General features: G+C 66.0%; 106 protein-coding genes, 1 tRNA gene, 4 pseudogenes and 1 riboswitch (1 of these 112 only partly in view). Of the genes and pseudogenes, 50 read left to right on the top strand and 61 right to left on the bottom strand.

Annotated features, from left to right (window positions below; all coding sequences use genetic code 11):
• The 3 genes in view from IEY58_RS24415 to IEY58_RS24405 are tightly spaced (each overlapping or abutting the next) and all read left to right on the top strand, a layout consistent with a single transcriptional unit that may run on beyond the window.
• Positions 1–866, top strand: partial view of a PilN domain-containing protein gene (locus tag IEY58_RS24415; RefSeq protein WP_189050663.1) — the 3' portion only. 208 nt of this gene lie to the left of the window's left edge; 866 of the gene's 1,074 nt are visible here — the last part of the coding sequence; its start codon lies beyond the left edge, outside the window; the stop codon is at positions 864–866.
• Positions 863–1,441 (top strand): type II secretion system protein GspM, encoded by a 579-nt coding sequence (gspM, locus tag IEY58_RS24410; protein ID WP_189050661.1) that lies wholly within the window; start codon positions 863–865, stop codon positions 1,439–1,441. Before IEY58_RS24415 ends, gspM begins: the two co-directional genes overlap by 4 nt.
• On the top strand, positions 1,438–1,917 hold the full coding sequence (locus IEY58_RS24405; RefSeq protein ID WP_189050659.1) for a hypothetical protein: 480 nt from the start codon (positions 1,438–1,440) through the stop codon (positions 1,915–1,917). Before gspM ends, IEY58_RS24405 begins: the two co-directional genes overlap by 4 nt.
• Here the strand turns inward: IEY58_RS24405 and IEY58_RS24400 are convergent.
• From IEY58_RS24400 to IEY58_RS24390, 3 genes are all read right to left on the bottom strand, one after another.
• Complete coding sequence (locus tag IEY58_RS24400) at positions 1,914–2,810, bottom strand: type II secretion system minor pseudopilin (protein ID WP_189050657.1); 897 nt, start codon at positions 2,808–2,810, stop codon at positions 1,914–1,916. The two genes, IEY58_RS24405 and IEY58_RS24400, sit on opposite strands and share 4 nt — an antisense overlap.
• A gap of 1 nt (position 2,811) precedes the next feature.
• Positions 2,812–4,977 carry a type II secretion system secretin GspD gene (gspD, locus tag IEY58_RS24395; protein WP_189050655.1) on the bottom strand — a complete coding sequence of 722 codons (2,166 nt, stop codon included), beginning with the start codon at positions 4,975–4,977 and terminating at the stop codon, positions 2,812–2,814.
• 265 nt (positions 4,978–5,242) lie between these two features.
• The gene (locus tag IEY58_RS24390) at positions 5,243–5,881 is read right to left on the bottom strand and encodes an arylsulfatase (protein ID WP_189050653.1); all 639 of its coding nucleotides are present in this window, start codon (positions 5,879–5,881) and stop codon (positions 5,243–5,245) included.
• 344 nt (positions 5,882–6,225) lie between these two features.
• On the opposite strand from IEY58_RS24390, the gene IEY58_RS24385 reads away from it, so the two are divergent.
• The 4 genes from IEY58_RS24385 to IEY58_RS24370 all read left to right on the top strand — a co-directional run bounded on the left by IEY58_RS24385 (position 6,226) and on the right by IEY58_RS24370 (position 11,337).
• Entirely contained in the window at positions 6,226–8,931 is a 2,706-nt protein-coding gene (locus IEY58_RS24385) for a response regulator (protein WP_189050651.1), read from the top strand.
• Positions 8,924–9,838 carry a diguanylate cyclase gene (locus tag IEY58_RS24380; RefSeq protein WP_189050649.1) on the top strand — a complete coding sequence of 305 codons (915 nt, stop codon included), beginning with the start codon at positions 8,924–8,926 and terminating at the stop codon, positions 9,836–9,838. The genes IEY58_RS24385 and IEY58_RS24380 overlap by 8 nt, the downstream gene beginning before the upstream one ends.
• A gap of 18 nt (positions 9,839–9,856) precedes the next feature.
• Positions 9,857–10,828: a 2-hydroxyacid dehydrogenase gene (locus IEY58_RS24375; RefSeq protein ID WP_189050647.1), complete on the top strand. Its 972-nt coding sequence runs from the start codon at positions 9,857–9,859 to the stop codon at positions 10,826–10,828.
• Between the two features lie 209 nt (positions 10,829–11,037).
• Positions 11,038–11,337 carry a cell envelope biogenesis protein OmpA gene (locus tag IEY58_RS24370; RefSeq protein WP_189050645.1) on the top strand — a complete coding sequence of 100 codons (300 nt, stop codon included), beginning with the start codon at positions 11,038–11,040 and terminating at the stop codon, positions 11,335–11,337.
• 92 nt (positions 11,338–11,429) lie between these two features.
• Here IEY58_RS24370 and IEY58_RS24365 read toward each other — a convergent pair whose 3' ends face one another.
• Complete coding sequence (locus IEY58_RS24365; RefSeq protein ID WP_229743924.1) at positions 11,430–12,746, bottom strand: DUF3422 family protein; 1,317 nt, start codon at positions 12,744–12,746, stop codon at positions 11,430–11,432.
• A gap of 234 nt (positions 12,747–12,980) precedes the next feature.
• On the opposite strand from IEY58_RS24365, the gene IEY58_RS24360 reads away from it, so the two are divergent.
• The 6 genes from IEY58_RS24360 to IEY58_RS24335 all read left to right on the top strand — a co-directional run bounded on the left by IEY58_RS24360 (position 12,981) and on the right by IEY58_RS24335 (position 18,167).
• Entirely contained in the window at positions 12,981–14,171 is a 1,191-nt protein-coding gene (locus IEY58_RS24360; protein WP_189050643.1) for an ABC transporter substrate-binding protein, read from the top strand.
• 36 nt (positions 14,172–14,207) lie between these two features.
• The gene (locus IEY58_RS24355) at positions 14,208–15,119 is read left to right on the top strand and encodes a branched-chain amino acid ABC transporter permease (RefSeq protein ID WP_189050641.1); all 912 of its coding nucleotides are present in this window, start codon (positions 14,208–14,210) and stop codon (positions 15,117–15,119) included.
• Positions 15,112–16,089, top strand: a complete 978-nt coding sequence (locus IEY58_RS24350; RefSeq protein ID WP_189050639.1) for a branched-chain amino acid ABC transporter permease — start codon at positions 15,112–15,114, stop codon at positions 16,087–16,089. The genes IEY58_RS24355 and IEY58_RS24350 overlap by 8 nt, the downstream gene beginning before the upstream one ends.
• Positions 16,086–16,853 carry an ABC transporter ATP-binding protein gene (locus IEY58_RS24345; protein ID WP_189050637.1) on the top strand — a complete coding sequence of 256 codons (768 nt, stop codon included), beginning with the start codon at positions 16,086–16,088 and terminating at the stop codon, positions 16,851–16,853. The genes IEY58_RS24350 and IEY58_RS24345 overlap by 4 nt, the downstream gene beginning before the upstream one ends.
• Complete coding sequence (locus tag IEY58_RS24340) at positions 16,853–17,554, top strand: ABC transporter ATP-binding protein (protein WP_189050635.1); 702 nt, start codon at positions 16,853–16,855, stop codon at positions 17,552–17,554. The genes IEY58_RS24345 and IEY58_RS24340 overlap by 1 nt, the downstream gene beginning before the upstream one ends.
• A 205-nt stretch (positions 17,555–17,759) precedes the next feature.
• The gene (locus IEY58_RS24335) at positions 17,760–18,167 is read left to right on the top strand and encodes a hypothetical protein (protein ID WP_189050633.1); all 408 of its coding nucleotides are present in this window, start codon (positions 17,760–17,762) and stop codon (positions 18,165–18,167) included.
• A gap of 94 nt (positions 18,168–18,261) precedes the next feature.
• Here the strand turns inward: IEY58_RS24335 and rocD are convergent, their stop codons facing one another.
• Together rocD and IEY58_RS24325 are read right to left on the bottom strand one after the other, a co-directional pair.
• On the bottom strand, positions 18,262–20,391 hold the full coding sequence (rocD, locus tag IEY58_RS34740; RefSeq protein WP_189050631.1) for an ornithine--oxo-acid transaminase: 2,130 nt from the start codon (positions 20,389–20,391) through the stop codon (positions 18,262–18,264).
• Positions 20,392–20,518: 127 nt separating this feature from the next.
• Entirely contained in the window at positions 20,519–21,019 is a 501-nt protein-coding gene (locus IEY58_RS24325) for an Lrp/AsnC family transcriptional regulator (protein WP_189050629.1), read from the bottom strand.
• Positions 21,020–21,207: 188 nt separating this feature from the next.
• Here IEY58_RS24325 and IEY58_RS24320 point away from each other — a divergent pair, with 188 nt between their 5' ends.
• Positions 21,208–23,307 (top strand): mechanosensitive ion channel family protein, encoded by a 2,100-nt coding sequence (locus tag IEY58_RS24320; RefSeq protein ID WP_189050627.1) that lies wholly within the window; start codon positions 21,208–21,210, stop codon positions 23,305–23,307.
• 55 nt (positions 23,308–23,362) lie between these two features.
• Here the strand turns inward: IEY58_RS24320 and IEY58_RS24315 are convergent, their stop codons facing one another.
• Positions 23,363–24,484 carry a ferritin-like domain-containing protein gene (locus IEY58_RS24315; RefSeq protein ID WP_189050626.1) on the bottom strand — a complete coding sequence of 374 codons (1,122 nt, stop codon included), beginning with the start codon at positions 24,482–24,484 and terminating at the stop codon, positions 23,363–23,365.
• Positions 24,485–24,717: 233 nt separating this feature from the next.
• Here IEY58_RS24315 and IEY58_RS24310 point away from each other — a divergent pair, with 233 nt between their 5' ends.
• The 6 genes from IEY58_RS24310 to IEY58_RS24285 are packed head-to-tail and all read left to right on the top strand — an operon-like array spanning position 24,718 to position 30,681.
• Positions 24,718–25,215, top strand: a complete 498-nt coding sequence (locus IEY58_RS24310) for a MarR family transcriptional regulator (protein WP_189050624.1) — start codon at positions 24,718–24,720, stop codon at positions 25,213–25,215.
• Positions 25,216–25,255: 40 nt separating this feature from the next.
• Complete coding sequence (locus tag IEY58_RS24305) at positions 25,256–27,532, top strand: bifunctional salicylyl-CoA 5-hydroxylase/oxidoreductase (protein WP_189050622.1); 2,277 nt, start codon at positions 25,256–25,258, stop codon at positions 27,530–27,532.
• Complete coding sequence (locus IEY58_RS24300) at positions 27,529–28,284, top strand: SDR family NAD(P)-dependent oxidoreductase (protein ID WP_189050621.1); 756 nt, start codon at positions 27,529–27,531, stop codon at positions 28,282–28,284. Before IEY58_RS24305 ends, IEY58_RS24300 begins: the two co-directional genes overlap by 4 nt.
• Positions 28,284–29,093, top strand: a complete 810-nt coding sequence (locus tag IEY58_RS24295) for an enoyl-CoA hydratase family protein (RefSeq protein ID WP_189050619.1) — start codon at positions 28,284–28,286, stop codon at positions 29,091–29,093. The genes IEY58_RS24300 and IEY58_RS24295 overlap by 1 nt, the downstream gene beginning before the upstream one ends.
• Positions 29,093–30,280: an acyl-CoA dehydrogenase family protein gene (locus tag IEY58_RS24290; RefSeq protein WP_189050618.1), complete on the top strand. Its 1,188-nt coding sequence runs from the start codon at positions 29,093–29,095 to the stop codon at positions 30,278–30,280. The genes IEY58_RS24295 and IEY58_RS24290 overlap by 1 nt, the downstream gene beginning before the upstream one ends.
• On the top strand, positions 30,277–30,681 hold the full coding sequence (locus tag IEY58_RS24285) for a RidA family protein (RefSeq protein WP_189050617.1): 405 nt from the start codon (positions 30,277–30,279) through the stop codon (positions 30,679–30,681). Before IEY58_RS24290 ends, IEY58_RS24285 begins: the two co-directional genes overlap by 4 nt.
• A gap of 9 nt (positions 30,682–30,690) precedes the next feature.
• Here IEY58_RS24285 and IEY58_RS24280 read toward each other — a convergent pair whose 3' ends face one another.
• The 4 genes and pseudogenes from IEY58_RS24280 to IEY58_RS24265 form a co-directional block, all read right to left on the bottom strand.
• A complete protein-coding gene (locus IEY58_RS24280) occupies positions 30,691–32,022 on the bottom strand; it encodes an MFS transporter (RefSeq protein ID WP_189050616.1) in 1,332 nt (443 codons plus the stop codon).
• Positions 32,023–32,154: 132 nt separating this feature from the next.
• On the bottom strand, positions 32,155–32,607 hold the full coding sequence (locus tag IEY58_RS24275) for a GNAT family N-acetyltransferase (RefSeq protein WP_229743922.1): 453 nt from the start codon (positions 32,605–32,607) through the stop codon (positions 32,155–32,157).
• A 41-nt stretch (positions 32,608–32,648) separates the two neighbouring features.
• Positions 32,649–33,403, bottom strand: a pseudogene (locus IEY58_RS24270) (IS5 family transposase).
• Positions 33,404–33,755: 352 nt separating this feature from the next.
• Positions 33,756–35,321, bottom strand: coding sequence for an FAD-dependent monooxygenase (locus IEY58_RS24265; protein ID WP_189050615.1), 1,566 nt, complete (start codon positions 35,319–35,321; stop codon positions 33,756–33,758).
• Between the two features lie 282 nt (positions 35,322–35,603).
• Here IEY58_RS24265 and IEY58_RS34820 point away from each other — a divergent pair.
• A pseudogene (locus IEY58_RS34820) lies at positions 35,604–35,972 on the top strand (transposase); the annotation flags it as partial.
• Between the two features lie 184 nt (positions 35,973–36,156).
• Here IEY58_RS34820 and IEY58_RS24250 read toward each other — a convergent pair.
• From IEY58_RS24250 to IEY58_RS24235, 4 genes are all read right to left on the bottom strand, one after another.
• Positions 36,157–36,336 (bottom strand): recombinase family protein, encoded by a 180-nt coding sequence (locus tag IEY58_RS24250; protein ID WP_189050614.1) that lies wholly within the window; start codon positions 36,334–36,336, stop codon positions 36,157–36,159.
• Positions 36,337–36,612: 276 nt separating this feature from the next.
• Positions 36,613–38,244 carry a diguanylate cyclase gene (locus IEY58_RS24245; RefSeq protein ID WP_189050613.1) on the bottom strand — a complete coding sequence of 544 codons (1,632 nt, stop codon included), beginning with the start codon at positions 38,242–38,244 and terminating at the stop codon, positions 36,613–36,615.
• The gene (locus IEY58_RS24240; protein ID WP_189050611.1) at positions 38,228–38,635 is read right to left on the bottom strand and encodes a response regulator; all 408 of its coding nucleotides are present in this window, start codon (positions 38,633–38,635) and stop codon (positions 38,228–38,230) included. The genes IEY58_RS24245 and IEY58_RS24240 overlap by 17 nt, the downstream gene beginning before the upstream one ends.
• Positions 38,636–38,714: 79 nt before the next feature.
• The gene (locus tag IEY58_RS24235; RefSeq protein ID WP_189050609.1) at positions 38,715–41,876 is read right to left on the bottom strand and encodes a response regulator; all 3,162 of its coding nucleotides are present in this window, start codon (positions 41,874–41,876) and stop codon (positions 38,715–38,717) included.
• A gap of 220 nt (positions 41,877–42,096) precedes the next feature.
• On the opposite strand from IEY58_RS24235, the gene IEY58_RS24230 reads away from it, so the two are divergent.
• Together IEY58_RS24230 and IEY58_RS24225 are read left to right on the top strand one after the other, a co-directional pair.
• Entirely contained in the window at positions 42,097–43,500 is a 1,404-nt protein-coding gene (locus tag IEY58_RS24230) for a sigma-54-dependent transcriptional regulator (RefSeq protein WP_189050607.1), read from the top strand.
• A 113-nt stretch (positions 43,501–43,613) separates the two neighbouring features.
• Positions 43,614–44,573 (top strand): GDP-L-fucose synthase family protein, encoded by a 960-nt coding sequence (locus IEY58_RS24225; RefSeq protein WP_189050605.1) that lies wholly within the window; start codon positions 43,614–43,616, stop codon positions 44,571–44,573.
• A gap of 27 nt (positions 44,574–44,600) precedes the next feature.
• On the opposite strand, the gene IEY58_RS24220 is transcribed toward IEY58_RS24225, so the two are convergent.
• Together IEY58_RS24220 and IEY58_RS24215 are read right to left on the bottom strand one after the other, a co-directional pair.
• Complete coding sequence (locus IEY58_RS24220) at positions 44,601–45,185, bottom strand: PAS domain-containing protein (RefSeq protein WP_189050603.1); 585 nt, start codon at positions 45,183–45,185, stop codon at positions 44,601–44,603.
• Entirely contained in the window at positions 45,182–46,573 is a 1,392-nt protein-coding gene (locus IEY58_RS24215) for a cation diffusion facilitator family transporter (RefSeq protein ID WP_189050601.1), read from the bottom strand. The genes IEY58_RS24220 and IEY58_RS24215 overlap by 4 nt, the downstream gene beginning before the upstream one ends.
• An 81-nt stretch (positions 46,574–46,654) precedes the next feature.
• Positions 46,655–46,793: riboswitch (yybP-ykoY riboswitch) on the bottom strand.
• A 10-nt stretch (positions 46,794–46,803) separates the two neighbouring features.
• On the opposite strand from IEY58_RS24215, the gene IEY58_RS24210 reads away from it, so the two are divergent.
• Both IEY58_RS24210 and IEY58_RS24205 read left to right on the top strand, forming a co-directional pair.
• The gene (locus IEY58_RS24210; protein ID WP_189050599.1) at positions 46,804–46,956 is read left to right on the top strand and encodes a hypothetical protein; all 153 of its coding nucleotides are present in this window, start codon (positions 46,804–46,806) and stop codon (positions 46,954–46,956) included.
• A 57-nt stretch (positions 46,957–47,013) separates the two neighbouring features.
• Positions 47,014–48,222 carry a fumarylacetoacetate hydrolase family protein gene (locus IEY58_RS24205; protein ID WP_229743921.1) on the top strand — a complete coding sequence of 403 codons (1,209 nt, stop codon included), beginning with the start codon at positions 47,014–47,016 and terminating at the stop codon, positions 48,220–48,222.
• Positions 48,223–48,232: 10 nt separating this feature from the next.
• Here IEY58_RS24205 and IEY58_RS24200 read toward each other — a convergent pair whose 3' ends face one another.
• Positions 48,233–50,638, bottom strand: a complete 2,406-nt coding sequence (locus IEY58_RS24200) for a bifunctional diguanylate cyclase/phosphodiesterase (protein WP_189050596.1) — start codon at positions 50,636–50,638, stop codon at positions 48,233–48,235.
• Between the two features lie 80 nt (positions 50,639–50,718).
• Here IEY58_RS24200 and IEY58_RS24195 point away from each other — a divergent pair, with 80 nt between their 5' ends.
• Together IEY58_RS24195 and IEY58_RS24190 are read left to right on the top strand one after the other, a co-directional pair.
• Positions 50,719–50,979, top strand: a complete 261-nt coding sequence (locus tag IEY58_RS24195) for a hypothetical protein (protein WP_189050595.1) — start codon at positions 50,719–50,721, stop codon at positions 50,977–50,979.
• Positions 50,976–51,722, top strand: coding sequence for an Imm52 family immunity protein (locus tag IEY58_RS24190; RefSeq protein ID WP_189050594.1), 747 nt, complete (start codon positions 50,976–50,978; stop codon positions 51,720–51,722). Before IEY58_RS24195 ends, IEY58_RS24190 begins: the two co-directional genes overlap by 4 nt.
• A gap of 12 nt (positions 51,723–51,734) precedes the next feature.
• Here the strand turns inward: IEY58_RS24190 and IEY58_RS24185 are convergent, their stop codons facing one another.
• Genes IEY58_RS24185 through IEY58_RS24165 form a run of 5 tightly spaced genes read right to left on the bottom strand, consistent with a single transcriptional unit; the run spans position 51,735 to position 57,125 of the window.
• Entirely contained in the window at positions 51,735–52,622 is an 888-nt protein-coding gene (locus IEY58_RS24185; protein ID WP_189050593.1) for an ABC transporter permease, read from the bottom strand.
• Positions 52,619–53,560, bottom strand: a complete 942-nt coding sequence (locus tag IEY58_RS24180; RefSeq protein WP_189050592.1) for an ABC transporter permease — start codon at positions 53,558–53,560, stop codon at positions 52,619–52,621. Before IEY58_RS24180 ends, IEY58_RS24185 begins: the two co-directional genes overlap by 4 nt.
• Positions 53,561–53,572: 12 nt before the next feature.
• A complete protein-coding gene (locus tag IEY58_RS24175; protein WP_189050591.1) occupies positions 53,573–55,084 on the bottom strand; it encodes an ABC transporter substrate-binding protein in 1,512 nt (503 codons plus the stop codon).
• A gap of 14 nt (positions 55,085–55,098) precedes the next feature.
• The gene (locus tag IEY58_RS24170; protein ID WP_189050590.1) at positions 55,099–56,157 is read right to left on the bottom strand and encodes an ABC transporter ATP-binding protein; all 1,059 of its coding nucleotides are present in this window, start codon (positions 56,155–56,157) and stop codon (positions 55,099–55,101) included.
• Positions 56,154–57,125, bottom strand: a complete 972-nt coding sequence (locus IEY58_RS24165) for an ABC transporter ATP-binding protein (RefSeq protein ID WP_456057530.1) — start codon at positions 57,123–57,125, stop codon at positions 56,154–56,156. Before IEY58_RS24165 ends, IEY58_RS24170 begins: the two co-directional genes overlap by 4 nt.
• 270 nt (positions 57,126–57,395) lie before the next feature.
• Between IEY58_RS24165 and IEY58_RS24160 the strand changes: the two genes are divergently transcribed.
• Both IEY58_RS24160 and mbfA read left to right on the top strand, forming a co-directional pair.
• Positions 57,396–59,228: a gamma-glutamyltransferase family protein gene (locus tag IEY58_RS24160; RefSeq protein ID WP_189050587.1), complete on the top strand. Its 1,833-nt coding sequence runs from the start codon at positions 57,396–57,398 to the stop codon at positions 59,226–59,228.
• Between the two features lie 111 nt (positions 59,229–59,339).
• Positions 59,340–60,299, top strand: coding sequence for an iron exporter MbfA (gene mbfA / locus IEY58_RS24155; RefSeq protein WP_189050586.1), 960 nt, complete (start codon positions 59,340–59,342; stop codon positions 60,297–60,299).
• Between the two features lie 53 nt (positions 60,300–60,352).
• On the opposite strand, the gene IEY58_RS24150 is transcribed toward mbfA, so the two are convergent.
• Entirely contained in the window at positions 60,353–60,571 is a 219-nt protein-coding gene (locus IEY58_RS24150; protein ID WP_189050585.1) for a hypothetical protein, read from the bottom strand.
• A gap of 169 nt (positions 60,572–60,740) precedes the next feature.
• On the opposite strand from IEY58_RS24150, the gene IEY58_RS24145 reads away from it, so the two are divergent.
• The 4 genes from IEY58_RS24145 (at position 60,741) to IEY58_RS24130 (ending at position 63,242) form a co-directional block, all read left to right on the top strand.
• Positions 60,741–61,067 (top strand): DUF6665 family protein, encoded by a 327-nt coding sequence (locus IEY58_RS24145; protein ID WP_189050584.1) that lies wholly within the window; start codon positions 60,741–60,743, stop codon positions 61,065–61,067.
• Between the two features lie 130 nt (positions 61,068–61,197).
• Entirely contained in the window at positions 61,198–61,629 is a 432-nt protein-coding gene (locus tag IEY58_RS24140) for a hypothetical protein (RefSeq protein ID WP_189050583.1), read from the top strand.
• A gap of 114 nt (positions 61,630–61,743) precedes the next feature.
• Positions 61,744–62,334, top strand: a complete 591-nt coding sequence (locus IEY58_RS24135) for a hypothetical protein (protein WP_189050582.1) — start codon at positions 61,744–61,746, stop codon at positions 62,332–62,334.
• A gap of 239 nt (positions 62,335–62,573) precedes the next feature.
• Positions 62,574–63,242 carry a hypothetical protein gene (locus IEY58_RS24130; protein WP_189050581.1) on the top strand — a complete coding sequence of 223 codons (669 nt, stop codon included), beginning with the start codon at positions 62,574–62,576 and terminating at the stop codon, positions 63,240–63,242.
• A gap of 492 nt (positions 63,243–63,734) precedes the next feature.
• Here IEY58_RS24130 and IEY58_RS24125 read toward each other — a convergent pair whose 3' ends face one another.
• From IEY58_RS24125 to IEY58_RS34815, 3 genes are all read right to left on the bottom strand, one after another.
• A complete protein-coding gene (locus IEY58_RS24125) occupies positions 63,735–64,973 on the bottom strand; it encodes an SHOCT domain-containing protein (protein ID WP_189050579.1) in 1,239 nt (412 codons plus the stop codon).
• Between the two features lie 538 nt (positions 64,974–65,511).
• A complete protein-coding gene (locus tag IEY58_RS24120) occupies positions 65,512–66,294 on the bottom strand; it encodes a hypothetical protein (protein WP_189050578.1) in 783 nt (260 codons plus the stop codon).
• A 137-nt stretch (positions 66,295–66,431) separates the two neighbouring features.
• Positions 66,432–66,677 carry a DUF1127 domain-containing protein gene (locus IEY58_RS34815; RefSeq protein WP_189050576.1) on the bottom strand — a complete coding sequence of 82 codons (246 nt, stop codon included), beginning with the start codon at positions 66,675–66,677 and terminating at the stop codon, positions 66,432–66,434.
• A 130-nt stretch (positions 66,678–66,807) separates the two neighbouring features.
• Here IEY58_RS34815 and IEY58_RS24110 point away from each other — a divergent pair, with 130 nt between their 5' ends.
• Positions 66,808–67,719: a transcriptional regulator GcvA gene (locus IEY58_RS24110; protein ID WP_189050574.1), complete on the top strand. Its 912-nt coding sequence runs from the start codon at positions 66,808–66,810 to the stop codon at positions 67,717–67,719.
• A 166-nt stretch (positions 67,720–67,885) separates the two neighbouring features.
• On the opposite strand, the gene IEY58_RS24105 is transcribed toward IEY58_RS24110, so the two are convergent.
• Positions 67,886–67,959, bottom strand: a tRNA-Gln gene (locus IEY58_RS24105).
• Between the two features lie 175 nt (positions 67,960–68,134).
• Here IEY58_RS24105 and IEY58_RS24100 point away from each other — a divergent pair.
• The 8 genes from IEY58_RS24100 (at position 68,135) to IEY58_RS24065 (ending at position 77,478) form a co-directional block, all read left to right on the top strand.
• Complete coding sequence (locus IEY58_RS24100) at positions 68,135–69,175, top strand: Ppx/GppA phosphatase family protein (protein ID WP_189050572.1); 1,041 nt, start codon at positions 68,135–68,137, stop codon at positions 69,173–69,175.
• A gap of 30 nt (positions 69,176–69,205) precedes the next feature.
• The gene (locus IEY58_RS24095; protein WP_189050570.1) at positions 69,206–69,922 is read left to right on the top strand and encodes an RlmE family RNA methyltransferase; all 717 of its coding nucleotides are present in this window, start codon (positions 69,206–69,208) and stop codon (positions 69,920–69,922) included.
• A gap of 9 nt (positions 69,923–69,931) precedes the next feature.
• Positions 69,932–70,756: a hypothetical protein gene (locus IEY58_RS24090; protein WP_189050568.1), complete on the top strand. Its 825-nt coding sequence runs from the start codon at positions 69,932–69,934 to the stop codon at positions 70,754–70,756.
• A gap of 130 nt (positions 70,757–70,886) precedes the next feature.
• Positions 70,887–72,350, top strand: coding sequence for an IMP dehydrogenase (gene guaB, locus IEY58_RS24085; protein WP_189050566.1), 1,464 nt, complete (start codon positions 70,887–70,889; stop codon positions 72,348–72,350).
• Positions 72,351–72,398: 48 nt separating this feature from the next.
• The gene (locus IEY58_RS24080; RefSeq protein ID WP_189050564.1) at positions 72,399–73,805 is read left to right on the top strand and encodes an RsmB/NOP family class I SAM-dependent RNA methyltransferase; all 1,407 of its coding nucleotides are present in this window, start codon (positions 72,399–72,401) and stop codon (positions 73,803–73,805) included.
• On the top strand, positions 73,802–74,344 hold the full coding sequence (locus IEY58_RS24075; RefSeq protein WP_189050562.1) for a GNAT family N-acetyltransferase: 543 nt from the start codon (positions 73,802–73,804) through the stop codon (positions 74,342–74,344). Before IEY58_RS24080 ends, IEY58_RS24075 begins: the two co-directional genes overlap by 4 nt.
• The gene (guaA, locus tag IEY58_RS24070; RefSeq protein ID WP_189050560.1) at positions 74,341–75,927 is read left to right on the top strand and encodes a glutamine-hydrolyzing GMP synthase; all 1,587 of its coding nucleotides are present in this window, start codon (positions 74,341–74,343) and stop codon (positions 75,925–75,927) included. Before IEY58_RS24075 ends, guaA begins: the two co-directional genes overlap by 4 nt.
• A gap of 294 nt (positions 75,928–76,221) precedes the next feature.
• Positions 76,222–77,478, top strand: a complete 1,257-nt coding sequence (locus IEY58_RS24065; RefSeq protein ID WP_189050558.1) for a tyrosine-type recombinase/integrase — start codon at positions 76,222–76,224, stop codon at positions 77,476–77,478.
• On the opposite strand, the gene IEY58_RS24060 is transcribed toward IEY58_RS24065, so the two are convergent.
• The 6 genes from IEY58_RS24060 to IEY58_RS24035 all read right to left on the bottom strand — a co-directional run bounded on the left by IEY58_RS24060 (position 77,444) and on the right by IEY58_RS24035 (position 81,339).
• Positions 77,444–77,728: a helix-turn-helix transcriptional regulator gene (locus tag IEY58_RS24060; RefSeq protein ID WP_189050556.1), complete on the bottom strand. Its 285-nt coding sequence runs from the start codon at positions 77,726–77,728 to the stop codon at positions 77,444–77,446. The two genes, IEY58_RS24065 and IEY58_RS24060, sit on opposite strands and share 35 nt — an antisense overlap.
• Positions 77,729–77,899: 171 nt before the next feature.
• Positions 77,900–78,202 carry a putative quinol monooxygenase gene (locus IEY58_RS24055; RefSeq protein WP_189050555.1) on the bottom strand — a complete coding sequence of 101 codons (303 nt, stop codon included), beginning with the start codon at positions 78,200–78,202 and terminating at the stop codon, positions 77,900–77,902.
• 50 nt (positions 78,203–78,252) lie between these two features.
• On the bottom strand, positions 78,253–79,059 hold the full coding sequence (locus IEY58_RS24050) for an SDR family NAD(P)-dependent oxidoreductase (RefSeq protein WP_189050553.1): 807 nt from the start codon (positions 79,057–79,059) through the stop codon (positions 78,253–78,255).
• Positions 79,056–79,931 (bottom strand): glutathione-dependent disulfide-bond oxidoreductase, encoded by an 876-nt coding sequence (yghU, locus tag IEY58_RS24045; RefSeq protein WP_189050551.1) that lies wholly within the window; start codon positions 79,929–79,931, stop codon positions 79,056–79,058. The genes IEY58_RS24050 and yghU overlap by 4 nt, the downstream gene beginning before the upstream one ends.
• Positions 79,932–79,954: 23 nt before the next feature.
• Positions 79,955–80,659 (bottom strand): glutathione S-transferase family protein, encoded by a 705-nt coding sequence (locus tag IEY58_RS24040; protein ID WP_189050550.1) that lies wholly within the window; start codon positions 80,657–80,659, stop codon positions 79,955–79,957.
• Positions 80,660–80,685: 26 nt separating this feature from the next.
• Positions 80,686–81,339, bottom strand: coding sequence for a peroxiredoxin-like family protein (locus tag IEY58_RS24035; RefSeq protein ID WP_189050549.1), 654 nt, complete (start codon positions 81,337–81,339; stop codon positions 80,686–80,688).
• A 122-nt stretch (positions 81,340–81,461) separates the two neighbouring features.
• Between IEY58_RS24035 and IEY58_RS24030 the strand changes: the two genes are divergently transcribed.
• Entirely contained in the window at positions 81,462–82,061 is a 600-nt protein-coding gene (locus IEY58_RS24030) for a TetR/AcrR family transcriptional regulator (RefSeq protein ID WP_189050548.1), read from the top strand.
• Positions 82,062–82,379: 318 nt separating this feature from the next.
• Here IEY58_RS24030 and IEY58_RS24025 read toward each other — a convergent pair whose 3' ends face one another.
• Both IEY58_RS24025 and IEY58_RS24020 read right to left on the bottom strand, forming a co-directional pair.
• The gene (locus IEY58_RS24025) at positions 82,380–83,375 is read right to left on the bottom strand and encodes an alpha/beta fold hydrolase (protein ID WP_189050547.1); all 996 of its coding nucleotides are present in this window, start codon (positions 83,373–83,375) and stop codon (positions 82,380–82,382) included.
• Between the two features lie 17 nt (positions 83,376–83,392).
• Positions 83,393–84,679: an alkene reductase gene (locus tag IEY58_RS24020; protein ID WP_456057529.1), complete on the bottom strand. Its 1,287-nt coding sequence runs from the start codon at positions 84,677–84,679 to the stop codon at positions 83,393–83,395.
• 56 nt (positions 84,680–84,735) lie between these two features.
• On the opposite strand from IEY58_RS24020, the gene IEY58_RS24015 reads away from it, so the two are divergent.
• The 3 genes from IEY58_RS24015 to IEY58_RS24005 all read left to right on the top strand — a co-directional run bounded on the left by IEY58_RS24015 (position 84,736) and on the right by IEY58_RS24005 (position 87,318).
• Complete coding sequence (locus tag IEY58_RS24015) at positions 84,736–85,299, top strand: TetR/AcrR family transcriptional regulator (protein WP_189050546.1); 564 nt, start codon at positions 84,736–84,738, stop codon at positions 85,297–85,299.
• Between the two features lie 248 nt (positions 85,300–85,547).
• Positions 85,548–86,420: an NmrA family NAD(P)-binding protein gene (locus IEY58_RS24010; RefSeq protein ID WP_189050545.1), complete on the top strand. Its 873-nt coding sequence runs from the start codon at positions 85,548–85,550 to the stop codon at positions 86,418–86,420.
• A gap of 115 nt (positions 86,421–86,535) precedes the next feature.
• Positions 86,536–87,318 carry an enoyl-CoA hydratase-related protein gene (locus tag IEY58_RS24005; RefSeq protein WP_189050544.1) on the top strand — a complete coding sequence of 261 codons (783 nt, stop codon included), beginning with the start codon at positions 86,536–86,538 and terminating at the stop codon, positions 87,316–87,318.
• A gap of 69 nt (positions 87,319–87,387) precedes the next feature.
• Here IEY58_RS24005 and IEY58_RS24000 read toward each other — a convergent pair whose 3' ends face one another.
• The 4 genes from IEY58_RS24000 to IEY58_RS23985 form a co-directional block, all read right to left on the bottom strand.
• Positions 87,388–87,927, bottom strand: a complete 540-nt coding sequence (locus IEY58_RS24000) for an EF-hand domain-containing protein (RefSeq protein ID WP_189050542.1) — start codon at positions 87,925–87,927, stop codon at positions 87,388–87,390.
• A gap of 85 nt (positions 87,928–88,012) precedes the next feature.
• Entirely contained in the window at positions 88,013–88,735 is a 723-nt protein-coding gene (locus tag IEY58_RS23995) for a hypothetical protein (RefSeq protein ID WP_189050540.1), read from the bottom strand.
• An 84-nt stretch (positions 88,736–88,819) separates the two neighbouring features.
• On the bottom strand, positions 88,820–89,914 hold the full coding sequence (locus tag IEY58_RS23990) for an NmrA family NAD(P)-binding protein (RefSeq protein WP_189050538.1): 1,095 nt from the start codon (positions 89,912–89,914) through the stop codon (positions 88,820–88,822).
• A 22-nt stretch (positions 89,915–89,936) separates the two neighbouring features.
• Positions 89,937–90,911, bottom strand: a complete 975-nt coding sequence (locus IEY58_RS23985; RefSeq protein ID WP_189050536.1) for an enoyl-CoA hydratase-related protein — start codon at positions 90,909–90,911, stop codon at positions 89,937–89,939.
• Between the two features lie 332 nt (positions 90,912–91,243).
• Here IEY58_RS23985 and IEY58_RS23980 point away from each other — a divergent pair, with 332 nt between their 5' ends.
• Positions 91,244–91,702, top strand: a complete 459-nt coding sequence (locus tag IEY58_RS23980; protein ID WP_229743920.1) for a winged helix-turn-helix transcriptional regulator — start codon at positions 91,244–91,246, stop codon at positions 91,700–91,702.
• Positions 91,703–91,784: 82 nt separating this feature from the next.
• Here IEY58_RS23980 and IEY58_RS23975 read toward each other — a convergent pair whose 3' ends face one another.
• From IEY58_RS23975 to IEY58_RS23965, 3 genes are all read right to left on the bottom strand, one after another.
• Positions 91,785–92,330: a hypothetical protein gene (locus IEY58_RS23975; RefSeq protein ID WP_189050533.1), complete on the bottom strand. Its 546-nt coding sequence runs from the start codon at positions 92,328–92,330 to the stop codon at positions 91,785–91,787.
• Positions 92,331–92,450: 120 nt separating this feature from the next.
• Positions 92,451–93,338 (bottom strand): NmrA family NAD(P)-binding protein, encoded by an 888-nt coding sequence (locus IEY58_RS23970; RefSeq protein WP_189050531.1) that lies wholly within the window; start codon positions 93,336–93,338, stop codon positions 92,451–92,453.
• Positions 93,339–93,556: 218 nt separating this feature from the next.
• Positions 93,557–94,360, bottom strand: coding sequence for a haloacid dehalogenase type II (locus tag IEY58_RS23965; RefSeq protein ID WP_189050529.1), 804 nt, complete (start codon positions 94,358–94,360; stop codon positions 93,557–93,559).
• Between the two features lie 43 nt (positions 94,361–94,403).
• Between IEY58_RS23965 and IEY58_RS23960 the strand changes: the two genes are divergently transcribed.
• Complete coding sequence (locus IEY58_RS23960) at positions 94,404–95,036, top strand: TetR/AcrR family transcriptional regulator (protein WP_189050527.1); 633 nt, start codon at positions 94,404–94,406, stop codon at positions 95,034–95,036.
• A 298-nt stretch (positions 95,037–95,334) separates the two neighbouring features.
• Here IEY58_RS23960 and IEY58_RS23955 read toward each other — a convergent pair whose 3' ends face one another.
• The 6 genes and pseudogenes from IEY58_RS23955 to IEY58_RS23925 all read right to left on the bottom strand — a co-directional run bounded on the left by IEY58_RS23955 (position 95,335) and on the right by IEY58_RS23925 (position 99,122).
• On the bottom strand, positions 95,335–96,009 hold the full coding sequence (locus IEY58_RS23955) for a DNA-3-methyladenine glycosylase I (protein ID WP_189050525.1): 675 nt from the start codon (positions 96,007–96,009) through the stop codon (positions 95,335–95,337).
• A gap of 73 nt (positions 96,010–96,082) precedes the next feature.
• A complete protein-coding gene (locus IEY58_RS23950) occupies positions 96,083–96,421 on the bottom strand; it encodes a DoxX family protein (RefSeq protein WP_189050523.1) in 339 nt (112 codons plus the stop codon).
• Positions 96,422–96,437: 16 nt separating this feature from the next.
• Positions 96,438–96,662 carry a hypothetical protein gene (locus IEY58_RS23945; protein ID WP_189050521.1) on the bottom strand — a complete coding sequence of 75 codons (225 nt, stop codon included), beginning with the start codon at positions 96,660–96,662 and terminating at the stop codon, positions 96,438–96,440.
• Between the two features lie 10 nt (positions 96,663–96,672).
• The gene (locus IEY58_RS23940; RefSeq protein WP_189050519.1) at positions 96,673–97,026 is read right to left on the bottom strand and encodes a hypothetical protein; all 354 of its coding nucleotides are present in this window, start codon (positions 97,024–97,026) and stop codon (positions 96,673–96,675) included.
• Positions 97,023–98,063, bottom strand: a pseudogene (locus tag IEY58_RS23930) (SDR family oxidoreductase). Before IEY58_RS23930 ends, IEY58_RS23940 begins: the two are co-directional and overlap by 4 nt.
• An 84-nt stretch (positions 98,064–98,147) precedes the next feature.
• Positions 98,148–99,122 carry an SDR family NAD(P)-dependent oxidoreductase gene (locus IEY58_RS23925; protein WP_189050515.1) on the bottom strand — a complete coding sequence of 325 codons (975 nt, stop codon included), beginning with the start codon at positions 99,120–99,122 and terminating at the stop codon, positions 98,148–98,150.
• A 117-nt stretch (positions 99,123–99,239) separates the two neighbouring features.
• On the opposite strand from IEY58_RS23925, the gene IEY58_RS23920 reads away from it, so the two are divergent.
• Positions 99,240–99,872: a TetR/AcrR family transcriptional regulator gene (locus IEY58_RS23920; RefSeq protein WP_189050513.1), complete on the top strand. Its 633-nt coding sequence runs from the start codon at positions 99,240–99,242 to the stop codon at positions 99,870–99,872.
• Positions 99,873–99,949: 77 nt separating this feature from the next.
• Here the strand turns inward: IEY58_RS23920 and IEY58_RS23915 are convergent, their stop codons facing one another.
• The 7 genes from IEY58_RS23915 to IEY58_RS23885 form a co-directional block, all read right to left on the bottom strand.
• On the bottom strand, positions 99,950–100,429 hold the full coding sequence (locus tag IEY58_RS23915; protein WP_189050511.1) for a YybH family protein: 480 nt from the start codon (positions 100,427–100,429) through the stop codon (positions 99,950–99,952).
• 209 nt (positions 100,430–100,638) lie between these two features.
• Positions 100,639–101,235 (bottom strand): TetR/AcrR family transcriptional regulator, encoded by a 597-nt coding sequence (locus tag IEY58_RS23910; RefSeq protein ID WP_189050509.1) that lies wholly within the window; start codon positions 101,233–101,235, stop codon positions 100,639–100,641.
• 66 nt (positions 101,236–101,301) lie between these two features.
• Positions 101,302–102,720, bottom strand: coding sequence for an MFS transporter (locus IEY58_RS23905; protein ID WP_189050507.1), 1,419 nt, complete (start codon positions 102,718–102,720; stop codon positions 101,302–101,304).
• 1 nt (position 102,721) lies between these two features.
• Positions 102,722–103,678, bottom strand: a complete 957-nt coding sequence (locus IEY58_RS23900) for an MBL fold metallo-hydrolase (RefSeq protein WP_189050505.1) — start codon at positions 103,676–103,678, stop codon at positions 102,722–102,724.
• A gap of 34 nt (positions 103,679–103,712) precedes the next feature.
• On the bottom strand, positions 103,713–104,708 hold the full coding sequence (locus IEY58_RS23895) for an aldo/keto reductase (RefSeq protein ID WP_189050503.1): 996 nt from the start codon (positions 104,706–104,708) through the stop codon (positions 103,713–103,715).
• Between the two features lie 21 nt (positions 104,709–104,729).
• Positions 104,730–105,476: an SDR family NAD(P)-dependent oxidoreductase gene (locus IEY58_RS23890; protein ID WP_189050501.1), complete on the bottom strand. Its 747-nt coding sequence runs from the start codon at positions 105,474–105,476 to the stop codon at positions 104,730–104,732.
• A gap of 143 nt (positions 105,477–105,619) precedes the next feature.
• The gene (locus tag IEY58_RS23885) at positions 105,620–106,150 is read right to left on the bottom strand and encodes a cupin domain-containing protein (protein ID WP_189050500.1); all 531 of its coding nucleotides are present in this window, start codon (positions 106,148–106,150) and stop codon (positions 105,620–105,622) included.
• A 497-nt stretch (positions 106,151–106,647) separates the two neighbouring features.
• Here IEY58_RS23885 and IEY58_RS23880 point away from each other — a divergent pair, with 497 nt between their 5' ends.
• The gene (locus tag IEY58_RS23880) at positions 106,648–107,637 is read left to right on the top strand and encodes a LysR family transcriptional regulator (protein WP_229743918.1); all 990 of its coding nucleotides are present in this window, start codon (positions 106,648–106,650) and stop codon (positions 107,635–107,637) included.
• Here IEY58_RS23880 and IEY58_RS23875 read toward each other — a convergent pair.
• The 5 genes and pseudogenes from IEY58_RS23875 to IEY58_RS23855 form a co-directional block, all read right to left on the bottom strand.
• Positions 107,620–107,859 (bottom strand): DUF2274 domain-containing protein, encoded by a 240-nt coding sequence (locus tag IEY58_RS23875; protein WP_189050498.1) that lies wholly within the window; start codon positions 107,857–107,859, stop codon positions 107,620–107,622. The two genes, IEY58_RS23880 and IEY58_RS23875, sit on opposite strands and share 18 nt — an antisense overlap.
• Positions 107,860–107,863: 4 nt before the next feature.
• Positions 107,864–109,048: a TrbI/VirB10 family protein gene (locus IEY58_RS23870; RefSeq protein ID WP_407648440.1), complete on the bottom strand. Its 1,185-nt coding sequence runs from the start codon at positions 109,046–109,048 to the stop codon at positions 107,864–107,866.
• Positions 109,045–110,034, bottom strand: coding sequence for a P-type conjugative transfer protein TrbG (trbG, locus tag IEY58_RS23865; protein ID WP_189050496.1), 990 nt, complete (start codon positions 110,032–110,034; stop codon positions 109,045–109,047). Before trbG ends, IEY58_RS23870 begins: the two co-directional genes overlap by 4 nt.
• The gene (gene trbF, locus IEY58_RS23860) at positions 110,034–110,714 is read right to left on the bottom strand and encodes a conjugal transfer protein TrbF (protein WP_189050493.1); all 681 of its coding nucleotides are present in this window, start codon (positions 110,712–110,714) and stop codon (positions 110,034–110,036) included. The genes trbG and trbF overlap by 1 nt, the downstream gene beginning before the upstream one ends.
• A gap of 3 nt (positions 110,715–110,717) precedes the next feature.
• A pseudogene (locus tag IEY58_RS23855) lies at positions 110,718–111,090 on the bottom strand (P-type conjugative transfer protein TrbL); the annotation flags it as partial.

The raw sequence follows: 111,090 nt of genomic DNA, 5'->3' as shown, positions 1-111,090 counted from the left end.
GCGCCGCCGAAGTCGAGCGGCTGGTGGCGGCGCGCCGCCTCTCGGCCGCGACGATCCAGCTGCCGGCAGAGATTGCGCTCCGCTCGATCCTGCCGCTGCCGCTCGCCGCAGAGCGCAATCTCGCGGATGCCGTCGAGTTCGAATTGCCGCGCCGCTCACCCTATCCGCCCGAGACGGTCTATCACGCCTTCCGCGTGGTCGAGCGCGATCGGGCGCGGGCCCAGCTGCGGGTCGAACTCACGATCGCCGCGCGGGCCGCGGTCGATGCCCTGGTTGCGCGCGCGACGGCGCTGGGCGTGGCACCCTCTCGGGTCGAAGTCGCGGGTGACGAGCATTATCCACTGGCCTCGCCCGACCTCCGGGGGCGCGAAGCATCGATCGGCAGCCGGTCATGGCGCCGCGGCGTGCCCGGGCTGCTTGCCGGCCTGGCCGTCGTGCTGGCCGCCGCGACGATCGTGGTGCCGCTCGTCCGCATGCAGCAGCACATCGATACGCTCACGGACGTGGTCGCAGCGGAAAAGCGCGAGGCGGATGAAGCGCTCCGGCTGGAGGCCGAGATCCAGGCCCGCAGCCGGGACGCGGGGTTTCTCGGCGAACGCAAGCGCGCGGCGCCGTCGCCGACCCGGACGCTCGACGCGCTGACCAAGCTGCTGCCCGACGACACCTGGCTGACCGCATTCGAGATGTCGGGCGATGCGGTCGCGATCACCGGATCGACGGCGTCGGCCTCGTCGGTCATCGCCCTGCTCGATCGCTCGGGCTTCTTTGCGAAGCCGTCGTTCCGTTCGCCGGTGACGCAAGCGCCGCACAGCGTGCAGGAGCAGTTCAACATCGCGGCTGAGGTCGCGGGGAGGGCCGCGCCATGACGCCTCATCGGCCGACCTGGGTCGGTAGGGCCGCAGCGCTCGTCCTCCTCGGCCTGGCACTCCTCGCGCTGAAGGCACTCGTCGTCGATCCCGTGCTCGACGCGTATGCGGCGCGCATGGCCGAGATCGCGCGGCTCGACGCGCTGTCGGCGCGCTATCGGGCGTTCGCCGAGCGGTTGCCGGAACTTCGGGCCGAGCGGGAGCGGCTCGTCCGCGAGACGCGTGCGAGCCAGGGCTTCCTCGCCGCGCCGAACGAGACCCTGGCCGCCGCCGACCTGCAGGCGCGGCTCAAGACCCTGGTCGACTCGGTTCATGGCGAACTCAAGAGCACGCAGGTGCTGCCGGTCTGGCAGATCGGCGGCTTCCGCCGCGTCGGTGTGCGCGGCGAGATGTCCATGACATTGCCGGCGATCCAGCGGGTGCTCTATGCGGCGGAGGCCGGGTCGCCGACCCTGGTGCTCGACGGTCTCAGCATCCGCACCAAGGCGGCCGACCGGCAGGTCGAGCGCAATCCGGACCGGGTGCTGCTGGACTTCTCGGTCGATCTCTACGGTTTCTTGCGAGGCGCGCCATGAGGCTCGGCCGATCGAACACCCTCGCTTGGGCCGCGGCCTGCGTGCTGCTCGCCGCCGTGATCGGTGCCGAATGGCAGACGTTCGGGCGGGAGCCAGCCTCGCCCGAGCCGAGCCGGACGACGTCGCCCTCGGCCGCGCCGGCACCGCCGTCTGCGGCGACATCACTCGGGCCGCTCGAAGCCTATGCGGCCGTGACCCAGCGACCGCTGTTCAGCCAGAGCCGCCGGCCGCCCGCCTCAGGCGATGCCGCGCTGTCCGCGGTCGAGCAGCATTTTAAGCTCACTGGCATCCTGACCTCTGGACCTGAGCGGATTGCGCTCGTGCGTCCGGAAAACGACCGGAAGCTGCTGCGCGTGCACGAGGGCGAGACGCTCGGCGGCTGGACAGTCCGTTCGATCGCGTCGGACCGGCTCGTGCTCACCGGCAGCGAGGGCGAGGCGGTGCTGCTGCTGCGCGACAAGCCGGCACGCCGTTAGCTGCCGAAATCCTGCCGCCATTCAAGGATCTGGTACGGCTGGTTCGCCCGGCCGGTCAGCGACACCACGGCGCGGCGGGTCAGGTGATCGACGGTCGCGGTGATCGTTACCGCGCGCGGATCGCCGCCGCCGATGAAGGCCCGCGCCGCCGCCGGCAGGTCCGGTCGCGGCTGGCCGCCCGTCGCTGGGCGCGCCGCCAGGATGGCGTCCGCCGAGACCGGCGTCATGTCGGGCAATGCCAGCAGCACCAATCGCGGCGCGCTCGCCGGGTCGATGTGCCGGCTCTCGGAATAGACCGTGACGGCCGGTCGCAGCCGGTCGTAGAGGTCCTGGCTGACACCCGGCACGGACTTCAGTTCCTCGACCAGCCGGAATGGTGCCCCTGCCAGGTCGCGGAGCCGCGGCCCGCCGAGGAGGGCCGCGCCGGCGCGGTCGCCCGGCGGCGCCTCGGGCAGGGTCCCGGCCTTGCGACGCGCGTCGATCGCGTCGAGGATCGACTGCGCGGCGTCGGTCGGGACGCCCACTTCGGCGAGCAGTCCGGCGATGAGCTCGAGCGGCGCCCAGTTGAGGTCGATCTTGCCGGCCTCGTCTTGGATGGTGACGGTGATGGTGGCGCCGTCGAAGCGCACGGCATGCGCGCGGCCGTCGGCGTTCCAGCGTTGCGTCGCATCGGGATCGAGCAGATGGGCGAGCGCTAGCGAGATGCCGGCCTCGGCCCGGGCGCGGGCGGTCGCGGCGGCGACCGCGTTGCGGCTTAGCTCCAGCGAGCGCCGGCTCGCGAGCGCGAAGCCGCCGACCAGCACGGCCAGGATCGCGAGCACGGCGAGGACGCTGATGAGCGCGAAGCCCCTTTCGCCAGAGGCACGTCCTGCCGCCGCCCGTCGGCGCACCACGTCAGGAGCGCTTGTCGGCGAGGGCAGGCTTGATCGCCTCGAGGCGGTTGCGCAGCTCCTCGGTCACCTCGCGCGCCTCGTCGCTGTCGCGGATGATGCGCGGCGTCAGCAGGATCAAGAGCTCGGTCCGGTCGTCGTTGCGCGTCTGGGTGCCGAACAGCGCGCCCAAGACGGGGATATCGGAAAGGAGGGGGATGCCCGAGCTGCCGACGTTCTTGTTGCTCAAGATGAGGCCGCCGAGCGCGATCGTGGCGCCGTCCTTGACCACGGCGGAGGTCACGATCCGGCGCTGGGTTATGGTTGGAGAGTCGATGCCGGATGAGGTGGTCTTGGCGACGTCGCTCACCGACTGGTCGATGTCGAGCGTCACGATGCCGGTCTTGTTGACGCGCGGCGTCACCTGCAGCACGACGCCGGTGTTGACGTATTCGATGTTCTGGATGACCGCGGCATTGCTCGTGAGCGTGCTCTGCGAGGTCTGGTTGATGACCGGCACCTGGTCGCCGACCTGCAGCGCCGCGGTGCGATGGTCGAGCACCAAGAGCTCGGGCGAAGAGACCACGTTCACGTGCGTGATGTCGGACAGCGCGCTCAGCACCACCTTGGTGTTGGTGCCGCCCAGCACGTAGTTGAACCCCGGTATCGAGCCAGTGACGTCGGCCGACGTATTGCTGAAGGTGGTGCCCTGCGACAGGCTGAAGCGGCCGGCGCCCTTGGTGAAGAACCATTGCAGGCCGTACTTCAGGTCGTTGTTGAGCGTCACTTCGGCGATGGTTGCCTCGATCAGCACCTGCAGCGGCACGACGTCGAGGCGCTGCAGCGTTTCCTCCAGCATGCGGTAGTCGCGCGGCCGGGCGTAGACCAGCAGGATGTTGTTCTTGTCATCGGCGACGACCTTGAGCCGCGGCAGGCTCGGGCCGCTCGCTTCCGCTTCGGCGCCAAGCGCCTGCTTGAGGCCGGTCGCGAGCGCATCATCCGGCTCGGACGACGACGTCGTCGGCGTGAGCGTCTGTGTGCCGGGCGTGGTCGCGTTGCCGAGCGTGATCTGTCCGCTGCTGGTCTGGCTGCCGAGCTGCCCGTTGCCGAGCTGTCCGCCATTGCCGGTCTGTGTCGTGCCGACCGATCCCAGCGCGCCGGTGCCGCCGGCGAGCGGCACGGCATTGGCGCCGGGCGCGATCTGCGCCGTCGTCTGAGACGCCGCCGTGCCGGTACCGAATACCTGGGAGATCACCCGGGCGAGATCGGCCGCGCGGGTGTTCTGCACATGATATTGGAACAGCCGCGGCGTGCTCTCGTCGTCACCCCGGTCGAAGCGCTCGACCCAGCGCCGGGCTTCCTCGAGATACTTCGCCTGGGGCGCCACCACCAGGACGGCGTTCAGCCGGTCGAGCGGCTCGAAGCGCAGCGCACCGGCGAGCGGCCCGGTGCCGCGCGTGCCGAACACGGTGTCGAGATCGGCGACCACGGCGCGCGGCGAGCTGGTCTCGACCGGATAGATCGCGAAGGACATGGCGGCGAGCCAGTCGACGTCGAAGCTGCGCACCAGATCCAGGATGGGTGCCACATCGGCGCCGGTGCCGGTCAGGATCAGAAGGTTGCGCGCGCTGTCGGTCTGGACCGAGACACCCTTGGGCAGGATCGCGTCGATCGTCTGGCGCAGGCTCGCCGCGGAGATGTATTTCAGCGGCACGACCTGCGTGGCGACGGCGCCCGGTGCGACCGGCTGCCCGGCGACGCTGGTCGAGGCCGGATGACGGGCAAGGTCGTCGATCGGCACGACCCGGTAGACCCCGGCCGTCTCGACCAGGCCGAAGCCGTCGGCGCGCAGGATGCCCTGCAGCGCCGGCAGCACCTGGTCGCGATGCAGCGGCCGCGTCGTCTGGACCGTGATGTTGGCCTGCAGCTTGGGGTCGACCACGTAGCTCAGGCCCAGGAGGTCACCCAGGACCGAGCGCATGACGTCATGTAGGTCGGTGTCGACGAAATTGAGCGAAACGTCGTCGCCCGCGGTCACGACCGCCCCGGACCTGGCGCCGGCGACCGGCCGCACCGGGGCGTCGGTGCCGGGATGGACGAGCGCGGCGCTTTTCTGTGCGGTTGGCAGGCCCAAGGGTTCGGGCGGCTCGAGCGGTTGGGGCTTGGCCGATGCGTCGGCAACCGACGGCACAGAAAGGGATTCCGTCGGTGCGGCCCCGTCGGGCCGCTGGCACGAGCAGAGGATCAGGACGGAGAGAAGGACCGCAAGCCGGCCGGCGCGGCGATCGTCAATGTGCAAACGTGCCCCGCGACCGTGCCTGATCAATTCGCTCCACCACAGCGCCCTGGATATCCGTGCGGGAAGCACCGCTTCTTCCGGTCACAAAAGCGGTCTTATAGACAGATTTTATTTTGATTTTGTGACGATATCAGGTTGTGGCGGGAGCCGGGTCGGCTCAGGTCCGCCCTTCCAGGCGGCGGCGCAGTTCCAGGACCGCACAGTCAGGCGTGGTGAGCACCCGCTTGCCGGTGGCGGCGGCGACCGCGTCGGCGGCGCGGGCGAGGCTGAACTGGGCGAGTGCGATGACGTCGCAATCCATGAGATCGCGCGCGGCTTGCGCCGCCAGGCGATCGTGCTCGGCGCCGTCGCCGGCATCGAGTGCCGCGAGCGCGCCGTCGATCAGTTTCGGCACCACGGTGACACCGGCCGGGAATTCCGGCGGCATCGAGACGAGCGTCGGTGGGAAGGTGGCGAGCAGCCCGATGCGCCGGCCGGCGGCGACGGCATCCGCGATCATCGCCTCGTTCGGCTTCAGCACGGGCAAGGGGGCAAGTGCCGCGGCCGAGGCCTCGATGCAGGGGCCGAACGCCGAGCAGGTGAACAGCAGCCCGTCCGCGCCGGCGCCGGCCGCGTAGCGCGAGAGCGTGAGGAACCGCTCGGTCATGGCCGGCGTGAGGCGGCCGTCGCGCGCCAGATCGGCCGACAGGCGGTCGTCGAGCAGGTTCTGCAACTGGGCCTCGGGCCAGAGCCGCGCGAACGCGGCCTCGATCGGCGCGATCGAATGGCGAAGGGCATGGATCAAGGCGATGCGCATTTCGACGATTCCATTTCCACCGAGTCGGGTGGCGCCCTTCATGTCACGTCGGCGGCGATTGCGAAAGAGCCGATGCCGACCAAAGCCCTGAGGACCCAGCTTTGCGCTTTACTCGGCATTGTTGGTGCTTACCGAGCGGGCATGGAATCGGATATTGGGTAATCCTTGGTCGTCGAGACCGAAGAGCCGACCGAGTTCCGTGCGCGGATTTTGCAACGGCGCCCTTTGGCCCGATGAGGATGGAGGACGGGGAGCATGATCGGTAGGCGTCGCAACCCCGGCCCGAGGCGTTTCATGGGCGGCAGCGTCTGCGTGGCGCGCTGCTGCGAAGGGCCGGCGCTCTCATGACGCCGGCTGCCGCCGGCCGGATGCGGCCGGGACGCCGTGTCGGTTCCCGGCTCGTCGCTGCCGTGCTCGCGGTCTTCGGCGCCTATCTGCTGGCCGTCATTACCATCTTCTGCGTCGGCGCGATGCGTCCGCCCGCTGCGAGCGCCGATGGGATCTTTCAGGTGACGCTCGTCTGCCTCGCCATCGCGCTCGGGCTCGCCATTCTGGTTGCGCTGCAAATGGCGCGTGTTCTGGTGCGGCGGCTCGACGGGTTGCGCGTGGCGATGAACGCCTCGGCCGAGGACGACGAAGTCGCGGCCCTGGGGCAGGCGTTCCAGACGCTCGCGACGGCGCGCGACGCGGCGGAACGGGCGCTTGCGGCGGCGCGCGCGGAGGCGGCGCAAGCCACCCGGGCGAAGGACGAATTCCTCGCCAACATGAGCCACGAGATCCGCACGCCGCTCAACGGCATCATGGGTTTCGCGACCTTGCTCAGGCCGACCCGGCTAGACCGCGGGCAGGCGGACCATGTCGAGAAGATCCTCCGCTCGGCCGAGCATCTGGCGCAGGTCATTGACGACATCCTGGATTTCTCCCAGAGCGAGGCCGGGCGCCTCGAGCTCGACCCGGTGCCGTTCGACCTCTGCGATGTGCTGGCGACGGTCTCTGACATCCTGGGCTCGAGCGCCGATGGCAAGGGCATTGTGTTCGAAACGACGGCACCGGAGTCGCTCGCGAGCGGACTGATCGGCGATCGCCTGCGCCTGGTGCAGGTGCTGGTCAATCTTGCCGGCAACGCGATCAAGTTCACCGATGGGGGCAGTGTCGTCCTTGCCGTGTCCGTCGCGGCAGAGGATAGCGACACTGTCAACCTGCGCTTCGTCGTGCGCGACACCGGCATCGGCATGACGGCCGAGCAGCTCGAGAGCCTGTTCGACAAGTTCTGTCAGGGCGATGCCTCGACCACGCGCCGCTTCGGCGGCACCGGCCTCGGGCTCGCGCTCAGCAAGCATCTCATCGAACTGATGGGCGGCGAGATTGCCGTCGCGAGCGAGCCCGGGGTCGGCAGTACCTTCAGCTTCACGCTGCGCTTCAGCCGCGCGGCCGAACCCTTGCCGCGCGATCTCGTGCTGCCGGACGGCATCGGCCGCCCGCGGATTCTGTTGGCGGGCGGGGATGCCCGCTCGCGTGCCCGGATCGGAGGCGAATTGACCCAGCTCGCGTTTCTGTGCACGACCGTCGCGACCGGCCGGGCGGCGGTCGAAGAATGCGCGCACGCCGAGCTGCCGTTCGATCTGATGATCCTGGACGAGGCGCCGGACGGGCCGAATGGCGCGGCCGCAGCACGGGAGATTGCCGCGCTCGCCGGGGATCGCCGGCCGCCGCTCATCCTGTTGACCGATCGCGCCGGCCCGCCCCTGGGCATAGCGTCGGCCGGCACGGACCGGCTGTTCGCCCGCACGCTCGCCAAGCCCGTGCGTCCGGCCGACCTGTTCGATGCCATCGTCGAGGTGCTGGACCAGGCACGCACGGCCCCGCCCGAGCCGCCACTCGCCCCTGCGCCGCCGGAGCGTGCCACGGCCGAACCCCCTCGGTCTGACGAATGGCGCGACCTCCTGGGGCGCCGGGTCCTGCTGGTCGACGATCAGCCGCTCAATCGCGAGGTCGCGACCGTGTTCCTGCGGCAGCAGGGCATGCTGGTCGAGGTGGTCGTCGGCGGCCGCGAGGCGGTCGAACGAGTGCTGGAGGCGGTCCCCGGTCACTTCGACGCCGTGCTGATGGACGTGCAGATGCCTGAGATGGACGGATTCCAGGCGACGCGGCTCATTCGCAAGACCTATGCGGCCGAGGAGCTGCCCATCATCGCGATGACGGCCCATAGCCTGGATGAGCAGCGGACCGCGTGCCTCGAAGCCGGCATGAACGACCATATCGCGAAGCCGATCGAGGTGAAGCGGCTGTGGGGCACGCTGCGGCAATGGATGAAGCCGCGAACCGCGCCGTCTGCGGAGCGGGCGGTTTTGGCCGCCGACGGGCCAAGGCCGGCCGTCTCGGCGCCGACGGGCTTGCCCGACCGGCTGGACGGCTTCGATCTCACCGCCGGCGTCGCCCATGCCGGCGGTGACGATGCGCTGTTCCGCAAGCTGCTCGGCGATTTCCCGAAATGGGCGCGCGCCGCGGAGGAGCAGGTCCGCCAGGCGCTCGCGCGCACGCCGCTGGCGCGGCAGGATCTGCGCGATGCCGAGATCGCGGCCCATGGGCTCGTCGGCATGGCCGCGTCGGTGGCCGCCATGCGGGTCGCGGCAGCCGCGCGCGTGCTCGAACGGACGCTCGGTCAGGGCGAAATCCGAGGGCTCGACGAACAGTTCCGCGAGCTTCAAGGAGCGCTCGACGAGGCGTGCGCCGGTATTGCGGCACTCGCGGCGCCGGTCGAACCCGCAGCCCCGGCGCCCGTTCCCTCGACCTCGGCGGCCGATCCGGACGGCGGGAACTTTCCCTGGCCCGACCGGCGGGCAGCGCTGACCCAGATCCTGCGTCTGCTCGACAGCCAGGATTTCGAAGCCGAGACGCGCTTCCACGAGTTCTTGCGCCATGTGCGCGACGAGATCCCGGCGCGGGCGCTGCAGGCGATCGGCCACGCGATCGACGAGCTCGATTTCCGGCGCGCCGCTTTCGTGGTGCGCGGGCTGCTCGACGCCATGGACGGGGTCGAGCATGGCTGAGGCACAGACGATCCTGATCGTCGACGACGAGCCCTTCAGCCTGAAGCGGCTCCATCGCGCGTTCCATGGCCATTACCGGGTGCTGTTCGCGATGAACGGGGAGGATGCGCTGCGCATCGCGTCCCGCGAGGTGCCGGACCTCATCATCCTCGACGTGATGATGCCGGGCATGAGCGGCTATGACGTGCTGGATCGCTTGAAGGAGGATGAGCGGCTGAGCCAGACGCCGGTCGTGTTCCTGACGGGCAAGGACCAGCAGGCCGACGAGAAGATCGGGCTCGAAATGGGCGCCGCCGATTACTGGGCGAAGCCGGTCAATTTCGACATCGCCCGCATCCGCGCGCGCAACCATCTGGAGCTGAAGCGCCATCGCGACACGCTGGCCCAGCTGGCGCTGACCGACGGCCTCTGCGGCATTCCGAACCGGCGGGGCTTCGACGGGACGCTGGAGCGCGAGTGGCAGCGCGGCTGGCGGACCGGCCGCATGCTGTCGCTGCTGCTGATCGACGTCGACCATTTCAAGAGCTTCAACGACAATTACGGCCATCCGGCGGGCGATGTCTGCCTGCGCCGGGTCGCGACACTCATCAGCCGTGCGCTCAACCGGCCGGGCGACTATGTCGCGCGCTATGGCGGCGAGGAATTCGCCTGCATCCTGCCTGAGACCGATCGCGCCGGCGCCCACATGCTGGCCGAAAGCCTGCGCCTGGCGCTTGCCGAGGAACGGATCGAGCATCGGTTCGCGCCGGCCGCCGGCTGCCTCACCATCAGCGTCGGCCTCGCTGGCATGATCCCCGACCGCGGGCGCGCGGCCGCCGATCTGGTCGAACTGGCCGACAAGGCGCTCTATGCTGCCAAGCGCAACGGCCGCGACGTCGTGGTCGCGGCCCCGGAAATCTTTTCCTGACGGCGCGAGGAGGGGCCCATGACGGCGTTTTCAAGCACACGCGTCTTCGTCGCGTGCCTATTGCCGGACGAGGCCAAGGCGCAGTTTTCCGAGCGGTTCGACGCGCGCTTCAACGCCCATGGCCGGACGCTGACGGCCGACGAACTGGTCGCGGATTCGGCCGGCGCCGAGGCGCTGGTCGTGACCGCGACGGACCGGCTCGACGCGGCGACGATCGCGCGCCTGCCGGCGAGCGTGCGCCTGCTGGCCACATATTCGGTCGGCCACGAACACATCGACACGCCGGCGGCGCGCGAGCGCGGCTTGACCGTGCTCTATACGCCCGACGTGCTGAGCGATGCCTGCGCCGATACCGCGCTGCTCCTGATGCTGGGCGCCGCCCGGCGCGTCGTCGAGAGCCAGGCGCTCGTGCGCAGCGGTGCCTGGACCGGCTGGACGGCGCTGCAGCTCCTGGGCCGCGACGTGCACGGCGCGCGGCTCGGCATCCTCGGCATGGGGCGCATCGGCCGGGCCGTTGCCAAGCGCGCCCGCGGCTTCGACATGGTGGTGCACTACCATAACCGCAGCCGGCTCTCCCCCGAGCACGAAGCTGGCGCACTCTACCACCCGACGCTCGACACGCTCTTGGTCGAGAGCGACTTCCTGTGCGTCGCCTGCCCGTCGAGCCCGGAGACGCGACATCTGATCGACGCGGCACGGATCGCGCGGCTGCCGCCGGGCGCGATCATCGTCAACATTGCGCGCGGCGAGGTGATCGACGACCAGGCGCTGATCCCGGCGCTCGAATCCGGCCGCATCTTCGCGGCTGGCCTCGACGTGTTCGAGGGCGAGCCGAACATCGCGCCCGCCTATCGCACGCTGCCGAATGTATTTTCATTGCCGCACATCGGCAGTTCGACGCTCGAGACGCGCGTCGCCATGGCGCGCCTCTTGGCCCATGGCATTACGGCGGCGTTCGCGGGCGAGCCCGTGCCGAACCGGCTCGCCTAGAGCGCGGTCGCATTGGCTGGAACCAGCCAATGCGTGAATCGCGCTCTAACTATTTGATTAGAGACGGATTCACGGAATGAGTGGATCGCCAAGCGATCCCACTCATTCCGATCCGGCTCTAGCTGCACCCGGATACCCTGGCGGAACGGCCGGGGCCGAGGGCGTGTTCGTTCTGACGAGGGATATTTTCCCCGTTGGAGACGAGAAAGATGAAGAAACGGCTGTTGATACCCGGTGCTGCTGCGCTGGCCCTGATGATGGGGCTCGCAGGATGCACGGACCCCTACGACCCAGGCCAGCGCGCCGTCGGCGGCGGCTTGCTCGGCGCCGGTGCCGGTGCCGCGCTCGGTGCCGCGGCCGGTGGTGGCCGTGGCGCTGCGACCGGCGCGCTCATCGGCGGCGCGGTCGGTGCGGTCGGTGGTGCTGCGACGACGCCGCAACGGCCCACTTACTACGCGCCACCCCCGCCGCCGCCGCAGGGTTACTACGCGCCTAACCCCTACCAGTAAGGCATCTGACGGGCTGCCGCCAAAGCTGACGCTCGATGTCAGTTTTGGCGGCCTACTTCGGCCTGGGGCCGCTGCTCGACCGCCGATAAAGGTCAGTCGCGGGCAAGCCGGCGGCGGACCCGGTGCGCCGCGAGGGCGACGAGGAACAGCACGACGGGGACCAGCGCGCCGTCCAAGATCTCGGCCGGCAAGGCAATACCGGCGGCGGCCACGCCGCTCAGCACATGGCCGATGAGCGCGATCAGGTAATAGCTGATCGCGATGACCGACAGGCCCTCGACCGTTTCCTGCAAGCGCAGCTGCAAATGCGCCCGCCGATCCATCGACTGCAGCACGGCCCGGTTCTGGTCCTCGAGCTGGATGTCGACGCGCGTGCGCAGCAGCTCGGCCGAACGAGCGAGCCGCTGCGACAGCGCCTCCTGGCGCTGGACCGCGTGGCGGCAGGTCGCCATGGCCGGCGCAAGGCGGCGGTCGAGGAATTCGCTCAAGGTCGGCAGGCCCTCGATCCGACTCTCGCGCAGTTCGGCGAGCCGGGCTTCGACAAGCGCGTGATAGGCCGCGGCCGCACTCAGGCGATAGCCGTTCGCCGCCGCCAACTGCTCGACCTGGGCGGCCACCCCCATGACCCGGGCCAGGAGCGCGCGATCCGCATCCGCACCGTCTTCGCGCGCCATCGCCTCCGTGATCCGGGCAATCTCGTCGCCCAGGCTCTGGATCGTGCCCATCGCGGCACGGGCGTGGGGCAGGCCCAGGAGCGCCATCATGCGATAGGTCTCGATTTCGAGCAGGCGCTGGACCAGCCGCCCGCTCTGGCGCTCGCGCAAGTCGAGGTCGATCAGCAGGATGCGGGCGAGGCCGTCTTCATGAATGCGGAAGTCGGTCCAGACCTCGGCGCCGTTGCCGAGCACGCGGTTGCCGGCGAGCGGCATGGTGCCGAGGCGGTCGACGACGTCGTGCGGGAGCGACGGCGCGTCGCGCCGCTCGACCGCGATGCGGCAAGCGACGAGCAGATCGCTACCGAGCGCCTCCAGCCAGTCCGCCGGCAACTGGGCCAGCAGCGGATCGGGCTCGGTGAGCGCGCGGCTGCCGGCCGCGAACAGCGTATAGGTCGCGAACTCGGTATGGCGTTCCCACTTCAGGCGGAAATGGCCGAAATCATGCGCGAAATGATTGCCGGCCTCGGGCGGCGTCACGCCGAAGCCGGCGCATACCCGGGCAAGCCGCCGATGGTCCTCGGCACCACCGCCGGGGCGGGACAGGATCGCCAGGTGCAGCACATGCTCCGGCGCCTCGACGATGGTGAAGGGGCGCGCATGCAGCTCGTCATTGAGCGATCGGCGGAGCGGATGGCCGATCGGCACTGGGCCGATCGGTACCGGGGCCACGGTCGGCATGATGTCATGTCGCACGGTTTCGTCACCTCTGCAGGCGGTCGCTCGCGGATTGCGGCCGGATCGTGCCGCAAGTCCGGCCGCGGCGCATCTGTTGCGCGCGAGACCATTCGGTCGGCGGGCAGGAGCGGTAACCCGGCACGCGCGTTTTCGCTGGCGGCGGACGGCCGAGTTTGATCTGCTGGACGGTAACGAAACCGGGTGCCAACCCGGGACACAAGCACAGGGGCCATGGGGATGACGGCGAGGGGGATGACGGGGACGGGCAAGCGGGCGCTCGGCGCGATCGCGCTGGCGATGGGAGTCTCGTGTCAGATATGGGCGTTTCAGGCGTGGGCGGCCGATCCGGTCAAGATCGGCATGATTACGACCCTGTCCGGCCCGGGCGGCTATCTGGGTGAGGAGGTGCGCGACGGTTTCCAGCTCGCGATCGACCAGGAAGGCGGCAAGCTCGGCGGCGTGCCGGTCACGGTCGAGGTCGCGGACGACGGCTTGAAGCCGGGCAACGCCAAGGACATCGCCCAGCGCATGCTTGGCAGCGAGCATATCAAGCTCATGACCGGCATCATCTTCTCGAACGTCGCCGGCGCCACGGTGCCCGACATCCTCGATGCCGGGGCTTTCTATATTTCGCCGAATGCTGCACCGTCCAACTTCGCCGGCAAGGACTGCCACAAGAACTATTTCGTCGTGCCGTGGCAGAACGATTCGCTGCACGAGTCGGCCGGCGAGGATGCGAACAATCTCGGCTACAAGAAGATGTTCATCCTGGCGCCCAACTATCAGGCGGGCAAGGATGCGCTGGCCGGGTTCAAGCGCGCCTACAAGGGGCAGGTGGTGGGCGAGGTTTATACCAAGCTCGACCAGACCGATTTCGCGCCGGAGCTGGCGCAGATCCGCGACGCCAAGCCGGACGCCGTGTTCCAGTTCGAACCGGGCGGCCTCGGCATCACGTTCCTCAAGCAATATGTCCAGGCCGGGCTCATGGAGAAGATCCCGATGGTGGTGTCCTCGCCGTCGATGGATGCGCGCACGCTCGACGCGGTCGGCGACGCGGCGCTGGGCGTCCAGGTCTCGTCCTTCTGGAACTCGGACTTCGACAATCCGGCGAGCAAGGCGTTCGTCGCCGCCTACGAGGCGAAGTTCCATCGCACGCCGACCTATTACGCGGCCCAGGGCTACGACACCGCCCGGCTGGTCGCGAGCGCCTTGCGCGCGGTCGGCGGCGATCTCGCCAAGGCCGACGCGTTCCGTGCAGCGCTGAGGCAGGCCGATTTCCAATCCGTGCGCGGCGCCTTCAAGTTCGGGCAGAACCAGCATCCGATCGAAGACTGGTACGCGCTCAAGGTGGTGAAGGGCGCCGACGGCAAGCCCGTGCTCAAGACCATGGGCAAGATCTTCGAGGCGCACGGCGACGCCTACGCGGCCGAGTGCAAGATGTAGGAGAGGGCGGGATGTAGGCGAGGGGCGGCGGCGTCCATGCTGCTGGCTGAGCAGATCCTGAATGGGGCGCAATTCGGCATCATGCTGTTCCTGCTCGCGGCGGGGCTGACGCTCGTGTTCGGCATCATGGGCCTGATCAATCTCGCCCATGGCTCGCTCTACATGATCGGCGCCTTCACCGCGGCCTGGGCCGGCAATGCCACCGGTTCCTTCGCGGCCGCGCTCGCGATTGGCATGGTCGTGACCGCCGTCGTCGGCATGGCGATCGAGGCGGCCGTGCTGCGCCGGCTCTACGCACGCGACCATCTGGACCAGGTCGTGGCGACCTTCGGCCTCATCCTGTTCTTCAACGAGGCGGCGACGTGGCTCTTCGGCCGCCAGCCGCTGTTCGCCGCGGTGCCGCCGTGGCTCGCGGGTTCGGTCGAACTGCTGCCGGGCGTGCCCTATCCGGCCTATCGGCTGGCGATCATCGCGGTCGGGCTCCTGGTGGCGCTCCTGCTCTATCTGCTGGTCGCGCGCACCCGGCTCGGCATGCTGATCCGCGCCGGCAGTTCGGACCGCGAGATGGTCCGTGCGCTCGGCGTCGACATCCGGCTCATCTATACGGTCGTCTTCGGGCTGGGCGCGCTACTGGCCGGCCTCGCCGGCGTCATGGCCGGGCCGGTGTTCTCGGTCCAGGTCGGCATGGGCGAGCAGGTGCTGATCCTGACCTTCGTCGTCATCATCATCGGCGGCATCGGCTCGGTGCGCGGCGCCTTCGTCGGCGCGCTGCTGGTCGGCATGGTCGACACGCTGACGCGCGCCTTCCTGCCGGGCCTGCTCAAGACCTTGATGAGCACGTCCGAGGCCGACGCAATCGGCGGCGGCGCCTCGTCCATGGCGGTCTATGTACTGATGGCGGCGATCCTGCTGTGGCGGCCGCGGGGGCTGTTCCCGGCTCATGGCTAGGCTCACGCGCGAACGCTGCCTGCTGCTCGCGGGACTGGTGCTGATCCTGGCCTACCCCTGGGGGGCCGCGGCCGTGGGGCAGCCGTTCCTGGTCGGGCTCGGCACGCGCGTCCTCATCATGGGCCTCGCGGCGGCGAGCCTCGACTTGGCTGTCGGCTTCGGCGGCATGGTGAGCTTCGGCCATGCCGCCTTCTTCGGCATCGGCGGCTATGCAGTCGGCATCCTGGCGTTCCATGCCCATGAGGAGACGGCGTTCCTGGGCCTCGTGCCCGGCTCCAACCTGGCGCTCGTCGTCTGGCCGGCCGCGGTCGGGCTGGCGGGGGTGGCGGCGCTTGCAATCGGCGCGCTGTCGCTCAGGACCGCCGGTGTGCATTTCATCATGATCACGCTCGCCTTCGCGCAGATGCTCTTCTTCCTCTTCGTCTCGCTCAAGGTCTATGGCGGTGACGATGGCCTGAGCTTCCGGCCGCGCAATATCCTGCCCGGCCTCGATACTCGCGACGACATGAGCTTTTACTACGTCGTGGCCGTGCTTTTGATCCTGTTCCTGATCCTGGCCCGCCGCCTGCTCGACGCGCGCTTCGGCGTGGCGCTCCGCGGCGTGCGCGAGAACGAGCGGCGCCTGGCGGCGCTCGGCATCCGGCCTTACGGCATCAAGCTCGCGGCCTTCACGCTCTCAGGCGCGGTGGCCGGCCTCGCCGGTGCGCTGATGGCGAACCAGGCGCGCTTCGTCAGCCCGGAGCTCTTGCATTGGACCAAGTCCGGCGACCTTTTGATCATGGTCATCCTGGGCGGGCTCGGCACGCTCTACGGTGCCGTGCTGGGGGCGGCCGTGCTGATCCTGCTCGAGACCGGGCTCGCCGCCTGGACCGAGCATTGGATGATCGTACTGGGGCCGATCCTGGTGGCGCTCATCCTGTTTGCGCGCGGCGGGCTCTGGGGCGTCCTCACCGGGCGGCACCGGCCGTGAGCGCGCTGCTCGAGGCCCGGGGGCTGGTCAAGCGCTTCGGCGGCCTGGTCGCGACCGATGATCTGTCGCTCGACGTGACGCCGGGCGAATGTCATGCGGTGATCGGGCCGAACGGCGCCGGCAAGTCGACGCTCATCGCCCAGCTGGCGGGCGAGCTCGCGTCCGACGCGGGCACGGTCCGCTTCGATGGGCGCGAGGTGAGCCGGCTCGGCATGGCGGCGCGCGCCCGGCTCGGGCTCGTCCGCTCGTTCCAGATCACCGCCGTGCTGCCCGAGTTCACTGTGGTCGAGAATGTGGCGCTCGCAGTGCAGGCGCGGCTCGGCCGCCATTGGGGCTTCTGGCGGCGGGCCGCGGACCAGCCGGCGCTGCAAGACCCGGCCCGCCGGCTGATCGAGGAGATCGGGCTCGGCCCGCGCGCCGACATGAAGGCGCGCACGCTCGCTCATGGCGAGCAGCGCCAGCTGGAGCTGGCCATGGCGCTCGCAACCAAGCCCAAGCTCCTGCTGCTCGACGAGCCGATGGCCGGCATGGGGCCTGAGGAGACGCGGCGCATGACCGGGCTCCTGCAGCAGCTCAAGGGCCGGGTCGCGATGCTGCTGGTCGAGCACGACATGGACGCCGTGTTCGCGCTCGCCGACCGGGTGACGGTGCTGGTCTATGGCCGTGCCATCGCGACCGGGGCGCCGGCGGCGATCCGCGCCGATCCGGCGGTCGTCGAAGCCTATCTTGGCACCGACGAAGCCGACGCGGCGGGGACCGTCTGATGCTGGTCGTCGAAGGCCTCGAGGCAGCCTACGGCCGGAGCCAGGTGCTGTTCGACATTGCGTTTTCGGTCGGCGCAGGCGAGGTCGTGACGCTGCTCGGCCGCAACGGCATGGGCAAGACCACGACGATCCGCGCCATCATGGGGCTGACGCCGCCCAGGGCCGGCTCGATCCAGTTCCAGGGCAAGGAGATCGCGGGCCTGCCGCCGGAGCGCATCGCGCGGCGCGGCATCGGCCTGGTGCCGGAGGGACGGCGGGTGTTCCCGACCCTGACCGTGCACGAGAACCTGGTGGCGACCGCCGCCTCTGGCCGTGATCGGGCCGACCCCTGGGACCTGGGGCGGATCTATCAGCTGTTCCCGCGCCTCGAGGAGCGGCGCCGGCAGCGCGCCGGCACGCTGTCGGGTGGCGAGCAGCAGATGCTGGCGATCGGCCGCGCGCTCATGACCAATCCGCGGCTCTTGATCCTGGACGAGGCGACCGAGGGGCTGGCGCCGCTGGTGCGCGCGGAGATCTGGCGCTGTCTGGCGCTCTTGAAGGAGGAAGGCGAGGCGATCCTGGTGGTCGACAAGAACCTGGCGGCCTTGAAGCGGCTTGCCGACCGCCATGTCATCATCGAGAAAGGCCGGACGATCTGGAGCGGCGACAGCGCCGATCTCGACGCGGCCCCCGAATTGGTCAGGCGCAGCCTCGGAGTGTGAGCGCATGATCGAGCTCGGCCCGGTCACGGCGGCGCACCGGGTTGGCGCGAATGCCCATTTTTTCGGAGAATTTTTCCAAATTTTTAACTTTACGAGGGCGGGTTTGGCGGCTCACTTTCCTTGCCGATCCAGGTGCCGCCTGCCTGACACATTTTTAATCTGCATCGAGGTTTCGCTCCGTATCTCTTAAGAGAGGGCAGAAAGAATGTTTAATCCCTTCAAGAAAATTCGCACAACCGTCAAGAAAAAATTTGGCAAGGACGATGGATCAAAGTCGATCGAGCATAGTGCCAACTATAAAAGGCTTTGTCAGATTTGGCCTCACGGCACGTGGCAGAAGCCGATCGGTGGCGCAAAGTATGCCGTTATGGACCTCACCGTGCGCGGGATCATTGACGAGGTATGGGCGAGGCAGAATTTTCTATCCGCCCAGGCCGAGGCCGATCACGATCTGAATCCCGGCATGTTCGGCAGTTACACGGCGCCAATTCCGTCGAATTGGTATCCGTCCGAGAAATTGTTGAAGACGATGTTCCACAAGCACAGCTGGGACGTCAATCACTTGCACTACATCGTCGGCGAACTGACGAATCTGAAGCATATCAATCCCTAACAACGGCTGCGCGGGGCGACGGCTCGCCCGTTGAAAGCTCCTCCCCGGCCCGACAGGGCGAGGGCCGGGGAGGCGCCGCCTTTGAGCCGGGGGATCAGCTCGCCAGCGCGTAATTGTCGAGCCGAAGCGTCAGGCAATAGGCCGAGCCGCCGCTACGGCCGAACGAGCCGAGCGGCACGCGGTGCACCGTGTAGCCGCGGGCGTTCAATTGCGTTTCGAGTGCTGCGCCGCAGCTGCCGAACACCAGGTCGCGGCCGACTGCGACCGAGTTGGCGGCGAGCGTCTCGGCATCGGCATCCTCGACCGCGATCAGCCGTTCCGGCCCGATCAGGGCGCGCATCAGCTGGCGGCCTTCCTCGGTGAAGGCGCCGGGCACATAGAGCACCTCGCCGCCCGACAGCACGCAGAACGCGGTGTCGAGATGGTAGAAGCGCGGATCGACCAGCTTGAGCGATGCCGTCGGCACACCGTAGATCCGCTCGATCGCGGTGCGTGCCTCGAGCGAGGAGCGCTGGCCCCAGCCGGTCCACAGCATGCGGCGGTGCGGGTCCCAGTAGCAGTCGCCGGCGCCTTCGAAGAACACGCCCGCCGGCAGCTCGTGGATCTCGTCGACCACGCCCGACTGCTTCAGCCCTTCGAAGAAGCGGCGGCCATGGGCCTCCTCGCCCTGGCGCTCGGCGCATTTGTAGCGCGCGAGCAGGACCTTGCGGTCGAGCACGACGGCGCAATTGGCCGTAAACACCAGGTCCGGCAGGCCCGGTTGAGCCGGCATGATCTCGATGTTGGCGCCGAGCGCGCGATAGGTGTCGTAGAGCTTCTGCCAGCCGACGCGGGCGTCATGGGCGAGCGTCTCGGCCGAGACGGCCCAGGCGGCCGGGTCCATCCAGGGATTGATCTTGTAGCTGACCTCGTAATGCTCCGGCGGGCACATCACCAGATGCGGGCCATTTGACGCCGCTGTGGTCGCGCGTTGGGCGGCGGCGCCGTGGGCGTGCCCCGCGGGCACGATACGGCCGGCCACGGCCTTCGGCGTCGCCTCGTTGATCGTTTCTGCTACCACGTCCAACCCCCAATCCAGTTCCTGCCGAGTGATGGTGAGCGGCGGGGCGAAGCGCACCACCGTCTCATGCGTTTCCTTGGTAAGCACGCCGCGCTGGGCCAGGCGCTCGCACACGCGCCGCGCATCGGCCAGCGCCGGGTCGAGCTCGACGCCGACCCAGAGCCCGAGGCCGCGCACATCGCGGATCGCCGGCGAGCCGATCGCCAGCAGTCGCTGCTTCAGGTGCTGGCCGAGCACGGCACTGCGCGTGACGAGCTGCTCGTCCTCGATGACGTTGAGCGCCTCGAGCGCCACGGCGGAGGCGAGCGGGTTGCCGCCGAAGGTCGAGCCATGGCTGCCTGGGTTGAACAGATCCATGATCTCTGCCTTGCCGACGAAGGCCGAGACCGGCAGCAGGCCGCCGCCCAGCGCCTTGCCCAGGATGACGCCATCCGGCAGCACGTCCTCGTGCTGATAGGCGAACCACTTGCCGGTCCGGCCGAGGCCCGACTGGACCTCGTCCAGGATCAGCAGCACGTTCTTGCGGTCGCAGAGTTGCCGCAGCCCCTTGAGGAAGCCGGCCGGTGGCACCCGGATGCCGGCCTCGCCCTGGATCGGCTCGATCAGGATTGCCGCCGTGTTCGGCCCGACTGCGGCCTCGAAGGCCGCGAGATCGCCGAACGGCAGGATGCGGAAGCCCGGCGTGAACGGCCCGAAGTCCTGGCGATAGGCATCCTCGCTCGAGAAACCGACGATGGTCGTGGTACGGCCGTGGAAATTGCCGGAAGCGACCAGGATCTCGGCTTGGTTCTGGGCCACGCCCTTCACCTGATAGGCCCAGCGCCGCGCCGCCTTGATTGCGGTCTCGACAGCCTCGGCGCCGGTATTCATCGGCAGCACCTTGTCGAGCCCGGTCAGGCTCACGAGCCGTTCCATGAGCGGCCCGAGCTTGTCGTTCATGAAGGCGCGGGACGGCACGGCCAGCCGATGAGCCTGCTCGACCAGTGCCGCCACCAGGCGCGGATGGGAATGGCCGGGGCTGACCGCCGAATAGGCGCTCATCATGTCGAGATATTTGCGACCCTGGTCGTCCCACAGCCAGACACCTTCGCCGCGCGAGAGGACGACCGGGATCGGAAGGTAATTCTGCGCGCCGTAACGTCGCTCGAGCTCGCCCACGTGCATGATCCGCTCCTGCCGCCCCAACACTCTGATTGCCAACTCCTTGATTTTAGGGGGAGAGGCGCAACAGGTGCGGCCGAAGCGCGCGAGTCGCGCGACAGGATCGGCTGCGAAAACGACTTGTGGGTGACTAGTTCTGCTGTGCTGCTTTTTCGATGAGACTGAGCGGATATCCGGCGAACCGGCGGACCCGCTTCATGACGAAACGGGAGGTGATGCGCGCGACGCCGATCGCCGGGTCGTCGAGCCATTGGGTGGTGAGCGCGTTGTAGCGCGCGAGATCGGCGCAGACCATTTGCGCCAGATAGTCGAACTGGCCGCCGACGAGCACGCACTCAACGACCTCGGCGCAGTCGGCCAGATGCCGCTCGAATGCGGCCAGGGCTTGGGTCGACTGGCTCTTCAGCGTGATCTCGGCGAAGGCATGGACGAGGTCGGGCAACTCGCCGATCTCGACGACGGCGCGGTATCCCGAGATGAGGCCGGCGGCCTCGAGCCGGCGCACCCGCTCGAGGCACGGGCGGGGCGACAGGCCGATCTTCTCGGACAGGCGCTGGTTCGTCATGCGCCCGTCCCGCTGCAATTCGGCCAAAATCTTGAGGTCTATGGAGTCGAGCTTCCTGGGCGGCACGGGGGCGGATCAATTCTCGGTGACGGGAGCGGATTTGCGACCGAGCGCATTGCGACGGCCGAGGATCGACCTATTTTCGGGGGCAAGACACGCGCTTGTCCAGGCGTGCCGCGGCAGGCGCGTGCATATTGCCCCGTCTCGGCGCATGCTGCGCCAAGGACGGCGTAGCTTTAAGTCAAGGAAACTCGATGGCGGACGCAGCGTCCACGGCGGCTTCCACGGCGGCGGCCAATCCAACGGTGGCGGATCAGGCGGCGCACGGTGCCGTCACCCATACGTTCGGCGGCCAGCCGTTCGGCCGCATGATGATCCATCTCGGCCATTCGACGAATGAGCTGTGGATGGCGGTCAAGACAATGGTCGCCGATGCCGTGAAGGCGCCCGGCATGCGGCACCAGGCGGCGACGCTGCTTACCAACAATGGCGACCTGGGTTCGGCCGGCTGGGTGCTGTTCTGCCTCGCGGCGATGCTGGTCGTGGCGTTGCTGGGTGCTGCGATCGTCTTCTGGCTCGCGGGGCCTGAGCGCCGGCGCCTGGCGCAGATCCCGGTCGATCGCGCCGGCAAGGGCGTCCTGCTCGGCCTCGAGGGGCTGGTGCTCGACCTGCTGCCGCCGGCAGCCTTCCTGATCGGCAGCGGCCTGCTCTACAATCTCTGCTTCACCGCGCACGGGCTGATCTTCCCCGCGACCGACGTGTTCCAGGGTTTCGCCAACGCGTTCATCCAGAGCACGACGGTCGGCTGGGCGGCCTTCATCATCCTGAGCCAGCCGTTCGCGGCCGACCGGCCGAACCTGCGCATGGTGCCGATCGACGATGCGGAGGCGCACCGCGCCCGCGCCACGCTGGCGCGCATCGTCGCGGTCGCCATGGGGCCCTATCTCGTCGCCGAAGGACTCTATTTCCTGTGGTTCGGCGACGGGCTGCCGCATCTCATCATCATCACGACGAGCTTCGTCGTCGGCTACATGTGCCTGCGCGCGCTGCACAAGCTGCGCCCGCATTTGACGGGCTTCGCGCGTTACTGGCACTCGCTTGCCGTGCTGAGCGTGTTCGGGCTGGGCGCCACCTGGGTCCTGGGCGTGCTGCTGCTGCCGCTGCCACCGTTTGACCGGGTGCTGGGCACGCTCATCGTGCTCGCCGCCATGCCGGCTTTCGACAGCATGATCGCGCTGGCGCTCCGCCAGGTGAAGGCGCGGCTGCTGCGCCGGACGGCCGCCCAGCAGATGATCTTCGTGCCGGGCGAGGAGGGCGAGCCGCTGCAGGCGGTGGCACGGACCGCCAGCTCCCAACAGGGCACCGACGAACAGATCCGCGCGACCGACGCCTTCACGGACGTGCTGCACTACGCCGCCTCCTGGGTGTTGCTGATCGCCGCCGGCGCGTTCCTGGCGCGGCTCTGGTCGTTCGACTTCATCCGCATCCTGGGCGCGCGCGACGCCCGAACCTTCGTGGGCGTCCTGTTCGACGCCGGCATCACCCTGCTCATCGGCTGGTACGTCTGGCGCCTGTTCGAGACCGGGCTCGCCGTCGCCTTGAGCCGCGAGGTCAACGGGCCGGGCAGCCGGGCCAGCACGGTTCAGCCGCTGCTGCGCTCGATCGGCATGATCGTGATCGCAGTCGTGGCGCTCATGTGGGCGTTCTCGGTCCTGGGTCTCAATATCGGGCCGCTCCTGGCGTCGGCCGGCGTGGTCGGTATCGCCATCGGGTTCGGCGCCCAGACGCTGGTCAAGGACCTGTTCTCCGGCGCCTTCTTCCTGATCGAGGACGTGTTCCGCATCGGCGACTATATCGAGGCCGGCACGGCCAAGGGCACGGTCGAGAAGATCACGTTCCGCACCGTGGCGCTGCGCCACCAGAATGGGCCGCTGCATTTCGTGCCCTACGGCTCGCTCGGCAGCGTGCGCAACAACTCGCGCGACTGGGTCATCGACAAGTTCGAGATCCCGCTGCCGATCGACGTCGAGAGCGAGCAGGTGCGCCGCATCGTGAAGCGTATCGGGCTCGAGATGCTCGAGCACGAGGAGCTGGCGCCGTTCATCATGTCGCCCTTGAAGGCCAAGCTCTATCGTATCCAGCCCGGCGCCAAGATCTTCCGCTGCAAGGTGCAGACGCCGCCCGGCAAGCAGTTCGAGGTGCGCACTGAGGCCTACCGGCGGATCGAGCTGGCCTTCGCGGAGGCGAACATCCCGTTCGCGAGCAACATCCAGTCCTCGGTCGTGGTCCACGCCGGCCAGCCGGCAGCGGCGGAGCCGCTGCAGCCGGTCGAGGAAGTGCGCGCGGCGGAGTAGAAAGCCCGAGGCAGCCACCGTTTCGGGCGCCGCCTCGGGCGAGGTCAGGGCGAGTTCAATCGTCCTGCTCGTGCCGTCGGGCCGCGTCGGCGTCCTCGGCCAGATCCTGCAGGAACTCGAAGAACTGCTTCGACTGCCCGATGAAGATGCCCATCCCGGTCAGCCCCTTGAGTGCTGCCATCGCCGCGCCGGACGTGGCAACCGGCCGGATGATCGAGACCCGCGGCAGGCCGGGCCTGAGGAACGGGCAGGGCTCGGGCATGATCAGGTTGGTCTGGAAGTCCTCGCCCCCCGGATTGACGTTGAGGTTCGGGAACACGAGCGCGGGATTGGTCGGGTCGGTCAACGGCGCCAGCGGATCGGAAACCGCGTTGCCGGCCTTGTCGTGCCAGGTCTGGAAATGGCAGACCTCGGTCCCGCCGATGCTGAGCACGACGCGCAGCACCTCCGGATTGCTCACGTGCAGGGCCAGGCCCGGATAAAGGCTGGTGCCCCCTTGCTCGATCTGCGCGAAGTGGAAGCCCGCTGTGTTCGCGATGGCTTGGATGTGCCCCTGCGGTGTGAGGTCGGCGTCGCTGCGGGGAATGCCGGGGAACTGCCCGTTCGCCAGGCTCGGCACTGCATTGGCGAACTTGTGCAGCGGGTCGAGATCGGGGTTGAAGTCGCGGCTGCGATAGCGCGTGTACCAGCTCGTATCGACCGTGAGCTTCATGAGGTTCGTCAGCCGGCCGATCTGGTTGGCGCCGGTCGCCTTGCTGCTGGGCAAGGTGCGGAATGCATCGAGGCTGACCGGGTGCGCCCCCTTGGAAACCAGGTAGGCGTTGATGAAGGTCTCGTGGGTGAGCTCGTCCTCGGTGTTGTCATGGATATACTGGGCCATGTCGCTGTCGAGGTTGCTGAGCGCAGCGGTGTAGGCCGGGCTGCCGCCGGTCGGCAGGCCGGGAAGCTCGCTGTCCTGGGTCCCGCCGAGCTCGGCATATTGCAGCCACATATCGGTCTCGATGATCTCGGCCGCGCAAAGGAAGCGGAGGATCGCGGCATCACCCCGTGATATCCCGCCGAATGGGGCCGCCGAGGCCTGAGAGATCGAACCCGGTGCGCCGGCAACCAGCGCAGCGCCGGCAAAGGCGCCGGTCTTAAGAAAGGCTCTTCGATCGGAGCGTGGTTTTTCGATCATCGAACTCTCCCGTCAGGGCTTGTTTGAATGCAATGCGGATCGATGTGCGGCGGCCGCCCCTGTCCGTGACCGCCTGATCCGTCCCTCCACGACTCGACTTCGCGGGATTTATTCCGTGCGCATCCGGCAAATCGATCGACCGGGCGCAGCAGGCGAGCCTGTTGGTGGAACGGGCGCCTTGACCTCACTCGAACGGCAATATATTTTAGACATAAAATATATAGGGAGGCGTCATGCTGCTCGACGTGGATCCTGCCGTGAGCCCCGATCGGGAGAGCGCCGTGGCCGAGGACGATCGGCTGCAGCTGCGCCTCTGGCTCCGGCTCCTGACCTGCACCGAACTGATCGAAGACCAGGTGCGCGGCCGGCTCCGGACTGAGTTCCAAACGACGCTGCCGCGCTTCGACGTGCTGGCCCAGCTCGACCGGGCGCCGGATGGCCTGACCTTGAGCGCGCTCTCGTCGCGCCTCATGGTGTCCAACGGCAACGTCACCGGCCTCGTCGACGCCATGGCGAGGGACGGGCTGGTCGCGCGGCGGGCGAACCCCGCCGACGGCCGCAGTGCGCTCATCCAGGCGACCGCCGCGGGTGCCCGGCTGTTCGCCGCCATGGCACCCACTCACCAGGCTTGGATCGATGGGCTCATGGCCGGGCTGACCCGCGCCGAGATGGTCTTGCTGCTCGAGCTCCTGGGCAAGCTCAAGCAGTCCGTTCGGGAGCGGGCGGCATGAAAACTACTTCCAATCCGAAATTCTTTGCGGAGGATGCTCCATGAAGATCGTCTGCGTCGGTGGCGGCCCGGCCGGGCTTTATTTCGCCATCCTGATGAAGAAGGTCGACCCGGCGCATGACGTCACGGTCTATGAGCGCAACCGGCCGCACGACACGTTCGGCTGGGGTGTCGTGTTCTCCGACCAGACGTTGGAGAACCTGAAGGGCGGCGATACGACGAGCCAGGAACGGATCATCGACAGCTTCGCCCATTGGGACGACATCGACATCCATTTCAAGGGCCGCTGCATCACGTCGGGCGGCCACGGCTTCTGCGGCATCGCGCGCCGGCATCTGCTCGCGATCCTGCAGGATCGCGCGGCCGAGCTCGGCGTCCGGCTCGTCTTCGAGACGGAGGTGAGCGACCTCGAGGCGTTCGCCGATGCCGACCTGATCGTTGCCTCCGACGGCATCAACAGCCGGATCCGCACGGCACACGCGGCGCATTTCCGGCCGCAGATCACGCTGCAGGCGAACAAGTTCGTCTGGCTCGGCACCCACAAGCGGTTCGACGCGTTCACCTTCATCTTCGTCGAGACCGAATGGGGCTGGTTCCAGGCGCACGCCTATCGCTTCGACCGCGAGACCTCGACCTTCATCGTCGAAACGCGCGAGGAGACCTGGCGGGCCGCCGGGCTGGAGGGCGCCGACACGGCCGCCACCACCGCCTTCTGCGAGCAGCTGTTCGCGCCCTGGCTCGACGGTGAGGCGCTGATGGCGAACAGCCGCCACCTCAAGGGCTCCGACTGGATCAGTTTCCCGCGCGTCTCGAACGAGACCTGGATCAAGGGCAATCTGGTGCTGATGGGCGATGCGGCGCATTCGGCGCATTTCTCGATCGGCTCCGGCACGAAGCTGGCACTCGAGGACGCGATCGCGCTTGCCGGGGCATTCCGGCGCCTGGGCAACGACGTGCCGGCGGTACTGGCCGCCTACGAGGCCGAGCGGCGCGTCGAGGTGCTGAAGATCCAGTCGGCCGCGCGCAACTCGACCGAATGGTTCGAGCATGTCGACCGCTATGCGCGCTTGGAGCCGGAGCAGTTCGCCTATTCGCTCTTGACCCGCAGCCAGCGCGTCAGCCACGAGAACCTGCGTCTCAGGGACCGGGCCTATGTCGAGGGCATCGAGCGCTGGCTCGGCGGGCGGGCAGGCATTGATCGACCCTTGGCGCCGATGTTCCTGCCGTTCACGCTGCGCGGCCTCAGGCTCGAAAACCGCATCGTCGTCTCGCCCATGGCGATGTACAGCGCCACGGACGGCGTGCCGGGCGATTTCCATCTGGTGCATCTGGGCGCCCGCGCGCTGGGTGGCGCCGGGCTCGTCTTCACCGAGATGACCTGTGTGACACCCGAGGGCCGGATCACGCCAGGCTGCGCGGGGCTGTGGAACGACGACCAGGCGCAGGCCTGGCGGCGTATCACCGATTTCGTCCATGGCCAGTCGGCGGCGAAGATCTGCCTGCAGCTCGGCCATTCCGGGCCGAAGGGTTCGACCAAGCTCGGCTGGGAGGGCATGGACGAGCCGCTCGACGCCGGCAACTGGCCGGTGATGGCGCCGTCGGCGGTCGCCTGGAGCCCGCTGAACCAGGTGCCGCGGCCGATGACCCACGCCGAAATGGAGGCGGTGCTGGACGCGTTCGTGGCCGCGACCCGGCGCGGCGCGGCAGCCGGGTTCGATATGGTCGAGCTGCATGCCGCCCACGGCTACCTGCTGTCGTCCTTCATCTCGCCGCTCACCAACCGGCGCACCGACGAATACGGCGGTAGCCTGGAGAACCGGCTGCGATTCCCGCTCGAGGTGTTCCGGGCGATGCGCGCGGCCTGGCCGGCGGAGAAGCCGATGTCGGTGCGCATCTCGGCGACGGACTGGGTCCCGGACGGCATCACGCCGGAGGACGCGGTCGAGATCGCGCGCGCGTTCCGGGCGGCCGGCGCCGACCTGATCGACGTCTCGGCCGGCCAGACCTCGGTCCGGGCGCAACCGGTCTACGGCCGCATGTTCCAGACGCCGTTTGCTGACCGGATCCGCAACGAGGCCGGGATTGCGACCATGGCGGTCGGCAACATCACCGAGGCGGACCAGGCGAACTCGATCCTGTCGGCCGGACGGGCCGACCTGGTGGCGCTCGCCAGGCCGCATCTCTCCGATCCGCACTGGACCCTGCACGCCGCGGCGCAGCTTGGGCATGGCGCGCAGGTCTGGCCGAAACCCTATCTCGCCGGCAAGGCGCAACTCGAACGGCTTCTGGCGCGCAGCCAGGAGGGAGCGGCACCATGAGCGACAGGCCTTTGGAGGGTTTGAGTGCGGTCGTGACCGGCGGGGCCAAGGGCATCGGTCTCGCGGTTGCCCGCCGGCTGCGGGATGAAGGGGCGGACCTCGTCCTCATGGGCCGCGACACCGCGGCGCTCGAGGCGGCGGCCGAGACGCTCGACTGCTCCCATGCCGTCGCCGACGTGACCGACACGGCGACGCTCGAGCATGCCTTCGCGCTGATCGGTCATTTCGACATCCTGGTGAACAATGCGGGCGGAGCACTGACCAAGCCGTTCGGCAAGCTCGAGCCGGGCGACTGGAACGCGATGCTGGCCCTCAACTTGACCGCCGCCTATCACACCTGCCGCCTGGCGCTGCCCGGCATGCTGGCGCGTCGCTGGGGCCGCATCGTCAATATCGCCTCGACCGCCGGCTTGAAGGGCTATGCCTATGCATCCGCCTATTGCGCGGCGAAGCACGGGCTCGTTGGGCTGACGCGCGCGCTGGCGCTGGAGACTGCGAAGACCGGAGTCACGGTCAACGCGGTCTGCCCGGGCTTCACGGACACCGACCTGGTCCAGCGCGCGGCCGAGGTGATCGAGGCCAGGACTGGGCGCAGCGTCGAAGAGGCGCGCGCCCATTTCGCCGGCTACAATCCGCAGGAACGCCTGATTCAACCCGACGAGGTGGCCGACGCGGTCGCTTTCCTGTGCCGGCGCGAGGCTGCCGCCATGACCGGCCAGTCCCTGATCGTCGCCGGCGGCGAGGTGATGTGATGAATTTCCGCGATTTCACGCCCCAACATTTCCTGTGTCGGCTCGACGGCAAGGTCGCGACCATCACGCTCAACCGGCCAGAGCGGAAGAACCCGCTCACCTTCGAGTCTTATGCCGAACTGCGCGACACGTTCCGGGCGCTGGCCTCGGCCGACGACGTCAAGGTGGTGGTTATCACGGGCGCCGGCGGCAATTTCTCCTCGGGCGGCGACGTGTTCGAGATCATCGGCCCGCTGACCGAAATGAAGATGCCGGAGCTCTTGGCTTTCACGCGCATGACCGGCGGCCTGGTCAAGGCGATGCGTGCGTGCCCGCAGCCGATCTATGCCGCGATCGACGGCGTTTGCGCCGGAGCCGGTGCCATCCTGGCCATGGCGTCCGACCTGCGCTACGGCACGGCCGAGGCCAAGGTCGCGTTCCTGTTCACCCGCGTCGGCCTCGCCGGCTGCGACATGGGCGCCTGCGCGCTCCTGCCGCGCATCATCGGCCAGGGCCGGGCAGCCGAGCTGCTTTATACCGGCCGCAACCTCGGCGGCGTCGAGGCCGAGCGCTGGGGCTTCTTCAACGGACTGCTGCCACGCGAGAGCCTTGTGGCCGACGTCCAGGCCATGGCGGCGCGGCTCGCCGACGGTCCGACCTTCGCCCATGGCATGACCAAGACCATGCTGCACCGCGAATGGGCCATGGATCTCGACACCGCGATCGAGGCCGAGGCGCAGGCTCAGGCGCTCTGCATGGCGACGGGCGACTTCCGCCGGGCCTACGAAGCATTCGCCCAGAAGCAGCAGCCGAAGTTCGAGGGCAATTGATGGCCGACAAGAGCTTCCTTTCCTGGCCGTTCTTCGAGGACCGGCACCGCCGCCTCGCCGAGCGGCTCGAGGCCTGGGCGGGCGGCATGGTCGACAACCTGCCGCACGGCGATCTCGACCGGACCTGTCGGGCGCTCGTGACGGCGCTCGGCTCCGCGGGCTTCCTCGCCGAGGCGGTGCCTGAGGCCGGTACCAATGCGCAGGGCGCCGACGCGCTCGACGTGCGCAGCCTGTGCCTGGTGCGCGAGATCCTGGCGCGCCATTCGGCCTTGGCCGATTTCGCCTTTGCCATGCAGGGGCTCGGCACGGGCTCGATCACGTTGTTCGGCACCGAAGCGCAGCGTGAACGCTATCTGCCGGCCGTGCGCGCCGGCCATGCCATCGCCGCCTTCGCGCTGTCGGAGCCCGATGCCGGCTCCGACGTCGCCGCCATGACCATGGCCGCCACGCGCGTCGCCGGCGGCTGGCGGCTCGACGGGCTCAAGACCTGGATCTCGAATGGCGGCATCGCGGACCATTATGTCGTGTTCGCGCGCGTGGACGGTGTGCCGGGCACGAAGGGTATCGCGGCCTTCGTCGTCGACGCCCGGACACCCGGGCTCGAGATCGCCGAGCGGATCGAGGTGATCGCCCCTCATCCGCTCGCGACCCTGCGCTTTGACGGTTGTGTCGTGCCCGATACGGCGCTCTTGGGCCAGCCGGGCGAGGGCTTCAAGATCGCCATGGCGACGCTCGACGTCTTCCGCCCGACGGTGGGGGCCGCAGCGCTCGGCATGGCGCGGTGCGCGCTCGACGAGGCGGTGGCGCGGGCGAAGACGCGGATCATCGGCGGCAAGCCCTTGGCCGAGCAGCAGCTGATCCAGGCGAAGTTCGCCGACATGGCGCTCGAGATCGATGCCGCCGCCCTGCTGGTCTACCGTGCCGCCTGGACCCGCGATGTCCGGCGGCAGCGGATCACGCGCGAGGCGGCGATGGCGAAGCTCTACGCGACCGAGGCGGCCCAGCGCGTCATCGACGAGGCGGTGCAGATCTTCGGCGGCCTGGGGGTCAAGCAGGGCGTCAAGGTCGAGGAACTGTACCGCGAGATCCGCGCGCTCAGGATCTACGAGGGGGCAAGCGAGGTGCAGAAGCTGATCATCGCCCGGCAGATTCTACAGGGCCAGACCCTGCAGGAGGTGGCGCCATGAGCGGGCTCCGGTTCCTGCAGCCGCCCGGCTGGCCCAAGCCCAAGGGCTATGCGAACGGCGTCGCTGCGTCGGGCGAAACCATCTTCGTCGGCGGCCAGATCGGCTGGGACGTGGGCGGGCGCTTCGCCGACGGCCTGCCGGCCCAGATCGGACAGGCGCTGGAGAACATCCTCGCCGTACTCGCCGAGGCCGGGGCGGGGCCGGGCGACATTACGCGGCTCACCTGGTATCTGGTCGATGTCGAGGATTACCTGGCGCACCAGGCTGAGATCGGCGCTGCCTACCGCCGGATCATGGGCCGGCATTTCCCGGCGATGGCTGTGGTCGAAGTCCGGCGCCTGGTCGAACGCCAGGCGCTGGTCGAGATCGAGGCGACGGCCGTCAGGGCCCCTTCTCGTTAGGTGGGCTCGCTAGGTGACGCGGTCGTATTCCGCCGAGATGTCCTTACCCGTGTAGTCCGGCATCAGGGCGGCCGAGATCAGGCTGACGATGGAGCACGCCGCGATATAGATCGCGATGGCGTAGCCTGAGTGATAGGCGGCGAACAATGCGGTCGCGATGAGCGGGGCTGGGCCGCCGGCGATGACCGAGGCGAGCTGATATCCCAGCGACGAGCCGCTGTAGCGCAGGCGCGGCGTGAAGGCCTCGGCGATGAGCGCGGCCTGAGGCCCGTACTGCAGGTCATGCGGGATGAGCGAAAGCACGATGGCGATGAACACCAAGGCCGATGCGCCGCTGTCCACCATGGCGAAATAGAGGAAGCCGAACACGCCGGTCACGGCTGCACCGATCAGGTACATCCGCCGCCGGCCGATCAGGTCGGAGGCGTAGCCCGCCAGCGGAATGGTGAAGAAGGATACGCACGAAGCCACGAGCACGGCGGTCAGGATCAGCTCGCGCGACATCTTGAGCGTGCTGACGCCATAAGCGAAGATGAAGGCGGTGAAGATATAGAACGGCGCCTGCTCGGCCATGCGCAGCAGCGCGGACAGGATGATCTCGCGCGGTTGCTTTTTCACCACCTCGACGATCGGCGCGCGCTCGATGCGCTTCTCCTCGACGAGCTGCTGGAAGATGGGGGTCTCGAGGATGCCGAGCCGGATCCACAGCCCGATGCCGATCAGCACGATGCTGAGCAGGAAGGGCACGCGCCAGCCCCAAGTGAGGAAGTCCGGTCCTGACCAGGCGCTGAAGCCGAGGATCACCAGGTTCGACAGGAACAGGCCCGACGGCACGCCGAATTGCGGCCACGAGGCGATGAAGCCGCGGCGGCCGTGGCCGCGCGCCCATTCCATCGAGATCAGCACCGAGCCGCCCCATTCGCCGCCGACGCCGATGCCCTGCAGCATGCGCAGGACGGTCAGGATGACGGCACCCCAGATGCCGATCGAGCTATAGCTCGGCACGAACGCGACCAGGAAGGTCGCGATACCCATCAGCAACAGTGTGACAATGAGCGTCGCCTTGCGGCCGATCCGGTCGCCATAGTGCCCGAAGATCGCGGCCCCGATCGGCCGTCCGACGAATCCGACGAAATAGGTGCTGAACGCAGCCAGTGTGCCCGTCAGTGGGTCCTCGTTAGGAAAGAAGAGTTTCGGAAACACCAGCCCGGCTGCGGTGCCGTATATGAAGAAATCGTACCATTCTATCGTCGTTCCGACAGTGGCAGCGATTACCGCCTTGCGCAGTTCTGCGTTGTGCTGGGAATCCGAAAGTTGACCATGTATGGCGGTAACGGCCATGGTCCTGCCTCCCTGCTATCGTCATCTTGCTGATGACTTGTTAAGTTAATGTTACAATATCATTTTTCGAATCATCGCTCAAGTTTGACCGGGAAGGCTATGTGACGCAGGCGCGAGCTTCACTGCGCGCGGTCAACGTGCGACGGGAACCGGCCGCCGATAGAACAGATCCCAATCCTCCGCACCGGTCTCAGCGAAGCCGTGGCGCTCGTAGAAGCGGACGGCATCGCTCTCGCGCAGCACGGTCAGCACCACCGGTTTGCCGGCGGCGTCCGCTTCTTCGAGCAGGCGGCGGAGCACGGCCGAGCCCAGCCCGGCGCCTTGGAAATGCGGATCCACGTAGAACTGGTCGAGCTCGAGCGCGTCCCCCTGCGGCTTGAGGGCGACGCAGCCGGCGAGCGCGTCGCCGACCAGGATAAGGCGCGTCTCGCCCGGCTGGAACGCGGCGCGGAACCGGTTGCGGGCGCGCAGAGGATGCCAGCGACCGACCCGTTCGAGCGAGGGGCGCATGGCGGCATGGCGGATCAGGAGCAGCCGCTCGAAGTCGCTCTCGGCGGCGGGGGCGAAGGTGAACATGGGCGCCATGGTGACGATTCAGCAGGCGCCGGTCTAGGAGCTGTGGACACTTACCGGAGCCAAAGCACGATGGCTGCGAGGGTGACGACGGCGAGGTAGTTTCGGGCAGTCTTTTCGAAGCGGGTGGCGACGCGCCGGAACTGCTTGAGCTTTGAGAAGCAGCATTCGACGAGGTGTCGCTGGGCTTAGAGATGCTTGTCGAGCGGATGCTTCTGGGCTCGGGACGGGTTGTTGGGGATGACGGCGATCGCCCCCTTGTCGACGATCGCCTGGCGGAAGTGGTCGGCATCATAGGCGGTGTCGGCCATGACCACCTCGGCGGGCAGGCCCTCGATCAAAGGCCCAGCCTGCGGCGCATCGCCTTTCTGGCCAGCTGTAAGCGTGAAGCGCACGGGACATCCGAGCTCCCGCACGGCCATGTGGATCTTGGTGCTCAGGCCTCCACGGGAGCGACCGATGGCCTTATCTTCAGGCCCCCCTTTTTTGCCCCCGACGCGTGCTGGTGGGCGCGAATGATGGTCGAGTCGACGATCAGGTACTCGAAGTCCGGATCGCCGGACATCGCCTCGAAGATGCGCCACCAGACACCTTTGCGGCTCCAGCGGCTGAAGACGCTGTTCCAATCGCCGAAGACCTCGAGAAGATCCCGCCAAGGCGAACCGGTCCGCACGATCCACAGGACGCCCTCGACGAACATCCGGTTGTCTCGACCCGTCGAACCCTTTTGATCAGGCCGGCCGATGATCAGCGGTGCCATCCTCTCCCAAGCCAAATCGCTCAGTACCAAACGATCCATCACGCGCAAGACTGCCTCCCCAAAAGCAGTCTTGAATCATGATTGAAGTCGTTTGGGAATCTGGGGGCTTCTGTGAGGTCGCGCGGCTGTGCTGTCGATGGCGCGCGAGATCGCGACCTCATTGAAGCCGGATTGAGCGAAGCCGCGGGATGGCGGGCGCGCTATGGGGATTGTAGTTCAATCCCAAAACCGACGTCGAAAATCAAATCTGCCAAAGTAGTGCTAGCCGTCAAGTTGTGAGACGTCATCGGCCGAGCAGGCCCCAGAGCGGTTGCCGACTGTGTCTTGTCACCCATCCGTCCGGTCCATTCTGTTACCCATGTTACCGGTCTGCACCGTCTGCATCATCTCTGCCTCCCGCCTATCGCCCGCGCAAAGCAGCGATAGTCGACAGCGCATCGCGAAGGCACGCCGCGCGCTCTTCATGACCGCACGTCGAGCGCCATGCGATGATGCCATCCGGGCGTACAAGCGATGCGCCGTCATGGGCGACACCGAAGTGCCGTCCAAAGGCGTCCGATACCGGGAACAACACGTCCTCGCCGACCAGCACGGTCTCGATGTTGATGGCCAGGGCGGACGCCGCATGTTGCGCCGCTGCGATCCAGCGGCGATCTTGCGAGATCAACGTGAACTCGCGGGTGAACAGGTCGATCGTCGAGATCGTCTCGCCCGCTCGCTTGATCGGGATGTGCGGCGCGCGCGTTCCCGGTTGTCCGGCCCATGCGTCCGGATGCGCGGCCGGCGGCAGGTCGAGGCTGGCGCCTATGACGGCGGCGGACCGCATCAGTTGCCCCAGTTCCATCGCCTCGTTGCCATAAAGCGGTTCGCCCTGCAGCGCATTGCCGGCCCATGGCGCATAGTCGGGGCGCGCGAAGGTCTGCTGGTGTCGGAGCCAGCCGACCGGCTGACGCTCGTCACTGTACGTATCGAGCAACACAGGGCTCGACCTCCCGCTCATGACCCATTCCAGCTTCCAGGCCAGATTGTAGGCGTCGTCGATACCGGTATTGGCGCCAAATCCGCCGCGCGTCGGCGGCAGCTGATGCGCCGCATCTCCGGCGAGGAAGATGTGGCCATGGCTGTATCGCTCGGCGATGCGACCGGCCATCTCCCAGCGGCCGGTGGCGAGCAGCTCGAACGCCATGTCGCGCCCCAGGGCCTTGCCGACCATGTCGGCCAAGTCCGCATCGGCGCGCTCCTGATCATCGTCGAACATCAGCACCCAGCGACCGTCGCCATAGGTCGTCAGGAAGGCGCGGAACCCCGGCTGCTCGATCTCGAACTGCTGCACGCCCCGCGCAAGAAAGCTGTCTGCCTCGGGGCAGCGGAACAGCACGCTGCGCAAGGTGCGCAGATGGCCCACACCTCGGCGCGCGATGCCGAGCGCTTCGCGAACGGGGCTGCCGGCACCGTCCGCCGCGATCATGTAGCTGGCGCGAATGACGTATGCCTCGCCGCTGTCGCAATGGCGGACGCGCGCGAGGACGCCCTCACCATCCTGTTCGAACGACAATAGCTCCGTACCAAGTCGCAGGTCGGCGCCGCGCTCGATCGCGGCCGCGCGCAGCAGGGGTTCGAGTCTGTCCTGTGCAATCGTGGCGCCGGTGCAGGGCGATGCCGTCCCCGGGCGTTCCGCCTGCTCACCCGGCGTCCAGGCTGTTTCTTCGTGCCAGCGGCCGGACAGACTCTCCGCCTTGACGCGGCGCAGCCGGGTGCCGGGTGCGACCTGCGGCACCTGATCGGCGAGTCCGACGGCGCGGAAATACTCGAGCGTGCGTTCGGTGAACCCGGTTGCGCGCGGGTGCGGCGCGCTGCCGCGATGCTTCTCGACCAGGATGGTCGGCACGTCCCGCCATGACAGGAACAGTGCTGCAGACAGCCCGACAAGGCTGCCGCCGATGATCAGTACTTGTGTATCTTGCACGGGTGGTTCGTCCTTTTCCCGATATGCCGAAGGCACAGCGAAGGACGCGAGACCGCTTCCCGGGATATGGACGGACGATGCGCTTGAGGGCAGCCGCGTGCCGTGACCTTCCGACGGGAAGACGGCATGCGTCCGCCTTCCGTCGTGGTCCGCGGCCCTGCTGGGCTGGATTGGGGCTTTCCGCGCATACGGAAGCTGACCGGGGCTTACCAGACCGGTCCACCATTTTCGACAATAGGGAGATAGGGGCCGCTGGCTTCGGATGCAAGTTGGACGGTTGAGTTCGACGGCAACACGGCCGATCCTGCCACGCTCACCGACCAGGTGGCCAAGCTGAAGCAGCGCTTCGCCCTCGACCGCGTGGTACTGGTCGGCGACCGCGGGATGCTGACCAGCGCGCGCATCCGCGAGGATGTCCGACCGGCCGGCTTCGACTGGATCTCCTGCCTGAGGAGCGGTGCCATCCAGGAACTGGCCGCCTTCTTGCGGCGTCAGGCCGCTCAAGGTGCTGAGCTCAATCCGCTACTCACCCTGCAAACCCTGCTCGGCCATGCCGATCTGGCCACGACCGCGATTTATTTGCGGGTCGTGGCGACCGATCTCTCGGTCATCGAGGCCTCGGTCGACGAGCTTTATGAGGCGCTGCTCTGACGATGGGCAAGCGACGGAAAGATTATCGTGTCACATCCCGGCCCGCACCGTTGATCGGCTCGCCGGGATCTCTCATCGTGACATTCCCGGACTGTCGGAATGAGTGCACTCAGGGCTTCGACTTCGGGGTCCATGCGGCACGCCCTCAAATGGCGGCCGAGATCGCGCTCGCGTTCCGGCACCATTATGCAGGCACTGTGCCAGACCGTGCGAATGCCATTGCCGCTGCCAGACCCGGCCGCTCCGCCTTGGCGCCGCTCGCCCGATCCTCGAAGATCTGCTCGCAGCCGGCCTGCCTCAGCGCATCGCGCTGCAGGTCGAGCTGCTGGTCCTCCGTCGAGACGCGGGCATAGCCGATCAGCATGTCCGGAACCCTCCGGCGGGCAGCAAACCCGTCTAATCGCCGCGATTGCTGCCGATGACTGTCTGACCGGGTTTTCTTACCACGAAAGCCAAGGGTTGACGAGGACCGGCTCCTGCATCAAAGGGTGGTAAGAAAACCACCGTTTCTCTGCCCAGGTCGTTCAGATCGGTTTCGTTCAATCCCTAGAGTCCACAGCTCCTAGGGCGCGGTCGCTTTGGCTGGAACCAGCCAATGCGTGAATCGCACTCTAAATATTTGATTGGAGCCGGATCGCGATCAGTCCTCTTCGAGCCGGATCGCGCCTTCGCCCGCCTTTTTCGCTTCGAAGAGCGCCAATTCCGCTGCGCGGGTCAGCTCGGCCGGGGGACGGCCGACACGGGCCGCCGCGATGCCGGTGCTGAAGGTCGCTGTCGCCGCCACGTCCGAGCCGCCGTGGGTCATGCTGGCGAAGGCCAGGCGGATGCGGTCGAACAGGTCCTCGGCCATTTCGGCCTCGGTTTCTGGCAGCAGCACGGCAATGCGGTCGCCGCCGAACCGGCCGATGAGGTCGCTGCGCCGCAGGCGCCGGCGCAACAGCAGCGCCAGGCTCCGCAGGATGCCGTCGCCGACCGGATAGCCGTGGCGCTCGTTCAGGGCGCGGAACCGGTCGATATCCAGGATGGCGAGGCTGAGCGGCCGCTCCATCCGGCTGGCCCGCGCCACCTCGGCCTCGATCCGGCGGTCGAACACGCGATGGGTCATGAGCCCGGTCAGCGGGTCCTGCGCCACCAGGATGCTGAAGGTGCGCCGCTTCTCCGCGCGGGCGGCGACGGCGGCGCGCAGCCGTTTGGGCGGAACCGGCTTCACCATGAAATCGTCGGCGTCGGCGCTGGCCGATGACAATTGGCGCTCGACCTCGGCAGCGCTCGCCAGGAACAGGATGGGCAGGCCCGACCAGGCGGGAAACTGCCGGATGAGTGCCGCAAGCTCCATGCCCGTGCAGTCGGCGAGTGCTGCATCCAGAACGAGCATGTCGGGTGGGAAATCGGTCAGCGTTTCGAGAATGCGCATCGCTGAGGGGGCGACGCGCGTGCGCATGCCGACTGCTTCGAGCAAGGCCGCGGTCCGGTTGGCGTCGATCGAATCCGCGCCCAGCACCAGCACCCGATAGGGCGCCTGGTCGTCGAGCGTCGCCAGCTGATCGAGCCGGTTGACCAGTTCCGACACCTCGGCCGGCCAGGGCAGGAAAATCTCGATGCCGGCGCGGACCGCCGCAAGGCGCGTGCTCATGTCGCCGCGCCCGGCAAGCAGGACCGTCGGGATCCGGGGTTCGCGATCGGCGTTGAGCTGGGTGACCGCTGCGATCGCCCGGTCCGGGGCGCCGTCGCCGCTAGCATCGATCAGCACGACGACCGGCTCCAGCTCCGCCACCGCGATCATCAATGTCTCGGCGCTGACGAAGGCTTCGGGATGGTAGCCATACTGCCGCAGTTGCGCGATCAGTGCCGCGGCCCGGTCCGGGTTCTCGTCGAGCAGGTAGAGCGTCTTGGTGGCGCGGCCCGGCCGGCGGGGGGCCGCGACCTGGGCGCTCGCCTTGTCGACGGCGCCGGCTGCAGCAAGGGTGTCGGCCGCCTCGCGGATCGCGCGCTTCTGGTCGGCCGACGGCTCGTCCGCCTGGGCCAACGACTGGGCGATGAGGCGCTCGAGCCGGGCGGCGCGCGCCGACAGCTCGGTGAAACCGAACGTCCCGGCGGAACCCTTGATGCTGTGGGCGAGCAGCCGCAGATCAGCGGCGATATCGGTCGGCCAGGCGCCGTTCACGCGCGGCTGCAGCGCCACGACGCGCGCGAGGCGCTGCGGCAACTCCTGGACGAAATTGTCGCGCAGGACGGCAAGCCTGCGCTGTAGATCCTCAACTGTCCCAGCCATGATGACGCATCCAGATCTCCGAGACAGTCTGCGCCACCGTCATCGGATCGAACGGTTTGGCGAGCACGTCGAGCGCGCCGAGTTCCAGAAGCGCCTGGACCTCCGAGCGCTGCGCCTTGGCCGTGAAAAACACGATCGGCACCGTCTTCAAAGCCTCGAACTGCCGGAGGGCCTCGAAAGTTTCCGGGCCGTCCATGTGCGGCATCATGACATCGAGCAGGATGAGATCGGGCTTGAAGCTCGGGGCCTCGGCAAGTGCCGACATTCCAGACTCGCAGGCGCGGACGGTAAAACCGCCCATCACCTCGAGCGCGATCTTGGCGACCTCGCGGATGTCGGGCTCGTCGTCGACGTAGAGGATGCGACTGAGCGGGGGAAAGCGCTCGGTCACGAGGCGCCGCCAATGGGCGGTGGGTGAGTTCGATCGGCCATCGGCGATACCTGTCCCCTGCCATTCACCTGCCGGTTGATCATGCCGACGTCGAGCTTTCCGAATTATGAAGAGGATCACTTGCCAAAGCAGGGCGCACTTGGTGGCCGCCGGCCAGCAGCGCCTCGATATGGTCGAGGAGTTCCGCGTTGCTGGTCACGGACTTGAGCAGCACGTCGGCGACCGCGCGTGACCTCGCGGGATCCGGCGCCTGGGCCGAGAAGATCAGCACCGGCGTCAGCCGATGGACCCTGTGCTCGGCGAGGTACGCCAGCAGCTCATAGCCGGTGCCGTCCGGCAGCCCCAGGTCGAGGATGATGAGGTCGAACTGCTCGCGTTCCAGGAGTGCTGCCGCCTCGCGCCGGGTATGGACGCTCGTCATTTCGGCCCGGTTGCCGACCAGGTGCTGCAGCACCGCCGACAGGTCTTCATCGTCCTCGACATGGAGGATGTTCGCCTTGCCGGCGCCCACCGGCCGCATTGCGCCTGCGAGCGCCTGGGTCAGCCGGTGCGGATTGATCGGCTTGCCGATCCAGTCGAGGATGCCGAGCACGCTGCCGTTGACCTCGGCATGGGCCTCCTCGGCCCGGGCGGAGACGACGATCACCGGCAGATTGGCGGTTTCCGGCGCCGCGCGCAGCCCGCGCAGCACCGCGATGCCATCGCCATCGGGCAGCAGCAGGTCGAGGATCAGCGTGTCGAACGGCTCCTCGGTCAGCGCCTCCTTGAGCGCCGCCGCGGTGTGAACGATGCGGGCGCTCGACCCGCGGCGCTGGATCATGTCGCCGATCATATCGGCGAACATCGGATCGTCCTCGCACACGAGCACGCGCCGCGGCAGGGGCGGCGCCGCCGTCCCGGTGGACAGCGTGGTTGCGTGCAGGTCGAAATAGAACGTCGTCCCCTGGCCTTCGGCCGTGTCGAAGCCGATCCTGCCATCGAACCGCTCGACGATTGCCTTGGCGATCGACAGGCCGAGGCCGGTTCCGCCTTTGGCCCGGCGATCGGAGCTGTCGGCCTGGGTGAAGCGCGAGAACAGGCGCTCGCGGAATGCCTTCGGGATGCCGTCGCCGTGGTCGCTGACGAAGATCCGGACCTCGTTCCCGTGCAGCCCTCCCTGCGTGCCCTCGTGTGACCGGGCACCGATCTCGACCTGGCCGCCCTCCGGCGAATATTTGATCGCGTTCGAGACGAGGTTGTTGACCACCTGAATGAAGCGGTCGGCGTCGACCTCGATCTCGAGGTCGGGGTCGAGCTCGATCAGCTTCAGATGGACGCCGCGCGGCAGGCCGTAGCCCCGGTTCGCCTCGACCGCCTGGCGCAGCAGCGGCATCAGCGCCTGCGGCTTCAGGTCGAACTCCATATGGCCTTGCTCGATCTTCTCGATATCGAGGATGTCGTTGATGAGCCGGGTCAGGCGCTGGCAATTGCTGTTGGCGATGTCGACGAGCCGCCGCGCGCCCTCGGGCAGCGCGCCCATGGCGCCGCCGGCGACCAGGCCGAGCGAACCCTGGATCGAGGTCAAGGGCGTGCGCAGCTCGTGGCTCACGGTCGAGACGAAGGCGCGCTTCGCGAGATCGGCTTGCTTCCATTCGGTCGAATCGAGGATGAGGCCGTCCCAGACCGTCTCGCCGTTGTCGCCCGGCCGGGGAAAGGACAGGAAGCGCAGCCACTTGGCGCCGGCGTTGCCTTCCTGGGCGGTCGGACGGAACTCGAACAGGACCTGCTCCTGCCGCTCGGACGAGCGGGCGAGGGCGGTGACGAACGCGCCGCGCTCGCCGGCCGGCATCAGGTCGAAGATCGCATCGTCGATGCCGACCAGGCTTTCGGGCGTCCGGCCGATCAGCTCGCGCAGGCCCTCGCTGATGTAGGAAATGACCAATGGCCCCTGCGGCCGACCGGCCAGCCGGAGGATCGCGCCGGGCAGGTTGGCGGTGACCGACCTCAGGCGGCTTTCGCTCGCCGCGAGCGCGATCTCGCGCTCGGAAATGGTGCCGACGAAGAATTCGAGCGCCCGCGCCATGTCGGCGATTTCGTCGCTGCCGCTGATATCGATCGCGGCGGGTTCGCCCGCGACATGGGTCCGCATCGTCTCGCGCAAGCGGCGCAGGCGGTCGATCACGCTGCGGCGGATATAGATCAGGATGGCAAGGGCGGCGAGGATGCAGAGCGCGGTCAGCGCGAAGATCCGGTGGATCTGCCGATGCGTCAGTTCCGAGATGGCGCCGCTCGTATCCAGGATGTCCTGCTCGATGTCGTCGGCCACCTTGGCCGCGGCGGCATCGAACCGGTCGGCGAAGACCTTGTTGGCGGCGAGCGCCGACTGGATGGCCCGCGTCGTGTCGAGGTAGCTGGCGCGAGAGGCGAGCAGCCCTTTATCGCCGAGCACCATGTTGCCGAGCGCCGTCTGCCAGGCGGCGGCCGGTTCGCGGATCGGCGCCGGCAGGTTGGCGACGAGGGTGGTGCCGGTCTCGAGCTGCCGTTCGATCGACCGGCGCATCGTCTCGAGCGCCGGGACCTGGGTGGCGTCGGCCGCCGTCAGCAGGGCGGCGATCGTCTGGCCGGCATTGAAGCGCCAGGCGTCGAAAGTGCGCGCTGCGGCCTCGTGGGCGGCGAGGTTCTGGGCAAATGCGTCGAGCTGCCGCTTGTCCATGCCGCGGGCGATGAGCGCCTGCAGCTTGGCGCTGGGCGCCCCGTCCGATCCTGGGTCCTCGGGGCCTTGGAGCGACCGGAGCTGCTCGGCGAGGGCGCCCAGGTCGCGGAGCTGGCCGCTCACCCGCTGCTCGAGATCGAGCTTACGCTCGACCGCGTGATCGAGCAGCGTGAGATTCTCGAACAGGCTGGTCCTGAGCTGCGTCAGCATCTCGAACCGGTCGCCGCCGACGCCCTTGGCCTTGAGGCGCTTGATGAACTCGTCGAGGGCCGTCACCTGGTCGACGATCCTGAGTGCCAGCGTGCGGCGCGCGAACTGGTTATCGGCGACCACGAGCGCCGGGGCCGAGGCGACGATCGACTGCGCCTGTTGCGAGAGCTGCGAGGCGGCGCCGATGACCGGCAAGTCGACCGTTGCGATCTGGTCGAAATCGCGGCGCAGGTGGGCAAAGGACAGGAAGGCGATCGAGCCGACAAAGACCGTGAGCCCGGCAAGCAGCATCAAGCCGAGTGTCAGACGTGCTGCAATTTTAAGGTGCAGGATGCCCATACGTCGTTCCCGGTCCGCGCGTATCGATGGCAACCCTGGGCCGTCAGTTCGGACCAATCCGCCAGGGACTATGACAGGCGACGGCGATTCCTGCCAGAGATTGAACGCTGCTCGGCGATTCTCGAAAAGATTAGGAGAGGGTGTCGCAGAGGCGGGCCCTTGACCGACGCCCGGCCGAGTGATCTTTTCTATTGAACGCGCGACGAAAACGGGGTGTGCCATGTCGAGCGAGACCGACAATCGCCCGCAGGTGCTTCTCGTCGAGGACGACCCGACGCTATCGCGACTCTACCAGGCCTATCTCGAGCGGGCAGGCGTCGAACCGTTGCACGGAGGGACTATCGCCGAGGCGCGGGCGATCCTGGCCAATATACGTCCTTCGGTAGTGCTGCTTGACCTGCATCTGCCCGACGGCCACGGGTTCGAGGTGATGGAGGCGCTCAAGGACGCCAACTGCGACGCGCCGGTCATCGTCGTGACGTCGGGCGGCTCGATCTCGTCCGCCGTCGAGTCGATGCGGGCCGGCGCCTATGACTTCCTGGTGAAGCCGTTCAGCCCCGAGCGGCTGCAGGTGACACTGACGAACGCGCTCGAGCTCCGGCGCCTGAAACGGATCGAGCGCACGCTCGCGTCCGATGCGGCAGCCGAAGGTTTCGAGAATTTCATCGGCGTGTCGCCGGCGATGCAGGCGGTCTATCGCACGCTCCGCGACGCGGCGCCGTCCAAGGCGGCGATCTTCGTGACCGGCGAGAGCGGGACGGGCAAGGAGCTCGCCGCGGAGGCGATCCATCGCCTGAGCCCGCGCAGCCATGGGCCGTTCGTGGCGCTCAACTGCAGCGCCATGCCGCGCGACCTGGTCGAGAGCGAACTGTTCGGCCATGTGAAGGGCGCCTTCACCGGTGCGCACATGGCGCGCGAGGGCTCGGCCGCGCGGGCCGACGGCGGCACGATGTTCCTGGACGAAATCGGCGAGATGGACCAGCCGCTGCAGGCAAAGCTGCTGCGCTTCATCCAGACCGGGACCTACCAGCCGGTCGGCAGCGATGCGGTCCGCAAGGTCGACGTGCGCTTCGTCTGCGCCACCAACCGGGATCCGGTCGAAGAGATCAGGGGCGGCCGGTTCCGCGAGGATCTCTACTACCGCCTGAACGTCGTGCCGATCCAGATGCCGGCGCTGCGCGAGCGCGGGACCGACATCATCCTGATCGCCCGCTACTATCTGAACCAGTACGCGGCGGAGGAGGGTAAATCCTTCGACGGCTTCGATCCCGAGGCCGAGCGCCTGCTCATGACCTATCCCTGGCCCGGCAATGTCCGGCAGCTGGCGAACGTCGTCCGCAATGTCGTGGTCCTCTCGGCGGGCGGTGTTGCAACTGCGGCGATGTTGCCGCCGGTCGTGCGCGACACGGTGCCGCCCCGGCCGGCGGTCTTCACGGCCGCGCCGGCGGCGCCGGTCCGCGCAATCCGGCCGATGGCGGTGATCGAGCGTGAGGCGATCGAGGCCGCCTTGGCGGAGGCTGGCGGCAATGTCGGGCGCGCGGCGGCCCTTTTGGAAATCGATGCGTCCACCATCTATCGCAAGAAGCGGGAGTGGGCGAAGCCCGATAGTCTAGCCGTCCGGTAAACACATTGGTGAGCCTGGGCCCGTATGTTAATCAGCTGCCCCGGCTAAGCGCGCAGCAGCGTGACGGCCAGGGCCTCGATCGAGACGCTTGAAGCGACGGGACGGCGCGCAAGATGGACGGTTTGGACTTTTCGCTCGCCGGCAAACGGATCGCGGTCGCGGGGCATCGCGGCATGGTCGGCCGGGCGCTGGTGCGGCGGTTGGGCCGCGTCGACTGCGAGATCCTGGGGCTCGGACGGGCCGAGGCGGACCTCGCCAACCAGGCGGACACTTTCGCGTGGCTCGAGCGCCATCGCCCGGACGTGGTCGTCGTCGCGGCGGCCAAGGTCGGCGGCATCCTCGCCAACAGCCGGCACCCGGCGACCTTCCTCTACGACAATCTGGCGATCGAGACGAACCTGGTCGAAGGCGCGCGCCGGGCCGGCGTCGCGAAGCTCTTGCTGCTGGGCTCGACCTGTATCTATCCGAAGCTGGCGCCGCAGCCGATCCCCGAGGACTCGCTCCTGACGGGGCCGCTCGAGCCGACCAACGAGTGGTACGCCATCGCCAAGATCGCCGGGGTCAAGCTGTGCCAGGCCTATCGCCGGCAATACGGGCTCAACTTCATTTCGGCGATGCCGACCAATCTCTACGGGCCGTTCGACAATTTCGACCTCGAAACGAGCCATGTGCTGGCGGCCTTGATCGCCAAGGCGCACCGGGCGCGTGAGACCGGTGCCGGGACGCTGGCGCTCTGGGGCACCGGCACGCCCCGGCGCGAGTTCCTGCATGTCGACGATTTGGCCGACGCCTGCGTGTTCCTGCTCGAGCACTATGGCGACGAAGCGCCGATCAACATCGGCTTTGGCAGTGATGTGACGATCAACGAGCTGGCCGAGCTCGTGGCGCGGACGGTCGGCTGGCAGGGGCGTTTCGTCCATGAGCTCGACAAGCCCGACGGCACGCCGCGCAAGCTGGTCGACAGCACGAAGCTCACGGCGCTCGGCTGGCGGCCCTCGATCCCGCTCGAAGATGGTGTCCGCGCGACCTGCGATTGGTATCGCGCCCATCTGGCTGCCCATCTGGCCGGCTGAGCGGCGGGCGAGCCGGCCGTCGCGGCTTCAGTTGCGGAGCGGCAATCCGTCGAGGCCGATCGGCACGATCGCGACCAGGAAGCGGCAGACCTCGTCCGCGTCGTCGACGAGCGGCAGGATGATTCGCTCCCACGCGGTCGTCGTGACCGAAACCGCCGGCCCGTAGTGGGACCAGACCGGTTCGCGGCGCTCGATCGCCGCGCGATAGAGCGCTGTCGAGAACTCCCGGATATAGGGGGACGCCGGGTGCTCGGACAGGCGCCGGCGTGTCATGTCGAACCCGGAGACCGAGCCGAGGATCGAGCCGAACAGCCGGTAGACGAAGTCCTGACCGCCGTCGACGGCGTCCACCAGCATGAGGTAGCCGAGCGCTGGGGCGAGTGCCACCGGGTCGACGAGGCTGGTCTTCGGGCGGCCGAGCCTGGCCAGGGCCTCAGTCCAGTGGTCGAACGCGAAGCGCAACGGCTTCGGGTGGAGCTCGTCGGCCTCCGGCCGCCATTTGATCGACGGTCCCCGCGCACCGTCGGCCTCGAAGACTTGGCGGATCTCGGCGGTGTCGCCGGCGAGCAGCAGGGCGCGCCAGCGCTCGATGCGGGCTTGATCGATGCTCATGCCGGCTCCGTCAGTGCGGGGGTCGTGGGCGGTTCCGCGTGCACGATGATGCGGCGGACGCCCGCGATCTGCCGTCGGATCTTCTGTTCGAGCTCCGAGACCGCGTCATGGGCGTCCTCGACCGAGGTGTCCGGCGGGACGTGGCAATGCAGCGACAAATAGAGCCCGACCTCGGTCGCGCGCACGCGGATATCGTGGGCATCGATCAGGAGCGGCGTCGCTTCGGCCAGCGCCTCGATCTCGTCGCGGATACGCCGGAAGTCGGCCCAGGGCAGCTCCATGCCGACGATCGCGTCCATCTGCAGCGGTTCGATATGACTCTCGACCTCGATCTCGTCGCCCAGTTCATGGCGGATGCCGCGCTCGAGCGCCGAGGCTGTGACATGAGCGTCCGCCATGCTTTGCCGCCCGTCGACCTCCAGGTCGAAGCTGACCGAAATCCGGTCGCCCACATGCTGCACCGTCACGTGATGGACGGGCACACCCTGGGTCGCCGCGATGACCTGGACCCGGTCGAGGATGGTTTCGTCATCGAGCGCCAGCGGCCGCGTCATGACCAGCACGTCGGCGCCCGGCAAGTCCTGGCGGATGCGGCTGGTGACCTCCTCCTTGATCTCGGCGACGCGGTCGAGCGGCAGGGTGCGGCTGACGGCGATCTCCAGATCGACGAAGACCGAGCTGCCGCGCGGCCCGCCGCGCACGCGCTCGATCCGGCTCACGCCAGGCATGCCCTGGATCGCGTTGCGCACGGTCGCATCGATGCCCTCGGGCGCCGTATCGATCAGCGTCTCGATGGTCTCGCGGCCGAGCCGATAGCCGGCGCGCAGCACGAAGATCGCGACGCCGATGGCGGCGACCGGGTCGCCCAGCGGATATCCCAGCTGCACCAGCCCAAGACCCAGGATGACGACGCCGGAGCTGTAGATGTCGGCGTGGAAATGCAGTGCGTCCGCCTCGAGCGCCGGGCTGTTCGTCTCGCGCGCGACCTGCCGGAGCTTCCGCGAACGGAAGAAGTCGACGACCATGGACAGCGCCATGACGCCGACCGCGGTCCAGCTCGGCTCGACCTCGGCGCCGCCGTGGAGGATGCGGCCCCCCGCCGCCGCGATGATCCAGGCGCTGGTCGCGAACAGGAGCGCCGTCTCGCCCAGCGCCGCGATGCTCTCGACCTTGCCGTGCCCGTAGGGATGGTCCTTGTCGGGCGGCTTGTCGCCGATCCGGATCGCAATGAAGGTCAGCACCGTGCTGGCGCAGTCGAGCGCCGAGTGCGCGGCCTCTGACAGGATGCCGAGGCTGCCGGTCAGGATGCCTACGGTGAGCTTGAGGGCGGTCAGGAGCCCGCTCGCCAGAATGGAGGTGAACGCGACGGTTTCTTTCGCGCTGGCCATGAACGATTCTCGGGGGTCGAGAAGCAGCACGGCCGGCATCCGGCATCCCCTGACCCTAGAAGGGGCGCCTCCGGCCTGCTGGTCTCGTCAATCCGTCGCCCGGCACATTCGGCCGATCGAGAGATGCGCACGCCACGGGGCCATCCCCGAGAATGTTGACGTGCGCCCCTGGCCACTTGGGCGTGGCCGAGGGCGACTACTCCCCAAACATGCCCTGGGAGATACCGTTGTTGCGCCGCACATTCAAGGTTGGCGACGGAAATCCCACGCATGCCGCGGATGCAACCGGCTCACTCTTTGATCGCTCGCGATCGTTTTTGTCTATCATGATGATGGTGTCGATCGAAAAAATCTTTGAAACGCGGGCTCGCCCGGCGCTGTGAAGCACGCTAGCTTCACCGGCAATCATCAGACAAATGGACCGATTGGGAGCGACGCTCATGACGAAGACGCTGTTCGATCACTATACGCCCGCCGACGATTTCGCCGCCGGGACCTGGGTCGGTAGAGCCTTGGTGCCGGGTGCCGGCGGCGGGCCGGCGGTCGTCGTGGTCGACGGCGGCGAGCTCGTCGACATCAGCCGCATGGCCGCGACCACGGCCGCGCTGTTCGAGCTGGACGACCCCGTCGGTTTCGTCCGGTCTGCAGTCCGCCAGGGCGTGCGGCTTGGCACGGTCGAGGCTGTGCTGCGCAACAGCGATGTGGCGGTGCGCGACCCGGCGCGGCCGTGGCTGCTGTCGCCGGTCGATTGCCAGGCGATCAAGGCCGCGGGCGTCACCTTCGCGGCCAGCATGGTCGAGCGCGTGGTCGAGGAGCAGGCCAAGGGCGATCCGGCTGCGGCCGATGCGATCCGCCAGGCGCTCGCCGACCGCATCGGCGCCGACCTGGGCTCGATCAAGCCGGGCTCGGAGACGGCATCGGCACTCAAGGCGGCGCTGGTCGAGCGCGGGCTCTGGTCGCAATACCTCGAGGTCGGCATCGGCCCGGATGCCGAGATTTTCACCAAGGCGCAGCCGCTTTCGTCGGTGGGTTTCGGCGCCGACATCGGCGTCCATCCGGCTTCGACCTGGAACAATCCGGAGCCTGAGATCGTCCTCGTCGTGTCGAGCAAGGGCCGTATCGTCGGCGCCACGCTCGGCAATGACGTCAATTTGCGCGACGTCGAGGGCCGGAGCGCGCTCCTTCTGTCCAAGGCCAAGGACAACAACGGCTCGACTGCGATCGGCCCGCTCGTGCGTCTGTTCGACGAGCGCTTCACGCTCGACGAGATCCGCACGACCGATGTGGCGCTCCGGGTCGAGGGCACCGACGGCTTCGTGCTCGACGGCCTGTCGTCGATGAACCGGATCAGCCGCGACCCGGCCGATCTCGTAGCCCAGACGGTGTCGGTCCATCATCAGTATCCGGACGGGTTCTGCCTGTTCCTCGGCACCATGTTCGCGCCGACGCAGGAGCGGGCCGGCGGGGGCGGCGGCTTCACCCACAAGCTCGATGATGTCGTCGTCATCCGCTCGCGCCACCTGGGCGCGCTCGTCAACCGGGTGCGTCACACGGACGAGGTGACGCCCTGGATCTTCGGCGTGCGGGCGCTCATGGCCAATCTCGCGGCCCGCGGGCTGAGCGGCCCAGCCGTGACGCCGACGCTCTGAAGCGGCGGTCTCACTCGGCGGCGGCGGTTTCGGCGTCCGTCATCAGCTGGGTGAGATCCCGCGCCGGGACGGGGCGGCCGAGGAGGAAGCCCTGGACCTGGTCGCACTGTTCCGACTGCAGGAGTGCCAGCTGCTCCGGGGTTTCGACGCCCTCGGCGATGACCGTGATGCGGAGCGAGCGGCCGAGTGCGATGACCGAGCGGACGATCGCCATCGAGTCGGCGTTGCGCCCCATCTCCCAGACGAAGGAGCGGTCGATCTTGATCTTGTCGAACGGGAAGCGCTGCAGGTAGCTCAAGCTCGAATAGCCCGTGCCGAAATCGTCGAGCGACACGCGGATGCCGGCGGACTTGAGCAGGCTGAGCGTCGCCAGTGTGTGTTCCGTATCCTCGATCAGCACGCCCTCGGTAATCTCGAGCTCGAGCCGCTCGGGCGCCAGGCCGGTCTGCTCGACGATGGTCAGGATCTTGTGCGCCAGGTCGGCATGGCGGAACTGGACCGGCGACAGGTTGATCGCGATGCGCTGGTCGCCCGGCCATTTTGCCGCCTCGCGGCAGGCGGTCCGCATGACCCATTCGCCGAGTTGGATGATGAGGCCGCTCTCCTCGGCAACCGGGATGAACTCGGAGGGCGGTACCTGGCCGCGTTCAGGATGGCGCCAGCGCACCAGCGCCTCGAAGCCGAGCAGCGCCTCGGAGTTGCACTCGACGAGCGGCTGGTAGTGGACCTCGAGCTGACCCTCGGCGAGCGCCTGGCGCAGGTCGCGCTCGAGCAGGCGGCGTTCCTGCAGGCGCGTGTCCATCTCCGGCTCGAAGAAGCGGTAGGTGCCGCGGCCGGCCGCCTTGGCGCGATAGAGCGCGGTATCGGCGGCGCGCACCAGCTCCTCGCCCGATTCTGAATCGCCCGGATAGAGCGCCACGCCGATGCTGGTGCCGATGATGACCTGCTGCTCGTCGAGATCGAACGGCTGGCCGATCAGCTCGACCAGGCGGTCGGCCAGGATCGCCGGGCCGTCCGGGTGGGTGACGCCGATCTGGATGATTGCGAACTCGTCGCCGCTGAGCCGCGCCACCGTGTCGTGCGCGCGCACGCTGTTGTTGAGATGGCGAGCGACCTGCTGCAGCAGCGCGTCGCCGGCGGCGTGGCCCATCAGGTCGTTGACGTTCTTGAAGCGGTCGAGGTCGAGGCAATGGACGGCGACGGTCGTGCCGTTGCGCTTGGCGAGCGACACAGCCTGCTCCAGCCGGTCGTGGAACAGTGTCCGGTTCGGCAGCCCGGTCAGCGCGTCGTGATGCGCCATGTGGCGGATCCGCGCCTCGGCCTCGCGGCGTTCGCGGATGTCGCGCACGGCGACGACGCGGGCCGTGCCGGTTCCGAACGGAATCGTCTGGGCCAGGATTTCGACCGGGATCGTCCGGCCGTTGGCATCGCAGAGATCGATCTCCTGGGTTTCGGTGCTTTCGGCCGCGATGCGCTCTCGGACGAGCTCATGGTTGGCCGGCGCCACGACTTCCCAGATCTGCTGCCCGACGAGCTGGTCGAGCGGCCGGTCGAGCAGGGTGCACATGGCCAGGTTCGCGTCGACGATCTCGCCCTCGATATGGATGACGATGCCTTCGAAGGTCGCATCGGCCAGCTGGCGGAAGCGCTGCTCGCTCGCCCGGAGCCGCTCGGCCTCGCGCATCGAGCGGCTTGCCAGATGCTGATCGACGGTCGATCCGACCAGGCCCAGCGCCAGGATGAGGATGGTCACTGCCGTCACGGCGGTCGCAAGCCAGAACGGCGCGATCGTCGCCTCCGGCACCGGCAGGGAGGCATCCGGTACGATCACGACCGCGCTCATGCCGGTGAAATGCATGGCGCAGATGGCGAGCGTCAGCAGGAGGGCGCCCGCAACGCGATGGCGGAAGTCGCGGCGGGCGAAGCCTGCCATGGTCGCAACGCCGCCCATGAGGGTGCCGACGATGAGCGACGCACTGAGCGGCCCGAGATTGTAGGTGAGCACGCCCGGCAGGCGCACCGCCCACATGCCGGTGTAATGCATGGCGCCGATGCCGGCGCCGGTGACGAACCCACCCAGGAGCCGCAGGTCGAGGCGCTGCGACATCGCGATGCCGAGCCCGACGCCGGAGATGAGGACGGCGATGATGATCGACAGGATCGTCCGGTCGACCATGTAGCTAACCGGCAGGTCCGGCTCGAACGCCAGCATGGCGATGAAATGCGTCGCCCAGACGCCGCTGCCGGTGGCGACGGCGGCCGTCGTGATCCAGGCGGCCCGGCCGCGCGGCGGCGCCTCCTGGGCGCGCCCGACCAGCGTGAACGCCGTGTAGGTCGCCAAGACGCAGATGAAGGCGGCCAACGCCACGAGGCGCAGGTCGTGCTGCTGGGTGATGCAGGCAAGAACTTGAAGCATGCCGAGGAGGTTACGGACCGACCCGTGAAGGCCTGGTAAACGCCCGGCTGAATATTTGCGCCGGCAAGGATGCGCGAAAGTTGCGCGACCGGGGAGCCGAGGCCGCCGCCTGCCTTACAAAATGTTCCTTAAATGTTCTTGATCGATTTTGCGGTATCGTGCAACTCTCGCGCGTAAATTTGAACGATCGGAGGGGCGAAGCGTGTCGGGCGGCGCTTCATCTCGCTTTCGCCGGCCTGCCCAAACTCGACTATGCGCGCGAGGTTTTCAGCAAGGAGGAGAACAAAGATCTGAAGAACATCCAGGTTGTCTACACCCCCCTGGTCGGAGGATACGAATGACGACGAAGAATTTTACGGCAAGGTGTTCATGGGGAGCGCGAGCCGACGATCCGGCGAAGCTTGCGGAGTATCTGCGGCGCAACGCCGAGGCGTTCAGTGCGCTCGGCCCCATGCTTCGATCCTGGTGGGTCGCGGACAGCCTCTACGAATATGACTTTGTGCCGCTCGTTCACGCTCGGCACAGCCTCGCCGCCATCGTCGAGCATGGTGTCCAATGCGACGACGAAAACGAGCCGGAACCGTTGGGCGGCTACCGTTGCACCCTTGCGAACAGCCCGAAGGCCTCGCCGACCAGCGTGGGCCTGGCGATGCACGGCGGGGTGCCGAAAGGGGAGCGGTTCTTCGGTAATGGTTGCGTGCTCACAACCGCCTATGGCGTCGTTCCTGATCCGGCCTTGATCGCCTATCCTCTGTTCAAATCCATGATGATGGCGATGGTCAAGACCTGGGGCGCCTCGTGCGCGACCGCCTTCTCGAACGAGCTTTCGGCGAGGTGGCAGCGGGCTAAGCGAGACAACGAGCCGGTGTTTGATCCGTCCTGGATGACCTATCTCTCGGCACCGATGCTGGCCTTGGTCGACCCGCCTGAGGGTGTGCTGTGTGAGCCGACGCCGGATGGCGGTCTGCTGATGATCGCGGCGGAAGAGACCTTCGACGCGAACAACCCCGAACATATGGCGGCCGCCTGGGCGATCTGCGATGCGGTGGCGCCGATCACCATGTCGGAATTTTTTCAATGGTAGGTCGCAGCGTGCTCAATCCCGAGGGTCGAGCGCGTCGCGCAGGCCATCGCCCAGCATGTTGAAGGCGAGGACGACGACGAAGATCGCGGCACCCGGCGAGAGTGCCATCCAGGGCGCCTGGTTGAGGAAGCCCTTGGCCACGTTCAGCATGCTGCCCCAGCTCGGCTGCGGCGGCTGCTGGCCGAGGCCGAGGAAACTCAGGCTTGCCTCGGCGATGATCGCGGCGGCGATGGTGAGCGTCGCCTGGACCAGGATCGGCGGCAGCACGTTCGGCAGGATATGGCGAACCGCGATGCGGAGTGGCGGATTGCCGAGCGCGCGTGCCGCCTCGACATAGTCCTCGACCTTGGCCGCGATGACCTGGCCGCGGGTCAGCCGCACGAACACCGGCGTTGCCGAGATGCCGATCGCCATCATGGCGTTGGTGAGGCTCGGGCCAAGGAACGTCGCGAGCGCGATCGCCAGGATCAGGAACGGGATCGCCAGCATCGCATCGGTCAAGCGCATCAGGAGCGCCTCGGTCCAGCCGCCGACATAGCCGGCGGCGAGGCCCATGGGCACGCCCAGCACCAGCGCCAGGCCGACCGAGATGCAGCCGGCCGAGAGCGAGGCGCGGGCGCCCCAGATGATGCGGGCCAGCATGTCGCGGCCGAGCTCGTCGGTGCCGAGCCAATGGGCGGCCGACGGCGCCTTGCGCACGGCCGCCCAGTTGCCGGCGATCGGATCATAGGGCGAGAGCAGCGGGGCCAGGATGGCGAGGACCAGGAACAGGACCACGACGATGCCGCCGACGATGGTCGCCTTGCGCCGGCCGAGCCGCCAGAAGAAGCGCTTCAACTCGCGGGCCCAGGGGCCCGGCTCCGCCTTGGCCGGGCGAAGGGCGACGGTCTGGTCGGTCATGCCCTGAGCCTCGGGTTGATCGCGGCATAGAGCAGGTCGGCCGCCAGGTTGAGCAGGATGTAGAAGCTGGCGGTGCACAGCACGACGCCCTGGACGACCGCGTAGTCGCGATTGAACACGGCGTCGACCACCAGCTTGCCGAAGCCCGGGATGGTGAAGACCTGCTCGGTCAGCACGGCACCCGACAGGAGCTGGCCGAACTCGAGCGCCCCCAGCGTGATGACGGGCCCGAGCGCGTTCCTGAGCCCGTGTTTCAGGATCACGACCCGCTCGCTCAGGCCCTTGGCACGCGCCGTGCGGACATAGTCCGAGCGCATGACCTGCAGCATGGCGCTGCGGGTATGGCGCATGAACACGGCCGCAATCGCGTTGCCGAGCACGAAGGCCGGCATGATGAGCGTCGAGAGGTTGCCCCACAGGCTCTCGGTGGGGCTGACGAACCCCGAGGCCGGCAGCCAGCCCAGATGCACCGAGAACAGCAGGATCAGCAGGATGCCGAGCCAGAAGTTCGGCGTGGAGAGGCCCCAGAGTGCGACGACATTGGCGGCGATGTCCCAGGCGGTGCCGCGTTTCACCGCGGCGACGATGCCGGCCGGGATGCCGATCACGACCGCGACCAGCATGGCGAGCACGGTGAGCTCGGCGGTCACCGGCAGCTTTTCCAGCACCAGGTCGGCGACCGGCCGCTGGATGCGGATCGATTCGCCGAGATCGCCCTTGAGCACGCCGCCGACCCAGTAGACGTAGCGGACCGGCAGCGGCTCATCCAGGTGGTAGCGGTGGCGCAAGAACTGGATCACCTGGGGATCGCGCTCCTCGCCGGCGAGCGCCAGCGCCGGGTCGCCCGGCAGCAGCTGCTGGAGCGCGAAGATCAGCATCGACACGAAGATGACGGTCGGTACCAGAATGCCCAGGCGACGGAGGATGAAGCGGCGCATCGGCGGCGCGTCCTAGCCCTTGGTCACGTCGCCGAGCCGGATGATGCCGTCCGGATAGGGCGTGAAGCCGTGGAGCTTGTTCGAGAGCGCCCAGAGCCACTTCTGGTGATAGAGATAGATGATCGGCAACTCGCGGTCTGTGATCCCGGTCACCTTGTCGTAGGCGGCTTTGCGCTGGGCGAAGTCCGACGCCGTGCGGGCCGTGTTCAGCGCCGCGTCGACCTCCTTGTTGCAATATTTGCCGTCGTTGAGCGCACCGTCGCAGCTGACGAAGCTGAAGATGTTGCCGTCCGGGTCGGTCCGGCCGCTCCAGGCCAGCACCAGCGCCTCGAGCTCGCCCTTCTGCGAGGCGGCAAGCGCGCTCGCGAATTCCATCGCCTGCAGCTGCACGTCGAAGCCGGCCTCGGCCGCCATCGACTGGATGACCTGGCCGGTCTGCATCAGCGTCGGCGTGTTCGGCACGGTCAGGTGGATGGTCGGATGCGGCTGGCCGGCGGCGGCCAGCAGCGCCTTCGCCTTGGCGACGTCGCGCGCCGGCGCCGGCCGGTCGAGATGGAACGGGCTCGCCGGGCCGGTCCATTGGTCGTCGGCGATGAAGAAGCCGTTATAGACGACCTGGACCAGCGCCTGGCGGTCGATCGCGAGCGAGAAGGCCTGGCGCACGCGCTCGTCGGATCCGATCGGCGTCTTCGACTTCGGGCCGTTCGCGACGTTGATCGTGATGCCCTGGTAGCCGAGCTCGCCGATCGACGCGGTCGTGAGCTTCGGGTTCGACTTGATGTCGTCGAGGTCGGTCGGCGCCACGCGCTCGATCATGTCGAGGTCGCCCGACTTCAGGTTGGCGAGCCTGACGGCGGAGTCCGGGATCGGCAGGAACGTAACCTTGTCGATCTTGACATGGCCCTTGTTCCAATAGTCCGGGAACCTCTCCAGCACGATGCGGTCCTGCGGCACGCGCTCGACGAACTTGAACGGGCCGGCGCAGACCGGGTGGCTCGCGAAAGCGGCGGCACCGGCCTCGGCCGCCTTCGGCGACACGATCATGCCGGCGCGGTCGGACAGCACGGCGAGGAGCGGGGCGAACGGCGCCGAGAGATTGATCCTCACGATCGACGGGTCGACGACCTCGACGCCGGTGACGCCGGTGAGCTCGCTCTTGCGGGTCGAGCCCGGCAGCGTCAGGTGGCGCTCGAGCGAATATTTGACCGCGGCCGCGTCCATCTTCGTGCCGTCCTGGAACAGCACGCCGTCGCGCAGCTTGATCATAAGGCTCTTCTGGTCGGCCGACCATTCGTAGCCCGTGGCGAGCTGCGGCACGATCTTGAGGTCGGGCGTGATGTCGAACAGCTTGTCGCACATGGAGGCGAACACAACCCGGCCAACGAAGGTGCGGCTGATGGTCGGGTCGAGCACATCGGGATCGTCCTGCAGGCCGATGCGCAGCTGCTGCGCCAGGGCCTGGCCCTGGTCGAGGAACCCCACGATGGCGAGGGCGATCAATCCCGATCGGATCGTTCGACGCATGATGTGCTTTCCCTTCAATCCGCGGCCGCCGGCCGCTCGGTCTGGAACCGCGCCTGCAGGCGCTTCAATCGTTCGGAGGTCTCGGGTTCGGCCGGTGCCGGCGGCGCCGGCGGCAGTTCCGGCCAGAGATGGCAGGCGGTGCCGTGGCCGGTACCGGCGGTCGACGATGATGTCAGGGCCGGTGTCTCGGTCCGGCAGCGCTCGACTGCATAGGGGCAGCGCGGATGGAAGGCGCAGCCCGTGGGCCGGTTGATCGGGCTCGGCGGCTCCCCCGCAAGCAGCGCGCGGTCGCGCCGCGCCTGGGGATCAGCCGCCGGGATGGCCGAGAGCAGCGCCCGCGTATAGGGATGGCGCGGTGCGGCGAACAGCTGCGCCGCCGGGGCGAGCTCGACGATCCGGCCCAGATAGAGCACGGCCACGCGGTCGGCGATGTGCCGGACGACCGCGAGATCGTGCGAGATGAAGAGATAGGAGAGGCCGCGCGCCTTGCGCAGGTCGGCCAGCAGGTTGACGATCTGCGCCTGGATCGACACGTCGAGCGCCGAGACCGCCTCGTCGCACACGATGAGGCGCGGCTCGACCGCAAGCGCCCGGGCGATGCCGACGCGCTGACGCTGGCCGCCGGAGAATTCGTGCGGATAGCGCCGCGCCTGCTCGGGCAGCAGGCCGACCAGGCGCAGGAGGTCGGCGACCGCCGGCTCCACCGCCTTGCCTGTCGCCAGGCGGTGGAGCCTGAGCGGCTCGGCCAGCATCGCGCCCACGGTCATGCGCGGATTGAGCGAGCCATAAGGGTCCTGGAAGATGATCTGCATCTGCCGCCTGAGCGCCCTGAGCGCCCGCGGACCGAGCGCGCCCAGGTCCTGCCCGTCGATCTCGACCCGGCCGGCCGTAGGCTCGATCAGGCGCAAGATCAGCCGGCCGATCGTCGACTTGCCGCTGCCGGACTCGCCGACGAGCGCCAGCGTCTCGCCGGCGTTGAGCTCGAAGCCGACGTCCTCGACCGCCCGCACCATGCCGCCCGGTGTCGGGAAATGCTTGGTGAGGCCGGTTGCCCGGAGGAGGGGGGTACTCATGCCGCGTCCTCGAGCGGGGCACGCCAGCAGGCGGCCTGGTGGCCCGGCGCGACCACGGCGAGCGGCGGTGCCTCGGCGCGGCAGCGCTCGATGGCGAACGGGCAGCGCGGGTTGAACCGGCAGCCCGGCGGCGCGCTCAGCGGGCTTGGCACCGTGCCCTCGATGACGGCCAGCCGCTCGACCGTCCGGTCGAGCCGCGCCACGGCGCCCAGGAGGCCGATCGTGTAGGGGTGCTGCGGATCGGCGAACAGGCGATCGACCGGCGCTCGCTCGACCACGCGGCCGGCGTACATGACGGCAACCTCGTCGGCCAGTTCTGCGATCACGCCCAGATCGTGGGTAATGAGGATGATCGCCGTGCCGGTCTCGTCCCGGAGCCGGCGCAGGAGGTCGAGGATCTGCGCCTGGATCGTGACGTCGAGGGCCGTCGTCGGCTCGTCCGCGATCAGGAGCTTCGGCCGGCAGGCGAGCGCCATGGCGATCACGACGCGCTGGCGCATGCCGCCCGACAGCCGGTGCGGATAGTCATGCACCCGCCGCTCCGGGCTCGGGATGCCGACGAGCCGCAGCAGTTGGATCGCTTCGTCGACTGCCGCGGCCCGCTTCAGGCCGCGATGGCGCACCAGCACTTCGCCGATCTGGTCGCCGATGGTGAAGGACGGATTGAGCGCGCTCATCGGCTCCTGGAAGATCATCGACAGCTGATCGCCGCGCAGGTCGCGGAGCGCCTCGGGCGCCAGCGAAAGCAGGTCCTGGCCGTCGAACAGGATCTCGCCTCCGGCGACGCGCGCCGGCGGCTGCGCCAGGAGCCCCATGATGGCGAGCGAGGTGACGCTTTTGCCGCACCCCGACTCACCGACGATGCCGAGCGTCCGGCCGGGGCGGACGGAGAAAGACACGCCGTCGACCGGCCGCACCGTGCCGTGTTCCGTCGCGAACTCGACCGCGAGGTCGCGGACATCGATCAAGGGGCGGGTGGTTGATGAAGATTCGGGCACTTGCATCCGTTCGAGCGGCAGTTCTCGTCGTTGCCGGCATTATGGCCGAAGCAAGGAGAAGGTCGAGCGTATTGGGAGGTGCTACCGGCGCGGGCAGCGGTCGATGACGGCCGGAACGACAGCAAGCTTTGTGCCGTTCTGATAGATCGCATTCGCCTCTTTCGGCGCTCGACCGGGGCGATGGGTCACGGCATTGTTACCGGCGCAACTTCCTTCCCGATCCTTCCGACGAGGCGTTCCATGTTCACGACCCGCCCCGAAATCCGCGGCACCTTTGGTGTCGTGTCCTCGACCCATTGGCTGGCCTCGGGCGCGGGCATGGCGGTGCTGGAGCGGGGCGGCAACGCGTTCGACGCGGCCGTGGCGGCCGGTTTCGTGCTGCAGGTGGTCGAGCCGCACCTGAACGGCCCGCTGGGCGAGGTGCCGATCCTGGCGTGGAATGCCAAGCGCGGTGCTGCGCAGGCGATCTGCGGCCAGGGCACGGCGCCTGCTGCCGCCACGATCGAGGCGTTCCGCAACGACGGCTACGACATCATCCCGGGCAGCGGCCTCGTCGCCGCCACCGTACCGGGCTCGTTCGACGCCTGGATGAGCCTGCTGCTCGAGCACGGCACCTGGCGGCTCCGCGACGTCATGGATTTCGCGATCGGCTATGCTGAGACCGGCCATCCGCTGGTGCCGCGCATCAGCGCTGCCATCGGCACGGTGCGCGAGCTGTTCGAGACCCATTGGCCGACCTCGGCCGCGGTCTATCTGCCCCACGGCGACGTGCCGGCGCCCGGCCGGTTGTTCCGCAATCCGGCGCTGGCGCAGTTCTACCGGCGCCTCATCGAGGAAGCGGAGGCGGTCGGCTCCAATCGCGAGGCGCAGATCGAGCGGGCGCGCCGGGTCTGGAGCCAGGGTTTCGTTGCGGACGCGATCGACCGCTTCAGCCGCAAGAGCGAGCTCATGGACGGTGCCGGCAAGCGGCGCGCCGGCTTCATCACCGGCGAGGATATGGCGCGCTGGCGCGCCCGCGTCGAGAAGCCGGTGGCACTCGACCACCACGGCTGGACGGTGCTGAAGTGCGGGCCGTGGAGCCAGGGCCCAGTCATGCTGCAGGCGCTAGCCATGCTGGACGGCGACGACCTCAAGTCGCTCGATCCGAACGGGCCGGAATTCATCCATCTGGTGATCGAGGCGCTGAAGCTCGCCATGGCCGATCGCGAGGCCTGGTACGCCGACCCGGATTTCGTCGACGTGCCGCTGGCGGCCCTGCTGTCGCGCGAATACGCGGCGGAACGGCGGCGGCTGATCGGCGACGGCGCCTCGCACGAGCTCAGGCCCGGCCGGCCCGCCGGCCGCACGCCGGTCCTGCCGGCGCGGCCCGATCTCGCGAGCGCCCCCGTTGCAGCGCTGGGCGGCAGCGCCGGCGAGCCGACCATGGCGCGCCTCACCGGCGACAGGGCTGAACTGCAAACCGCGGCCGACGGCACGACGCGCGGCGACACCTGCCATGTCGATGTGATCGACCGCTGGGGCAACATGGTCGCCGCCACGCCGAGCGGCGGCTGGTTCCAGTCCTCGCCGGTCGTGCCGGAACTGGGCGTGTGCCTTGGCGTCCGCGGCCAGATGTTCTGGCTCGACCCGACCGTGCCGGGGGCACTCGCCCCGGGCAAGCGCCCGCGCACGACGCTGACGCCGTCGATGGCGCTCAAGGACGGCCAGCCGACGCTCGCGTTCGGCACACCCGGCGGCGATCAGCAGGACCAGTGGCAGACGCTGTTCTTCCTGCGCCATGCCCATCACGGGCTCAATCTGCAGGAGGCGATCGACGCGCCGTCCTGCCATAGCGACCATGTGACGAGCTCGTTCTGGCCGCGCCACGCCCAGCCCGGCTCGCTCACGCTCGAGCGGCGCTTTCCGGCCGCGACGATCGAGGCGCTCGCGCAAAAAGGCCATCGGGTCGAGGTCGGCGACGACTGGTCCGAAGGCCGGCTTTCGGCTTGTGCGATCGAGAGGGACGGCGACCAGCGGCTGCTCAAGGCCGGCGCCAATCCGCGTGGCATGCAGGGCTACGCCATGGGCCGCTGAGAGCGACACGCATTCGTAACTATCCCTTTGAGACGGCTAATATTTTTGGTTGACGCCGGCCGGTGGTGATCCGACTTTCAGTGTCGGACTGCCGCTGCATGGGGAACGGGAATGGCGAAGGATTTCTCGGAGCTGACCGAGCAGGAGATCCTGGCGCTCGCGATCTCGCTCGAGGAAGAGGACGAGCGGATCTACGACAATTTCGTCCAGGGCCTGAAGGACGAATACCCGGCGTCGGCCCAGGTATTCCGCGAGATGGCGTCGGAGGAGACCGAGCATCGCCAGCGGCTCATGACGCTCTATCGCGAACGGTTCGGTGACCATATCCCGCTCATCCGGCGCCAGGACGTAAAGGGCTTCGTCGCGCGCAAGCCGATCTGGCTGACCCGGCCGCTCGGGCTCGACAAGGTGCGCGCCCAGGCCGAGCTCATGGAGCTCGAGACCAAGCGCTTCTACACCCGTGCCGCCCAGCGCTGCCGCGACGTCGCCATCCGCCAGCTGCTCGACGATCTGGCCGCGGCCGAGCGCGAGCACGAGGCGATGGCGGGGCAGCTCGAATCCGAGCACGTGCCGCCCGAGGTGCGCGACCATGAGGAGGCGTCGCAACGCAAGCTCTTCGTGCTGCAGGTGGTCCAGCCGGGTCTGGCGGGGCTTATGGACGGGTCGGTCTCGACGCTGGCGCCGATCTTCGCGGCCGCCTTTGCGACCCATTCGAGCTGGCAGACCTTCCTCGTCGGCCTCGCGGCGTCGATCGGCGCCGGCATTTCCATGTGCTTCGCCGAGTCCTTGAGCGACAACGGCAGCCTGACCGGGCGCGGCAATCCCTGGGCGCGCGGGCTCGTCTGCGGGCTCATGACCGCACTGGGCGGTCTCGGCCACACGCTGCCGTTCCTGATCAGCTCGTTTCAGCTGGCCTTCGCGATCGCGGTCATCGTGGTGGTGGTCGAGCTTGGGCTGATCTCGTGGATCCGCCACCGCTTCATGGAGGCGCCGATCCTGTCGGCGACGTTCCAGGTCGTGTTCGGCGGCGCGATCGTGTTCGCCACCGGGATATTGATCGGCAGCTCCTGACCGCCCACTGGGCGGTCAGGCTGCCGGAGCCCCATACCGGGGCTCACGCGGGCTCAACGCCAATGGTCGTGGCCCCAGCCGTGACCCCAGCCGCCGCCGACATAGACGGAACCATAGACCGGCGGCCCGTAGTAATAGCCCGGCGAATAATAGCTGTAGGCTGGCGCCGGCCCGTAGGCATAAGGCGCCGGCTCGTAGTAGCAGCCGGCCAGCGCCAAGGCGCAAAGGCCGACGAAAGCGATCCTACCAATCAGAGACTTGGTGCGACTCATCGCTGTCTCCCAACTCCAGGCGATCGGCCGTGACCGGACGCCACAATCCATGTGCGGTACTTACGTGGTCATGCGTCAGGTGGGTTCAACGGATCGAGATAATTCGTTACCTTAAACCTCGGTTTTGCCACGATGTTGTGTGATTGATGGGCCGCGAAGGGACGGGGCGATGACGTTCCGCATGCCGCAAAATCTTTCGACAAAGCCGGCGTCCGAGACCGGCGCCGATGTGCTCGAGGTCGAGCTTCTGGCCGAGCGGGCGGCAGCCCTCGGGCGCGGCGGCCGCGACGTCGAGACGGCGCTCGAGCGGCTGCGCGAATTTGACGCGACCGGCGCTGGACCTGTGCCGCGCGCCGAACTCGTCGCTGCCGCGGCGGATGCCGTCTGGGGCTTCCTCGTCCATCGCGAGCTCTGCGGCCTGCGCGACCGTGACGATGTCATCCGCCACTATCGTATCCCGCGCGAGGTGCTGAACCAGCTGGGCGCGCGTCGGTAGACTGAACCGATGGCCGTAGCCTTGGCGGAAGGCGGATATCTTTCAACTCGCCCATAGGTCGCAGATCTCGCTAAACTGCAGGCGGCAAGCAGAAGAGCTTGTCGAACCGACCAAAGGCGAGGGCCTGGGCATGGCGGGCGAAGACGATAACGAGTTCACCCGCCTTAACAAGCTCATGAACAGCGACGGTGGCGGCGGCTCTCGGTTTGTTGCCGGGCGCGACCGCGAATGGACCCCCGATGGGGGAGACGCGGTGCCCGCCGGCTGCCAGACGATCCACGGCTTCTATACCTTGAGCGGGCGGCAGATCGCCACGACCCTGACCGTCAGGTCCAACCTGCATTTCGACAGGCAGGACCAGGAGCGCATCGTCAGGTGGTTTTTCGAGAGCGGGGAACTCCATCAATCAGCCAGGGTCACCCATCCGCCGGCAGGCTACATGGGCTATCTGCATGACTATGGCCGAAACCGGATCTATGCCGTCACCGGCATCGACGAGGCGGCACGTGTCGTCGATATCCCGGCCATCGGTCATGTCAATGCCGGCGATCACATCTTTTAAAAGGCCCCCTCGAGTGAACGACGGTGGGGCCGCCCGCGTCGTACCCTTCAGGGTTGTTCAATTGACGCATTCCTGCGCTAAGCTCGGCTTCTGCGTATCTAGACGGAGAAGCCGATGCTGGGGGTCCTGAACGAAGCCGAATTTGCTGATCCCAAACGGCTCGAGCGCTGGCGTGCCAAGGCGATGGGCTGGGACGAGGCGCAGCGGCGGGCCGAGGGCGGGATCCACGATCTGCGGGAGATGAAGATCCGGCGTGGCTCGGTCCTGTTCCGCATCGGCCACTCGACGAGCGCCCGCGGCGCCGTCCCCGACGAGATCAATCTGAGCAGCCCCTGGTGGATGTCCGACGAGGCCTTCCTCGACATCTGCGCGTCGGCGCGCATCACCGGCATCGAGTTGCAGTCCCTCGGCCGCTACAAGCTTTCCGTGGCCGAGCGGTATGGCGTGTTCGACCTGGTGTTCCAGGTCATCACCTGCGGGCCGCTCGGCACGTTCCGCGGCATCGGCGTCCCCGTCTTTGACGGCCCCGAGGGCGATCGGCCGCTCGCCTGGCCGGGGCGCGAAGTGCCGCAATATTTCATTCCCGGCCTTCGCGACCTGGACAGCAACAGGCCGACCGGTCTCGCCCGTGAGGCCTTCGTCCAGCGGCCGAACGTGCCGGTCGGCCGCTGGATGCAGCATCTCGACGCGCTTTCGGGCACCTGACGGCGGACGGCGTTCAGCCGGGCGATTTGGCGAGCACCCGGTCGCCCGGTGCAAAAGCTGATAAGGCCCGACTTGGTTCATTGCGTCGTGATCGCGCTGATCGGGCCCTCTTCGCATTGGTCCCTGACGGACTGAAGCCGGTGCGCTAAACTGCAGGCTGCGGAGCTATGTTATTCACCACCGATGGCCGCGTAAGCTTCGAGGCAAATCGTTTGAGGTGATCCGTGGGCAATACACGATTGGTCGAGGCGCCGCGCGGCTTCATCGAGCTCGGTCGAGGCGCCGGCGCGCACATCGCCATGACGCTGACGCGTGCCGCCCTCTCACGGAAGTCGGCCAACAAGGCGCGCGTCCAGTCGGTGACGATACCCGAGAAGCCCTATGCGCCGGAAAAGTTCAAGCCGAGCACGGTAGACAGGACGATCGAGAACGCGGGCCTGCTGACTGAGCAAATCCGGAATGAGGCCGGTCGCGCGATAATAAGCAGGCTTGAGGCGGGGAGTGCCAGTTGGGGCGACATACAGGCCTACGCAGCGCGCGTGCGTGCCATCGGCACCGGGAATTGCCTGGAATACGCCATCGTCGCATTCGAGAAGCTGTGCGCCGACGGCTGGCGACAGCTCGAACTCGTGCAACTCTTCCCGCCCAGCACCCACTGCTTCGTGATTCTCGGATCGGCCAGGGCGCCCGGCGCCTATGGCGCAGGCTTCCCGTTCGCAGCGGACGTGGTTGTTTGCGATCCTTGGGCGCATATCGCCTGTGACGCTGCAGTCTACGAGCGGGAGTGGGCCGCCCGGATGCAGAAATGGGCAGATGAGCGCAAGGAGATATTCGGAGGCGGGCAATCGATCTCGCCGCTGAACTATACCCTCCAGCACCGGCAGCTTGTGATGTGCAGCGTTCGATAGCACCGCGCGGTGCGGCCTTGGCGTATCGAGGAGGATCGAAATCATGCCCGAGTTGCCGGTCGCTTATTAATCAGCGTCGCAAATCCACGAACGGACGATGTATGGGCCTCAGCCATGGGGGCGGGTCAGGATATCGTTACGCATTTCCGGGACTCCTTTGCCGGGGGAGCCTACGGCGTGCCGGTCGCGACCTTCGTGCATTTCGCCAACTGGCGTGCATTTCGCCAACTGGAATGCGGGTTGGATGGAGCGCGGGCATAACTTCCGCGACGTCAGTCAATGGGGCGACTGACTGGATCGACAAGGTCGCACCTGGGCTCGTCTCGCCGGCTGGCGGAGACGTGCGTGCTTGCCGCGGGCCGGCAGGCTCCGCCCGCCGGTCCCGCGCGCTCCCAAATCTGACGATCTCTCAAACCGCGCGCTCCACGGGGATCACGCCCGACCCGCAGCCGGCCAGGCGCGGGAACACGCTGCTGAGACGGTGTCTACGCGTTATAGCTGGTTGAGAATCGTCTGCCGCTTGGTCTCGTATTCCTGCTTTGTGATGAGCCCCTTGTCCTGGAGTTCCTTCAAGTGTTGCAGGCGCGATGCCGTGTCCGCCGGCAGCGCCCCCCCGGTGGCGGTGGTGGATGACGAAGTCTCAGTAGCGGCAGAAGGCGGGGCGATGACGGTCGTGGTCGTCAGCTCCTTGTGCCGGTGTTCGGGCCGACTGGTGAGATTGTTCGCCTCTCCCTTCGTGGCGGCGGCGGTGCTCGTCAGCTCCTTGTGCGGCCGCTCGAGCGAGCTGGGCGGATCGTTCACCTGTGCCTTTGCGGCGGCGGTGCCACTCGTCAGCTCCTTGTGCCGTCGTTCGAGCTGGCTCGCGAGATCGGTCGGCTCGGCCTTTATGGCGGCAGGGTCGTCAACAGAGATGCCCGGGTCGGCGTCGGTCGCGGCCGTCGCGGCTTTATCCGCCGCTGCCGCTTTGGTCTCATGGAGCGAATCGAGGAATTGCAGGGCGCGGGCTGAAGTTGCCGGATCCCAGATCGCTTCGACGCGCATGGAGCATTGGCCGCGCCAATAGGTCCTGAGGGCGGCCGCGGACGCAGACGGTGGTTGTGCTGCCGCTTGGAATTCACTGTATTTTCCGAGCGGGCTGTCCTCGACGAAGATGGCGCTGCGGATGCGCATGCGCGACGCGGTCGCGAATTGTTGTGCGGTCTCGGTCATCACCGCGTCGGCGTCGGATTTCGTCGTCTGGGACAGGTTGCCGTATTTCGTGCAGAAGCACTCGGCGACTTCGTAGTAGTCGCGGTCGTGGAACTGACGCGCCTCCTGGAACATGGCGGTGTCCGCCAGGTTCGAGTGCAACGGCTGCGCATGGCCGCTGAAGGTGACGGCGATATCGGGACATTGCGCCGACGACCAGTCTTCGTGCACGGGCAGATTGAGTGGTGGCAGAGCGGCGGAACCAGCCGCTGGATCCGCGGTCGTTGACGCGGCAACAGTCACCGCTTGGGAGGTCGGCGCTGGGGCGGTCGACGTCGGGGCAGTTGCCGTTGGAGCCGTCGACGCCGAGGCATTCGACGCGGAGACCTGGGGCGCCGTGCCGCCGCTTGCGGCAGGTGCCGCTCCAGGTGCCGGCACGGCCGGTGTTGCGGCAACGCCGGGTTGCCCCATCGTTGGCGAGGCGTAGCGCGCCCGATAGAGGGCATTGTCATAGCAGCTGGCCTCCACGCCACCCAGCAGCATGACCGAGCACAATCCAAGCGATGGAACCCAAATATGACGGCCCATGGACCACCTCCGGCGGGCTGCCAGCGGCGGGCGAAGTCGTCACAGGGCGACGGGGAATAATCTCCGCCCTGCCCAACTGCAGTCTGTTGAAATAAATAGCTTAAATTTGGAAATATTTCAACTGGGCTTTTGAAATTATTGGGCGCGTCCGGCTGTCATGAACTACTTTGGTCCTGGTCAGTTTTAATTGATTGTTGCAATACAACCGGCGGATATGTGCCGTCCGAAGCTGTCGTGTACTTTGATGGCGGGGCGACGGCATGCCCCATGTCTTCGTTGGTCAAAGGCGCACTTGCCGCTGTGTCGGAAAGTACAACCTCGGCAAAAGATCAAAGCTTCTCGTCAGGGGGATGCGGTATGTCCGGCCTATGTCGGGGGATGTGCCGGTCGGCTCTTGCTTTTCCGCGCGTCTAGACCTCGGTTGTAACCACCCGTCGGGTGATACTTCGGATCGACATTCGAAGGCCTGGCCAGCGTCGGGTCAACGCCCTGCTCAATGGCCGTGCTGAACGATGATGCGCGGAATGACGCCGCCGCATACGACGGCGGTCCTGGCGTATTCGGCCGGCGTATCGATCTTGGCTTGCGCGTCGACGCGTTGGCTGGAGAACTTGGCCCACAGGTCGGTGAGACCTGCGTTGAGCTGGGTCTCGAACTTTTCCAGAAGCGCTTCGCTGGACGAGGCTTCGAGCAGGGTCATTTGCGTCGCGATACGGTTGACGCGTTCCTTGAGAAGCGCGCCTTGTGTCTGGACCAGCTCGTGGTCGACCGCGACATGCTTCAGCTCATGTGTCTCAACGGCGTCGTACGCGCACTGGCTCTCGCTCATCTCGCGGGCAATATAGACCGTGACGTCCCTGGTGCCGTACGCGAGCTCGATCGCGCGGGGGTAGCCCTGCACGCGATCGTAGAAGCGCCGAGCGGTCAGGGAGATGTTGTAACGGAAGACGAAGGTCGCGGACGTGACGCCCACGACGTGGCCGGCGGCGCCATGGCTGAGGTTCGACTGGCCGGACGCCATCAGGCGGCCGAGCCACGGGATGTCTTTCGACCGGTCGAAGGCCGGACGCGCGTTGAGCGGCGTGACCGAAACCTGGGGCCCCGGAACGGCCGCTCGAGCCGAGGTGCCGAGCAGCGGACCGGCCATCGCGGCGGTGCCAAGGACGCTGAGGCCGGCGAGAAACCGGCGGCGTCCGAGCTCGCAGCAGGCACAGGAGCCGTCGTGGCCTGGCGTGCCGGTGGGGCAGGCGTCCGGATCATGCTCGCGAGGGATCATGCCAAGGTCCTTGAGCGATCCACCTCAAGGCGGATCTCTCTTATCACCGTTTGAATCGATAATCATCGAAACGGCACGGGATCTCGGGCCCGGCGCAAAGAAAGGGCCTCGGCTGCTGTCGGCTCACCCTTTCCGAGCTAGGGCCGCCAGAATGGCTTCTGGCTCTCGGCGAGTGCTTGGGCGCGAGACACCCCAATATCGCGTAGCTCCGGGTCTTCGAGTTGCGTGAGGTGCTTCCGCGTCCGGCTCCGCCGGAGCCAGAGACGCAAGGTCTCTGCAAACTGGCTCGGGAAAGGGAGCGGCCGATGGCAGGGCAGATCCGTCTCTGCAATCCCAGCCGCCGGCCGGGATGATCCCGCGACGGAGAAATGATTCCGCAGCATTTTTAAGCCTCCTGCGCGGCCACCGACATGCAGGCCGATGGCCGAGGAGCTATCCAATACGAGCAAATTCGAATTGCCCGCAAAGCATGCTTTCTCTATCGTTCCTGAGATTTTCTAATGAAGTCGAGCCATGCTGCGCCGCCTGCCGCCGCTGAACGCCCTCAAGTCATTTGAGGCCGCTGCGCGCCATGAGAGCTTCACGCGGGCCGCCGAGGAACTGTGCGTGACGCAGGGGGCGGTGAGCCATCAGGTCAAGGCGCTGGAGGCGGAACTTGGGCTCAAGCTCTTCAGTCGTGAGCGCCAGCGGCTGATCATCACCGAGGCCGGTCGCGAATATCTTGCCGTCATCCGCGATGCGCTCGACCGGATTGCCGTCGGCACGCATCACCTGGTACAGCGCCAAAGCTCGCGCGCTCTGACGGTCAGCACATCACCCGATTTCGCCGCCAAGTGGCTGGTTCATCGGCTTGGGCGGTTTGGCGCGGCGCATCCGGACGTCGATCTCAGAATTTCCGCGACCATGCATCATGTCGATTTCGCGCGGGAGGACGTCGACCTCGCAGTCCGGCATGGCGATGGAAATTGGCCGGGGCTCGATGCCGTACGCCTGGGCCCGGAGCAGTTGTTCGCGGTATGTAGCCCCAAGCTGATCGCGGATCGCCGCGTCGCCGATCCGGAAGTCGTGCTCAAATTTCCGTTGCTGCATCTCGACGACCGGAACGACTGGTCGAAGTGGCTCGAAGCCGCCGGCGTCGGCACCGTCGACCTCATGCATGGTCCGGTGTTGAATCACGCGAGCATGCTGATCGACGCCGCGGTCGATGGGGAGGGGATAGCGCTTGCTCGCACCGCCCTCGCAGCCTGGGACCTCATCAACGGGCGTCTCGTGGCGCCCTTCGCGCTGTCGTTGCCGCTGTCCAAGCTGTACTGGATCGTCTGCCCCAAGGCGACGTCGGCTCAGCCGAAGATCACGATGTTCCGCAACTGGTTGTTGGCCGAAGCGGCCGAAGATCGGCGCCGGCTCGAAGCATTGCCGCCATAGCCGAACGGCCTCCCGGGGGGCTCGAGGGGCCGCGCTATCGGAAATGATGAAGCCCTGCCAGCCGAGCCAACCTGCATCGCTGCTCCACTGTGGTGGAGTCGCGCGATGGGGGGGCATTCCCAGCATGCTAGGGTATAGGCGAAAAATTTAAGATTTATCAGCGCATTGGCTGGGGGACCAGGACTCGAACCTGGATTGACGGAGTCAGAATCCGCTGTCCTACCATTAGACGATCCCCCAACGCGCGATGCGACGCGGCGTTGGCCTCGCTGACGGGGCGGGTAACTAGCATGGGTCGGGCCGGGGCGAAAGCTCTTTCCTTCGGATCAGCGTTGCGCGGATTGCGCATCCCGTCATCTCTAGGCATGCTTGAGCCGGTCGCGATCCGGATTCGGGGCGACACGGGAGAGGCGGGATGAATTTTTTCCGGCGCAGCGAGACGTTCGCCGCCCTCGATCTCGGCACCACCAACTGTCGGCTGCTGATCGCGCGGCCGGCAGGCGACCGGTTGCGCGTGGTCGACAGTTTTTCCCGAATCGTGCGGCTGGGCGAGGGGTTGCAGGCGAGCGGCGTCTTGAGCGAAGCGGCCATGACGCGGACGATCGACGCCCTCTTGGTCTGTGCCGAGAAGGTCGACCACCGCGCAGTGACCCACGCGCGCTTCGTTGCGACCGAAGCGTGCCGCCGGGCGGCCAATTGCGGCGAGTTCCTGGCGCGGGTTCATGAGCACACGGGGCTCGAGCTCGAGATCATCCCGACGGAGGAGGAGGCGCGCCTGGCGCTTGCCGGCTGCGCGCCGCTGCTCGACCCTGCCCGGCCCCATGCCGTCGTGTTCGACATCGGCGGCGGCTCGACCGAGCTCTTGTGGGTCGGCGTCAATCCCGGCGTCGACGGCAGCGGCGTCGAGACCGAGATTCGCGACGTCATCTCGCTGCCGCTGGGCGTCGTCTCGCTCACCGAGCGCTACCAGGCGCAACTCTCAGACGGTGCCGGACCGGCGGTGTTCGCGCGCATGGTCGACACGGTGCGCGACGCGTTTGCCGATTTCGATCGCCGCTGGGGTATTTCCGCCCAAGTGGCCGAGGGCGGTGTGCAGATGCTGGGTTCGTCCGGCACGGTCACGACCTTGGCCGGCATGCGCCTTGGCCTGCCGCGCTACGAGCGCCAGCGGGTCGACGGCACGGTGCTGGATTTCCCGGATATCCGCCGGATCACCCGGCGGCTCGTCGGCATGAGCGCTGCCGAGCGGGCGCTCGAACCCTGCATCGGCGCCATCCGCGCCGACCTCATGATCGCCGGCTGCGCCATCCTCGAGGCGATCTGCCGGACCTGGAAGGTGGGCCGGCTGCGCGTCGCCGACCGGGGCGTGCGCGAAGGCATTCTCGCGGGCCTGCTCGCCGCAACCCGGAGCGGCGTTCCCGACACTTGCATCCGGCCGGCGGCGCTGTCCTCATAGCGTTGTTATGATCAGAACGAACGTCACGCCATGACCGGCGCCGGGAAGAAGGGTGGCGGCAGCCGCATCGACGCGCCGTCGGGCCAGCGCCAGCTGCAGGTGCGCGTCAAGACCGCGAAGCAGCGCTCGACCAGCTCGACGCTGTGGCTGCAGCGGCAGCTGAACGACCCTTACGTGTCGGAGGCGAAGCGCCTGGGCTATCGCTCGCGCGCCGCCTTCAAGCTCGCCCAGCTCGACGACAAGTTCCATGTGCTTGGCAAAGGCAAGCGCGTGGTCGACCTCGGCTGCGCGCCCGGCGGCTGGTGCCAGATCGCGGCGGAGCGGGTCGGCCCCACCGGCAAGATCGTCGGCATCGATTACCTGGCGATGGACCCGGTGCCAGGCGCCACTCACATCCAGCTCGACTTCCTCGACGAAAGCGCGCCGGCGCGGCTCAAGGAGCTGCTCGATGGCCCGGCCGACGTGGTGCTGTCCGACATGGCGGCGCCGACCACGGGCCATGCTGCGACCGACCATCTCCGCGTCATGGCTTTGGCCGAGACCGCCTATGAGTTCGCCGCCGAGGTGCTGACCCAGGGTGGTATCTTCATCGCCAAAGTGTTCCAGGGCGGCACGGAAAAGACGCTGCTCGATCGGCTGAAGCGCGACTTCGACAAGGTCGGGCATGCGAAGCCGGCGGCGAGCCGGGCCGACAGTGCCGAGGTCTATGTGGTCGCGACCGGCTTCCGCCGGGCGGGCGAGGCCTGACCTTCCCCCATGGTGTTGGACGCCTTCTGGCTGGCGCTGCTGGTCAAGATCGTCGCGACGGCCTCCGTCGTCGTCGCTGCGTCGGTCGTGGCAGAGCGGGCAGGGCCGTTCTGGGGCGCGCTCATCACCTGCTTGCCGGTCGTCGCGGGGCCCGCCTATGTGCTGCTGGCGCTCCAGGCCGACGCCGCGTTCGTGGCGGCGAGTGCTACGAGCGGTGTCGCGGCCAATGCCGCCACCGGCCTGTTCGTGCTGACCTTGCATCGGATGGCGCCGCGTCGCGGCGCGCTGCCGTCGCTCACCTGCGCCATCGCGGTCTGGCTGGGCGCGATCCTGGCGATTCGGGCGACGAGCCCTTGGAGCGCCGTGGCCGGTCTGGCTCTCAATCTCGTCGTCTATGGGGCCGCCTTGCGCGTGGCCGTCGCCGAGGCCGGCACGGTCGCGGCGGCAGCACCGGCGCGCTGGTTCGAGCTGCCGCTGCGCGCACTCAGCGTCGGACTGCTGGTCGCCGGCGCCGTCTCGATCAGCCAGGCGATCGGTCCGTCTGCGACCGGTCTCGCCATGGCGTTCCCGATCGCCATGACCAGCCTTACGGTCATGCTCTATCGCCGGCTCGGCGGCGTCGCGGTCGGGTGGGTGATGGCGAACAGCCTGAAGGCGATGCCCGGCCTTGCGGTGGCACTGTTTGCGGTCGCGGAGACGGTGGTGCCGTTCGGCGTCGCGAGCGGGCTGGTACTGGGGCTGCTCGCGTCCTTGGCCTGGTCGCTCGGGCTCATGGCGCTGCGCTATCTGTCGCTGCGCCGGGCGTCGGGATTCCCCAAGGCAACCGGGGCATAATCCACAATCGCGTGCCGTTTTACTTGCGCGTAATTTTATTATCAGCCATGGCGCCTGGGCGGGCAGCCGATCCTTTTAGAAATGCCCAAGCTGTGTATATTGCGATGCCACTCGGTTTTCCGGAGGCGGCATGCAGTTCAAAGAAGCTTTCACGTTCGACGACGTCCTGCTCGTGCCGGCCGCGTCCAACGTCCTGCCCGCGACGGTGAACACCCGCACGCGGCTCACCAAATCGATCGAGCTGGGCATCCCGCTCTTGTCCGCCGCCATGGACACGGTGACCGAAGCGCCGCTCGCCATTGCCATGGCGCAGGCCGGCGGCATCGGCGTCATCCACAAGAACATGGATGTCGAGGCCCAGGCGAACGAAGTGCGCCGGGTCAAGAAGTTCGAGGCCGGCATGGTCGTCGACCCGGTGACGATCGCGCCCAACGCGACGCTCGGCCAGGCGCTCGACCTGATGGCGGTGAATCGCATCTCCGGCATTCCGGTCGTCGAGCCGGGCACCAAGCGGCTGGTCGGGATCCTGACCAACCGTGATGTGCGCTTCGCCGACGACAAGGCGCAGCCGGTCTCGGAACTGATGACCAAGGACAAGCTGGTCACCGTGCGCGAGGGCGTGTCGCGCGACGAGGCGCGGCGCATCCTGCACCAGTACCGCATCGAGAAGCTGATCGTCGTCGACGACGCCTATCGCTGCATCGGCCTCATCACCGTCAAGGACATCGAGAAGGCGCAGCAATACCCGAGCGCATCCAAGGACGCCCAGGGCCGGCTGCGCGTTGCGGCTGCGACCGGCGTCGGATCGGAGGGCAGGGCCCGTGCCGAGGCGCTGTTCGACGCCGGCGTCGACGTGCTGGTGATCGACACCGCGCACGGCCATTCGGCGGGCGTGCTGCAGTCGATCAGCGAAATCCGCAAGCTCTCTAACTACACCCAGATCATCGCCGGCAATGTCGCGACCGCGGCGGGTGCCCGCGCGCTCATCGAGGCCGGCGCCGACGCGGTCAAGGTCGGCATCGGCCCCGGCTCGATCTGCACGACCCGCATCGTGGCCGGCGTCGGCGTCCCGCAGCTGACCGCGATCTCGGACGCGGTCGAGGAATGCCGCAAGTCCGACATCCCGGTCATCGCCGACGGCGGCATCAAATATTCGGGCGACCTGGCCAAGGCGATCGCGGCCGGTGCCGACTGCGCCATGCTGGGCTCGCTCTTCGCCGGCACCGACGAGTCGCCGGGCGAGGTGTTCCTCTACCAGGGCCGCACCTACAAGTCCTACCGCGGCATGGGCTCGGTCGGCGCCATGGCGCGCGGTTCGGCCGACCGCTATTTCCAGGCCGAGGTGTCCTCGACCTTGAAGCTGGTGCCGGAAGGCATCGAGGGCCGCGTGCCGCACAAGGGCCCGGTCGGCCAGGTGATCCACCAGCTGATCGGCGGCCTCAAGGCGGCCATGGGCTATACCGGCAACGGCACCATCGCCGAGATGCAGCGCAACTGCCAATTCGTGAAGATCACCAACGCCGGCCTGGCCGAGAGCCACGTCCACGACGTGTCGATCACGCGGGAGGCGCCGAATTACCGCCAGGGGATGTGAGATACTAGACCTCACGATGCGTCCGCTTCCCCGTCCGGAGCAGACCCGATGACCCCCGGCGCGCGCCTGCAGACCGCCATCGAACTCCTCGGCGAAATCGGCGAGGGGCACGGTGCGGCCGACGACGTGGTCGGCGGCTATTTCCGCCGCCACCGCTTCGTCGGCGCCAAGGATCGTGCGGCGATCTCGGAACATATCTACGCGATCCTGCGCCACCGCGCCGTGATCGACTGGTGGATCCGCCGCCTGAACGGCAACCGCCAGCCGGACGCGCGCCTGCGCCTCTTCGCAACCCTGGTGCTGGTCGAGGGCTGGGAGCCGGAGGCGGTCGCGCGCGCGTGCGATGGCGACCGGTTCCGGCCCAACCCCTTGGGCATCCTGGAACAGCAGGTCGTGCGCGACCTCAAGGGCAAGTCGCTCATGCACCCGGAAATGCCGCGGCCGGTGCGGCTCAACTATCCGGACTGGCTCGACGCCCATTGGCAGGAGCTGTTCGGCGACCAGGTCGACGCCGAACTGGGCGTGATGACCGACACCGCACCGCTCGACCTGCGCGTCAACCGCCTGAAGGCCAATCGGTCGGACGCGCGCACGGCGCTGGCGGACGAGGGTGTGGAGGCGCAGCCGACGCCGCTCGCCCCCACGGGCCTGCGGATCTACAAGCGGATTCCACTCGCGACGCTCGACGTCTTCAAAAGCGGCCGGATCGAGGTGCAGGACGAGGGCTCGCAGCTGGCAGCATTGCTGGCGCTCGCCAAGCCCGGCATGCGCGTCGTCGATTTCTGCGCCGGCGCCGGCGGCAAGACGCTGGCGCTCGCGGCCGGCATGCAGAACAAGGGCCATCTCGTCGCCTGCGACATCTCGGAGAAGCGCCTCGAGCGCGCGGTCGTGCGCCTGCGCCGCGCCGGCATCAGCAATGTCGAGCGCAAGCCGCTCACGAGCGAGCGCGACAAATGGGTGAAGCGCCACGCCGAGAGCTTCGACCGGGTGTTCGTCGACGCCCCCTGCACCGGCACCGGCACCTGGCGGCGCAACCCGGACGCCAAATGGCGCCTGAAGCCGCTCGACCTCGAGGAGCTGACGGCGCTGCAGGCGAGCATCCTCGACAGCACGGCACGCCTGGTGAAGCCCGGCGGCCGGCTCGTCTACGCGACCTGCTCGATGCTGCCGGCGGAGAACGACGGCCAGATCCGGAATTTCCTGACGAGCCACCCGGCGTTCGCGCTCGTGCCGATGTCGGAGGTCTGGAGGGACGCGATCGGCACGGCGTGCCCGGTCGCGACCGACACGCTGCAGCTGACGCCGAAGCGCCACGGCACCGACGGCTTCTTCGTCGCGGTCATGGAGCGCAAGGCCGCGGCCCCGGCGGAGACAATGCCTGAGACCGCACCCGAGGCGGCGTCCGAGGCAGAGGTCGACGCCGCCGCCGACGTCCACAAGGTGGACGCGGCATGATCGCGCTGCGCCGCGCCGCCGCCGGCGACGAGGCACAAGTCGCGCGCGTCAATGTCGAGGCCTGGCAGCAGGCCTATGGCGGCCGCGTGCCCAAACCCATGGCCGAACGGGTGACGATCGAGCGGCGACTGCCGATGTGGCAGGCGCTCATTGGCCAGCACCAGGCGACGCACCCGACCTGGGTCGCGGTCGATGACAAGGCCGGGATCGTGGGCTTCGTGACCGGCAGCCCAACAGGCTCCGAGATCCAGGGCCTCTTGGGTGAGCTGCACATGCTGTACGTGGTGCCCGGCTTCCAGCGCCGCGACATCGGCCGCCGTCTGTTCCACGCCATGGCCGAAGGGCTCGTCGCGATGGGCGGTCATTCGGCAGTCGCGACCGTGCTCGACGCGCCGGCGGCGCTCGCCTTCTGCCGCGCCTTGGGCGGCGTCGCGCTCACCGAGACCAGCATCGACGTCGCCGGCCAGCCGGTGGCTGAAACCCTTTTCGCCTGGCGGGATCTCGCCGCCCTTCCGTCCCAACCCGGATCCGATCCATGACTTCAGACACGCCCGCCTTCGACCCGATCGCCGCCGACCACGACCGGGTGCTGATCCTCGATTTCGGCAGCCAGGTGACGCAGCTGATCGCCCGGCGCCTGCGCGAGAGCGGCGTCTATTGCGAGATCCACCCGTTCTCGACCTCGGCCGACAAGATCAAGGCGTTCGGCGCGAAGGGGATCATCCTGTCCGGCGGCCCGGCGTCGGTGACCGAGGAGGGCAGCCCGCGCGCGGCCGACGTGGTGTTTGAGCTGGGCGTGCCGGTCCTGGGCATCTGCTACGGCGAGCAGACCATGTGCCAGCAGCTGGGCGGCAACGTCACCGGCAACCATAACCGCGAGTTCGGCCGCGCCTTCATCGAGATCGTGAAGCCGTCGGCCCTGTTCGACGGGCTGTTCGAGGTCGGCCACAAGGAACAGGTCTGGATGAGCCACGGCGACTGGATCGACGCGATCCCTGAGGGGTTCGATGTCGTCGCCGTGAGCGAGAGTGCGCCCTATGCCGCGATCGCCAACGAATCGCGCCGCTTCTACGGCGTGCAGTTCCATCCGGAGGTCGTCCATACCCCGCGCGGTGCAGCGATCCTGAAGAACTTCACCCACAAGATCGCCGGCTGCCGCGGCGACTGGACGATGGCGGCGTTCAAGGCCCAGACGATCCAGCGCATCCGCGAGCAGGTGGGGCAGGGGCGGGTGATCTGCGGCCTCTCGGGCGGCGTCGACAGCTCGGTCGCGGCCAAGCTGCTGCATGAGGCGATCGGCGACCAGTTGACCTGCATCTTCGTCGACCACGGCCTGTTGCGCGGTGAGGAGGCCGAGGACGTGGTCTCGATGTTCCGCGACCATTTCAATATCCCCCTCGTCCATGTCGACGCGTCGAAACTGTTCCTCGAGCGCTTGGCCGGCGTCACTGACCCGGAGCAGAAGCGCAAGATCATCGGCTCGAGCTTCATCGACGTGTTCGACGAGGAAGCAAAGAAGCTGGGCGGCGCCGATTTCCTGGCGCAGGGCACGCTCTATCCGGACGTGATCGAGAGCGTCTCCTTCACCGGCGGTCCCAGCGTCACCATCAAGTCGCACCACAACGTGGGCGGCCTGCCGGCGCGCATGAAGCTGAAGCTGGTCGAACCCCTGCGTGAGCTCTTCAAGGACGAGGTGCGGGCGCTCGGCTTCGAGCTGGGCCTGCCCGGCCGCATGGTCGGCCGCCACCCGTTCCCGGGCCCAGGCCTCGCCATCCGCATTCCGGGCGAGATCACGCGCGAGCGCCTGGCCATCCTGCGGAACGCCGACCGGGTCTATCTGGATGAGATCCGCAAGGCCGGTCTCTATGACCAGATCTGGCAGGCCTTCGCCGTGCTGCTGCCGGTCAAGACCGTGGGCGTCATGGGCGACGGCCGCACCTACGACCATGTCTGCGCGCTGAGGGCCGTCACGTCGACCGACGGCATGACCGCCGACTATTACCCGTTCCCCCACGATTTCCTGGGCCGGGTCGCCACCCGCATCATCAACGAGGTGCAGGGGATCAATCGCGTGGTCTACGACATCACCTCGAAGCCGCCGGGCACGATCGAGTGGGAGTAATTTTGACGATACCGAGGGTATCCGTTTCTATCCGGTAACCCTCCATATCGCGTTGTTTTACCTAGAAAAATTAGCTTCCATCGTTCGGCACCTATCGGTGGGCACAAATCCCATCTGACGGTACGGGTGACGGTAGTCATGACTCTTGTCATCCCGGAAAATCGCGACTACCGTCAAGCGCAGATGGGCTTCTGACGGTAGTTTTTTCGGTATTAATAGACTGAAAAAGCGACGATTTTCTGCCATGGAGCCTGCCCAAAAACCGCTGACGGTAGTTTTGGTCGGAGGCACGCCATGCTGACGGACGCAGCGCTCAAGGCGCTGAAACCAAAGGAAAAAGATTACAAGGTCGCTGACCGCGACGGGATGTATGTCCACGTCACGAGCAAGGGGTCGCTGTCGTTTCGATTGGACTACCGTCTGAATGGGCGGCGCGAGACCGTCTATCTCGGCAAGTACGGTCCGGATGGCCTGTCCCTCGCTCGGGCGCGCGAGAAGTGCTTGGACGCCCGGCGTTCGATTGCAGAGGGTGTTTCGCCGGCGATCGAGAAGCAGCGCGAGCGCCGCCGCCTGAAGGAGGCCAAAAGCTTCGGTGAGTTTGGCGAGAAGTGGTTGCAGGGCGCGCCCATGGCCGACAGCACACGGGCCATGCGACGCTCAATCTTCGAGCGCGAATTGCTTCCGACATGGCGTAACCGGCTCCTGCCGGAAATCAGTCCGGACGATCTCCGCGCCCTTTGTGGCGGTGTAGTCGATCGCGGCGCTCCAGCGACCGCCATCCACGTCCGGGACATCGTCAAGCAGATCTTCGGCTTCGCAATTCTGCATGGCGAGAAGGTCGCCAATCCGGCCGACGAAGTCGGGCCGGCCTCGATCGCAACTTTCGTCCCGAAGGATCGGTCGCTGTCCCCGTCGGAAATCCGCGTCCTATTCAAGGTCCTCGACAAAGTGCCGACGCTGCCGACCATCCGCCTCGGTATGCGGCTCTTCCTGCTGTCGATGGTGCGGAAGAGCGAGCTGCAAGATGCCGTATGGGACGAGGTCGATTTCGAGAACGCGGTATGGACGATCCCGAAAGAGAGGATGAAGCGCTCGAAGGCGCACAACGTCTACCTGTCGCAGCAGATGTTGGACATTCTCATCGCCCTTAAGACGTGCGCGGGTAATTCTCGTTATTTGCTTCCTTCGCGCTACGATTCCGACGCGCCGATGTCCCGCGCCACCTTCAATCGCGTGACCTACTCGGTGGTGGATGTCGCGAAGAAGGAGGGGCTTCCGATCGAACCCTTCACCGTCCATGACCTCCGGCGGACGGGCTCGACCCTGCTGAATGAACTGGGGTTCAATAGCGATTGGATCGAAAAGTGCTTGGCGCACGAAGACGGCCGGTCATCGCGCGGCGTCTACAATAAGGCGGAATATGAGGTCCAACGTCGGCACATGATGCAGGAGTGGTCGAACATCGTGGACGCCTGGACGGCCGGCAGGAAGTACGTCCCGGTCCTTATGCCGCCGACTATGCCGTTGCTGGAGGCCGATCCGTCGCTTTGACCGGGTGGGTCTTCCTCTGCCGCACGTCTGGCCCCTTGGCCGCAACGATCGGCTTCGTGCGTCGGCTTTCGAGCCAGGCCTCTACCTCGGCGAGATCCCACACCACGCATCGAGGGGACAGATTGAAACGGCGCGGGAACTCGCCGCGTTGTTCCATCTCATAAATCGTGCTGTCGGCCAGCGGCACCATCTCGCGGAGCTGGTTCCTGCGGATCGACCTCCTCGGCGGGGGTGAGACTTCTATGCGCATTTCGGGACTCCGCTTGTGATCGCCCTCGATAGAAGACGATAGCAAGGGAGCAACGAAAGCCCCTTCGGAGCTGAGTAGGGGGCTGGAAGGCCGTGGGATAGAAATCGGAGCGGCGTAGATTAATGCGTTCATTGCAGTCTAACGGGCCTGCGCAGCAGGGTCGTTGGACGATCAGGCCGGCAGCTTGTCAGCGAGGACGTCCGCCTTACGGATTTGGGGCGCCGCGGCGAGAAGTTCACCGGCATGCGCCATGAGTGCTGCGGCAACCTGGCCGGAGAGATGCGCTCCGCGGCCCGCCTCGTTATCGAAAGCATCGAAGATCGCGAAGGTGTCCTTGTCGTAACGCACGGCAAACCAGGCGATCGTGCCAGGTTCGGCCGCAACCAGGCTCTGGGCGCCCGCGAGAAAGGCGGCGACCTCCTCCTCTTTTCCCGGCTTTGCCTTGAGCTCGACGTAGAGAGAAACAGCGGTCATGGGATTTCCTTGAAGTTCGAGAACGGTTGTATGTCTAGGTCTTAGTTTGCTCAAAGCGCCGAGTGATCTTTGACCGCCTCTTCCAGGGCGGACTTCATGCCGAGAAACCGATCGTCCACCGCAGCCGGATTGTCCCGGTTGAGTGCGATCATCTGAGCGCGCGCCTCGCCGCCGCGAATGACCTCGAAAGCGTCGGTCTCGATACCGTCGAGAATGGCATCGGCGACGGCCGAGGCCGGTTCACGCGCGAAGCCGAGTTCGGGGCCCGCTCGGTTCGATTTCATCATGGGCGTATCCGTGCCACCCGGATAGACGGTAAGGACGTGTATGCCTTCGCCCTTAAGCTCTCGCCTGAGCGCTTCTCCGAAGCGGGCCAAGCCGGCCTTGGTTGCGGCATAGGTCGCGTAGAACGGCGTCCCGATCAGTGCGGCGCCCGAGGTGACATTCACGATCATCGCGTCACCGCTGGCGCGCAGCGCCGGCAGGGCGGCACGCGTCAGCAGGATCGGCGCCAGGAGGTCAACATCGATCATCGCCTGGAGTTCGGCTTCCGGAATGTTCTCCAAGCGTCCGGCCCGGACGCCACCAGCGTTGTTGATGAGAACGTCGAGGCCGCCCGAGGCGTCAATCGCGCCATGGATCGTCGTCGCGCGGCCTTCCGGCGTCGCGACATCTGCGGCCACGCTCCAGATTGAGGGGCTGGCTTGCCGAAGCTCCTGGAGCGCCGCCGAGAGGGCCTCGGGCCGGCGCCCGGTGATGACGACCTTGGCACCCTTAGCCAGGCATGCGCGAGCAAGCGCCAGCCCGATGCCGCTCGAACCGCCGGTGATCAGGACTCGTTTCCCCGCGACGTTCATGGTTGCGCTCCCGCGAGCTTGTCTTGGGTCTTGGTCTCGAAATCGCCGGCGTCATGGCGCTCGCGCAGTTGCTCGGAAGCGTCGCCTCTGATGCGATTGACCATGCGGCCACGCTTCACCGCAGGCCGCGCAAAGACGGCCTCGGCCCAGCGCTGCACGTTCTTGTAATCCTGAACCGATAGGAACTCCGCTGCCTCGTATTGCCAGCCCTTCACCAACCCTCCGTACCACGGGAACACCGCGATATCGGCGATGGTGTATTCGGGGCCGGCGAGGTATTCGCTTTCCGCCAGCCGGCGGTCGAGCACGTCCAACTGGCGCTTCACCTCCATGGCGAAGCGATCGATCGCATACTCGATCTTCGTCGGCGCGTAGGCGTAGAAATGCCCGAAGCCGCCGCCGAGATAGGGCGCACTCCCCATCTGCCAGAACAGCCAGTTCAACGTCTCGGTCCGGCTCGGGACATCCTTGGGCAGGAAGGCGCCGAACTTTTCCGCCAGATAGAGCAGGATCGAGCCGGATTCGAACACCCGGATCGGCTGCGGGCCGCTCTGGTCAAGCAGCGCCGGGATCTTCGAATTGGGATTGACCGCGACGAAGCCGCTGCCGAACTGCTCGCCGTCAATCTTGATCAGCCAGGCATCATACTCGGCGCCAGCATGGCCGAGGGCGAGAAGCTCCTCCAGCATGATCGTGACCTTCACGCCGTTGGGCGTGCCGAGCGAATAGAGTTGCAGCGGGTGCCGCCCGACCGGCAATTCCTTTTCATGCGTCGGTCCCGCGATCGGGCGGTTGGTGCTTGCGAAGGCGCCACCGTTGGGCTGGTTCCAGGTCCAGACCTTTGGGGGCGTGTATTCGGGCGAGTCAGCCATGCTCATCTCCTCGGGTTCTCAGCTCAGGCGGCCGGCGGGTAGTTGGACGGGAAGAGCGCCCGCTTGGTCTCCTCGTCGTTGACCTTCTTGAAGGCGTGGTCCTTGCCGACGGCCCGGGCGCGGGCAACCGCGGGACGGGCATCGACGGTCTGGAACAGCCGCTTCAGGTTCGGGAAGGCCGCGAGAGGATCCTCCTCGCCCTTGCGCACGCGCGCCGCGCGGTCGAGCCAGCCCCAGGCCGAGATGTCGGCGATCGTGTAGGTATCGCCGACGATGTAGATTCGACCTTCCAGATGGTCGTTCAGCACCTGATAGTGGCGCTCGGCCTCCCGGCGATAGCGGTTCACCGCATAGTCGAGCCCTTCAGGCGCGGCATATTGGAAATGCACCGCTTGGCCAGAGAATGGCCCGAGGCCGGAGGCGATGAAGAGCAGCCAAGACAGAAGCTCGGGCCGATCCTCCGGTGCGCCCAGGAACCGGCCGGTCTTCTCGGCGAGGTACATCAGGATGGCGGTGGAATCGAATACCCGCGCTTCCTTGCCGCCCGGCCCGTCGGTATCGACGATCGCCGGCACCTTGCCGTTGGGATTGATCGCCCGGAACGCCGGCAGATGCTGCTCGCCCTTGCTGGTATCGACGGGCACGGTCTCGTAGGGCAGCTCCGTCTCTTCCAGGAGGAGTGCCACCTTGGCGGGGTTGGGCGTCGGATGGAAATAGAACCGGATCATGGCGTTTCCTCTGGCTTATGTGGTTGTTACCCGGCGCGCAGCGCCTTGAGCGCGTCCAGGATGGCGTCCGGCTCAAGGCGTCGGCGATAGTCGACCTCGACGGCGGCAAGGGCCACGCGGCCGTCCTGGGCGATGACGTAGGTCGCGGGCACCGGCAGCTCCCAACTGTCGTCGCCGTTGATGCCGGGGAGCGCCTTGTTGTTCGAGCGGAGAGCGGCGCGCAGTTCTTCGGCCAGCGACCAGACGAGGCCGAAGCGGCGCGCGACATCGTTGCCGATGTCGCTCAGCACGTCGAAGGTCAGGGCATTCGCCTCGGCGGTCGAGAGCGAGCCGTCCGGCAGTTGCGGCGAGATCGCGACCAGCCGGGCGCCCAGTTCGGTGATCTCCGGCAGGATGGCCTCATAGGCCCGAAGCTGGATGTTGCAATACGGGCACCAGCCGCCGCGATAGAAGGTGACGACGGCGGGTCCCGATTGCAGCAGGTCATGCAGCACCACCACCGCGCCCTTTGCATCGGGCAGTCGGAAGTCGGGCGCCACATCGCCGAGCCCGATCGCACGTTCGAGCGCGAAGATGGCGCGCAATTCCTCGATCTTGGTCTCATAGAGAGCGGGCCTGCCGGCAGGGGCTGTGCGCGCGAATTCGGCTTTGAAGGCGTCGAGCTGTTGCTGCAGTCCCATCAGACTGATCCTTTTCGGTCCCGATTTCGCGTCCTGGCGCGGCATCGGGGGGTGGATGACGGCCACGCCTTGCGTTTTAGTATGATCATTCTAAAATGCAACAGCGAACGTGGGATAGCGGAATGGCACGACCAAGAGAGTTCGACGAAGGCGCAGTGCTGGAAGCCGCGGTCTTGTGCTTCTGGGCGCAAGGCTATGACGCGACCTCGGTCAAGGACTTGGTCGCCCGGACAGGCCTCACCGCGGCCAGCCTCTACAACGCCTTCGGTGACAAGCGGGCTCTCTATCAGAAAGCTCTGGATCACTATGTCGAAGCCGGCATTTCGGACCGGATCCGGCGTTGCGAGGCCTTGCCGCCGCTTGCCGCGATCGAGGCCTTCTTCGGCGAGATCCTGACGCGCTCGCTCGAGGATCGGGACCGCAAGGGCTGCATGCTGGTGAATGCGGCGCTCGACGTGGCGCCTCATGATCCCGAGTTTCGATCTGCCGTCGCCGCGGTGCTGCGGCGGATCGAGGCCTTCTTCCTGCGTTGCGTCGAGGCCGGCCAGGCAGACGGTACGATCACCCGGTCACAGGCAGCGGCGACGCTTGCGCAGCATCTCTTGGGCATACTGATGGGCATCCGCGTCCTCGCGCGTGTCCGACCGGAGCGCCCTTTGCTCGAAGGCACGGTGGCCCCGGCGCTGGCCTTGTTGCGCTGGGGCGCCGACGGCAGCTTGTGAGTGGCGAGGATTTGCGAGCCCGCTACGTGGCGGCGGTCTCGGGGTTGCAGGTACGGGTTGTCGCGATGCGTCAGGAGGGCATGCCCGCCGAGGAGATGGCGCACGCGGCTGACGTGGGATCGGCACCGACCAGATCTCGATCCGGCCCAAGCAATTTCGCTCCGGAGAGTTGACCGGTTCGTGCTGGTCCCGGTGATGGCCGAGAAGGTGCCGGCTGAGCCAACTCCGTTGCCCGTCATCACCGACAGCCCGACCATAGCGGCAGGCGTAGTTCGGCTGGCGACTACGATTGACCTGTGAGGGAGCGTCTCCAGCTATTCAATCGTTCCTGATTGTCCGACCAAGGAAATCGAGCGCCAGGGATGCAATTTCGCTCGCATGATCCTCCAGCGCGAAATGGCCCGTATCGAGAAGATGAATCTCTGCATCGGGCAAAAAGTCCCGATACTTTTTCATGTACTCTCCTGAGAAGACCTCGTCATTGGCGCCCGTAACGACCAACGTCGGCGGACGATGCTCACGGAAGTAGTCCTGGGCCTTCAGCAAGACCGGACCGTCGCCTCCTATGTCATGAAGAATATCGAGGTTGATCTCATCGACACCGGGCCTGCTCATCAGGCAATTGTCAATGAGCCAGTTATCGGGATCGATCCTCGCTTCGTCCTTGACCCCAAACACATACAGTCTCTTGATCGCTTCGGGGCTGATATATACTCGGGCCGCCTGGCGACTTTCCGCTGAACCGTCCTTCCAGTACTGAGCCAATGTCTTGAAGTAAGGGTTCGGGCTTCGGTACGCAGGCGAATTTTGAGCGATGAGGGCGGTCATTCGGCCAGGCTTCTTCAACATCAACCGATAGCCAATTGGGCCCCCGATATCCGAAGCATAGAGCGCAAACTTTTCGATCTGCAGTTTTTGTAAAAAGGCATCCAGGATCTGACCTGTGCTATCAAAACTGTAGTCATACGTGCTGCGCGGGGGGACACCGCTTTGCCCGAAACCGGGATAGTCGGGAGCGATGACATGATACTTGTCGGCAAGTAGCGGAATGAGGTCCCGATACATTCGCGAGGATGACGGCCAGCCGTGCAGCAGCATAACGACCGGCGAGCCCGGACGCCCGGCTTCCCGGTAAAAGATGGGAATGCCTTCAACCGTTTCGGTCCGATAGAAGGTGGGCGTAGGGACGTGTCCGGATGCTTCGGCCGGCCCCGGGCGCGCGGCAGCTTTCTTCTCCTCGGCGCGAGCGCCAAAACCGGCAGCCCCTACAAGCCCGAGGAGGGCGCCTCCTCGAATGAAATCCGAGCGTCTCATTGGCTCCTCCTGTCAGGTTAAGCAGCTGCGACGGAAGAGCGCGGATAATCTGCGTAGCCCTCCCGACCGTTTGTATAGAGGGTTGCTTGATCGAACTCGGCGAGCGGTAGCCCGTCACGAATCCGCAGCGGAAGATCCGGATTGGCGATGAAGGGTCGTCCGAAGCTGATGGCGTCGGCCTCCCCCCGAGCGAGCACCTCCGACGCGCGCGCGCCGTCGAAGTCCGAATTCAGGATCAACGGGCCGCGAAACGAAGCGCGTATCTTCGGCGCGACCGGCGGAACATCGGAAGCATCACGAGCGCCGCCACCGGTCGTATCGAGCTTGCCGGTGAACGGAGCTTCCCGAACGTGAAGGTATGCGAGCCCAAAGGAGTCCAGCGTCGCTGCTGCCGCCGGAAAGAGCGAATGAGGATCGCTGTCGTTGACACCCCATGCCGCACCATTCGGCGACAGGCGCACGCCGACGCAGTCAGCGCCGACAGCGGCGACCACGGTAGAGGTCACGTCGCGGAGAAATCTGATCCGGTTCGCGATCGAACCGCCGTACTCGTCTGTCCGGAGATTCGAGTTATCGCGGAGAAACTGATCGATGAGATATCCATTGGCGGCGTGGATCTCGACGCCGTCGAAGCCCGCCGCGATGGCGTTACGCGCGGCCGTTTCATAATCGGCCACCACGCGAGGGATTTCCTCGATGCCGAGTGCTCGGGCGGGTTCGAGTGGTTTCCTTCCCTCATAGGTGTGCGTCTGACCCGAGACCGTTGTCGCGGACGCCGACACGGGTTTCGCCCCTCCATTGAAGGAGGGATGCACCAGGCGGCCCATGTGCCAGAGCTGCGCGACCATTCGCCCACCAGCCGCATGGACACGATCGGTCACATGTTTCCAGCCGGCGACCTGATTTGCGTTCCAAAGACCCGGTGCATGGGGGAAGCCCAATCCCTCGGCGCTGATACCCGTCGCTTCGGAAATGATCAGGCCCGCCGATGCGCGCTGAGCATAGTATTCCGCCATCACCGGCGTCGGAACGTGATTGCGATCGGCGCGGCCACGGGTGAGCGGCGCCATCACGATCCGGTTCGGAGAATTGATGGCGCCAAACCGGATGGGATCGAACAAGCTAGGCATACCTTGCACCTTCAAAATCGGAATTCTCAGTTTTGACGACGGGTGGAGCGCCAGGCTTGACGCCAAAGCCCGGCCCCGAAGCTTCAAAGCGGCCTGAATTCGCGAACCGGCCGCGCGACCGGCGCCCGACAGCTTGACACCAGTCACGAGCCTCACTTTAGTGGCGATAGCCATCTAAAATCTTACAATGGCGATCGCCACGAATATGTCAAGCGTCCGGAGGTCTAGCGATGAGGGTCACGAGGGAGAAAGCAGCCGAGAATCGGGACCGCATCCTGAACGAGGCGGCGCGTCTGTTCCTGGAACGAGGCGTGCGAGGCGTAGGGGTCGAGGCTTTAGGCGAAGCGGCCGGCCTGACCTACGGCAGTCTCTACAGCCAATTTGGCTCGAAGGACCGGCTGCTTGCGGAAGCACTCGACCGAGCACTTTTCAGCTTTGGCAGCCGGTTTGCGGACCTTAAAGACGTCGACGACTACATCGATCAGTATCTTTCGCCCGAGCATCGAGACAATCCCGGCGAAGGATGCGCAGTGGCCGCCGTCGGCTCGGAGATATTCCGACAGGATCGTTCGGTGCGCAGCATCTTCACTGCCGCTTTGGGTCGTCGCATCAGCCGGCTGGCAGAGCTTATGCCGCATCGGAAACGGCGCATGCGGGAAAACAATGCCTTGGGGATGATCGCGACGATCGCAGGCGCGATGATTCTGGCTCGAGCCGTGGACGACCCAAAATGTTCCGAACGGATACTAACCTCCACGCGCGCCTGGCTGAAGGACGCGGTCAGCGGCACCTAAGCTGAGGCCCCTTTCGACGAGCGAAGCCGCAATCGCCTCGAGTAAGCCGAGATCCGTCCAAAGGATCATGACACGTCGGCCAGCGACGCTTGCCCCTTGACCATTCAGACTTCGCCCGGCATCTGTATAATTATAGATGGAGATCGCCACGTATATAGGCCACATCTGAGCACCTCCGAGGCGATCTCGAAGCGCCGCAGACGCGTCCGCCGCTGGCGTAGCCCTCGACAACTGACGGAGCCGTAACGATGAGCGCGAAAATCCTGGTGACCGGACCCACGGGGAAGACCGGCAAGCGAACCGTCGAACATCTGATCCGCAGTGGTCAGGAGGTCCGAGTATTCGCGCACAGCGACAATGAGGGGAGCAAGCACCTGCGAGCGCTCGGCGCGGAAGTCGTGTTCGGGGATCTGCTCGATTATCCGTCGATCCGCACCGCGCTCCAGGGGATCGGCGCCGCCTATTTGTGTTACCCGGTCCGTCCCGGCCTGATCGAGGCCACGGCGATCTTTGCCGAGGCGGCGGTCGACGCGCGGGTCGGAGCGGTCGTCAACATGTCGCAGATCTGCGCCAGGCGCGAGGCCAAGAGCCATGCGGCGTTCAACCATTGGGTCTCAGAACGCGTGCTCGACAGGACGGGGATCGCGATCACGCACCTTCGCCCGACCTTCTTCGCTGAGTGGTTCGCCATGCCAGGCCTGCGCGCGGCGATCAAGGAGGGCCACGTCAAACTTCCGTTCCACGATGGAACCCACGCCCCGATCGCCGCCGAGGACCAGGCCCGCTTCATCGCCGAAATTCTTCAGCGCCCCATGCCGCACGCGGGCAAGACCTACGAACTGTGCGGGCCCCAACAGCGCCCGTATCGTGAGTGGTTTCAGGAGCTGTCAGGCATCCTCGGCCGGGAAATCCGCTACGACGTGACCACGGAGGATGAGACCCGCACGCTCTTCGAAAGTTGGTTCAACGGCTTCCTTGCCCAGCACATCCTTGAGGTCTCGAAGGATTACAATGCCGGAGTGTTCGCGGGCACGGACGAGGTGATCGAGCGCTACACCGGTCAGAAGCCCATGACCTTCGACACATACATCAGGGGAAACCTGGGCCTCTATGAGGCATGAACAGCCCGAGTCGACTGAGCTGCGGCGAGCCTATCGCCCACGCGACGATCGCGCCCTGCCTGGGCGCTCGAAACAGCTTCAGCGCTCCAAGCAGTTTTCGCAAATGGGAGAGAAGATGTCCGACGAGATTCTGATCACGATCGAACACGGCGTGCTCCGCATGGTGTTCAACCGGCCTTCGCGCAAGAACGCCATCACCGACGAAATGTACCGGCGGCTTACGGAGGCGCTGGAGCAGGCGGAGACGAACACCGCCATCCGGTCCGTGCTATTCACCGGTGCCGGCGAGGCCTTCACCGCCGGCAACGACCTGACGGAATTCGCCGCGCGGAGCCAGCGCGGCGGATCCGGCGAGGCGGCCCTGGGGCCTGTCGTCCATTTCATGAAGGCGCTGGCACGCTCGAGTCTGCCGGTAGTGGCCGCGGTGAACGGACTGGCCGTGGGGATCGGCGTGACGATGCTGCTGCACTGTGACTTGGTGTTCGTCGCCTCGGAGGCCCGCCTCAGCACCCCGTTCGTCAATCTGGCGCTGTCGCCGGAGCTCGCCTCTAGCCGCCTCCTCCCGCAACGCATCGGCCATGCGCGCGCCTATGCGATGTTCGCCCTCGGCGAGCCCATCAGCGGAGCGGATGCGGCCGAGTACGGGCTCGCCAATAAGGCCTTGGCCGCCGATCAGGTCCTTGCCGCCGCGGAGGCCGCGGCTCAACGGCTGACACGCCAACCAGCGGCCTCGCTGAGAGCCACGAAGCGGCTGATGCGCAACGCCGATCAACTCGTCGACCTGATCGTGCAGGAGAACAATGTCTTCGTGGATCAGCTCGTCGGGGCCGAGGCCAAGGAGGCTTTCGCCGCCTTCAGCGAGAAGCGGCCGCCGAACTTCGCGCAGCTCTCCTCATAGTGCGTGCCTTGTGCTCGGACCCGGCATGCGCAGCCGCCGGTTCCGAGCACTGGGAGCGCAACCCGAGTCTCAGGCCGTCAGGTTCTTCAGGATCGCCCCCAACTGCTGCGCGGCGGTGCCGGCGTCCCCTGCCGTGCCGTGCTCGGTGCTCGCAGGATCGACCAAAGAGAACAGCGCATCGGCGCCGCCGTCATTGGACTCATGGCTGACGCGGTCGACTTCGTCACGAAATGCCGCCGAGATCGGTCCTTCCTTCACAGTCAGGCCCGCTGCCGCCGCTCCGGGAATCTGGCTCGTAATATCGGTAAGCTGAGGTGGATTCTGCGCCGCCTGCTCCTGCAGCAAGACGGAGGAGATTTCCTTGTCGAGCAGATTGCCGGGCAAGTTCTGCTCGAACTGCTGCTCGCTCACGCTGCCGGCATTCTTCGGGTCGAGCGTCTCATAGAGCTGGTCGGCCGACTGCTTGCTTCCGCCGTTGGCGCTGACGGCGCTTTCCAGCTCCGACTTGGTGATCGAGCCATCGCCGTCGGCGTCGATCTGCTTGAACAGATATTGCTCTAGCGCCTGGATGCCAGACTGCCCATAGGACGCGCTATTGATACTGCTCATTCGATGCTCCCAGATCCTTCAGACTGGCCTCGGCTGAGGCCGCCATGTCCCGCTTCAAGCGGTGCAGTCATCGTACAGTGGCTATTCATGCGGGCTTGGGCGTGAGCCGCGTTGACGACGCCGGCTCGCGCTGCCGCAGCTTCGCGAGAACGACGAGGTGAAGGAAGAAAAAGGCTGGCACCATAAAACCGGGGATCAGGATCCACGGCAGCATCGGCATGATGGCGCTGCCCGGACCGTCCTTGAATACCTGGAAAGGACTCGGCGCCGACAAAACGCCGAGAACCAGCGCATTTATCAAATCCCCCATTCCGAGAGCCGACCACAGGTAGATCGGAAGCCGAGGCGGAGTCTTGCGCGACGCCACGGCCCAAGCCAGCGGGACAGCCAATATGCCCACCGACATGTCGCCATACCCGGCAAGCGGTGCGAAGGGGCCCGGAAGCCGATTTGCGGCAAAGAGCAGGACGAAGATGACGCCTAGGATCCTGAGGGCCTGAACCGAGATCAGCGGCAGGAGTTCGAACTCCTTGACCCGCTTCATCTGCCGTTCCGAAAGGAAGGTAAAGGCGGAGAGAATCAGGATTGGTACGACGACCAAGACGCCCAATCCCGCCGTTCGAATCGGTCCACCGCCCACGATTATTTCGCTGGCTCCGACAGCCGCCACGCCCACAAACCAAATTCCGAGAACGATGCCGATAGTGATGCGTTGCTGCCAGCTGCTGCCAAGAAGCTTGGCCATCGTTGTAATCACGACAAAGGCGCTGACCGATAGAGCCGCCATCGAGAGTAGATCGAGATTCATGAAGAAGATCCTTTGAGATCGGTGTCCGGGTCGCCGTGGTTGGTCTTTGGCGCCCGGATACCCGCCCATGCCCGAAGTCGACCGTCAGAGGCGGCCTCGACGCCTGTCTTCGGTCAGCTTCAGGAGCGGCGGCGCGCTATAGAGGTTTTCCGGCTGAACCCTCTCCCAGAGGTCGCCTTTGCCGAGGTCACGGCCCCGCTGGTCTTCCCGCCGAAGCCATTCCTCGACACTCCTGATCCGATTGGGGTGTATTTCATCGAGCAGTGCGTAGTCGCGCTGGATGATCTCGTGCTTCCAGATATTCCAGAACCCGGTGAAATTATCCCGGAAGCTCATCGTGCTCTTGTCGTCGGGATCGGCGTTGTATCCCGCTGGCAGCGACGCCGCCATTTTGAGCGGGCCGCTCCAGTAGGCGTCCAGGGGCGTGTCGATGTATCTCGCCGGGTGTCCGGTCACCGTCTCGAATGCCGCCGCGAGCTGGTGATAATCGACCTGCTCGATCGCAACCTCGAGATTCATGCCGTTCGCACGCTCCGAATTGTCGAAGAGCCAGCGGGCGTAGTAGCCGCAGTCCTCGAGTGCCACATGAGGCACCGCGCCGGTGCCGAGCGGAACCCGCCAGGTCACGACGCCGTCTTCGACGGAGGGCGTCATGGGCGTCATCGCCGAGATCGCCATCTCCATGTAGGGGCCGGTGGTGAACACGGCAGCACCCATCCGCTCCTCGTTCGCCTGGTTCTGGAACAGGATCCACTCGCCGATGCGGCCCTTGCCGTCGTAATGGCCTGCCCGGAACCTGGAATCGTACCCGGCCTTCTTGAGCGCATAGTCCAGGTTTCCGTAGACGAAGAACCTGACACCTTCTTCGAGGGCGATCTCGTAGCTGCGGATCGCCCAGTACATCTCGGTCTTCTCGCCGGTGTTGAAGCCGTCGATGTTGACGTAGGCGCCGTCGCAGCCGCGGAACCCTGCTCGCAGCGTCGCCTCGTCGGCGAAGGTGCCTTCAACGATCTCGACATTGCCCAGAGCGAGCAGGGCCTTCGCCCGACGCGAGGAGGGATCGCGACTGAGGGCCCGGACGGAATACTTCTTGTCGGCGACTAGGGCGCCAATGACAGGTAGTCCCTGGGCGCCGGTGCCGCCGATGACGAAGATCTTCGAGGTAGCTTGGGAAGTCATGAGGTGTCTCCAATACCCGCAGTCAATCGCCGTGGAAGACGGCCGGGCGGCCTTCCGATTGCGCGGCCACGCCTTCGATGAAATCCTTGGTGCGATAGAGCGCGCCATATTGCGCACCGAGCTTGGCGAAGGCAGGCGCCTCGCCGGCATCGATCGCCAGATGCGCCGACGCCAGCGTGGTCTGCACGCCGAGCGGGGCGCAGGCGGCGACCTTGACGGCGATCTCCATCGCCCGGTCGAGCGCGGCCGCTTGCGTCGGCGCGATCTCCTGCAGGGTGCCCATGCGATAGGCATCCGCCGCGGTCCAATGGTCCCCGGTCAGCATGTATCGCATCGCATTGCCCCAGCCGGCCTCGTGCACGAAGCGGACGGTTGAGCCGCCGCCGGGGAAGCGCCCGTGCGTATTCTCGTCCTGGCCGAAATTCGTATTCGCGGCCGCGATCCGGATATCCGCGGACAGGAAAAACTCGTGCGCCATGTTCCACGTGTCGCCGTGGACGGCCGCGATCAGCGGCTTCGTGCGCTGAGCCTGACCGTAGTTCAGCGGATTGAGGATGCCGGTCAGGCCGGCCAGAGGACTGCCGCTGCTGGCGACCGCCCTGAACGCGTCGACATCGATGCCACGGGAAAAATTGTCGCCGTGACCGAACAGGATTGCGGCCCGCAACGAGGGATCGTGGTCGTAGTCATAGAACGCCCTCGCCAAGGCTCGGAACGTCTCGGGGTCGACGCGGTTCTGCACGGTCGGCCGATTGAGGCCGAACAGCGCCACCTGACCCCGGCGTTCGACGGTCAGTTTCGTATCGGGCCCCGGCCGCACCTCGGCGAGCTTGGTCGGCTGCGCTGCCGGCTCCGTCGACGGCTGTGAGACGGGTCTGGTCTGTTGCGCCTGGTCGGCGGCGAGCGTGGACGTCGCGGTGGCGATCGCGGGCACCATCGCAATCGTCGCGGTCGCCTTGATCAACTGGCGGCGCGCTATGACCGGTTCTGTCGCCATTCTTGCCCTTCCAATCATCGGCGGCGGTGCGTCGCAGCTATCACGCTCGTCCGTTATCGGCGCCGGCCGCGTCGCCGGGATCATGCGGACGACGCCACCCGCCAATGCGTCATGACTCTTATTATAAGAGTGACTATGCTGCAAGGGATTTGTGGGCTGGCGACGGCCAACGTCTCCTGGTCCGCCGGCCCGTGCCGCCGATTCGGGTATGCCGTTGCCGTTGGCGTAAGTGCCTCTTATAATCAGAGTATAGTCGGGAAATTCCAGTCGGTCAGGTCGGCAAAATGCGTTCTAAGAGTTTCGATGGGATGGTGTGCTCAATCGCGGGCGTCATGGCGGCGATCGGGGATCGTTGGGGTCTCCTGATCCTGCGCGACCTCGTTTGCGGCATCAGCCGCTACGAGGACTTCCGCCAATCATCCGGCGTGACGAACGCGACGCTCAGCGACCGACTGAAGCATCTTGAAGCCAATGGCCTGATCGAGCGGCGGCGCTATCAATCCAATCCTGAGCGGTTCGAATACCACCTGACGCCAAAAGGTTGGCAAGTCGCCCCGATGATGCCCGTCCTTGCTCAGATCGGCGATCGCTTGCAACTGTCTGGCGCAGCAGCGCCGCCGTTGAAGTTCGTGAATCGCAAGACCGGCGCCGAGGTCCGATGGAGTTTCATCGACCAGGCATCCGGCGAACTCGTCAGTCCTTCGGATCTCGGCATTGTGGAGGGCCCTGGCGCCGACGAGGCCGTTCGGTGGCGATTGTCACACCGAAAGGCGGCCGCCGGCCGCTCCTGACTGCACGCAATCTGCAGTTCCGTCGGCGCAGAACACAGTCTTGCCGGATCCAGCCTTCGAGAGCGACGAAGGCAAGATCTGGTCAAGCTTCGCGACGATCTCGGCCAGGGTCCGATCGCCCAAGAGACGGAAATTTGAAAGAGAGAAACGGCTTCCATACCGCGATGGAAATATTCAGCAGAAACAGCGCGAAGACGATCGCCCCATAGAGGGAAGCTCGCGCCGCGCTCGGCTCGAACTGCGGCGCCAGTTGGTTATGGTCTGCACTCCAGTGCGCCCATTCCTGTGCGGCTCGCAAGGATGGACCAACAAGGGCGGGAGCCACAAACAGGACCAACACGGTGACACTCGCCTTGATCCAGACCCAAATCGGCGGTCTGCGGCCGTATCGCAAAAAGGCCATCGAGATACCTGTGACGATGATCAGCGCCAAACTGGGGACGGTCAGGCTTTGCCCTATGGCCCCAGCCAGATCTCGCCCGAGAGCAAGCAACTGGAAACCGGCTTGGCTCGTCTGTCGATAGACAACCAGGTCGGCAGCCCGGGATCCAATTACAATTGCGATACCAAGAAGATGCAAGACAAGAAGCGCTCGGAGCGCATTTCGCTTGATAGTGACTGCCTGCATTTGCGTTACTTCCAAATCTCTAATCGTTAGATGATATGGTCGTTCGCAGGTACGATTGGGCCGTCTCCCTGCTGCGTCTAACAACCTCGCCTAGATGCGAAGACGACCCTTGATTGTTGCCTACGCCGCGCGGAAAGCCCCAACGTTCTCAGCCAGCCAATCGGTTAGCTTTCGGGGAGGTTTGCCCGTGAGCTCCTCGAAGGTCGAGGTCGTTTCTGCGAGCGCGGAGTCGCGAAAAAATTGCTCCAACCCTGTCAGCAGGTCGGCGACGAATGGCGGAAGGCCGCGCGCAAGCAGCGCTGCTCGCTGCTCCTCAAGCGTCCGACTGCTGTAGGTTATGGAGCGCTCCAGCACGCGAGAGAGCTCTGCGACCAACTCCTGCATGCTCCAGGCGCGGGGGCCGGTTATATGGTAGATGCGCTGAGACTCGGGTTCGACGTTCTCGAGGAGAGCGATGCGCGCCACCTCGGCGACATCGCGGATATCGATGAAGTTCACCCGCCCATTTTCTCCGGCGCCGTTCCAAGTACCCGTGCTGATCGGGCTGGCGAAGCTGAGAAGCATTTCGGCGAATGCGGAGGGCCGAATCACAGTTGAAGGGATCGATTGCCGAGCCAGGTGCGCCTCGATCTGCATGTGCCAGGCGATCGGGTTCCGTCGTGTTGCAGGCCCCATGGTCGAGAGCTTGACGACGTGATCAATGCCGGCGGCCACCGCGCCGTCGATGAGAGCGATTTCGTCGGCGACCTGCTGCGGCGATGTTCCGTGGGCAATGAAAAGACGGTCGGCCCCCGTTAGAGCATCCACGATTGTCTTCGAATTCGCGAAATCGATCTCAGCCACTTCGATTCCGAGTAGCTCGCGCGCTTCGTTGGGCCTGCGGGTCAACGCAACCAAATCCAAAGAGTCGTCCGCGAGCAGCTTGGTCAACGTGCGGCCGACGCGGCCAGTCGCACCAGCTAAGGCGACCCGAGGCCTCCACGCAGCTGGGGATGAGGTTTGGGACATCGTGCCTCCACGGAGCAATCTTGGAACAATCGGTCCATCTAAATTGGATCGAACAGTCCAAGATGTCAATCGCGACGAGGCGGGCGTGTCGTCTTTCGTGAGGCCGCACCCTCAACGCTGCGCCGTATGAAATTTCAGCTCAGCGACCACACGCCATTCACCGCAAAGTGTGAGCAGCGGCATAGGATGCGTAATGACTTGGCGCTTTCCAGTCAGGCTTATTTTGTCCGGGCGATGGCATAGTCGGCGAGTTCCTTCAGAGTCGCGCCTCTTCCGTCCGGTTCGATGCCCAAGGTTTCAGGCATGGAGCCGGACCGATTGACCCAGAAGGTTTCCATCCCGAACGCTTTCGAGCCGGTGTAGTCCCATCCCCCCGTCGCGGCGAACAGCACCTCCCGGCGCTGCAACCCGAAGGCACTTTCTGCCATGGCGTAGGCGCGCGGATCGGGTTTGAACGCCTGCACCCGGTCGGTGCTCAGATAATGCTCGAACAATGGCGCGATGCCGACGCCCTGACTGCTCGACCTCAGCATCGCTTCCGTCAGATTCGACAGACAAGCAAGTCGCAAGCCTGCCCCGTGCATTCGACGCAGTGCCTCGGTGGAGTCGGGCCAGATCTTCAGATGAGAGAAGGTATCGACCATGGCTTTCACCGCGCTCGGGCTTGGGTCGAGTCCCTTGGCGGTACAAGCGTAGCGCAACGCCTCCGAAGCTACCTGGCCTCCGTCCGCGTATCGCTTCTCGATGGTGCGAAGGAAGAAGTAGTTGAACAACTTGTCCTTCCACACCGCCGCGACCGCGCGACCCTTGCCGGGGAATTGCGCCTCGACCGCATCGTCAAGGCTGCTGGCGTCGAAAATCGTGAACACGTCGAAAGCGATGGCTTTGATGGGATTACCACCGGCTGCCCGAGACGGCGACCCGAGGAGGGCCGCACCGGCCCCCGCGGCGGCAACAGTTAGGAAGGTCCGTCTCGTTTGCATAAATGCCTCCCCGGGGCTATCTTGGAACAAATGGTCCATCTATAGCTGGATCGATCGATCCAAGATGTCAACTGAGGATTGGATGAGCGGAAAGCCGCAATACGATGAGCAAGCCGTGATCACAGCTGCCGCGGGCGTTTTCTGGCGCCATGGTTTCGCCGCGGCCTCCCTCAGCGATCTCACGGCGGCGACCGGTCTGTCGCGCTCCAGCATCTACCAGCGCTTCGGCGACAAGGACGGCCTATTCCTGGAAGCCCTGGAGGCGCACACCGAGCGATCGCTTTGTCGAATGAATGCGGCGAAAGCCGATTCGCCGCGCAGAAGGCTTGAGGCCATCCTGCGGACATTCCTCCCAGACCCAGCGGCACCCGAGCGGCCGCCCGGCTGCCTGATCGCGCGAAGCTGTAACGAAGCCGCCGAGTTGTCCGCGGCAGGAAGCGCCGCAGCCGTCGCTGCCGCTGCGAGGCAACGTGAGATAATCCGCGGCATTTTGAGCGATGGCATATCCGGAGGTGAACTGGCGCATAACGCGGACGTCGATACTTTGTCGTGGTACTTTTTCGGTGTCCTGCATGCAGTTCTGAACTTTCCGAACGCGGGCGCAGATCGACCAACACTTGATCGCATGATCGATGTGGCAATGACGGCTTGGCCGGACCTGAGAACTGAAAATAATACCAATTTTGTGCATAAATGCTCAGAGCGAAACTCATGAACTCCGAGCTGATCCCGATCGCTCCTCTCAGCCCGTCCCATGAACTCCTGGCACCCGGTGGTGTTGGGCAGAATCCCTGAAGTTGGGCGTAGAGCTATGAACAGTGAGCCGGTATTTGCCTCGCTAGGCTCGAACTAGACCGACAAACGTGCTTGAGCGGCCGGTCTCCGCGATCACGCTGGAACTGGTACAGATCACTACGATTAGGCAGAGACAGTCAGATCGACACGGTTCGAACGTCTGATCTCTACCTTCGCAGGGCGGCGTTTTTACGTTCATGTGAGTTTCGAAATCTTCCTCAGCCAACGCTCATAGCGAGCGTTCTGCTGATCGATGTGAGATCGAGACCGGACTGCTCGGACCAATAGTTGAAGGCGGCTTGTATTTTCGCAAAATCATCTTTTCCGCCGGGGCTCTTGCTGACCACCTGCTCGCGAATGAGCGCTTTCACGACATCGGGCATCGTGATGAAGGCCGGCTTGCCGATCGAGCGCAGGAAATGCATTCCTGTTTCGCCGCCGAGCCGGCTCCCTTTCTTCTTCAACAAATCGAGGAGTCCGACATAGTCGTCGTCGGGCCATTCCGCCAGAAACCGGGCGGCGGTGCCGTGCTTCTCGGCCAGTTCCACGAGGAAGCGTCCGTTTTCCTGCACGGATTTGATCTTCGCGCCGTTCCTGACGATATCCTTGTCCTTGAGCAATTCGTCGAAGCGCTCCTCGGTCATCCATGCACAACGGGCAGGATCGAACTGCTCGAAAGCGGACTCGAAGGACTGCCACTTGGCGTCGATGACCTTCGAGGAAAAGCCCGCGCTGAATACGCGTCGCGTCATCGCTGCGAGGATGCGAGCGTCGGGAATCTTGGCGATGTCCTGCGGCGCCAAGGTCCGGGTTTCAGAGAGCATCCGCTTGAGCGCGTCTCGGCCGCCGTGCCGCTCGGCCGCCAGGTCGATGATTTCGTCGAAGCGCCGCATTGTAAGGCTTCTCTCCATCAACTTCGGTGCTCTCAGCAGCGCTTCATGCAGCGCAACGAGGCAGTGGGGCTGACTACCCGTGGATTGCTATCGCCGCGGCAGACGCCGCCATCAGGATTGCGGCTGCCGGGAGGTGTCCCCAGTCGCGACTACGGATGAGCGTCGCAATGGCGGCGAACATGAAAATGGCACTCGCGATCGCCCCAACGCGTGATGTCAGCGGGATCAGCAGAAGCAATCCGATCACTACTCCAACGCTGCCCGCCACCCGGTGAAAGCCGGCCGGATAGCCCCAGAGCGCGAAATTTTGTCGGGCTAGTGAAGGGCCGGCAAAGTTGGCCCCGCCCGTTCCGATCATCACGAGGCCGAGTGCGACCGGAAGCGCGACGGTGATAAACTGGACTACCGGCATGGTGTGGTCCCCGCGTTCAACGGTCGGGCGCAGCCGCGCTAGCGACATCGCCGGCCCCCGGATCGCGGCTTTGGCGCAGTTCCTCCTTCAGTCGTGCCACCTCACGCTCCAGGCGCTCGATGCGGTCGAGCGTATAGTCGAAGCTGGTGGATTCCATCGCCTGCAGGAAAGCCCAGGCGGCCGCGAGGGCGCTCCGAAATTTCCCCGGCTTTGGGACCAAATCGCGTGCTGTGCCTGTCATCGAGAGCTCCTCATTGGTGAAGCTGTGCCCCCGGGGCGTCATCGCCGATGCAGCGTTGCGGCTGACGAATGAGCGCGAGCGCCGGCACCATCTCAGGCTCTCGCGGGCGCAGAATTGCCATGCCGCGCCGCGGCCCCTTTCGGGCCAGACGTTGTTTGTCGACGGCGGCGGCTGTGATGCCCGTCTTCACCCGCTCCAGCGCTCTCAGGAAGGCACAGGCGGCCGCGAAGGCGAGGCCAACCATGCGATCGAAAGTGAGGTCTAAGCTGGAGGTGGCCAGCGATTGCACGAAGGCACTGCCGGTCACGGGAACGCGGCCGAATTTCCCCTGCTGTGGGGCCAAATCGCTTGCTGTGTCCGTCATCGAAAGCTCCTCATTGATGGTACCTCGAAGCCGTCGTCGCCGATGCAGCATTGCGGCTGACGAACCAGCGGACGGCGCCAGTGCCATCTCGGGCGCTCGCGGTCGCAGAATTGGCGTCCTGCGCCGCGCGGTCCCTTCAATATCGCCGCCTTTCCGATGGAGCCGCCGCCGTCGACAAACAACGTCTGACCCGTGATAAAGCTGGCGTCCCCCGAGAGCAGGAAGGCGACCGCCGCCGCGATCTCCTCTGGCTGCCCCAGAGAAAGTGCGGGGAACCATGACCCGACCCCCTAGAGTTGCGACCAGCCCCCATCGACTGGAATCTCAAGGCCGGTCGTGAAGGTCGCGTCGAACGCGAGGAAGACGACGGCCTTCGCGATTTCCTCCGAGGTCCCGAAGCGCTTCATCGGGATCATACCGATCGTCTTCTCCCGGACCTGGGCGGCCACGTTTTTATCGGTAAACACCTTGTCGAGGATCGGCGTGTCGATGGGACCGGGCGACACGGCGTTGACGCGGATGTCTTGGGGGAGCAGTTCGGTTGCGAGCGTCCGAGCCAAGGATCGCAGCGCGGCCTTGGCAGCACCATAGGTGGCTTGCCCAGGCAGTCCCTTGACGTTGGCGATCGAGGTCGTGAGGACGACGGAGCCGCCCCGGTTAATGAGAGGCGCGAACTTCTGGACCGCGAAGAACGGCCCCTTGGCGTTGAGGTTGAACATCTCGTCGTAGATGGCCTCGGTGACGTTCGAGAGCGGCGTTGGGATGCTGAACCCCGCGTTGACGAAAAGCAGGTCGATGGTGTCGAACTTGGCTTTCACCTGAGCGGCGAGGGCGTCGATATCGGTCAACGATCGCGCGTCGCTCGAAACCACGAGGGCGTCAGCCCCAAGCTCCTGCTTCGCCGAGTCCAGGCCGGCTTGCGAGCGGCCTGTCACCAGAACGCGCGCGCCGCCATCAAGGAGCTTCTTCGCCGTCGCGAGACCCATGCCGCTGGTGCCGCCAAGGATCACCACCTTCTTATCTTGATACTGTGCCATTCACATTCTCCTGGGACGCCATTGCGCCTGTGGTATTTTGGACAATTTCGGATGATATTTTTGCGACGCGACGGCGGTCAGGTGTTAGGACACCGCGCTCAAAGATGCCGGGTGAGACAGGTCGGCGCCGGAAACCTTGACGACGGCCTGCCAGGCGGCTTCCTGGCTTGCGCGAACGTGAAGGTGCGGTTCGCGCTGCAGCTCCATCGGGCCTGAGAACTTCCCTTTAGCCGAGGCGAAGAATCGCCCCGAGACGTCGGTTCCGAACCCCGCCGCCTGGATGTAGCGACTGGCCGCAACCTCCGGCGTCTGATTCATGCCGGGAATGAGGTTCACGATCGGAATCATCAGATACTTCAGCAACGGGCCCGCGTTTCGCGCGACGTTGGTGGCGTTCGACGCACCGGGCGAGACAGCGTAGACGGCCATACCGGGCGGAAGCCGGCGCGCCAGCGCCTCGGCCCACCAGGCGATCATGAGCTTCGCGTCGGCATAGGCGGTGTTGGGCGAGTACTTCACATTGGGTCCGCTGCGAATGAGGGCTTCAGCAGCCGCGGTCTGGTCGCCCCCGTAGTATTGGGCTGCGAACGCCGGCAGGTCGGTGTACTTGAACATGGGCACACCCCCGCGAGCGGGCTCCGCGCCGGTGATGACAATCCGCGCCTCGGGGCTCAGCAGGTTGGCGTTGAGCAGCCCAACGGTCAGTTCATGATGGCCGATAAGCGGGGCCTGGGACGCTTCAACGCCCTCCGCCGTGATCACGCGCTCCTTGGTTGGAACCAATCCCGCATTGAGCAGCAGGAAATCGATCGGCCGACCGCGTTTGACCAACTCGGCGGCCACCGACTTGGCGCTGGCGGCCCTGTTCAGATCAAGCTCGAGCGGCGTGAAGATCCGTTTCTTGGTCTCGTCGGCGAGCTGGGCGGCGGTTTCCTGGGTCTTGGCCAGGCTGCGCCCGGTTACGATGACCTCCTGCCATCCCCCGTCGGCGAGCAAGCGAGCTGCGGCATAACCGAGCCCGGACGTAGCGCCGGTGACCAGAGCGATTGAATGTCTCATATTTTGGTTCCACCGTGGGAGAAAGGTCGAGCCGTGAAGCCACAAGCCGGCTTGCTATTTTTGGACTGACTCCTAATATATTCGGGCAGGATGCATGGTCAAGGATTTTTGGACCAGATGCTAACAAATTCGAGCAGGGGTCGTGGGCGCCCCCGAAGCTTCGACGAGAGCGAGGCGCTGGATAAAGCGACGCGGATCTTTTGGTCGAAAAGCTACGACGGTGTGGCGATCGATGATCTCATCGCTGGCATGGGTGTGGGGCGGCAAAGCCTGTATTCCGTCTTCGGAGACAAGCGGACGCTCTTCCTGCGCGTCCTGCGGACCTATGCAGAGCGAAAAGGCGCCGGCGCGGCAAAAGCCCTCTTTGCGCCGCCGGCTCTTCGCGACGGGATCGCCGGCTTCCTGAGACACGCCGTCGAAGTCGCGACCGAGGAAGGGTCGGTCCGAGGATGCCTGATGGTGTGCGTCGCGCCGCTCGTGGACGACGCTGAGGTCAGGCAGTTTCTGAAGGACGCCGCCGCAGGCGGCGTAGCGCTCGTGGAACGCCGCTTCCGCGACGGGATCAGCGCGGGAGAAATCCCGTCTGACTTTCCTGTCACCACGCGCGCGCGCCAGGTTATCGACCTTGCCCGCGGTCTGACAATGCACGCGCAGTTAGGCGCGCCACGCAAGACGCTCCTCAAAGACGCCGAAGAAGCGGCCGAGTTAGTGCTCCTGCCGCGGCGTGGGAACGCGCTGCCAGAAAGTTAATACTGGATGGCGTGAAGGTCGGAGCGAGTAACTTCTGCTTTCTTGATCATGCTCAAAAACGCAGCTCGCGCAATACATTAATTGTGACCAGTGAAAAACTCTGCGGCTATCTTCCATTTCCCACCTACCTTAACCAGTTCCATTGTCTTCCATCCCCAGGATTTATCGGTAGAAGTCGTGTTTACGAAAACCAGAGAGACTTGAGCTAGCGTCCCGTCTTGTTTGATATGGATGTCTTCGAAATTCTGCGTGAAGGGCTCTCCCTCGAACACCCCCTTCCGAAAGTCCTCGTAATTCGCAGTTTTTACGGTGAGATCTCCACTCTTTCCGAGAAGTGGAACGCCAGTGAAGGGAATGGCCTTGTCTAGTAGCAGGGACTCGAACAGGGCTTGATCCTTGGTGGAGACTGCCTTGGTGTAATTATCGAGCAGCCCTTCAATCGCCTGCCGATCCTCGCCTTTGCTTTCGAAGGTCGCAGGAACAGGCGTTCGGTAAGGTGCCGCAATTGTCGGAGCAACCGAGATCGCCAGCATCATACCAGCAAGCAGGGTCTTCATTTCATTTCTCCTGATGTAAAAAGTCATTTCTCCTGATGTAAAAAGCCTCTTTGTGCCTTGCGCCTCGGCGAGATCGAATGCGACGCCATACGCCTTCGCCGCGCGCGATACATGTGTTCATCGAGCCTGTGCTGATGGCAAACCCGGCTCGTAAGCAATTCGATATTGTTAGAGGCCGCCACACGACGGGCTGGCAGGTCCATCTGCGATTAGCCGTTCAGACGTTCGGCGGTGGGCCACGCCGGCAGCGCAAGGTCGATCGTTCGACGCAAATCTTCACGGGTGGCTCCGGATTGGGCCTCGACGGCCATGCCCCACGCAATTACCAGGACCAGGCGAGCGAGGGCATCCGAGTCCATCCCGGCTGGAAGATCCTCACTGCCGTGCGCTTCAGCGAATCGATCGCGGAACCGCTTCCGAATCTGCTCACGCAGTTCAGCCAGCCATTTCCGGAGGGGATCGCCCGCCGCACTCGGAAGCGAACTGTTCATCGCGAGGCAACCCGGCGCGTGAAGCGGGTCCGTAAGCACGTCGGCATACGCGTGGAGAAAATGCGTCGCGACGGCTCGCGGGGTCGGCTCACGAAAGGCAGCCTCAACAATTTTACTTTGTTCGGCAAAATACCGTTCAATGATCTTTTTGAACAAACCTTCCTTGCTTCCGAACGCAAAATAGAAGCTCGGCGGCGTAATCCCGATCGCTTTCGTCAGATCGCTGATCGACGTTCCCTCGTAGCCATTCCGCCAAAAGAGGCCCGCCGCCTTCTCGATCGCGTCGTCGATTTCAAATTCGCGAGGACGGCCCATCGATGTCAAAGCCCACGTTCTATATCTTCCGCTATATAATCCTTCGCGTCGCCTCACACAATTTGGTTATGGTTCGCCTCCCAGCATGGCTGGTCTCGCTGCGGTCACCCCTTGCCGGACCAACACGGCGGCGGTCACCATGCAGAATGCGAAGACTGTAAAGGCGGCCCGGAGACTCGACTCCCAGTCGGGGATCACGTCGAGCAGGAGGCCCATGAGCGCGACACTGCAAAGGGCGCCGATCTGACGGTTCGCGCTGAGGGTGGCTGAACCGATGTTCGCATGGTCCCTCCCGGCCTCGTGCATCACGCTGGACATCATTGCGGGACCTGAGAAGCCGAGGCCCAGGTTGCAAATGCCGAGGGTGAGGGCGAGCAGCCAGTAAGGCGCCGCACCACCCACCAATATCGTCGATGCGGCACCTAGTGCTGCAGTTCCGTAACCGACGATCATGATGCGCCGGTTGCTCCAGACCGATGAAATGCGGCCCGCATAGTAATTGACAAAGGCGAAAACGCCCATGATCGGGAGCATCTGAATTCCCGCCATGAACGCGCTGGCGCCGCGCGCCTTCTCTAGGAAAAGGGTCACGACGAAGATTTCGCCGAAGAGCACGGCGGACATGAGCGTCCCGGTGGCGTTGAAGGTCCAGAAGCGCCGATTGTGCAGGAGCGCGTGTGGAATGACCGGATGCGAGGCCAAACGTTCCCGGACGGCGAACAGGGTTATGGAAGCCAACGCCACGAGGACAGAAAATACGATTGTGCGCGAGGCAAACCAGCCTAAGGAGTGCCCCTCGATCAGCGTGAAGCTGACGCCGGAGAGCGCGCCCATCAGGAGCAGATGGCTCGCGACATCAAATGGGCGGGGTTTGGGTTTCGATGGCCGGAGCAGGATCGCGGTCAGAATGACGCCCAAGGCTCCGATAGGCAGGTTCAGATAGAAAATGCTGCGCCATCCGAGTTCGTGGACGACAAGGCCGCCGACGAAAGGGCCGGAGCCGGCCGCCGCACCGACAAATGCGCCATAGACCCCGATCATCCTCGTGCGCGTGACGGGGTCCGGAAAGGACTGCGTCAACAACGTCAGCGAACTCGGCAGAAAGAACGCTGCACCGACGCCCTGGAGTAGCCGGGCGACGACGAGAATGCTTGCCGACGTGGCGAGCCCGCACACCGCTGAGGCAAGCACAAATATCATAAGACCGCTGATATAGGTCCGTTTCGCGCCGATCCGGTCTGCGAGCGATCCGCCGAGCAGCAATAACGAAGCGAAAGTCAGCGTATAGGCGTCAATGATCCACACCAACGTCGAGAGCGGCGACGTGAATTCCCGCTGGATGTCTCCCAGGGCGACATTCACCACGGTGACATCGAGCATCGCCATGACGAATCCCAGGGCGACCGCGAAAATCACGCCGACCTTCCAAAGCCGGGAGCCGTCGGGGATCATTCCCTCCGGCTGGGATGCGTGGGCAGCATCCATGTCAGTTGCCCTGCTTCTCTCGGCGACTGACCACGGGCTTCTGGTCGTCAGATTGTTCTTCGGCTGCCACGAAGCGCAGGCCGTCCTTCTCGCGGACAATGTGACCGACCGCGGGAGTGGGGAAGTGCGTTCCGAGCACCAGGACATCGCGATCCACGTGGTCGGCGATGAAGGTGCGACGCGTTGACAGCGCGATCGACTGGTTGAAGTCGAAGTTGGAGCAAATCTCCGGATCCGCGATCTGGATTGGGTTATGCATCAGGTCGCCGGTGATGGTCGCGTTTTGCCCGGCGGAGCTTATTGCGACGCTGACGTGGCCGGGCGTGTGCCCAGGCGTGGGGAACAGGGAGACTTCATCCGTCAAGCGGTGGTTGGTCTCAACAAGCTGCTGCAGGCCTGCCTTGACGATCGGCAACACCGAATCGTTCATGACATTGTCCTGTCCCGACAGTTGGACGACGAAATCCGGCATATCGCCGGAGCCATTATTCTCGTGAGTCCAGTGCTCCCACTCGGTCCGGCCGAAGAGATAGCGCGCATTGGGGAATGTCGGCACCCACTTCGTCCCGTCCCAGCGAGTATTCCAGCCGACATGGTCGAGATGCAGATGGGTACAAATAACCGTGTCGATTGATTCCGGCGGATAGCCGGCCGCGGTCAGGCGCTCGATGAAGGGGATCTGAAGTTTGTTCCAGCCTTCATTGCTGCGTGGTTTATCGTTGCCGATGCAAGTATCGACGATGATGCGGTAGCCCTGGCTTTCCACCACGTAAGCCTGCACCGAATACCGCACCGTGCCATCCGTAAGCGCATAGTGGGGGTGGAGCCAGTCGATCGACTTGACGCGATCCTCGGTCAAGCCGTTGAACATGGCGCCCGGGGGGAAGCCCCCTTCCATTTCAACCACTCGCGTGATCTTGACGTCGCCGACCTTCCAGCGATTGATTTCGTCCGTCATAGGGCCTCCGGCCGTTTGTTCAAATGTTCAGGGCTCATCGCGCCGAATCCCCGCGGCGGTACTCCGCCGTCAGTGCGTCCAACTGCGTCTTGAGCTCGCCGTCGAGCGCGAGATCGGCGGCAGCGAGCGTGTCTGCCAATTGGTCGAGGCGGCTGGCGCCTAGAATGACGGAGGTAACGGCGGTGTTCGCCAGCGCCCATGCGATCGCGAGTGTCGCCAGCGGCTTGCCGTGCTCGCTTGCGATGGCGGCCAGTTGTTCGACCGTTTCAAATTGGCGTCGATGCCAGTAGCGCTCTTGATAGATTTCCCCGAACTTGCCGACTTCCTGTGAAAAGCGGCCCTGGACTGGCGATTTGTCGTGGCTGTATTTGCCGGTCAGCAGCCCGCCGGCGAGGGGATTGAACGGAATGACCGCAAGGCCTTCTTCATGGGCGAGCGGGAACAGTTCGCGCTCGACCTCGCGAGACAAAAGGTTGTAGCGCGGCTGGACGGAGACGTAGCGCGCGATGCGCAGCACGTCCGAGCGGCCGAGAGACCGGGCGAGGCGGTAAGCCAGGATGTTCGAGATGCCGATGTACCGGGCTCTGCCAGAGCGGACGATCGTATCGAACGCTTCGAGAGTTTCGTCGATCGGCGTCGCGGGATCGTCCCAGTGAAGCTGATACAGATCGACGTAATCGGTGCCGAGACGGCGAAGCGAGGCGTCGATTGCATCGAGCAGATGCTTGCGCGAGCCGCCCTGGTCCCAGGGTAGCGAGCTCATCGGCGCCCCTGCTTTTGACCCGACAATAAAGCGGTGGCGCTTGCCTTTCAGCCAGCGGCCGGTGATCTCTTCCGTGGCGCCGAGCTGCGCGTGCGCGGCGCCCATAGGATAGAAATCGGCGGTATCGAGAAAGTTGATCCCCGCATCGGCGGCGGCGTCAAGGATGCGGTGCGATTCCGCCTCGTCGGTTTGCTTGCCGAAGGTCGCCGTGCCGAGACACAGCCGGGAAACGGACAAGCCGGTGCGGCCAAATTTCGTGAGTTGCATGATGCTCAAGTCCTTTTCGGTCTAGACAGCCGTCAAACCGCCGTCGACCGGAAGGTCGATACCGGCGACGTAGCTGCTTAGGTCCGAGGCGAGGAATAGAGCTGCCGCCGCGATCTCTTCGGGGCGTCCTTGCCTGCCCAAAGGGATCGTCGCGGTAATCTGCTTTCTGGCTTCAGCGGCGCCCTCTTTGGACGGGAACTGCCCTTCGAACATCGGCGTGTCGACCGTCCCTGGGCTCAACACGTTGGTCCTGATCTGCCGATCCTTGAACTCGTTGGTCCACGTGCGGGCCAGTGACCGGAGCGCTGCCTTGGTGGCGCTGTAGGTGCTGCGGCCCGGTAAGCCCATGTTCTTCCCGGCGGACGCCACGAGGATGATGGAGGCCCCATCATTCAAGTAGGGCAGCGCCTTTTGGACGGTGAAATAAGTGCCGCGGGCGTTGGTGTTGAAAGTCTTGTCGAAATGCTCAGGCGTCGCCGTGGCGGTCATTGTCTTTTCGACGAAGGCCGCATTCGCAAAAATCACATCGATCTTGCCCTTCTTCGCGACGGTCTCATAGAGACGGTCGAGGTCGTCGAGATTGGAGATGTCGGTCTTTATGCCGGTGGCGTTCTTGCCGATCTCCGCGACAGCGTTGTCGAGCTCGGCCTGGCGCCGACCGGCGATGAATACATACGCCCCCTCTTCAACGAACCTTTTGGCGGTTGCGAGGCCGATGCCGCTGCTGCCCCCCGTGACGATGGCGACCTTGTTTTTCAACAAAGACATGTTGTTTCCTTCATTTTTAGGTTTACAGCCAAGATAACGCCCTGTGTCAGCGTCGACTCGCCATCACCGATACGCGCTGACTCCGCGGCGACCGTAGCGGTGGCAATACTCTCCGGATCCAGAAGTGGTTGATCCTCTGTGACTCAGGCCGCCTTCCTCTCGGCGCCGAAGACGAACATGAGGATTACGCAAGGGTCGTCCGAGCGGTTGTGGAATTCGTGGAAGGCGCCGTTCTGCACGAAGAAGTCGCCCTCTTTGGCTGTGGTCGCGTGTACTTGGCCGTCTTCTCCCGGATAGGCGATATCCACTTCGCCCTTGAGCACGACCGCGAGATCGATGGTGTCGGTCCGGTGCATCGAACCGCCGTGTTCACCTTGGGTCATACCCCCGCCGGTGCCGAAATCGATCTTGGCCATCAAGGCCCCGAGATCCGTCTCGCCCGCTTTCTCAGGCGGAATAACCTGAAGATCAACGCGAACTGAGTCTTTTGGCCCAAAGATCCCAAGCCGCTTGTATTCGCCGAGAACTTGTTCAGGCGTAAGAGGAAGCTGAGGGATCTTGTCGAAGCCCCAGATATTCGTGACCCGATCGGCGGTTTCGGTGTCGAGAAGATCGTCCACTTGCATGACGACGCCAGCCTTGCCCTCGGCGCTCACAATTCGTCGCATCTTCATCCGTCTTCTCCTCCGAAAAATGATTGGCTTCGACTCAAAGGTCGGCGGGTCCGATCGCCACCGTCGCAGAACCACGCAGCAAGTGGCGAAGCCACCGCCCAGCCCGTACTATATCGGACGCTATAGAACGGGGCGACTATCGTCAACGGTTTTGTATGGAGCGCTATAGAATCTTGACCGCGAGTAGTATAGCGCGCACTATGCAATGCGCCGTGCGAGTGCGTCGCCGGGTGTTCGGCCCGCCTCAGAACCCGATGTGGCGCTGCTGAGCGCGCGCATGCGAGGGGAAGGAAAACTAGCAACGCGTTCGATGGGGTCCGGTCGGGCCGTTCCGCCCTCGTTGGACGTTCCCGTCGAGCTAGAGCCAGCGCGCACCTGTTTCATAGCCGCGGTGCCGGATGAGGTTCCGGCACGTCCGATCACAAGGAGAGTCTCTCATGGGTGCTTCGTACATCGGCAGCGGGCAGGGCGGCGCCTTGGCGCTTGAGATGATGTGAGTGATCGGCGGCGAGCGAACGGATCGCGGAGGCAATCGATATGACTGCACCATCGGTCAGACCGGGCCGGCAGCCTGTTCAGCGCGAGCTTCGTGCGCGCCGATGGATATTTTAGATCTTCGATACCTCGCGGTGACGGCGAGCGCCATGAGCTTGACGCGGGCCGCCGAAATGCTCGGATTAAACGCATCGACCATAAGCCGGCGCATCACCCGCGTCGAAGACGAGCTGGGCGTCACGCTATTCGAGCGCGGCCGATCGGGGCTGCGGCTGACGGAAGCCGGTCGCTTTATGATGATTCATGTGCAGCGGTCGCTGGACGACATCGAGGCGCTGATCAGAGCGGGGCAGAACAACGGCCATGGGCTGACCGGCAAGGTCCGGCTCGGCGTGCGCCTGCCGCCAATCGGCGAGCTGTTGCGAAGCCTGCTGGGAGCTTGGCGGGTCGCAGCCTCGGATGTCGATCTCATCGTCTACGAGATGAACGATCATGAGCTCCGAGCGGCGATTGCCGAACGCCGGCTGGATGTCGCGTTTGTCCCGAGGCACGCTCTTTGGCCGAAGGCGACGTCTATGCCGGCCTATCGAGAGGCGCTGGTTGCGGCGTTGCCTTCAGTCCATCCCCTCAGCGCGCGTCCGGCCGTGACATGGGAGTTGCTGCGGGACGAGGTCGTGCTTACCCAAGAATGGGAGGGCAGCCACACCGCGCTTGAGTTTTTTGCATCGTTTCTCGGGAGCGGCGTTCGCTTCTCGGCTCACCCGGCCAGCAAACAGACGGTGCTCGGCCTCGTGGCGGCAGGATATGGTGTCACCTTGGCCACGGCGAGCCAGGGCACGGTCGGAATCCCCGGGGTGACCTACGTGCCCATCGCCGAGCAGAATGCTTGGGTGATGGTCGATCTCGTATGGGCTGCCGACCGTGAGGAGCCGGTCGTCGGACGGTTCGTGGCGTTCATCCGCGATGAGGCCAGATCACGGGGGCTCGGTTGAGCTTTTCGTGCTCCGCCGGGCTTTCGAAAAGCCGCGATCGGTTGCCATGAACCGCGAGATCATAGGGACGATCAAGCGCGCAGGTTCGACTGGCGGCTGGCCGGTTTCTCTCCCCAGCGCTTCGCCATAGGCAAGGAGATCGCGGTGTAGGGAGCCGCTCACCTCGACTGTCAGTTTGACCGGCTTGTCGTCCTCGATGGGGCCGAGCTTGAGCTTGCTCATATGTTCACCTCTCAGCCTTGTAAGGCTCCAGCACCAGGTCGTGCGTTACGAGGACTCGTACCGGAAAGCCGGGGCGGATCGTGATGGTGGGTTGGATGCTGAGCGAGCGGCTGACCACCTGCTCGCCGGCCTGATTGAGGCTTTGCGAGGCGCCCTGCCGGATCGCCTGGGCGAGATTGTTCTCGCTGTTGCTGGTGCCGGCTTCCGCGCCAACGCTGAGGATGGTCGAAAGAAGCGCCGCTTTGAACAGCATGCCCCAGTGGTTGTCGACCTCGTCCTCGAGGCCGGCATAACCCTCGGTATCCGTGCCAGGCTGCCGTTCCAATACGACGGAGGTGCCGTTCGGCATGATGACCCGGTTCCACACCAGGAGCGCGCGCGACTGGCCGAAGGCGATCTGCGCATCATATTGTCCGATCAGCCTCGCGCCCTGCGGAACGAGAAGGATTTTCCCCGTCGGGCTATCGTAGACATCCTCGGTCACCTGGGCCGTCACCTCGCCCGGCAGATCGGAGCGCAGGCCCGTGATGAGCGAAGCCGGGATGACGGAGCCCGCCTGAAGGACATAGGGGCTCGCCGGCGGCTGAACCCGGTCCGGACTGGTCGTGCGCCTGTCAGCGTCGCCGTTCAGGAACGCCAGCTTGTGGTCTTGGGAGGTTAGGCTGGTGGCTGGAGAAGTCGCAGGCGAAGCCGCCGGTGCTGGGATCGGAACCGGTGAGGCGGCCTGGATGCCGATGCTCGTCGTGGTGAACAGGTGGCTCGTGCGCGCGGCCTCCTGCTCCTGCGCGAGCCGCTGCTTTTCGGGATCCTCCTGCGTAGCCGGCGTCGGCATGCCGGGGGCCGGCGCGCCGGCGTTGAGGATCGGTCGGCCGAGATCGCCGGGTAGCGGCGGGCCGAGTTGGGGCGCGTTCTTCGGGAGGCCGGTATAGTCCTTCGGCAAGGCCGCCAGGCCATCGGGTGTATTGCGATTGTTGGTGTTGTAGAGCTCGGAGCCCGTGGTCTGCTGCTGGGGCTTCAAGGCGATGAAGAGCGCGCCGCCGACACCCAGTGCCGCGGCGGCGCCGAGGCCGAGCAGGACTTTCCGCGATAGGCGCGTGACCGGCGCTCGCCCCGAGCGCAGCCGCATTTCTTGCGGCGGGCGCGGCGCCTCGGCGGCCCCATCGTCTTCTTCCCCGGGCGCGTCGTTCACGACTGCGGCCTCCCGTCGGTCCGCACGATGCGCACGACCTGCTGCTGCTTGCCGCCGAGTTTCAACTCAGCGGCCGCGAACAGGCGATCGACGATCATGTAGTTGCTGCGGACGCGATAGTTCACGAGCTGGCCGTCGCCCTCGGCGCCGATGACCCAGAGCGGCGGCAGTTCGCCCTGTGCAATACCGCTCGGGAACTCGATGAAGACCTGGCGTCCATCGTCGAAGGCGCGCAGTGGACGCCAGGCCGGGCTGTCGCCCTCGATGCGGTAGCGGAAATTCAGCGCGTCGATATTGACGCCGCCCGCGACCGGAGCCGCCGCATCGGCGGCGGCATTTTGCTGGCGCAGCGCAATGAGCTGGTCCTGCGGATAGATCCAGGACACGGCCGCCATATAGGTCTTCTCATCGGAACGGAGCTCGAGATGATAGGTGCGCCGGTCGGTATCGATGACGAGGTTGGTCAGGAGATCGGCGCGGGTCGGCTTGACGAGAATATGGATGTGCTTGCCGGGCCCGACGCCGCTTTCTGTGTCGCCGATGATCCAGCGCACCGTGTCGCCGGCGGCGACCGGACCCGAGCCCACGAGCTGCTCGCCGGCTTCCAGCGTGATGTCGGTGATCTGCCCCGGCGCCGCGTAGACCTGATAGAGCGCGCCGTCCGACCAGGGATATTCCTGGATGGCGTTGATGTAGCCGGCGCGGGTGGGCTGGATGCGTGCCGCTCCGTTGGCCTGATCGACGCGGGCTTTCGGATCGGCGGCTTCCGGCGGCGCGGTGTGTCCGGAGGACAGCGGCTTCAACTGACCAGGTAGCGGAAGCGGCTGTGGCAGCTCGACGATTTGGACAGGCTTAGGCGGATCCGGAGCCAGGACCGCCTTCCTCGGCGTGTCGTCATAGCTGATGACCGGGGGCTTGTAGACGGAAGAGCATGCGCCGAGAGAGGCGGATGCGAGCAACAGCGTGGCAAGCGGCAGAGTGCGCATCAGCCGAGTTCCTTCGACCAATTGAGGGCGTGGACGTAGACGCCGAGCGGGTTCTTCCGCAGCCGATCGGCGTCGGTCGGTGTCTGCACGACAACGGTCAGGATGGCGCTCCAGCGCTCGCTCGAGCTGAGCGCGTCATCGACGTAGCGGCGCTCCACCCATTCGACGCGGAAGCTGCTGCCGGACGCGCGGATGACGCTCGCGACATCGACCGAGACCTGCTCCTTGCCGATCTTGGCGAAGGGGTCGTTGGTCCTGGCATAGTCGTTGAGCGCGAGCGCCCCCTTGTCGGTGACGTAATTGTAGGCCTCGAGCCAGTCCTGGCGGAGCACGACCGGATCGGCGGGGATGCCGCGCACCTCTTCGATGAACCGGGCCAAGTGCCAGGCGATCTGTGGGTCGGTCGGCTGGTAGTCGGCAACGGCGGGTGCGACGGCCTGCGCCTGACCAAGCTTGTCGACCTGCACGACCCAGGGCGTGATGGTGCCGCGGGCTGACTGCCAGACCAGTCCGCCGGCGAGGCCGCCACTTAGGAGAAGCGATCCGAAGAAAGCCAGCCGCCAATTCTTCGCCTGGACACGCGCCGAGCCGATGCGGTCGTCCCAGACCTGGCCGGCGCGCTGATAAGGCGTCTCAGGTGCTGGGGTTTTGCCGTACCGGACCATGGGTCGTCGGAACATCGGTCACTCCCCCTCTGAAAGATCGACACCGGTTCCGCCCGACGGATGGTCGCCGGACTGGATCGCGCGGTGAGCTGCTGAGGCGCCTTGGCTGATGGCCTGGTTGCGGCGCATGCGGCGGGCCCAGGCCGGCGGGCTCGCAGATTCGGCGGCGGCTCCGGGCGTAGCACCTTCCCCACTCCCGACCGGGCCGGCGGCAGCGGATCGGCTGCCGGCGGCGAAGCTCTCGCGCATGCTGGCAGCGGCACGGCGAAGCGGACTCATCGCCGCGTTGCCCGCCGACGAGGCTGCGGCCTCGGCGACGCCGGACAGGCCGCCGGCGCGGTAGGCGGTGGTGGCGGCACCCGCCAGGGTCGCGCCGCCGCGTGCGGCGCCA

Origin of the sequence: Aliidongia dinghuensis, assembly GCF_014643535.1 — a bacterium.
Classification (GTDB): Bacteria; Pseudomonadota; Alphaproteobacteria; order ATCC43930; family CGMCC-115725; genus Aliidongia; species Aliidongia dinghuensis.
Note: the sequence above shows the minus strand (reverse complement) of the source record. Positions and strands in the feature narration are given on the sequence as shown.

Excerpts from the sequence above, each read along its gene's own strand:
- IEY58_RS24280 (WP_189050616.1), bottom strand. The coding sequence starts at position 32,022 with ATGGCCGTTACCGCCATACATGGTCAACTTTCGGATTCCCAGCACAAC.
- IEY58_RS24100 (WP_189050572.1), top strand. The coding sequence starts at position 68,135 with ATGAATTTTTTCCGGCGCAGCGAGACGTTCGCCGCCCTCGATCTCGGC.
- gspM (WP_189050661.1), top strand. The coding sequence starts at position 863 with ATGACGCCTCATCGGCCGACCTGGGTCGGTAGGGCCGCAGCGCTCGTC.
- IEY58_RS23955 (WP_189050525.1), bottom strand. The coding sequence starts at position 96,009 with ATGCGGCGCTTCGACGAAATCATCGACCTGGCGGCCGAGCGGCACGGC.
- IEY58_RS23990 (WP_189050538.1), bottom strand. The coding sequence starts at position 89,914 with ATGACTTCCCAAGCTACCTCGAAGATCTTCGTCATCGGCGGCACCGGC.
- IEY58_RS23910 (WP_189050509.1), bottom strand. The coding sequence starts at position 101,235 with ATGGGCCGTCCTCGCGAATTTGAAATCGACGACGCGATCGAGAAGGCG.
- IEY58_RS24025 (WP_189050547.1), bottom strand. The coding sequence starts at position 83,375 with ATGAGACGCTCGGATTTCATTCGAGGAGGCGCCCTCCTCGGGCTTGTA.
- IEY58_RS24015 (WP_189050546.1), top strand. The coding sequence starts at position 84,736 with ATGAGGGTCACGAGGGAGAAAGCAGCCGAGAATCGGGACCGCATCCTG.
- trbF (WP_189050493.1), bottom strand. The coding sequence starts at position 110,714 with ATGTTCCGACGACCCATGGTCCGGTACGGCAAAACCCCAGCACCTGAG.
- guaB (WP_189050566.1), top strand. The coding sequence starts at position 70,887 with ATGCAGTTCAAAGAAGCTTTCACGTTCGACGACGTCCTGCTCGTGCCG.
- IEY58_RS24005 (WP_189050544.1), top strand. The coding sequence starts at position 86,536 with ATGTCCGACGAGATTCTGATCACGATCGAACACGGCGTGCTCCGCATG.
- IEY58_RS24380 (WP_189050649.1), top strand. The coding sequence starts at position 8,924 with ATGGCTGAGGCACAGACGATCCTGATCGTCGACGACGAGCCCTTCAGC.
- IEY58_RS24375 (WP_189050647.1), top strand. The coding sequence starts at position 9,857 with ATGACGGCGTTTTCAAGCACACGCGTCTTCGTCGCGTGCCTATTGCCG.
- IEY58_RS24320 (WP_189050627.1), top strand. The coding sequence starts at position 21,208 with ATGGCGGACGCAGCGTCCACGGCGGCTTCCACGGCGGCGGCCAATCCA.
- IEY58_RS24370 (WP_189050645.1), top strand. The coding sequence starts at position 11,038 with ATGAAGAAACGGCTGTTGATACCCGGTGCTGCTGCGCTGGCCCTGATG.
- IEY58_RS24225 (WP_189050605.1), top strand. The coding sequence starts at position 43,614 with ATGGACGGTTTGGACTTTTCGCTCGCCGGCAAACGGATCGCGGTCGCG.
- IEY58_RS23890 (WP_189050501.1), bottom strand. The coding sequence starts at position 105,476 with ATGTCTTTGTTGAAAAACAAGGTCGCCATCGTCACGGGGGGCAGCAGC.
- IEY58_RS24160 (WP_189050587.1), top strand. The coding sequence starts at position 57,396 with ATGTTCACGACCCGCCCCGAAATCCGCGGCACCTTTGGTGTCGTGTCC.
- IEY58_RS23895 (WP_189050503.1), bottom strand. The coding sequence starts at position 104,708 with ATGCAACTCACGAAATTTGGCCGCACCGGCTTGTCCGTTTCCCGGCTG.
- rocD (WP_189050631.1), bottom strand. The coding sequence starts at position 20,391 with ATGCACGTGGGCGAGCTCGAGCGACGTTACGGCGCGCAGAATTACCTT.
- IEY58_RS24050 (WP_189050553.1), bottom strand. The coding sequence starts at position 79,059 with ATGAACGTCGCGGGGAAACGAGTCCTGATCACCGGCGGTTCGAGCGGC.
- IEY58_RS24055 (WP_189050555.1), bottom strand. The coding sequence starts at position 78,202 with ATGACCGCTGTTTCTCTCTACGTCGAGCTCAAGGCAAAGCCGGGAAAA.
- IEY58_RS24175 (WP_189050591.1), bottom strand. The coding sequence starts at position 55,084 with ATGCGTCGAACGATCCGATCGGGATTGATCGCCCTCGCCATCGTGGGG.
- IEY58_RS24295 (WP_189050619.1), top strand. The coding sequence starts at position 28,284 with ATGAATTTCCGCGATTTCACGCCCCAACATTTCCTGTGTCGGCTCGAC.
- IEY58_RS24110 (WP_189050574.1), top strand. The coding sequence starts at position 66,808 with ATGCTGCGCCGCCTGCCGCCGCTGAACGCCCTCAAGTCATTTGAGGCC.
- IEY58_RS24120 (WP_189050578.1), bottom strand. The coding sequence starts at position 66,294 with ATGATCCCTCGCGAGCATGATCCGGACGCCTGCCCCACCGGCACGCCA.
- IEY58_RS24385 (WP_189050651.1), top strand. The coding sequence starts at position 6,226 with ATGACGCCGGCTGCCGCCGGCCGGATGCGGCCGGGACGCCGTGTCGGT.
- guaA (WP_189050560.1), top strand. The coding sequence starts at position 74,341 with ATGACTTCAGACACGCCCGCCTTCGACCCGATCGCCGCCGACCACGAC.
- IEY58_RS23885 (WP_189050500.1), bottom strand. The coding sequence starts at position 106,150 with ATGAAGATGCGACGAATTGTGAGCGCCGAGGGCAAGGCTGGCGTCGTC.
- IEY58_RS24220 (WP_189050603.1), bottom strand. The coding sequence starts at position 45,185 with ATGAGCATCGATCAAGCCCGCATCGAGCGCTGGCGCGCCCTGCTGCTC.
- IEY58_RS24235 (WP_189050609.1), bottom strand. The coding sequence starts at position 41,876 with ATGGGCATCCTGCACCTTAAAATTGCAGCACGTCTGACACTCGGCTTG.
- mbfA (WP_189050586.1), top strand. The coding sequence starts at position 59,340 with ATGGCGAAGGATTTCTCGGAGCTGACCGAGCAGGAGATCCTGGCGCTC.
- IEY58_RS23985 (WP_189050536.1), bottom strand. The coding sequence starts at position 90,911 with ATGGCGACAGAACCGGTCATAGCGCGCCGCCAGTTGATCAAGGCGACC.
- IEY58_RS34815 (WP_189050576.1), bottom strand. The coding sequence starts at position 66,677 with ATGCTGCGGAATCATTTCTCCGTCGCGGGATCATCCCGGCCGGCGGCT.
- IEY58_RS24040 (WP_189050550.1), bottom strand. The coding sequence starts at position 80,659 with ATGATCCGGTTCTATTTCCATCCGACGCCCAACCCCGCCAAGGTGGCA.
- IEY58_RS24035 (WP_189050549.1), bottom strand. The coding sequence starts at position 81,339 with ATGGGACTGCAGCAACAGCTCGACGCCTTCAAAGCCGAATTCGCGCGC.
- IEY58_RS24360 (WP_189050643.1), top strand. The coding sequence starts at position 12,981 with ATGACGGGGACGGGCAAGCGGGCGCTCGGCGCGATCGCGCTGGCGATG.
- IEY58_RS24180 (WP_189050592.1), bottom strand. The coding sequence starts at position 53,560 with ATGCGCCGCTTCATCCTCCGTCGCCTGGGCATTCTGGTACCGACCGTC.
- IEY58_RS24275 (WP_229743922.1), bottom strand. The coding sequence starts at position 32,607 with ATGGCGCCCATGTTCACCTTCGCCCCCGCCGCCGAGAGCGACTTCGAG.
- IEY58_RS24190 (WP_189050594.1), top strand. The coding sequence starts at position 50,976 with ATGACGACGAAGAATTTTACGGCAAGGTGTTCATGGGGAGCGCGAGCC.
- IEY58_RS24000 (WP_189050542.1), bottom strand. The coding sequence starts at position 87,927 with ATGAGCAGTATCAATAGCGCGTCCTATGGGCAGTCTGGCATCCAGGCG.
- IEY58_RS24080 (WP_189050564.1), top strand. The coding sequence starts at position 72,399 with ATGACCCCCGGCGCGCGCCTGCAGACCGCCATCGAACTCCTCGGCGAA.
- IEY58_RS24185 (WP_189050593.1), bottom strand. The coding sequence starts at position 52,622 with ATGACCGACCAGACCGTCGCCCTTCGCCCGGCCAAGGCGGAGCCGGGC.
- IEY58_RS24310 (WP_189050624.1), top strand. The coding sequence starts at position 24,718 with ATGCTGCTCGACGTGGATCCTGCCGTGAGCCCCGATCGGGAGAGCGCC.
- IEY58_RS24340 (WP_189050635.1), top strand. The coding sequence starts at position 16,853 with ATGCTGGTCGTCGAAGGCCTCGAGGCAGCCTACGGCCGGAGCCAGGTG.
- IEY58_RS24030 (WP_189050548.1), top strand. The coding sequence starts at position 81,462 with ATGGCACGACCAAGAGAGTTCGACGAAGGCGCAGTGCTGGAAGCCGCG.
- IEY58_RS24390 (WP_189050653.1), bottom strand. The coding sequence starts at position 5,881 with ATGCGCATCGCCTTGATCCATGCCCTTCGCCATTCGATCGCGCCGATC.
- IEY58_RS24405 (WP_189050659.1), top strand. The coding sequence starts at position 1,438 with ATGAGGCTCGGCCGATCGAACACCCTCGCTTGGGCCGCGGCCTGCGTG.
- IEY58_RS24335 (WP_189050633.1), top strand. The coding sequence starts at position 17,760 with ATGTTTAATCCCTTCAAGAAAATTCGCACAACCGTCAAGAAAAAATTT.
- IEY58_RS24230 (WP_189050607.1), top strand. The coding sequence starts at position 42,097 with ATGTCGAGCGAGACCGACAATCGCCCGCAGGTGCTTCTCGTCGAGGAC.
- IEY58_RS24090 (WP_189050568.1), top strand. The coding sequence starts at position 69,932 with ATGGTGTTGGACGCCTTCTGGCTGGCGCTGCTGGTCAAGATCGTCGCG.
- IEY58_RS24205 (WP_229743921.1), top strand. The coding sequence starts at position 47,014 with ATGACGAAGACGCTGTTCGATCACTATACGCCCGCCGACGATTTCGCC.
- IEY58_RS23980 (WP_229743920.1), top strand. The coding sequence starts at position 91,244 with ATGGCGGCGATCGGGGATCGTTGGGGTCTCCTGATCCTGCGCGACCTC.
- IEY58_RS23940 (WP_189050519.1), bottom strand. The coding sequence starts at position 97,026 with ATGACGGACACAGCAAGCGATTTGGCCCCACAGCAGGGGAAATTCGGC.
- IEY58_RS23875 (WP_189050498.1), bottom strand. The coding sequence starts at position 107,859 with ATGAGCAAGCTCAAGCTCGGCCCCATCGAGGACGACAAGCCGGTCAAA.
- IEY58_RS23965 (WP_189050529.1), bottom strand. The coding sequence starts at position 94,360 with ATGGACCATTTGTTCCAAGATAGCCCCGGGGAGGCATTTATGCAAACG.
- IEY58_RS24315 (WP_189050626.1), bottom strand. The coding sequence starts at position 24,484 with ATGATCGAAAAACCACGCTCCGATCGAAGAGCCTTTCTTAAGACCGGC.
- IEY58_RS23925 (WP_189050515.1), bottom strand. The coding sequence starts at position 99,122 with ATGAGACATTCAATCGCTCTGGTCACCGGCGCTACGTCCGGGCTCGGT.
- IEY58_RS24285 (WP_189050617.1), top strand. The coding sequence starts at position 30,277 with ATGAGCGGGCTCCGGTTCCTGCAGCCGCCCGGCTGGCCCAAGCCCAAG.
- IEY58_RS24020 (WP_456057529.1), bottom strand. The coding sequence starts at position 84,679 with ATGGCTATCGCCACTAAAGTGAGGCTCGTGACTGGTGTCAAGCTGTCG.
- IEY58_RS24150 (WP_189050585.1), bottom strand. The coding sequence starts at position 60,571 with ATGAGTCGCACCAAGTCTCTGATTGGTAGGATCGCTTTCGTCGGCCTT.
- IEY58_RS24075 (WP_189050562.1), top strand. The coding sequence starts at position 73,802 with ATGATCGCGCTGCGCCGCGCCGCCGCCGGCGACGAGGCACAAGTCGCG.
- IEY58_RS24355 (WP_189050641.1), top strand. The coding sequence starts at position 14,208 with ATGCTGCTGGCTGAGCAGATCCTGAATGGGGCGCAATTCGGCATCATG.
- IEY58_RS23950 (WP_189050523.1), bottom strand. The coding sequence starts at position 96,421 with ATGCCGGTAGTCCAGTTTATCACCGTCGCGCTTCCGGTCGCACTCGGC.
- IEY58_RS24290 (WP_189050618.1), top strand. The coding sequence starts at position 29,093 with ATGGCCGACAAGAGCTTCCTTTCCTGGCCGTTCTTCGAGGACCGGCAC.
- IEY58_RS24200 (WP_189050596.1), bottom strand. The coding sequence starts at position 50,638 with ATGCTTCAAGTTCTTGCCTGCATCACCCAGCAGCACGACCTGCGCCTC.
- IEY58_RS24245 (WP_189050613.1), bottom strand. The coding sequence starts at position 38,244 with ATGGCTGGGACAGTTGAGGATCTACAGCGCAGGCTTGCCGTCCTGCGC.
- IEY58_RS24170 (WP_189050590.1), bottom strand. The coding sequence starts at position 56,157 with ATGAGTACCCCCCTCCTCCGGGCAACCGGCCTCACCAAGCATTTCCCG.
- IEY58_RS23905 (WP_189050507.1), bottom strand. The coding sequence starts at position 102,720 with ATGGATGCTGCCCACGCATCCCAGCCGGAGGGAATGATCCCCGACGGC.
- IEY58_RS23970 (WP_189050531.1), bottom strand. The coding sequence starts at position 93,338 with ATGTCCCAAACCTCATCCCCAGCTGCGTGGAGGCCTCGGGTCGCCTTA.
- IEY58_RS24145 (WP_189050584.1), top strand. The coding sequence starts at position 60,741 with ATGACGTTCCGCATGCCGCAAAATCTTTCGACAAAGCCGGCGTCCGAG.
- IEY58_RS23995 (WP_189050540.1), bottom strand. The coding sequence starts at position 88,735 with ATGAATCTCGATCTACTCTCGATGGCGGCTCTATCGGTCAGCGCCTTT.
- IEY58_RS23945 (WP_189050521.1), bottom strand. The coding sequence starts at position 96,662 with ATGACAGGCACAGCACGCGATTTGGTCCCAAAGCCGGGGAAATTTCGG.
- trbG (WP_189050496.1), bottom strand. The coding sequence starts at position 110,034 with ATGCGCACTCTGCCGCTTGCCACGCTGTTGCTCGCATCCGCCTCTCTC.
- IEY58_RS24140 (WP_189050583.1), top strand. The coding sequence starts at position 61,198 with ATGGCGGGCGAAGACGATAACGAGTTCACCCGCCTTAACAAGCTCATG.
- IEY58_RS24215 (WP_189050601.1), bottom strand. The coding sequence starts at position 46,573 with ATGGCCAGCGCGAAAGAAACCGTCGCGTTCACCTCCATTCTGGCGAGC.
- IEY58_RS23975 (WP_189050533.1), bottom strand. The coding sequence starts at position 92,330 with ATGCAGGCAGTCACTATCAAGCGAAATGCGCTCCGAGCGCTTCTTGTC.
- IEY58_RS24010 (WP_189050545.1), top strand. The coding sequence starts at position 85,548 with ATGAGCGCGAAAATCCTGGTGACCGGACCCACGGGGAAGACCGGCAAG.
- IEY58_RS24065 (WP_189050558.1), top strand. The coding sequence starts at position 76,222 with ATGCTGACGGACGCAGCGCTCAAGGCGCTGAAACCAAAGGAAAAAGAT.
- IEY58_RS24060 (WP_189050556.1), bottom strand. The coding sequence starts at position 77,728 with ATGCGCATAGAAGTCTCACCCCCGCCGAGGAGGTCGATCCGCAGGAAC.
- IEY58_RS24300 (WP_189050621.1), top strand. The coding sequence starts at position 27,529 with ATGAGCGACAGGCCTTTGGAGGGTTTGAGTGCGGTCGTGACCGGCGGG.
- IEY58_RS24135 (WP_189050582.1), top strand. The coding sequence starts at position 61,744 with ATGCTGGGGGTCCTGAACGAAGCCGAATTTGCTGATCCCAAACGGCTC.
- IEY58_RS23960 (WP_189050527.1), top strand. The coding sequence starts at position 94,404 with ATGAGCGGAAAGCCGCAATACGATGAGCAAGCCGTGATCACAGCTGCC.
- IEY58_RS24350 (WP_189050639.1), top strand. The coding sequence starts at position 15,112 with ATGGCTAGGCTCACGCGCGAACGCTGCCTGCTGCTCGCGGGACTGGTG.
- IEY58_RS24305 (WP_189050622.1), top strand. The coding sequence starts at position 25,256 with ATGAAGATCGTCTGCGTCGGTGGCGGCCCGGCCGGGCTTTATTTCGCC.
- IEY58_RS23915 (WP_189050511.1), bottom strand. The coding sequence starts at position 100,429 with ATGAAGACCCTGCTTGCTGGTATGATGCTGGCGATCTCGGTTGCTCCG.
- IEY58_RS23920 (WP_189050513.1), top strand. The coding sequence starts at position 99,240 with ATGCTAACAAATTCGAGCAGGGGTCGTGGGCGCCCCCGAAGCTTCGAC.
- IEY58_RS23900 (WP_189050505.1), bottom strand. The coding sequence starts at position 103,678 with ATGACGGACGAAATCAATCGCTGGAAGGTCGGCGACGTCAAGATCACG.
- IEY58_RS24125 (WP_189050579.1), bottom strand. The coding sequence starts at position 64,973 with ATGCTGCTGGGTGGCGTGGAGGCCAGCTGCTATGACAATGCCCTCTAT.
- IEY58_RS24250 (WP_189050614.1), bottom strand. The coding sequence starts at position 36,336 with ATGCTGATCGGCTATGCCCGCGTCTCGACGGAGGACCAGCAGCTCGAC.
- yghU (WP_189050551.1), bottom strand. The coding sequence starts at position 79,931 with ATGGCTGACTCGCCCGAATACACGCCCCCAAAGGTCTGGACCTGGAAC.
- IEY58_RS24095 (WP_189050570.1), top strand. The coding sequence starts at position 69,206 with ATGACCGGCGCCGGGAAGAAGGGTGGCGGCAGCCGCATCGACGCGCCG.